Here is a 104,663-nt window from a genome sequence, read left to right on the forward strand (position 1 = left end):
GAGGCGGGTGGCGCGGCGGTACATCGGGACGTCCTCGGCATCGGCGGCGCCCGGGGCTGCGGCACGGCGCCACAGCCAGATGCCGACGCCCATGACCGTCGCGCCACCGACCATGTAGGCCGAGGTGATGACGTGCGGGAAGGCGACGAGCTGGACCTTGTTGGTGAGGATCGCGAGGAAGTCGGTCATCTCGGCGCGGCCGTTCTCGGCGTTGTAACGGAACCCGACGGGGTTCTGCATGAACGAGTTCGCCGCGAGGATGAAGTAGGCCGAGAGCAGCGTGCCGATGTGGACGACCCACATCGTCGCCGCGTGGAGCTTCTCGGGGATGCGCCCCCACCCGAAGATCCACAGCCCGAGGAAGGTCGACTCGACGAAGAACGCGAGCAGGGCCTCGAGCGCGAGCGGGGCGCCGAAGACGTCACCGACGAAGCGCGAGTAGTCCGACCAGTTCATCCCGAACTGGAACTCCTGGACGATGCCGGTGACGAGGCCGAGCGCGAAGTTGATCGTGAAGAGCTTGCCGAGGAACTTCGTGAGGCGCAGCCACTCCGGCCGGCGGGTCCGCACCCACGCCACGTGCGTCACGGCGACGACGAAAGACAGTCCGATCGTCACCGGGACGAAGAGGAAGTGGTAGACGGTCGTGATGGCGAACTGCCACCTCGCCAGGTCGACGGGCTCCATCGGTCTCCTCGGGTCGGTCCCTCCAGCTACTACGACGCATAGTAATACGACGTGTCGTAGTAGACGAATCGGGCCGACGAGGAGTGGTGGTGGGTCGCGTCCCTACGGGGCCTGGGAGGGCTCGCGTGCGAGGAGGGCCTGGACGAAGACGGTGAGCAGGTCGTCCGGGGTGTTGGCGGTGTAGCTCGCACCACCCGACGCGGCGGCGATCGCCCGGAGCGCCTTGAGGTCGGCCTCGCCCATGCCGATCGTGATGATCCGGACCGGCTTGGCCGGGTCGTGCGCCTTCGTGACCTGGGCGAGCAACTGCGGGAGCTCCAGGCCGCCGCCGGGATCGTCGTTCTTGCCGTCGGTGATGATGACGACCGAGTTGAAGTACTCGGGGTCGTAGGTGCGCGTCATCTCGGCGTATGCCGTTGCCGTCGTGTCGTAGAGCCCGGTGTCGCCGCTGATGTAGCTCGGGAACTTCGTGAGCGCGGCGACGATGGCGTCGCGGTGGGTGGCCGCGCCCTCGGGCTCGTCGAGCCGGGCGATGGGGGCGATGGGCGCCCAGTCCTTGCCCTTGCCGCCCTTGTCGGTCGAGAAGATCCAGCCACCGACCTGGCTGCCGGCGGGCAGCTGCTTGACCGCGGTGATGAGCGACTCCTCGGCAACCTTGGCCCGGGTCTTGCCGCCGGTGTCCTTGGCGACGGTCGTCATCGAGCCGGAGACGTCGATGATCGCGAGCATCCGCGCGTCGGCCTTGAGGACGTCCCACTGGCGCAGCGCCGCCAGCCGGGCGTCGCCGGTCATGGCCCTGAGCGTCGTGAAGCTCGTCGCTTCGACCCCCTCGATCGTCGGCCCGCCGGTGTCGTCGTCGCTGCGGAAGCCTGCCTTCGTGAGCGCCTCGACGGCTGCCGGCGAGGTCACGGCGCGCAGCCCGGCGTCCGCGACCTCCTTGAGGCCGGGGGCGAGGTCGGGCGCGGGAACCCACGGGTAGTCCATCGACAGCGTGCCCGCCTTCGGGAAGAGCGGCACGAGCAGTCCGGGGTTGCCTGCGGTGTATGCCGCGAGCCCCTGTTCGCTGATCGGGAACGGCTCGCTGCGGGTGGTCGAGGACGTCGATGGGTCCTTGGCCCCGGCGAGCAGGTCGCCGGTGCCGGCCGCGGCGAAGCGCGAGAGCAGGATGATCCGCTGGCCAGCGGTGACGTCCTTCGTCGTCGCGCCCGCACCCGAGCGTGAGCCGAGGAAGGCGAGGCGGCTCGCGGTGTCGAGGTGCGGGTTGGCGAGGTGGACCGCGCCGGTCCTGTTGATGAGGTCGTTCCACGACGAGAACGTGCCGGACAGCTTGTTCGGGCTCGTCACGGGATTGGCGAGCACGACGGGGGAGTGCGCGACCGAGCCGGTCGCGACCCAGTCGGCCCTGACGCTGGAGCCGGTGCTGCCGGCGGTCGTCTGGTCGAGCCACACCGACGAGTCGGGGATCCACACGTCCGGGGCCCTGCCCTGCCGGATGCGGCTGGCGACGCTTGAAGAGCGGCCCCCGACCACCTCGTAGCGGTGGCATGGGTTGGCCCTGGTAGCGCTCCCCAGCTGGGTCTTGACGAGGTCGGCGAGCTCGGTCGGGACCTCGATGCGCAGCGGGGCGGTGGTGCAGGCGGCTCCCCCGCCCTCGGCGGCCGCGGTGTCGGTCGTGCCCGTGCCCTTGCCGAGCGCGTAGGCGCCTCCGGCGACGACGAGCCCTCCGACGACGAGGGCGGCGATGACCCCGCGCTGGCTGGGCGCAGCGGACTGTGCGTGGTGACGACCCATGGTGGTGGCGGTGTCAGGTGGCTGGCGTGACGGCGGTCGGGCTCAGTCGTCGTCGCCGTCGGGCAGGACGACGCTGAGGAGCCACGACACGATGGTGATGATGACGGCGCCGAAGACGGCGTCCCAGAAGAACTCCTTGATCGTGAACGCCAGCCCGAGGGGCCCGGCGATCCACTCGGTGATCTGCAGCATGAACGCGTTGACGATGAACGTGAACAGGCCGAGCGTCAGCACGACGAACGGGAACGACAGCACCTTGGCGATCGGCCGGATCACGGCGTTGACGAGGCCGAAGACCAGCGCGACGAGCACGATCGTCACGACCTTGCTGGTCCATGCGTCGTCGTCGCCGAAGCTGATGCCGTCGATGAGGCCGGCCGCGGCCCAGAGGGCGACGGCGTTGATGAGGACCCGGATCAGGAAGTTCTGCACGCGGTCACTCTCCCACGATCACCGCGGCCGGGGAATGAGGCGCGGGGCGATGTGGCCACTCTCTCGTCGCCCGCCGGTGGCAATACAGTGACGGGCATGACCGACGGCACGCCTTCGACACCGCCCACCCCCGTGCGCCTGCGAGGGTCGCTCGACGCCGTCCCCGCCTACGTCGCGGGCAAGCCGGCCGCACCGCAGGCCGGTGTCACGGCATACAAGATGTCGTCCAACGAGAACCCGTACCCGCCGCTGCCCTCGGTCCTCGACGTCGTGCGCGAGCAGGCGGCGCAGATGAACCGCTACCCGGACATGGGCGTCACGGCCCTCACGGCGGCGCTCGCGGAGCGGCTCGACGTGCCCGCCGCGCGGATCTCCACGGGGCCCGGCAGCGTCGGCGTCCTCGGCCAGATCATCACCGCCCTCTGCGACGCCGGTGACGAGGTCGTCTTCGCGTGGCGCAGCTTCGAGGCCTACCCGATCCTCGTCGCGCTCGCCGGTGCCACCGCCGTGCGGGTGCCGCTCACGAGCGAGGCGCGCCACGACCTCGACGCCATGGCGCAGGCGATCACCGACCGGACCAAGGTCGTCCTCGTCTGCACCCCCAACAACCCCACCGGGCCGAGCGTGCGCACCGACGAGCTCGAGGCGTTCCTCGACCGCGTGCCCGACGACGTGCTCGTCGTCCTCGACGAGGCCTACCTCGAGTTCGTCACGAGCGACGACGCCCCCGACGCTCTCGCCATCCACCGCGCCCGCCCCAACGTCGCGGTCCTGCGCACCTTCTCCAAGGCCTACGGCCTCGCGGGCCTGCGGGTCGGGTATGCCGTGGCGCACGAGCCGGTGGCCGAGGCGTTGCGCAAGGCGGCGATCCCGTTCGGTGTGAACTCGCTCGCCCAGGCCGCCGCCCTCGCCTCCCTCGAGGCGTTCGACGAGCTCGACGTGCGGGTCAAGGAGCTCGTCGGCGAGCGCGCCCGCGTCGTCGCCGCGCTCGAGGAGCAGGGCTGGGACATCCCCGACAGCGACGCCAACTTCGTGTGGTTCGGCGTCGGGGAGCGCACCGCAGAGCTCGCGGCCGCGTGCCAGGCGGCCGGACTCACCGTGCGGCCCTACGGCACCGACGGCGTGCGCGCGACGATCGCCGAGCCCGAGGCCAACGACCGGCTGCTCGAGGTGCTTGCGTCGTTCCCCCGCGACTGAGTCGCGTCCGCGACCTGCGGCGTGTGCCGGCCGCCGGCCGTGAGCAGGACCCCCACCACGACGACGGCGCACCCGAACCACTCCACGGGTGACGGGCGTTCGCCGAGGACGAGCCACGCCGCGGTGAGGCCGGTGACCGGGACGAGCATCGAGAACGGCGCCACCGTCCCGGCGGGGTGTCGGGCCATGAGCCAGGACCAGATGCCCGTCCCGACGACGGTGGCGACGAGGCTCGTGTAGAGCAGCCCGGCGATCGCGGTCCCGCCCACCGACGTGCCGAGGCTCGTGAGGGAGTCGCCGATCCGCGAGGGTCCCTCGACGACGAGGCTGAGCAGGAGCATGGGCACGGGCGGCACGACGCTCATCCACATCGTCAGGCGGACCGGCTGGCTCGAGCGGGCGCGGCGGACCGCGAGGTTGCCGAAGGCCCAGCCCAGCCCGCCGAGGACCGTGAGGACGAACGGCCACACCGCCGAGACGTCACCGCGCTGCGAGCCGACGATCCCGAGTCCGAGCATCGCGACGAGGACGCCGAGCCCGCGCCGGGCCGACAGGTGCTCGCCGAGCATCGCCCCGAGGACGACGGTGAAGGGCGCGGAGCTCTGGAGGACGAGCGAGGCGAGACCGGCCGGCATACCGGCGGCCATGCCCCAGTAGAGGAAGGTGAACTGGAGCATCCCGAAGCCGAGGCCGTAGAGCACGACCCACCGCCAGGCGACATCGGGCCGGGGCACGAAGAGGACGGCGGCGATGGCCAGCGGCGCCCAGCGCAGGGCGACCGTGAAGAACGGCGGGAACTGCTCGAGCGACGCGTGGATCGCAATGAAGTTCAGGCCCCAGAGGACGGCGACGAGGACGGCGAGGAGTCGGTGGCGAATGGGCACAGTCCCATCGTGCGGGCGAGGACTGCTTCGGTCTACTGAATGTTTCTTGCCCAAGTCATTAGGCTCACTGCATGGACGTGCGTCACCTCAGCCTGCTCCGAGAGCTCGCCGACCGCGGCAGTGTCACGGCGGTCGCCGCCGCGACCCACCGCACCGGGTCGGCGGTGTCACAGCAGCTGCGCACCGCCGAGCGCGACCTCGGCGTGCCCCTCGTCGAGCCCGCCGGGCGCGGGCTCCGCCTCACCGACGCCGGGCGGCTCCTGGCCGAGGCCGCCGTCGACGTCGAGAGCGCCCTGGCCCGGGCGGAGTCCCGGCTTGACGAGTTCCGTGGGCGGCCGACCGGACGGGTCCGGATCGCCGCCCTCACGAGTGCCGCGGAGTTCCTCGTGCCCGGTGCCCTCGCCGTCCTGGCCTCGGACGGGATCGAGGTCGAGCTCACCGACACCGACGTCTCCGAGGCCGACTACGCAGAGCTCGCCGCCGACCACGACGTCGTCATCGGCCACAGCCTGCTGGGCGCTGTCCCTGCGGGCGCCGAGCGACTGGCCCGGACGGTGCTCGTCCGGGAGCCGCTCGACGTCGCGGTCCCGAGCGGGCACCCGCTGGCGGCGAGGGACGAGCTCTCGCCGCGGGACGTCGTCGACGAGACCTGGGTCGGGGTGCCGGAGGGCTATCCCTTCGAGACGGTGCTCGACGGCGTCGCCCGCGTGACCGGGCGTCCCGTCACCGTGACCCAGCGGATCCGCGACAACCGGATCGCCGAGGCCCTCGTCGCCGCTGAGGTCGGGCTCGCCCTGCTGCCCCGGTTCACGACCCGCCCCCGTGAGGGTGTCGTGCTGCGGCCGCTGCGAGGCGTCAACGCACGCCGCTGGGTGGTCGCGATGTCACGGCCCGACCGGGCGGAGCGGGCCGTCGTCCGGCGCACCGTGGCCGCGCTGCGGGACGTGGCGAGGCGGGCCGCTGGCTGAGTGGCCCGACCACCGTCCATGACGGCCCCCGGGCACCACCCGAAGGGGTGGAATGCAGAATTGATCCCCGCGTATCCCACAATTTTCTCTGCGTGACCTCTAGCGGGTCGCGCGTCCAGAGGTCAGACTGACGGTTCCGCCCGTTCCCTGCGGGTGCGAGTCGTGGGCCCCCTGTGCTCACGAGGACCCGAGAGGACACCGACGTGACCCGACGCACCATGCGCCGCACCTTCACGACGGTCACCGGAATCGCAGCCGCGGCACTTGCCGTCACGGCTGCAGCGCCCCCGTCCGGGGCGGCTCCGCGAGACCGTGAGATCACCGTGGCGAAGACGCCCAAGGCGGAGCCGCAGAACGGCAAGGTCAAACCCACCAAGTCCGCCGACAAGCTCGGACGCCACGACCGCGACCTCCTCGAGAAGGCTGTCGACAGCAAGGCCGCGCGGGTCGTCGTCATGATCGCGACCAGCAAGGGCAAGACCGCGGACGCGGTCAAGGCCATCAGGGCGAGCGGTGGTGTCGTCGCCACGGTCAACGACAAGCTCGGCTACATCAGCGCCAGCGTGCCCACGGGCAAGGTCGACGCCGTGGCCAAGAACGCCGCCATCCTCGCGGTCGACCTCAACGAGAGCATCCCGCTCCCCAAGCCCGAGGCTCAGAAGGCCGGTGGGGGCAAGGCCGCTGCCACTGCGGCCCCCGGGGCGTCGACGCCCGACGACAATCCGTTCATGCCGACCCGCGACACGGGGTCGATCGCCTTCAAGAAGGCCAACCCGACGTTCGACGGTCGGGGCGTCACCATCGGCGTCATCGACTCCGGGGTCGACCTCGACCACCCCGCGCTGCAGAAGACCTCCACGGGCGAGCGCAAGATCGTCGACTGGGTCACCGGCACCGACCCGCTGCTCGAGAACGACGCGTCCTGGCGCCCCATGCTCACCAGCGTCACGGGCCCGACCTTCACCATCGCCGGTGTCGGGACCTACACCGCGCCCGCCGGCACCTACAAGTTCAACCGGGTCGCCGAGAGCATCTCGTTGAACGACGAGGCGGCCGGTGACTTCAACCGCGACGGTGACACCACCGATCGCTGGGGCATCCTCTACGACGAGAAGACCAACGACATCTGGGTCGACGCCAACCAGGACTTCGTCTTCTCGCCCGACGAGAAGATGCGCCCCTACAAGGAGAAGTTCGACATCGGCCACTTCGGTGTCGACAACCCGGCGACGCCGATCGCCGAGTCGATGCCGTTCGTCGTCGAGTACCGCGAGGACGTCGACCTCACCCCCGCCGGCCTCCCCGGCCAGAAGGCCGACTTCGTCAACATCGGCGTCGTCGAGGCCGCGCACGGCACCCACGTCGCCGGCATCGCGGCGGGCCACTCGCTCCTCGGTGGTGCGATGAACGGTCAGGCGCCCGGCGCCAAGATCGTCTCCAGCCGCGCCTGCTCGTGGGGTGGCGGCTGCACTGCTGTCGCGCTGACCGACGGCATGGTCGACCTCGTCGTCAACCGTGGTGTCCAGATCGTCAACATGTCGATCGGTGGCCTCCCGGCGCTCAACGACGGCAACAACGCCCGAGCCCGGCTCTACGACGCCCTGATCAGCACCTACGGCGTGCAGATCGTCATCTCGGCCGGCAACAGCGGTCCGGGCATCAACTCGATCGGTGACCCGTCGGTCGCCACCGACGTCATCTCCGTGGCCTCCTCGATCACCAAGGAGACCTGGAAGTCCAACTACGGCGCCGACGTGAGCAGCAAGCTCGCCCTGCACAACTACTCCTCGCGCGGTCCGCGTGAGGACGGTGGCTTCAAGCCCAACATCATGGCGCCGGGCTCGGCGATCTCGTCGATCCCGACGTGGCAGCCGGGTGGTCCGGTCCCCGAGGCCGGCTACGACCTGCCCCCGGGCTATGCCCACTTCAACGGCACCTCGATGGCGTCGCCGCAGGCCGCCGGCGCCGGCGCGCTCCTGCTCTCGGCCGCCAAGGCCCAGGGTGTGTCGGTCACGCCGCGCCAGCTGCGCGACTCGATCTACTCGTCGGCCAACTACCAGCGCGACCTCGAGGCCATCGGCCAGGGTGCCGGGCTCATGGACGTGCCCGCCGCGTGGCGGCTGCTTCGCACCGAGCCCACCTCGCAGGACTACACGGTCGTGGCGCCGGTGTGCACCCCGATCTCCTCGCTGCTGGCCACCCCCGACAAGGGCACGGGTCTCTACAACCGCTGCGCCGCCGACGCTGGTGGGCTCCGCTCGGGTGTCGAGCAGTCCTACCCGCTCACCGTGACCCGTGACTCGGGCAAGGACGGCAACGTGCAGCACCAGCTCCGGTTGGTCGGCAACGACGGCACGTTCAGCCTCGCCTCCAAGCAGGTGAAGCTGGGCCTCGACTCCGCGAGCACCGTGTCGGTCCGGGCCAAGACCTCGAAGCCCGGTGTCCACTCCGCCATCCTCGAGATCGACGACCCGCGGACCTCCGTGGTCGACAAGCGCGTCCTTCTCACGGTGGTTCTGTCCCAGGACCTCGCCTCGCCGAAGTTCAGCCAGGTGCAGTCGGACACCGTCGAGCGCAACCTCAACAAGAAGCTCTTCGTGACGGTCCCGGCCGGCGCGAAGTCGCTGCAGGTCAACCTCGGTGGCATCGGCTCGGGATCGCAGGTCCGCTGGATCGCCTACAACCCGTACGGCGTCCCGGTCGAGTCCACCTCGTCGCTCGTGTGCTTCACGAACTACAACGCGGGTGGCGGCTGCAACGCCTTCTCGCGGGCCTACGCCAACCCGATCCCCGGCATCTGGGAGCTCCAGGTCGAGGCTCGACGGACGACGCCGACGCTCAACAACCCCTACAAGCTCACCGCGAGCGCGCAGGGTGTCGTCGTCAACCCGGCCACGCAGACCCTGCCCACGGCAAAGGTCGGCGTCGCCAGCCCCGTCTCGTGGACGGTCACCAACCAGTTCGCGGACGTCACGATCGCACCGAAGGGTGGGCCGCTCGGCTCGGCCGTCGCCGGTCGCAAGACGGTCGCGAACCACGAGGTCCAGTCCTACACGGTGACGATCCCGGCGGGAGCGACCAAGTTCACCGCCAAGATCGGCAACCCGTCCGACCTCGGCGCCGACCTCGACCTCTTCGTCCGCAACGCGGCCGGGACGATCGTGGCGCAGCAGGCCGACGGTGACAGCGAGGAGGCCGTGACCATGGTCAACCCCGCAGCCGGCACCTACACCGTGCAGGTGGACGCCTACTCGGTCCCGTCCGGGTCCACCCAGTACGACTACCTCGACGCCTTCTACTCGCCCGGCCTCGGGACCCTCACGGTCCCGTCGACGACGACCGCCCTCGCGCAGGGTGCCTCGACGTCGGTGACGGGTGCGGTGACGGTGGCCGCGGTCCCGGAGGCCGGACGCCAGGTCTCCGGTGAGATGCAGGTCCTGTCCGACCAGGGAGCACTCCTCGGCACGGGCCAGGTCCTCATCGGGTCGGTCACCCCGTGACCTTCGCCTGACACCACGCAGAGGGCCCCGCGGCGAGCATTCGCCGCGGGGCCCTTCGCTGTCCCGGCCCGTGGCCGGACCGGTCGTCAGCCGAGGACGCGCACGCTGAGCACCTCGAACGCCGTGCCCTGCTGGCAGGTCGTCGCCATGTCGACGCGGGCGACCCCCCGGACCTCGACGCGACCGTCGGGCACCGGGATCTTGCCGACGAGCACGAAGACGCCCTTGTCGGTCTGGAGGACCCGGCAGCCGGCCTCGACGCCCTGCGCCGCGACACCGGTGAGCGTCGTCACGCCCGAACCCTTGGCGGGCGGTGGCGGGGTGAGGTCCTCGACGAACGTCCCCTCGGTCACCTTCGTCACCTGGAACGGCAGACCCTGCGGGCATGCCGGGTCCATCGCGTCCATCGCGACACCCTCGACGATGTATGCCGTCCCGGCCCGCAGCGTCCCCGTCTCGCCGATGAGGACCCACTGCGTGGCGCCGCGGTCGTTCTTGAAGACGGTGCAGCCGTTGTCGGTGCTCGTCACCCGGCCGGTCATCGTCGTGGGGCGGGCGCGACCGCTCGACGGCATGCTCGGGCTGGTCCCGGCCGGGCCGGACGGCTGCGAGGTCGGTGACGAGGACGCTGACGAGGGCATGTCCGAGGGTCCCACGTCGGAGCCGGCATCCCCCGCCCCACCGCAGGCGGTGAGGAGCGTGAGAGCGCAGAGCGCGCTCACGGCATACGAGATCGTCTGTCGGTGCGGGCGCGTCGGCATGGTCATGAACCTACGACGCGGGCCGCCCGCGAACGGTTCCCGGGCCGGTCCTCAGCGCGAGAGCGCGGCGACGAGGGGGACGACCGCCGGGTCCTCGCCCGACATCTCCGGGCTGAAGCCAAGCCTCACGACGACGAGCCGCTTGCTCGGGACGACGTAGACGCGCTGGCCGTCGTGGCCCTGCATCGAGTACGTGTCGGGGGTGAGGGTCGGCTCGACGAGGCTGCCGTCGGCGTCGGTGTTGGACCACCAGCCGGCCGCGTAGCCCTTCTCCTCGGAGCTCGGGACCGGGGTGACCTTGGTCGACGCGGCCATCCAGCCCTCGGGGAGCAGGCGCTGTCCGCCCCAGACGCCGTCCTGGAGGGCGAGCTGGGCGAGCGCTGCCCAGTCGCGGGGCGTGGCCCAGAGGTAGGAGCTGCACACGGGCGTCCCCACGCCGTCGGTCTCGAGCACCGCCGAGCGCAGGCCGAGGGGTGCGAACACCTGGGCCGCCGCGAGCCGCGAGGTCGCCTTCGCCCTGGCGCCGAGGACCGAGCAGAGCAGCGTCGTGCTGCCGCTGGAGTACTGCTGGTGGGTGCCGGGGGCGTGCGCGAGCTCCTGCGAGGCGACGTAGCCGGCCATGTCGCGCTCGCCGTAGAGCATCTGGGTGATCGGTGTGCCGAGGTCGTAGGTCTCGTCCCAGGCGAGGCCGCCGGTCATCCGGAGCAGCTGGTCGACGGTGATCTTCGCGCGGTCGTCCTTCCACTCGGGGCGCAGGTGGTCGTCGGTGAGCCGGACCGCGCCCTCGAGAACGAGGCGCCCGGTGAGGAGGTTGGTCACCGACTTCGTCATCGACCAGCCGAGCTGCGGCGTGTCCTGGGTGAAGCCGTCGGCGTAGCGCTCGCCGACGATGGCGCCGTCGCGGACGACGACGACGCCGCGGGTGCCGAGCCGCTCGCGCTCGACGTCGCCGAGCTCGTCGCCGAAGGCCGCGGCGATGAGCCGGGCCACCTCCGGGTCGTCGGTGCTGCTCGCCGTGGTGAACGGGTTGGTCCCGCCCGCGGCGGGTGCGGGGCCCGGCGTCGCCACCTCGGGCGCACCGCCGACCGTGCACCCGGTCTCGGGGGACCATGCGGCCTCCTGGCCGGCGAGCAGGCCCTTGATCGACGTCCTCGCCCGCTTGGCGTCGTCGTCGACGCTCGTCGACAGGTAGGGCACGAGCGGGTTCGGCGGCAGGTCGGTCCCCGGGTTCGACCGCTCGGCGACGAAGGCCAGGGCGCAGGCGTTGTGCGCGGCGTAGCCGGTGCCCGTGCGCAGCAGCGGTCGTGCGTACCAGTAGCCACCGACCGCGGCGACGACGACGAGGACGAGGACGGCGGCAAGGACCCGGGGCCAACGGCGGCGACGCATGCCCGGAACCTACCTCCCGTGGGGGCATCGGCCAGCACGTTTGGGAGGTGATGGCGCCCTCGCGGTACGTTGGGCCCCAGCAGGCTTGGGAGCACGGTTCACACCCCGAACATGACTCCCCAGACACCGCCGTCCGGGCCGCGCGCGCACGAGCGCGAGGAGCCGGCGGCCCGAGCCGGGCATCCGCCACGAGCGGGTCCCCCAGGGAACAGGAGCGCCCGTGAGCGACACCGACGTCGCTGCCACCCCGCCGACCGGTGGGATCGACCACCACGTCTCGGTGGACCCGGCAGCACCAGCAGAGCCCCGCTCGGCGGCCGATGGCGGCCCCGACATGGTCCAGCTCCTCACCCCCGAGGGTGAGCGCATCGCCAACGCGCAGTACGACGAGATCATCGACGCGATGAGCAACGACGACCTCCGCGGCCTCTACCGCGACCTCGTCCTCATCCGTCGCGTCGACCAGGAGGCCACCGCTCTCCAGCGTCAGGGCGAGCTCGGCCTGTGGGCCTCGCTCCTCGGCCAGGAGGCCGCCCAGATCGGCGCCGGCCGCGCGATGCGCACGCAGGACCACTGCTTCCCCGGCTACCGCGAGCACGGCATCGCCTGGGCCCGCGGCGTCGACCCGATGCGGCTCATCGCGATGTACCGCGGCGTCGACAAGGGCGCGTGGGACCCGGCCGAGTTCGGCTTCCACCCCTACACGATCGTCATCGGCAACCAGAGCCTGCTCGGCACCGGCTACGCCATGGGCATCCAGCGCGACGGCGCCGTCGGCACCGACGACCCCGAGCGCGACGCCGCCGTCATCGCCTGCATGGGCGACGGGGCCACCGCCCAGGGCGACAACAACGAGGCCTTCGTCTTCGCCGGTGTCTACAACAGCCCCGTCGTCTTCTTCTGCCAGAACAACCAGTGGGCGATCTCCGAGCCCAACGAGCGCCAGACCCGAGCGCCGATCTACAAGCGCGCCGACGGCTTCGGCTTCCCCGGCATCCGCGTCGACGGCAACGACGTCCTCGGTGTGTATGCCGTGACGACCGCCATGCTCGACCGTGCCCGTTCCGGTGAGGGCCCGTCCCTCATCGAGGCGTTCACCTACCGGATGGCCGCCCACACGACCTCCGACGACCCGACCAAGTACCGCGTCTCCGCGGAGGTCGAGATCTGGAAGCTGCGCGACCCGATCGCCCGCTACCGCCGCTGGCTCACCTCCGAGGGCATCGCCGACGCCGACTTCTTCGACGCGATCGACCGCGAAGCCGACGAGCTCGGCGAGCACGTGCGCAGCGCGACCGTGTCGATGGCCGACCCGGACGTGTCCGACATCTTCGACCAGGTCTACGTCGAGCCGCACCGCCAGGTGCAGGACGACAAGGCGGCCTTCACGGCATACAACGACTCCTTCGCGGCCGAGGAGGCGCGGGCATGACGACGACCAAGAGCACGATCGCCAAGGCGATCAACGCGGGCCTGCGCAAGGCGATGGAGAACGACCCCAAGGTCATCCTCCAGGGCGAGGACATCGGCAAGCTCGGTGGCGTCTTCCGCATCACCGAGCACCTCCAGAAGGACTTCGGCGAGGACCGGGTCATCGACACCCCGCTCGCCGAGTCCGGGATCATGGGCACCGGCATCGGGCTGGCCCTGCGCGGCTACCGGCCCGTCGTCGAGATCCAGTTCGACGGCTTCGTCTACCCGGCGTTCGACCAGATCGTCTCGCAGCTGTCCAAGCTGCACTCGCGCTCGCGCGGCGCCGTCAAGGTGCCCGTCGTCGTCCGCATCCCCATGGGTGGCGGCATCGGCGCGGTCGAGCACCACAGTGAGTCCAACGAGGCCTACTTCGCGCACACGCTCGGTCTGCGCGTCGTCTTCTGCTCCAACCCCGAGGACGCCTACTGGATGATCCAGCAGGCCATCGAGTGCGACGACCCGGTGATCTTCTACGAGCCCAAGCGGCGCTACCACGAGAAGGGCGAGGTCGACTTCGACGCCCCCGCCGCGCCACGCGACCTGTTCTCCGCGCACACCGTGCGCGAGGGCACCGACGTGACGCTCGCCTGCTGGGGCCCCATGGTCCGCACCTGCCTCGACGCCGCAAAGGTCGCCGAGGAGGAGGGTACCTCGATCGAGGTCATCGACCTGCGCTCGGTGAGCCCGCTCGACATCGACGCCATCACCCGCTCGGTCGAGAAGACCGGCCGTCTCGTCGTCGCCCAGGAGGCGCCGTCGTTCGTGTCGGTGGGCTCCGAGATCGCCGCACTCGTCACCGAGCGCTGCTTCTACTCGCTGGAGTCGCCGGTCATCCGCGTCGCCGGCTGGAACACGCCCTACCCCGCGAGCAAGCTCGAGGAGCACTACCTGCCCGACCTCGACCGCGTGCTCGACGGCGTCGACCGCGCGCTGTCCCACTGACCCGACCTGTCTGAGGAGAACGACTTCATGGGTGCCAAGCACTTCAACCTCCCCGACCCCGGTGAGGGCCTGCTCGAGGCGGAGATCGTCGAGTGGAAGGTCGCCGTCGGCGACACCGTCAAGGTCAACGACATCGTCGTCGAGATCGAGACGGCCAAGTCGCTCGTCGAGCTGCCCATCCCCTGGGCCGGCACGGTCTCGGCGCTGCTCGTGAGCGTCGGCGACGAGGTCGAGGTCGGCACGCCGATCATCACCATCGACGACGGTCAGGGAGGGGACTCCGCGCCCGCCACCGCCACCGTCCCCGACGTCCAGGCCGGTGCGCAGAGCTCGGTCGAGGTCGGGCCCGGCAACGCCGCCGCGGCCGCCGACGCCGAGATCGAGGAGGAGCCGGTCAAGACGCTTGTCGGCTACGGCCCGAAGGCCGGTGGCACGACCCGCCGCGCGCGCAAGGCCGCCGCTCCCTCCGCCCCCGCCGCCCCCGCTGCTCCTCCGGCTCCGGCTCCGGCTCCGGCAGCGTCTGCGGATCCGGCTGCTAGAGCCGCCACTTCCGCAGACGCAAGCGGTGCGGACGGCGCCGCCGGCGGTGGCAAGGTGCTCGCCAAGCCGCCGGTCCGCAAGCTCGCGAAGGACCTCGGCGTCGACCTCGCCTCCGTGCCCGCCTCGGGTGAGGGTGGCATCGTCACCCGCTCCGACGTCGAGTCGTATGCCGCGGCCGCACCCGCCGCTGCCGGCTCATCCGACGCCTCGGCCGGGGCCACGACGGCGCCGGCGGCCGGGACCGGTTCTGCTGCACCGGCATACGGACCGTTCGGCTCCGGTGAGCGAGAGGTGCGCGTGCCGATCAAGGGCGTGCGCAAGATGACCGCGCAGGCGATGGTCGGCAGTGCGTTCACGGCGCCGCACGTCACCGAGTGGGTCACCGTCGACGTCACCGCGACCATGGACCTCGTCGCGAAGCTCAAGAAGGACAAGGAGTTCAGGGACGTCAAGGTGACGCCGCTGCTCATCCTCGCCAAGGCGATGATCATCGCGGCGCGTCGCAACCCCGGCATCAACGCCTCGTGGGACGAGCAGGCCCAGGAGATCGTCCTCAAGAGCTACGTCAACCTCGGCATCGCCGCGGCGACCCCGCGCGGGCTCGTCGTCCCGAACATCAAGGACGCCGACCGGCTCGACCTCCGTGGGCTCGCCGAGGCCATCGGTGCCCTCACCGCCACCGCACGCGAGGGGCGCACGCAGCCGGCCGACATGTCCGGCGGCACGGTGACCATCACCAACATCGGTGTCTTCGGCATCGATGCGGGCACCCCGATCCTCAACCCCGGGGAGGCCGCGATCCTCGCGTTCGGCACGATCAGCCGCCGCCCGTGGGTCGTCACCGACGAGTCCGGCGAGGAGAGCATCGTCCCGCGGTCGGTGACGACGCTCGCGCTGAGCTTCGACCACCGCCTCGTCGACGGCGAGCTCGGGTCGCGCTACCTCGCCGACGTCGCCGCGATCCTCGCCGACCCGGCCCGGGCGCTCGTCTGGGGCTGAGCCCACCGCTCGAGCTCGATCGAGAGCACCCGCCGACTCGTGACAGAGTTGGCGGGTGCTCTCGACGTACCGCCCCCTGTTCGCGATCCCCGGGGCCACGCGGTTCCTCGCGGCCGGAGCACTGTCGCGGGTCGGCGGCGCGATGTTCGGGGTCGCGATCATCGTCATGATCGCGACCCGGCGCGACTCCTACGGCCTCGCCGGCGCGGTCTCTGCCGGTGGCATCGTCGTCCTCGCGGTCGCGGGTCCGGTCATCGGCCGCCTCGTCGACAAGCACGGCCAGCGTCGCGCGTCGATGCCGTTCATCCTCATGACGTTCGTCGCCGGACTCGTCACCGTGGCGCTGTCCGCGGTCGGCGCACCCGCGTGGACCCTCTTCGTCGGGTATGCCGTGTCAGCCTTCCTCCCCGAGATGGGGCCCATGTCCCGGGCCCGCTGGGCGCACCTGCTGCGCGACGAGCCCGACGCCCTGCACGCGGCGATGTCGCTCGAGCAGGTCATCGAGGAGGCGACCTTCGTCCTCGGTCCGGTGCTCGGGGTGCTCGCCGCGACGACGCTCTTCCCCGAGGCCGGGCTGCTCCTCGCCTACGTCGTGTTCACCGCGGGGTCGGTGCTCTTCCTCGCCGAGCGGCGCTCGGAGCCGCCCGTCGTCCCGCACGACGAGCGCCCGCACGGTCTGGCCATCGCCCGGCCGGGTGTGGCGGCCGTGGCGGCGGCGCTGTTCATGGTCGGTGCGGTGTTCGGTGGCAACGAGGTGGTGGCGGTGGCCGTCGCCGACGAGGCGGGCCGGACCGGCATGAGCTCGGTGATCCTCGGCGCCTTCGCACTCGGCTCGGCGCTGTCGGCGATCGTCTTCGGGACCCGGAAGTTCACCGGCTCGATCGCCAGGCGGTTCGTGTGGTGTGCGTTGGGGATGTTCGTCCTCGAGGCGCCGGTGCTGCTCATCGACAGCCTCTGGGGCCTGACCCTCATGATGTTCGTGGCCGGCTCCGCCACCGCCCCCACCCTCATCACCGGGATGACGCTCGTGCAGCACCTCGTGCCCCGAGCCTTCCTCACCGAGGGCATGGCCGTGGTCATCACCGGCCTCCTCATCGGACTGGCCTCGGGGACGGCACTGAGCGGCATCCTCGTCGACTCCTGGGGCGCCCACGAGACGTTCGCGCTGCCGGTCGCGGCCGCGCTGCTGTCCGCGGTCATCGCTGCGGCGTGGGGTCGCGTCCTGGGGCGGTCCGTGCGAGGGGCGCGACCCGCGGAGACGTCCTAGAGTCGGTTCCCGCAGGAGTCCACGGGCAGAGGGGAGGGTGAGTTGGCGAGCACGAGGCCGTGGCCGCGGGGCCGCTTCGCGCAGGCGCAGCGCGCCGCGGTGACGGACGTGGGCATGGCCCTCTGGGCGGCCCGTGGCCAGCTCTGCCAGTCGATCGAGGACGGCACGGCGCGGGAGTGCGCCATCGGCGCCGTGGGCGACGAGGTCAACCCCTGGCTGCAGGCGGAGTCCGCCGCCTGGCAGCACCTGCTGTCGGTGCGACCCACGGCCACCGCCGCACAGCTGCGACTCAGCCTTCCCCACAACCGCGACACCGTGCTGCGAGGTCTCGAGATGGTGAGCGTCTTCGACGACGAGCGGCTCGACGACGAGTCCCGTCAGCTCATCATCGGCGAGCCGGTCGGCGACTACCTCTTCGGCCTGACGGAGATCCAGATGAAGGTGGTCGACCGCGAGGTCGTCCTCCTCGACGGACCCACCGTCGGCGACGACTACTCGGTCATCGTCGTGCGCTCGCCACGCGTCCTCGAGCTGGCGATGCGCTACTGGAACGCCGTGATGTCGTCGGCGATCGCGTGCGGGCAGGAGCGAGCCACCGCGCCGCAGCTCAGCGACCGCCAGCAGCGCATCGTCGGGCTCATGCAGGCCGGGATGACCGACGAGGCCATCTCCCGCAGCCTCGAGATCAGTGTGCGCACCGTGCGCTCCGACATCGACCAGATCCTCGAGGCGCTGCAGGTGCGCTCACGCTTCTCGCCCGGCTTCCGGCTGGGGCGCTCGGGGAGTCCCCTGCGCGGCTGAGTCGGGTGGCCGCGCGTGCCGCCGCTGCACCGTGCCCGCCGCACTGCAGGAACCTGCAGGATGCGTGACGTCGCGGCGCTGCCCGCGGCAGCATGTGCGGCGGCGCCCTGCGGCGCCAGCTCCGGGGGAGGGAGCTCGACGGTGCGGACTCGGTGCAGCGGGACGGGTCCGCACCGGGCAGGGTGCCTCCCCGTCCCGATCAGAGGAGGACCGTCATGAAGCGCATCCTGACCGCGCTCGCCGCCGTCGCCACGGCCGGCTTCGCCCTCGCCGTGCCCGTGGCCGTGCCCGTGGCCGCGCACGCGACCACGCCGGGAGGTGGAGGCAGCGCCCCCATCACCATCTACACCGACACGTTCAACGGTTACGGCTGCGTCTACGCCGGCCCCGGGGACCCCTACAGCGGCACCGGTCTGGCCTACAACTGCAGCGGCGGCGTCTACGTGAAGTACTGGGACCAGCGCATCTGGGGCACGAAGTGCGTCACCCGCACGCAGGGTCTGTGGGGCTGGTCGTACGGCTCCTGCTGACCGCACCCCTGCACCGTAGAGCGGCCCCGTCGACGATCGACGGGGCCGCTCTCTCGTGAAGGGCGGGCTCAGTGGCTGGCCGCGGCTCCGGCATCGGCGTCGGCGTCGTTGCGCTCCTGGTAGGCCGAGCCCTTGCGGAGCTCGACCTCGGGCAGGAGCCACATGATGAGGAAGCCGAGCACCATGACGGCGGACCCGACGAGGAACACGTGGTCCATCGCCTCGGAGAAGCCCATGAGGAACGGCTTGGCCAGCCGCTCGTCGAGGGTGCTGAGGAACGAGCTGTCCTGCAGCACACCGCTGCTCGCCGCCGCGGCGTCACCTCCGGCCTGCGACTGCGCCAGCTGCCTGGCGAACTCGGCGTTGGCCGGGTCGCGCAGCGCCTCCTGGAAGTCCGGCGTCGGGGCGACGGTGCGCATGGCGCCGGCGATCTTCTCCGGGACGAGCGAGAAGAGGATCGACAGGAAGACGGCGGTGCCGATGGTGCCGCCGATCTGGCGGGTGAACGTCGCTGTCGACGTGGCGACGCCGATCTGCTGCGGCGGCACGGCATTCTGCACGGCGAGGGTGAGCGGCTGGAAGTTGAAGCCGAGCCCGAGGCCGAAGAAGACCATGACGACCATCGTCTGCCACAGGGGCGTGTCGTAGTGCACGTAGTGGAACGCGAAGAGCGACAGCATGAGCAGGGTGACGCCGGCGATGGGGAACTTCCGGTAGCGGCCGGTCCGGCTGATGACCTGGCCCGAGATGATCGAGCCCGACATGATGCCGAGGGTCAGCGGCAGCAGGAGCAGGCCGGCCTCGGTCGGCGAGGCGCCCTTGACGATCTGCAGGTAGAGCGGGAGCGCGGCCAGGCCGCCGAACATCGCGATGCCGATGATGATCGACGCGGCCGACGAGACGGCGACCGTGCGGTTGCGGAAGAGCGAGAGGGGGAGGATCGCCTCGGCCCCCATCCGGGCCTCCTGCCAGAAGAAGAGCACGGCGGCGACGACACCGATGACGTAGCAGACGATCGCGTTGGTCGAGCCCCAGCCCCACTCGCGGCCCTGCTCGGCGACGAGCAGCAGCGGCACGAGGGCGACGGACAGCAGCGCTGCGCCGGTCCAGTCGATGCGGTGGTCGAGGCGCTGGTGGCGCAGGTGCAGGGTCTTGGACACGAGCGCGAGGGCGGCGATGCCGATCGGGACGTTGACGAGGAAGACCCAGCGCCAGCCGGTGATGCCGAGGATCGAGTCCGTGCCGGCGAAGAAGCCACCGACGACCGGGCCGAGCACCGACGAGGTGCCGAACACGGCGAGGAAGTAGCCCTGGTACTTCGCGCGCTCACGCGGCGGGACGATGTCGCCGATGATGGCCAGCGCGAGCGAGAAGAGGCCGCCGGCGCCGAGACCCTGCACCGCGCGGAACGCCGCGAGCTCGAACATCGACGTCGAGAAGGTGCAGAGCACCGACCCGATGACGAAGATCGTGATGGCCGCGGTGAAGAACTTCTTGCGGCCGTAGATGTCGGAGAGCTTGCCGTAGAGCGGCGTGACGATCGTCGAGGTGATGAGGTAGGCCGTCGTCGCCCACGCCTGGTGCTCGAGACCCTTGAGGTCGTCGGCGATGGTGCGGATGGCCGTGGCGACGATCGTCTGGTCGAGGGCGGCGAGGAACATGCCGGACATGAGCCCGACGAGGATCGTGACGATCTGCCTGTGGGACAGGGGTTGGTCCGTGGCGGTGGTGCTCATGTGGGGTCCTTGGGCGTGAAGAAGGGGTGGGCCTCGACGTCGTCGGCGAAGCGGCGCAGGAGCGAGGCGAAGGTGGCGACGTCGTCGTCGCTCCAGTCGGCGGTGACCTCGCCGAGCCAGGAGTTGCGACGCTCGCGGATCTCGGTCAGGTGCTGCCGGCCCTCGTCGGTGAGGGCGAGCATGTGGGCGCGTCCGTCGCTCGGGTCGGCGACCCGGGAGACGTAGCCCTGGCCGACGAGCGCGCTCACCTGGCGGCTCACGGTGGAGACGTCGAGGTAGACGCGCTCGGCGATCTCGGAGACGCGGCGCGGCTCGCCGGTGAGGTTGAACATCAGCGGGTAGCCGATCGGGTCGACCTGCGGGTTGACCCGGGGGGCGCGCTGCTTGACGGCCCCCATGAGCTTCATCGCGCGGACGAGGGAGTCCCCGAGGCCGGCCCGGTCGTCCGACGGCTCAGTTGCTTGCGGCATACAAGCAAGTGTGCACCCGGATGGTTGCGCGACGCAACTGTCTCCCGGGAACGTGTGAACCCGAGAACCCGCGCGTGGGGGCCGGGGAGTGGCGGGTCAGGGGGCGATGACGAGCGCGTCGAGGACGCGACGGGCGATGTCCTCGTCGCCGGTCACCGTGACGTGGGTGTCCTGCGTGCTGACCCGGCCGGCCGCGCGCCGCGTCGCTGCCTGGGTCGACATGGTGATCGTCGTCGTGACGACGTCAGGGTGCTGCTCGGTGTCGCCGGTGAACAGCGGTATGCCGTGCGGCTTCCCGTCGCGCTCCTCGACCCGGGCGCCCGCGCGCCCGACGACGGGCCCACTGAGGTCGAGGATGACGGCGTGGCCGTCGGGGACCTGCGCCGTGCGCGCGACGATGCGGGGCAGCGCCGCGAAGAGCAGCCGCACCACGTGCGCGGCCGCGGGGCCGTCGAGGTTGCCCGGGCGGCCGATGGCCTCACGGATGTCCTGCTCGTGGACCCAGAGGTCGAACAGCCGGTTCTCCATGAGCCCGTGGAGCGTGGTCGCGCCGAACGGACCGATGGCGGGGTCGTCGGGCGAGGTGGTCTCGGCCTCGAGGTGCTGGACCCGGCTCGTGGCGAGGTCGTCGAGCTCCTCGAGCAGCTCCTCGAGGGAGCGGTCGCGACGCGACGCGAGGAACCGGTCGACGATGCCGCCGATGCCCGGCCTCTGCGCCGTGTCGTCGGCGTCGGCGTCGGGCTCCGGCGGCTCCTCGCCCTGCACCCACGCCTCGAGGCTCACGACGTGCGCGAACTGGTCGAGCACCGTCCACCCCGGGCACTGGGTCTCGCGCTCGACGTCGCCGGGACGCAGGGAGTGCCCGAGGTCGCTGATCGACTGGATCGTCTGGACGTAGGCCGCCGTGAGCGCGGGCAGGTCCTCGGGAGCGGCGGGGTGGAGCGACATGCCGTCACCCTAACGAGTCGGTGCCTAGGGTGAGGGGGTGACGAGCGCCGCCGGGACCCTGCTGCGGGCGGCGCACCCCGGCCCGGCGCTCGCGGTCACCGTCCTCTCCTGCCTCCTCGGCCTGTCCGCCGGCCTCTCACCGGCGCGGGTCGCCACCGTGACGGCTGCCGTGCTGGCCGGCCAGCTGTCGGTCGGGTGGTCCAACGACCTGCGCGACCGGGTGCGTGACGCCGCTGTCGGCCGGTCCGACAAGCCGCTCGCGACCGGTGCGATCCACGTCCCGACCGTCCAGCGGGCCTGCGCCGCGGCGGTCGTGGCCACGGTCGTCCTCTCGCTGGCGTGCGGGGTCGTGCCCGGCCTCGTCCACCTGGTCTGCGTCGCCTCGGCCTGGGCCTACAACCTCTGGCTCAAGGCGACCGTGGCGTCGTGGCTCCCGTATGCCGTGTCGTTCGGTGGCCTGCCGGTCTTCGTCCACCTCGCCGGCGGGTCGCCCCCACCGGCCGAGGTCGTCGCCGGTGGCGCCCTGCTCGGCGTCGGCGCCCACCTGCTCAACGTCGTCCCCGACCTCGCGGACGACGCCGCCACCGGCGTCCGCGGACTCCCGCACCGGCTCGGCGCGCGGCGCAGCACTCTGCTCGCGGTCGCGCTGCTCGTCACGGCCTCGGTCCTGCTCCTCGTCACGAGCTCGATGGCCTCCGCGCCGACGGTCCTCTGGGCCGTTCTCGTGGCAGGGTTGGCAGGGTTCGCCCTCGTCGGCCGAGGCCGGGCACCCTTCTACTCCGCCGTCGGGATCGCTCTCACGGACGTCGTGATCCTCGTGGTCCGGTGACCGTGCCGACGACCCCGCCGGTCCGAAGCGAGGCTCTTGTGCGCACCCGCCTGCTGTCCGTCGGCACGGCCCTCCCGCAGCACCGGCACGACCAGGGAGAGATCACCGACACCTTCGCCCGTGTCGTCGGCACGCGCGGCGCGGTGAGCGAGCGCCTGCTGCGCTCGATCCACGGCAACGCCGGCGTCGCCCAGCGCCACCTCGCCCTGCCGCTGCACCGCTACGAGTCCCTCGCCGGGTTCGACGAGGCCAACGACCTCTTCCTCGAGCACGCGGTGGCCCTCGGGGCGTCGGCGCTCCAGGACGCGCTCAAGGCCGCCGGTCTCACCCCCACCGACGTCGACCTCATCGTCTCGACGACGGTGACCGGGCTGGCCGTGCCCTCGCTCGACGCCCGGATCGCCGGCGTGGTCGGGCTGCGCGAGGACGTCAAGCGGATCCCGCTCTTCGGCCTGGGCTGCGTCGCGGGTGCGGCCGGCATCGCCCGGCTGCACGACCACCTCCTGGGTCACCCCGACGACGTGGCCGTGCTCGTCGCCGTCGAGCTGTGCTCGCTCACGGTCCAGCCCGACGACGTGAGCGTCGCCAACCTCGTCGCGAGCGGGCTCTTCGGTGACGGCGCCGCGGCCGTCGTCGTCGGCGGCCCCGAGCGCGAGGGGCGGATCGAGGTCCTCGACAGCCGCAGCCGGCTCTATCCCGGCAGCGAGCGCACGATGGGGTTCGACGTCGGTTCGACGGGGCTGCGGATCGTCCTCGACGCCCAGGTCCCGGCGATCGTCTCGCGCTACCTCGGCGAGGACGTCGACCGCTTCCTCGCCGACCACGACCTCACTCGTGACGACATCGGCTGGTGGGTCTGCCACCCCGGCGGCCCCAAGGTCATCGACGCCCTGCGCGACACCCTCGGGCTCGACGACGACGACGTCGCGCTGACCCGCAGCAGCCTCTCGCGCATCGGCAACCTCTCGTCGGCCTCGGTCCTGCACGTCCTCGCCGACACCCTCGCCGAGCGACCCCCACCGCCCGGCACCCACGGTCTGCTCATGGCGATGGGTCCCGGGTTCTGCTCCGAGCTGGTGCTCCTGCGTGCCGGTGACGACGAGGCAGCGGCATGACGACCCTCACCGCCTTCGTCGTCGTCGTCCTGCTCGTCGGGGTCGAGCGGCTGGTCGAGCTCGTCGTCTCGAAGCGCAACGCCGCGTGGAGCCTGTCCCGGGGCGGCGTCGAGACCGGCCGCGGCCACTACCCGTTCATGGTGGTCCTGCACACCGGCTTCCTCGTCGCCATGCTCGTCGAGGCGTTCGTGCGCCGGCCCGAGGTCCCGGCCGCCCTCGCGTGGTCGATGCTCGCCGTCGTCGTCGCCGCCCAGGCACTGCGGTGGTGGTGCATCGCCACCCTCGGCTCGCGCTGGAACACCCGGGTCATCGTCGTGCCGGGCCTGGCCCCGGTGCGCTCGGGCCCCTACCGCTGGCTGTCGCACCCGAACTACGTCGCGGTCGTCGCCGAGGGTGTCGCGCTGCCGCTCGTCCACGCGAGCTGGGTGACGGCGCTCGTCTTCACGATCGCGAACGCCGGACTGCTCGCCGTGCGCCTGCGGGCCGAGAACGCCGCCCTCGCCACCCTCCCGCGGACTCCGGCCGACGCCCGTGCGTGACCTCCTCGTCGCCGGCGGCGGTCCCGTCGGGCTCGCCACCGCCCTGTATGCCGTCCGCTCCGGTCTCGCCGTCACCGTCCGCGAGCCGCGCGCCGGGGCCATCGACAAGGCGTGCGGCGAGGGTCTGATGCCCGGCGCCGTGGCCGCACTGACCGACCTCGGCGTCGACGTCGACGGCCGGCCCATCGACGGCATCCGCTACGTCGACGGGCGCCGCGCGGTGGACGCACCCTTCACCTCCGGCCCGGGCCTCGGGGTGCGACGCACCGCATTGCACTCGGCGCTCCTCGCCAGGGCGGTCGCTGCCGGCGTCGAGATCGAGCAGGCCGCCGTCACCCGGGTCGAGCAGCGCGACGACCACGTCGTCGTCGACGGCGAACCCGTCCGCCACCTCGTCGCCGCCGACGGGCTGCACTCGCCGGTCCGGAGGCTGCTCGGCCTCGACGCGCCTCGGTCGGGGCTGCGCCGCTACGGCCAGAGGGTCCACGTCGAGTCTGCCCCGTGGACCTCGATGGTCGAGGTCCACTGGGCCGCCGCCGGCGAGGCCTACGTGACCCCCGTCGGTCCGGGGGAGGTCGGCGTCGCCGTGCTCAGCGCGCACCGTCGCCCCTTCACCGACCTGCTCGACGAGTTCCCGGCGCTGCGGGACCGGATCGCCGGCCACACCCGCTCCGCGGTGCTCGGCGCCGGTCCGCTGCGCCAACGCTCCCGCCGCCGCGTGCAGGGACGGGTGCTCCTCGTCGGGGACGCCGCCGGCTACGTCGACGCCCTCACCGGCGAGGGCCTGGCCCTCGGCCTGGCCCAGGCCCGGGCCGCGGTCGACGCGGTGGCCACGGGTCGGCCCGAGTCCTACGAGACGGCCTGGCGGCGCCTGGGCCGCAGCCACGACCTGCTCACCCTCGGGCTGGTCACCGCGACCCGACTGCCCTCCGTCCGCCGCGCCCTCGTCCCTGCTGCGCGCGTCGCCCCGGTCGTCTTCCGGGCGGCCGTCAACCAGCTGGCGCGACCGGCATGACGGCGACGCAGGAGCACGTCGTCCTCCTCTCCGACGACGGACGCCCCATCGGCACCGCCCGCAAGAGCGATGTGCACCACGAGCACACGCCGCTGCACCTCGCCTTCTCCTGCTACGTCCTCGACGACGCCGGTCGGCTGCTCGTGACCCGCCGGGCGTGGTCGAAGACGACGTGGCCCGGCGCCTGGACCAACACCTGCTGCGGCCACCCGGCGCCCGGCGAGGACGTCGAGGACGCGGTGCGTCGACGGCTGCGCCAGGAGCTCGGCCTCGAGGTGAGCGACCTGCGCGCCGTCCTGCCCGACTTCCGCTACCGCGCGGTCATGGACGACGGCGTGGTCGAGAACGAGGTCTGCCCGGTCTACGTCGCGCACTGTGCGGACCCGGGCTCGCTGGCGCCGGACCCGGACGAGGTGGCCGAGCACGAGTGGGTTCACTGGGCGCGCTTCCGCGACGACGCGATGTCGGGGCTGCGAGAGGTCAGCCCGTGGTGCCGCCTCCAGCTCGACGCGCTTCCGCCAGTGCTCTGACCCGTCGCAGCCCGAGCCACAGGACGGGCGCGTAGCCCGCGGCCCACCACGGCGCGGTCATCTCCACGCGGCACCTGCGACCCCGCGCGGTCACCGTGTGTCCCGTTGCCGGTATGCCGGCCACGCGCCACGACCAGTGCCGCACCGTCTCGTCGACGTGCCAGTCCTCGACCCGGAAGGGCACCCAGGGGCCGGCGACGGTGCGGACTCTCCCTGTCGCACCCGGGGAGAGGACGGCATGCCCGTCGTCGAGCCTCGCCTCGCGCACGGTCGGCCCCCACAGCGGCCACTCGGCGAGACGCACGAGCAGGTCCCAGACGACGTCGGGACCGGCCTCGACGTCGAGGCCGAGGGTCAGGGGAGTCGGTGGGAGCACCATGGTGCCGCCAGTCTCGCAGGCGGGTGGCTGGACTCGGGGGGCCACGGGCTGCCTACGCTGTGAGGCATGAGCACCGCGCCCGCCACCGCCCGCACGCCGATGGGTCCGGTGGCCGTCGTCGGCGTGACCGGGCTCGTCGTGGCCCTCGTGGCCGCGTCGCTGGCGGGCGTCCTGTCACCGCTCGTCCTCGACGACCCCGGCCCCCTCGTCCGCTGGGCGCTCCCGCTCATGCGGGTCGTGAGCGACCTGTCGTCGGCCGTGACCTTCGGCCTGCTCGTGCTCGCCGCCTTCCTCGTCCCCGAGCGCCGCACGACCGAGCGCCGGGTCCAGGCCTCGCGCCTGGCCGCGGTCACGGGTGCCATCTGGTTCGTCTCGGCGGGGTTCGGCGTCTTCTTCACCTTCGCCTCTCTGGCCGGGCTGCGGCTGGGGGACCCCGAGCTGGCTCGTCAGTTCCTCACCTTCGTCTGGTCGCTCGAGGTCACCCGCGTGCTCTCGATCTCCACCGGCGTGGCGCTCGTCGTCACCCTCGGCGCGCTCCTCGCGCGGACGCGGACGGCATACGCCTGGCTCTCGGCCACGGCGCTCGCCGGCATCGTCATCGTCGCCCTCACCGGCCACTCGGCCGGCAGCGCGAGCCACGAGGACGCCGTCAACTCGCTCGGCGTCCACCTCGTCGGCGTCTCGGTCTGGGCCGGCGGACTGCTCGCCATCGCCCTCATGCAGCCGCGGATCGGCAGGGACCTGTCGGCGACGGTCTCGCGCTACTCGGTGCTCGCCGGCTGGGCCTACGCCCTCGTGGCCGTCACCGGCCTGCAGCAGGCGGTCATCCGGCTCGGGTCACTCTCGGGACTGGCCTCGGCCTACGGAGCGATGGTCCTCGCCAAGACCGTCATCCTCATCGTGCTCGGCCTGCTCGGCTGGCAGCAGCGACGCCGGGTCATCGCCACCATCAGCACCGACGGCAGCGGGTTCGCCCGGCTCGTCCTCCTCGAGCTGGGGCTCATGGCAGCGGCGTTCGGTCTCGGCGCCGTCCTCGGTCGCACGCCCCCGCCGGTCCCGGACTCCGAGCAGTCGCCGAGCGCGGTGCTGTCCATCACCGGCTTCCCCGACCCGGGCGCCATGACGTCGTCCGACTGGCTCACCCAGTGGCGTCCGAACTGGCTCATGATCGCGATCGCGGTCGTCGCGGTCGGTCTGTATGCCGCGGGCGTGCGCCGTCTCGTCCGCCGCGGCGACGCCTGGCCGGTCCACCGCACCATCCTGTGGACCCTCGGCTGGGTCGCGTTCATCTGGGCCACGAGCGGCGCCCCCGACATCTGGGGCCGCGTGCAGTTCTCGGTGCACATGGTGATGCACATGGTCGTGGCCATGATCGTGCCGCTGCTGCTCGTCCCCGCCGCGCCGCTCACCCTCGCCCTGCGTGCCCTGCCCGCCCGTCCCGACCGCACGTGGGGGCCGCGCGAGCTCATCCTGCAGGTGGTCCACTCGCGCGCCATGCAGGTGCTGGCCAACCCGGTCGTCGCCGCCGTGCTCTTCTTCGGCAGCCTCGCCGCGTTCTACTGGTCGCCGCTGTTCGAGCTCGCCCTCACGACGCACTCGGGCCACCTGCTCATGCTCGCCCACTTCCTCCTCACCGGCTATCTCTTCACGTGGGTGCTCATCGGCATCGACCCCGGACCGCCGAGGTGGTCACCGGCGATCCTGCTCATCATCCTGTTCGCCACGATCACCTTCCACGCGTTCTTCGGTGTCGCGCTCAGCGGGACGTCGTTCGTGCTCGCGCCCGACTTCTTCGAGCAGATCAACCTGCCGTGGGCACCGGACGCCCTCGCCGACCAGCACCGTGCGGGGGAGATCGCGTGGGGCTTCGGCGAGGCGCCGACCCTCGTCCTCGCGATCCTCGTCGCACGCCAGTGGTTCGCCCGGGACCGTCAGGAGACGACACGGCTCGACCGGCAGGCCGACCGCGACGAGGACGCCGCCCTGCGCGCCTACAACGAGCGGCTCCAGCGACTCGGGTCGCAGACCAAGGAGGTCGACTGACCATGCGCATCGCCCTGATCCAGGTCGGCTACGGCGACGACGAGCCGCTGCGCGACCGTGTCGAGCGGGTGAGCGGCCTCGTGCGCGACACCGCGCGCTCGCACCGGCCGGACCTCGTCGTCCTGCCCGAGCTCTGGGCCCCGACCGGGTTCGACTACCGGCGCTGGGAGGATGCGGCCGAGCCGCTCGACGGACCGTGGGCCACCGCCATGACCGCCCTGGCCGCCGAGACCGGCGTGACGCTGCACGCCGGGTCCTTCGTCGAGCGCCTCGCCGGGCCCGGGGCCGACGGACGCACTCTGGCCAACACGTCGCTGCTCGTCACCGCGGACGGTGGGCGGACGGCATACCGCAAGATCCACCGTTTCGGGTTCGGCTCGGGTGAGCCCAAGCTGCTCGAGGCGGGCACCGAGATCGTCGTGGCCGAGCTGCGTTGCGGCACAGGGGAGTCCGCCGTGGCCGGGCTGTCGACGTGCTACGACCTGCGCTTCCCCGAGCTCTACCGGCAGCAGCTCGACGCCGGCGCGGAGCTCTTCGTCGTGCCCGCCGCGTGGCCGGCGGCGCGCGTCGCGCACTGGACGCTGCTCGGCCGGGCGCGTGCGGTCGAGGACCAGGCGTTCGTCGTCCAGTGCAACACCGCCGGGACCCACGCCGGCACCGAGATGGGCGGTCGCAGCCAGGTCGTCGGGCCGACCGGCGAGGTGCTCGCCGAGGCGGGGCCCGACGAGGAGGTACTCGTGGTCGACGTCGACCCTGGGCTCGTCGCGCGCACCCGCGAGGCCTTCCCGGTGCTTGCCGACCGGCGTCTGTGACGTCCCTGGGAACCTTCTTTGTAGAAAGTTTGTCCAAGGTGCATCCCTGGCGGGGGTACGGGCGGAAGTAGGGGGCATGGACGTACTTCCGCGTCCCCGAACAAAGGGAGATCGACGATGACCGCACGCAAGATCCTCTCCGCCCTCATGGCCGCCGGCCTCGCCGGTGTGGTGTTCGCCCCCAGCGCGTCCGCCCATGGCAGGTCGCAGTCCGGCACGGACCCGGCTCCGACCGGGAACCGCAGCCTGGCCGCCGTCCTCACCGCCGACGGCAACCAGTTCGACCACAACTGGTACGACTACGACATCGTCACCGAGGCGGTCTTGGCCGTCATCGCCAACAAGCCCAACAGCCCTGTCGCCCTGCTGGCCGACGGCAACGTGGCCCTCACCGCGTTCATCCCCAACGACCGCGCCTTCCAGGCGCTCGTCAAGGACATCGCCGGTACGCGCCTGTCGTCCGAGAAGGCCGTCTTCGAGGCCGTCGCCGGGCTCGGCATCGACACCGTCGAGACGGTCCTGCTGTACCACGTCGTCCCGGGCGCGACGATCACCGCCAAGCAGGCCGCCGCGAGCAACGGCGCGGCCCTCACCACCGCCCAGGGCGGCACGGTCGGAGTCCGCGTCATCAACAAGCGACTGCCGCTCATCCAGCTGCGGGACAAGGACACCAACGACCGCAACCCGTTCATCAACCCGTTCGCCGTGAACATCAACAAGGGCAACAAGCAGATCGCCCACGGCCTCACGGGTGTCCTCCGCCCGGTCGACCTCTGAGCCGACGGCCCACCCGAACCTGACAAGGAGAACGCCATGCGCACCACCCGAACCCTTGCCGTCCTCGCCGTCTCGGCCGGTCTCGGCACCGTCCTCGCCGTCCCGGCCCACGCCGCCGACGCGAAGGTCTCGATCCTGCACGCCGTGCCGGGAGCGACCGTCGACGTCTATGCCAACGGCGACGCCATCCTCGAGGACTTCAAGCCCGGCACGCTGACCGACCCGCTCACGCTGCCCGAGGGGTCCTACGACCTCAAGGTCACGGCGGCGGGCGCCGGCCCGAACGGCGCCGCGGTCATCGAGGCCAACGACGTCACCGTGCCCGGTGGCGCCAACGTCACCGTCGTCGCCCACCTCAACGCGGGTGGCACACCGGTGCTCACTCCCTTCGTCAACGACACCAAGCCGACGAAGGCAGGCCAGGCGCGAATCACGGTGCGGCACACCGCCGCCGCTCCGGCTGTCGACGTCCGGGCCAACGGTGAGGCGGCCTTCAAGGCTCTGACCAACCCCAACGAGGCCAAGGCGGACCTTCCCGCCGGCACGATCAAGGCCGACGTGGTGCTGGCCGGGACCGACACGGTGGCGATCGGCCCGGCTGACGTCGACCTCAAGGAGGGCACCAACACGATCGTCTATGCCTGGGGCTCGGCCGCTGACAAGAACCTCAAGCTCGCCGTCCAGACCATCGACGGGCTGCACAGCGCGCCCAGTGGCGTCCCGAGCGGAACCGGCGGCAAGGCGGCGACGAACACGTGGCAGCCGCTGACCATCGGTGGTGCCGCGTTCCTCGCCGGCGGGCTCGCGCTCCTCGCGACCCGCCGCCGCCAGGACGTGCGCGCCTGAGGTGATGCGTTCCATGTGGAGCTCCGGTCCGGGGAGGGCGGTCGTCGTCGTGGCGACCGCGCTCCTCGCCGGAGTGCTCGCATGGGGCGCGTATGCCGTCCGCTCACCAGACCGGCTCAGCGACCCCGCCGACGTGACAGCGGCCCTCGACCCGAAGCCCACCACGGCGGGACCGACCGGGTCGCTGTCCGCCGCGCCGTCGCCGACGGGGCGCCCCTCCCCGTCGGCGACGGCGTCCGGCGGGCCGCGGGTGACGAGCCCCGCGCGTCCGGTGACGCCCTCGCCGACCCGAGAGTCCCGTCCGTCCACCGGTGACTTCGAGCTGACGATCCCGTCGCTCGACGTCCGCATGCCCGTCGTCCCCGTCGGTGTCGCCAAGGACGGCCAGATGGCGCTGCCCGACGACCCGGACGTCGCCGGGTGGTATCGGTTCGGCCCCGCGCCGACGTCGCCCCGGGGAGCCAACGTCATCTCGGCACACGTCGACTCGCGCGACGAGGTCGGCCCGCTGGCGAAGCTGCCCCGGCTCGACGTCGGCGCCACGATCGTCGTCACGGTCGACGGAGCCCGGGTCGAGTACGTCGTGGAGCGGGTCGACCAGTACGCCAAGAAGGCTCTCGACGTCGACGCCCTCTTCGCCCGATCCGGCCCCGCCCGGCTGCACCTCGTCAGCTGCGGCGGGGAGTGGAACCCAAGGACCCGCCACTATGACGACAACGTCGTTGCGATCGCTCGTCGCGCCTCCGCCGCGTGACGCGTCGCCTATCGTGAGGTGGGTGTTGAGTGATGCCCCTCCCGAGACGAGCGACGCGGAGCTCATGCAGCGCGTCGCCGACGAGGACCGGGATGCGCTCGCCGAGGTCTACCGCCGGTTCGGTCCGCTCGTGCACACCATCGCCGTGCGATCGGTGGGCAGCCACCACGACGCCGAGGACGTCACCCAGCAGGTCTTCGTCGCGCTGTGGCGCGCCCGTCACTCGCTCGACCCGGCGGCCGGGTCCCTGGCCGGGTGGCTCGCCACGGTGACCCGGCGTCGCTGCGCCGACCACCACGCCCAACGCAGCCGCCGCGAGCGTGACGAGCGAGCCCTGTCCGTACCCTCGGAGGTCGCGACCGGGGCCCAGCCCGAGGACGCGACCGAGCGGGTGGTCCTCGCCCGCGAGCTCGACGCCCTGGGCGAGCCTCGACGCACGATCATCCGGATGGCGGTCGTCGAGGACCGCCGGCAGCAGGACATCGCCGAAGCTCTCGACCTGCCGCTCGGAACCGTCAAGAGCCACATCCGTCGCGGTCTGCTGGACCTGCGAACCCGACTCGAGGAGGTGAAGGCATGACCCGCCCGCCGACCCGGCACGAGGAGGACGTCGTGCACACGGAGCACCTCGCCGACGAGCGCCTCGTCGACCTCACGCTCGACGACGACGCGCTGGCCCACGAGCGCGAGCACCTCGCGTCCTGCGCCGCCTGCCGGGGCACGCTCGCGGACCTCACCCGTGTCGTGGACATCGCGCGCGAGGCCCCGACCGTCGAGCTCGTCACACCCGGACCCGGGCTCTGGGCACGGATCGTCGAGGACCTCGACGGCTCCGACGTGGGGGAGCGCATCCCACCCAGGGACGCCGCGCCGGCCTCGCTGCAGCCGGAGGCCAGGCCGGACGTCGCGGTCCTGCCTGCGCCGGCCGAGTCCTCGAGCTCCCCCGAGGTCGTCGTCCCCCTGCGTCGAGAGCATCGCGACCGCGAGCACCCTGTCGGTCGCGTCCGGCCGGCCCTCACGTGGCTCGCCGCCGCCTGTGCGGCCGGGATCCTGCTGGGTGCCGGCGGTGTCGTGGTCGCCGACCGGCTCCAGAGCGGCAGCGGAGCCGGCATCGACGTCATCCGGACGGTGGCCACCGCCGAGCTCGACACCCTCGACACCCGACAGAGGCTGGGGACGGCCACGGTGAGCGAGCGGGCCGGCGAGCTGAACCTCGCGGTGTCGGCCACCGAGCTCGACCGTGGCGACAGCGGCTACGTCGAGGTGTGGCTCATCAACCGGGACGGCAAGCGGATGGTGTCGGTGGGAGTGCTCGACGAGGGCGCGACCGCGGGGGCGTTCCCCGTCTCGCGACAGCTGCTCGACGAGGGCTACGTCGTCGTGGACCTCTCGCGCGAGCAGTTCGACGACAAGCCGCAGCACTCCGGCGACAGCATCGTGCGCGGCTTGCTGCGCACGCCGGTCTGACCGGTCAGGACTCGAGGTCGGCGAACGGCCACCCGTCGACCATGCCCGCCGGGCGCCCCGGCTCAATGTAGAACTCGGTGCCGAACCACGCGCGGAAGATCTCGTCGGGCATCGCCAGCATCATCCCGACGTCGCTCGTCTGGCTCGCGTGGCAGGCGAGGGCCGCGCGCTTGGACTCGATGTCGGGCGTGACGTCGACCCTCCACGAGATCTGGGCCTCGGGCGTGCCGAGCGGCTCCCCGCCGTCGATCGGTGCGTCGGGGTCCCAGCTCTCGTCGCCCTGTCCCGCGGCGAGCGCCTCCTGGTAGCCGGCGCGCATCGCGTCGCGGTTCATCGTCGACTCGAGCACGCGCGGACGCTGCGCTGCGAGGTCGGCCGCGCGGTAGGCGACCTGGTGCACCTTGACGTGGTCGGGGTGGCCGTAGCCGCCGTGCCAGTCGTAGGTCACGAGGACGTCGGCGTCCTCCTCGTCGAGGAGCTCGGCCAGCCGGCCGCCTGCCTCGTCGAGGTCGGCGCCGTGGAAGGAGTGCTCGTGCGAGTTCTGCTCCCAGCCGTGCATCCCCGAGTCGACGTAGCCGAGCCACTCGATCCGCTCGGCGCCGGTGACGCGGGCGGACGCCTCGGCCTCGCCGCGCCGGAAGTCCGCGAGGGTGGTCCCCTCGGGCAGGTCCTCGGGAGAGGTGCCGTGCTCACCGCCGGTGCCGTAGACGACGACCACGCGGTGCCCCTCGCGCGAGAGCCGCGTCATCGTGCCCGAGGTGCCGGAGGCCTCGTCGTCGGGATGGGCGTGCAGGAAGACGATCGTGGCCATGGGCACCATCCTGCCCGGTGGCCCGGACATCCCGGGACACACGCCGGATGACCATGGGAGCTCAGCCCTCCAGCAGGGCGGCGACCTCCGTCTGCCCCTTGGCCCTCGCGTGCTCCAGCGCCGTCACACCCTCCTTGTCGGCGAGCGACCGGTCCGCCCCGGCACCGAGGAGGATGCCGACGATCTCCCGGTGGGCCGGACCTCCGTCGCCGAGGATGACGGCCTCGAGCAGGGCGGTCCAGCCGAGGGCGTTGACGTGGTCGACGTCGATGCCGGTCTGCACCACCCGGCGCACGTAGTCCACGTGGCCGCGCTCGCTCGCCGGGATGACCGAGACTCCGCCGTAGCGGTTGCGGATCGTGAGGTCCGGCGTCGCGGGCAGCAGGGCCTCGAGCATCGCGACGCTGCCGGTGACCCCGGTGACGAGCCAGGGGGTGTCGTGACGGTCGTCGAGCGCGTCGGCCGACGCACCGGCTGCGACGAGGACGTCGGCGACCCCGACGTGGTCGAAGGTCGCCGCGAGCAGCAGGGCGGTCCGGCCGTGGGCGTCGCGGGCCTCGAGGTCGGCGCCCGCCTCGAGCGCCGCCGACACCGCGTCGACGTCACCTCGTTCGGCCGCCGTGAGCAGGTCGGTCCCCGGGGTCGTCATGCCCGCATCCTGCCCGGTCGGGCGGCCACGCAGGGCGCCCGCCCGCCCTTGCTTCCTAGGATGGCCGGGTGACCGATCGCAGCGCCGCCGTCGCAGAGCTCACCGCCGCCCTCCCCGAGGGGGTGGTGGCGACCCGGCCCGAGGCGCTGGAGAAGTACCGCTTCGACTGGGCCAAGGACCCCGAAGCCGGTATGCCGTGTGCGGCCGTGCGTGCCGAGACCGCCGAGCACGTCCAGGTCGCCGTGGGCTGGGCGGCGAGCCACGGCATACCCGTCGTCCCCCGCGGAGCGGGATCGGGCCTGTCCGGAGGAGCGTCGGCGGTCGAGGGCGGCCTGGTCGTCAGCCTCGAGCGGATGACCGCGATCGAGATCGACCCGGCCGCGCGGTGCGCCGTCGTCGAGCCCGGCGCCTTCAACGCCGACGTCAAGAAGGCCGCGGGCGAGCACGGCCTCTGGTACCCGCCGGACCCCAGCTCGTTCGAGATCTGCTCGATCGGTGGCAACATCGCGACCAACGCGGGGGGCCTGTGCTGCGTCAAGTACGGGGTGACCACCGACTACGTCCTGGGCCTCGACGTCGTCCTCGCCGACGGGCGGCTCGTCACGCTGGGCGGCAAGCGGATCAAGGATGTCGCCGGTCTCTCGCTCCTCAAGCTCTTCGTCGGCAGCGAGGGGACCCTCGGCATCGTCACCCGCGCGACGCTGCGGCTCGTTCCCGCCCAGCTCGCACCGTCGACGCTCGTCGCGACGTTCGACACGGTGCGCGGTGCCGCCGACGCCGTCGTCGCCATGGGCCGGGTGGTGCGCGCCTCGATGGTCGAGCTCATGGACAGGCCGACGGTCAACCAGGTCGAGGACTTCGCCCCGATGGGGCTCGACCGCGACCGCGCACTGCTGCTCGTCCAGTCGGACGCACCCGAGGGCGCCCGCGAGCAGGAGATGGCGGTCATCGAGAAGTCCTGCGTCGAGGCGGGATCCGTCGACGTCTTCGTCACCCACGACCCCGCCGAGGGTGAGTCGTTCGTGCGCGCCCGGCGCCTCGCCTTCCCCGCCGCCGAGGCGGCCGGCTCGCTGCTGCTCGAGGACGTCGGTGTGCCCGTGCCGCAGCTGCCCGACCTCGTCGCCCGGGTCGAGCAGATCGGCGTCGAGCGGGCCGTCGACATCGTCTGCGTGGCGCACGCCGGCGACGGCAACACGCACCCGATCGTCATGTACGACGCCGCCGACGCCGACTCGACGAGACGCGCCCGGGCCGCGTTCGAGGACATCCTCACCGCGGCGATCGCGCTCGGCGGCACCATCACCGGCGAACACGGGGTCGGACGTCTCAAGCGCGACGCCCTGCCGGCGATGCTGGGCCCCCACGTCATGGAGCTCAACCAGCGGATCAAGACCGCGCTGGACCCCGACGGCCTGCTCAATCCGGGTGCCGTCCTCCCCGTCATTCCTGCAGGTCAGCGGTAGAGTCTGGACCCGATCCGGGACCCCTTGAGCCCGGACGCGGCCACAAGGAGTGACCATGTACATCGGACTCGGAATCGTCCTCATCGTCATCGGCGCGATCCTCGCGTTCGTCCTGCAGGTGGACATCCCCGGCATGGACGACGGCATGCTCGGGTGGATCCTCATCGCCGCCGGCGTGCTCGCCATCCTGCTGTCCTTCGCGATGCGCGGCCGCACCCGTCCCGCGGGCTACACCGCGACCCGCTCGACCCAGGTCGACCCGGTGTCGGGCTCGCGCGTCGACGAGACCCGCGTCGACCCCGACACGCGTCTCTGAGCTGACCGCAGCACAGACGAGGCCCCGGCGACCACCTGGTCGCCGGGGCCTCGTGCATGTGGGGAGTCCTCCCCATCGACAGTGGGCTTGGGCACTGGAAGTGTTGGCACCAGCGCGGATCGGGGGATCCGCCGGCTCGGGCAGGTGGTGGCCGAGTCGCCGAACGAGGCGCCTGCTCAGGAGGGGAGAGCAGGCGCCTCGCTCCCTTTCGCGGGATGGCTCAGACCTCGGGCGGTGACCCGAAGAGGCGCAGCTCCTGGGGCCACCCGCACCCCTCCGCCTGCCGCCCCGCCCACATCTTCGCGGCCTCGAGGTCGGGCACGTCGATGACGGTGAACCCCCCGAGCTGCTCGGTCGTCTCGGCGAACGGCCCGTCGGTGATCGTCACCGTCCCGCTCGTCGCGTCCGCCGAGAACACCGGCGCACCCTCCTCGAGCCCACCGGCGAAGACGTAGACCCCTGCCGCCTTCATCTCCTCGATGACCGCCATCGACGGCTCCACCCGCGACAGGAACCACTCCTGCGAGTGCTCGCCGACCCACTGCTGGTTGAAGTAGATGAGGTACTGCGCCATGTCGTCTCTCCTTGGTCGCGTGCGTCGCGTCGCCGCCGACGTCGGCGGGCCCGGTGCCCGCCTCACCCCGATGACGAACGACCCGGGGCCCGATCGACACCATCCTCGCGACTTCTGACCCACGACGCAGGTATGCCGTCCGCGCGAGGTGCGCGGACGGCATACCGAAAGCCCGTTTCTCGACTGATTGCGCGGTCGGGACAACTCGCTGGCGCTCGCCGTCCCGACCGCGCAATCAGTCGAGTCGTCAGAAGGCGGACTCGGGCACGTCCATGAGCTCGTTGTCGGTGGCCTCGGCCATGGTGCGCTCGGCGGCGAGGCGGGGGAGGACCTGGCGGGCGTAGAACTGCGCCGCCGCGACCTTGCCGGTGTAGAAGTCGCGGTCCTTGTCCGACACCTCACCCTCGAGGGCCTTGAGCGCGACGTCGGCCTGGCGCAGGAGCAGCCAGCCCACGACGAGGTCGCCGGCGCCGAGGAGCAGGCGGGTGGTGTTCTGCCCGACCTTGTAGAGGTTGGTGACGTCGCCGCCCTGGCGCGGGTCGGACTTCATGAGCTCGCCGACCATGTAGCCCAGGATGCCCTGGACGTTCTCGAGGGCCTCGCCGAGCAGCTCGCGCTCGCGGTCGATGCGACCGTCGTGGCCACCGAGCTCCTTGGCGAACTCCTGGATCTGCATCGCGATCGTGGTCAGGGCCTGGGCCTTGTCCTTGATGATCTTGCGGAAGAAGAAGTCGAGGCCCTGGATCGCGGTCGTGCCCTCGTAGAGAGTGTCGATCTTGGCGTCGCGGACGTACTGCTCGACCGGGTAGTCCTGGAGGAAGCCGGAGCCGCCGAAGGTCTGGAGCGACTCGGTGCCGAGCAGCACCCAGGCGCGCTCGGAGCCCAGTCCCTTGACGATGGGGAGGAGCAGGTCGTTGACGCGGTTGGCGAGCTCGGCCGAGGTGCCCTGCTCGATCTGCTCGGCGCCCGTGCGCAGCTGCTCGGTGTCGACGACGTCCTGCTGGCTCGCGGTGTAGAGGACGAGCGCGCGCAGGCCCTCGGCGTAGGCCTTCTGGAGCATGAGGCTGCGGCGCACGTCGGGGTGGTGCGTGATCGTCACGCGCGGCGCGGCCTTGTCGGTCTGCTGCGTGAGGTCGGCGCCCTGGACGCGCTCCTTGGCGTACTCGAGCGCGTTGAGGTAGCCGGTCGACAGGGTCGCGATGGCCTTGGTGCCGACGAGCATGCGCGCGTTCTCGATGACGCGGAACATCTGGGCGATGCCGTCGTGGACGTCGCCGAACAGCGTTCCGGTCGCGGGCTTCTCGCCACCGAAGGTCAGCTCGCAGGTCGTCGAGACCTTGAGGCCCATCTTCTTCTCGACGTTGGTGACGTAGACGCCGTTGCGCTCGCCGAGCTCACCGGTCTCGAGGTCGACGGCGTACTTGGTGAGGATGAACAGCGACAGGCCCTTGGTGCCGGGGCCGGCGCCCTCGGGGCGGGCGAGGACGAAGTGGACGACGTTGTCGACCATGTCGGACTCGGCGCTCGTGATGAAGCGCTTGACCCCGGTGATGTCCCAGGTGCCGTCCTCGTTCTGGGTCGCCTTGGTGCGGCCGGCGCCGACGTCCGAGCCGGCATCGGGCTCGGTGAGCACCATCGTGCAGTGCCAGTCCTTCTCGATGATCCAGCGCGCGAGCTTCTTCTGGTCCTCGGTGCCGAGGATGTGGAGCAGCTTGGCGAACGAGTAGGACGCGTTGAACATCGCGAGCGCGGGGTTCGCGCCGAGGACGAGCTCGTTCATGGCCCAGCGCAGGCTCGGCGGGGCCACGGTGCCGTCGAGCTCGCCGGGGACGTCGACGTTCCAGAAGCCGCTCTCGCGGTAGGCGGCATACGACTTCTTGAACGACTCCGGCATCGTCACGACCTGCGTCTGCGGGTCGTAGACGGGCGGGTTGCGGTCGGCGTCCTGGAACGACTCGGCGATCTCGTTCTCGGACAGGCGCGCCATCTCCTTGAGCATCTCGCGCGCGGTGTCGGTGTCGACGTCGGCGTAGGGGCCCTGCCCCAGGACGTCGCCGCGACCGAAGACCTCGAAGAGGTTGAACTCGATGTCGCGCAGGTTGCTCTTGTAGTGGCCCATGCAAACCATGGTGCTACCGGCGAGTAGGCCGAAGCAAGGTGGGGTCCGGGTTTGTGACTAAGCGCACGCTTAGTGGTCTGGGTCACGCCGGGTGGGCGGCCGGCATACCGGCACGACGTCCGTATGCCGTGTGTGCCGGTCCTGCTCTCGGGCGCGGCGGTGTGGTTCGCTGGCTCCCATGCCTGACACCCGCGACACCGCACCCGCGCCCGACGGCACGGGGGGCGACGACCCGACCGGCACGACGGGCTCGACGGGTTCGAGCGAGCCGGTCGACAGCTCGGTCGTCGACGAGGCGACCGCGGCGGTCGAGCGCAAGGAGCTGTGGGTGGCGCGCGACCTCCTCGCCGCGCGGGTGCGCGAGGAGCGCGACGTGCCGGCACTGCGGCTGCTCGGCGAGGTCCACCACGGCATGGGGGACCTCCCGGCCGCGGGCGCCGCCTGGTTCGGCGCGGGCGTCAAGGGGCCGGAGGTCGAGGCGGCGGTCGAGGCCTGGCGCGCCTCGCACGGTGACGACTTCGCGGCGATGTGGCGCTCGCTTCCGCGATCGGTGCGTCAGGAGCCGCGCTCGAAGAAGGTCGAGGCCCTGCGGGCCAAGGCGCTCGAGGCCCGCGACGCCTCCGACGCGGCGGCCACGGCCGCCATCGGCACCCCGAGCTCGCCGCCGGAGTCGACAGGTGGCATCGACGCGGCCCAGATCATCGCGTGGGTCATCGCGGCGTTCGTCGTCGTCTGCGCGGTCGTCGGACTCATCGAGATCCTGCGCTGGATGGTCCCCGGGGGCTGACCCGCACCACCAGCGCTCCGGGCTCGACCACCAGCCGGAGCCGGGTCGCGACCCCGAGGAGGTCGCCGTCGGCCTCGACCTTCTGGGCCGGGTCCACCGAGACGACGACGTCGCGGCCCTGTCGGCGCTCGATGGACGGGCCGTCGTCGGTCTTCCCCCGCACGACCCGGGACGCCACACCCACCCACTGCGCGAGGCTCTGCGGGGTGATGGTCGCGACGTCGAGGAGCCCGTCGTCGAGGACGGCGTCGGGGAGCAGCTCGATCCCCCCGGTGAGGGTCCCGCAGTTCCCGACGACGATGGTCCGCGCGGTGACCGGCTCGATGGCCTGCGCGTCGAGCGCGACCGTCAGCTCGAAGCCGGGGCTGCGCAGGTTCCGGCTGGCGGACACGAGGTAGGCCGCCCAGCCCACCGTGTCCTTGAGGCCTTCGGGGGCGTCGTCCATGATCTCCGCATCGAAGCCCAGACCGGCCATCACCGTGAAGAGGTGCGCGTTGTCGGGACGGTCGGCGGCGGGCGTGGGGTGGTCGAGCTGCTCGGGCGTGGGGTCGAGCAGGAGCCAGCCGGCGTCGATGGTGCGCTCCTCCCCGGTGAGCGCCTGCCTGACGGCCTCCGCGAGGTCGTCCACCGGGGCGTCGACGTTGCGGGCCAGCAGGTTGCCGGTGCCGCCCGGCAGCAGGCCCAGCGGGACCCCCGTGCCCGCAAGGACCTGCGCGACCGCGCGGACCGTCCCGTCGCCGCCCAGGGCGCAGACCAGATCGGCGCCCCGGTCCAGCGCCTGGCGCGTCTGGCCGAAGCCCGGGTCGTCCTCGGTCGTCTCGACGAACGAGGGCGGAGCGTGCCCCGCTGCGGTCGCGGCGGACTCGACCGTGCGCCTCACCGCACCGAGGTCGTCGAACTTCGTCGGGTTGAGGATCACGACTGCTCCGGTCATGCGCTGACCGTACGCCCGCAGGGGCCTGTTGACCGGCGGTGCTGTGGGAGGCTGACGCCGTGAAGACCCCGGACTTCAAGACTGCGGCCCACGAGGCCGGCAACTCCACCATCGTCGAGCGGGGTGCCAGGCTGGGCTACGCGGTGAGTGGCCTGCTCCACCTCCTCATCGCCTACATCGCGCTCAAGGTCGCGTGGACCTCCGGCGGAGGCAGTGCCGACCAGTCCGGGGCCTTGGCGACGCTGGCCGGCAGCACCGGAGGCTCCTTCGTCCTGTGGGTCACGGTCGTCGGGCTCGTGCTGCTCGCCGTGTGGCAGCTCACGGAGGCGATCACCGGCGCCCACGGCGCCGAGGCTGCGGACCGGGCCAAGGCCGTGGGCAAGCTCGTGGTCTACGCCGCGCTGGCGTGGACCGCCCTGAAGTTCGCGACGGGCTCGTCCACCTCCAGCAGCGGGCAGACCGCGGACTTCACCGCCAGCCTCATGAGCCACGCGGGCGGCCGGCTCCTCGTCGGTGCCATCGGCCTGGGAGTCGTCGCGGTCGGTGCGTACCACGTCTACAAGGGGTGGAAGAAGAAGTTCCTCGAGGACCTCGTGGAGCATCCGGGCAACTGGGCCGTCCAGGCCGGGAGGGCCGGCTACGTCGCCAAGGGGGTCGCGCTGGTCGTCGTCGGCTTCCTGTTCCTCGTGGCCGCGGTCCGCCAGACGCCGTCGGAGGCCACGGGTCTGGACGGCGCGCTGCACACGCTGCGTGAGGCGCCTGCCGGCCCGATCCTGCTCACCCTCGTCGCCATCGGCCTGGCGGCCTTCGGCGTGTACTGCGGGGCCCGGGCGCGCTACGCGCGGGTCTGAGCGTCGCTGCGACCACGCCGGAGGTAGCCCCAGGCGAGCAGCGCGCTGAGCACGCCGTTGACCGCGCCCATCGCGACGTCGCTCGGGTGGTGCATCCCCCGGTAGAGACGAGCGAAGCCGACGAGGAACGGCGCGAGCCCGCACAGCACCATGACCACGACGCGCACGGCGGGCTGCCTGATGCGCGTGGCCATGAGCAGCAGGGAGAGGTAGAGGGCGGTCGACGCGCCCTCGTGGCCACTGGGATAGCTCGACGTCGGCGGGGCCGGGTCGAGGTGGCTGACCTCGGGTCGTGCCCGGCCGACGACGGCCGTCGCGATGACGAAGACCGTGGCCTGGATCGAGATCGCGAGGACCGGCACCACGGCATACCACCACTGCTTCGTACGCCACCACACGACGAGGGCCACGATCACCGCGACCCCGATGACGTACTCGGTGTTGCCGATGTGGGACCAGAACATCGTGATCGTGTTCCAGGTGGGTGTCCGGTCCGCCGCGAGGCTGCGGTTCGCCGACTCCTCCCGCGTCCCGAACGCCTTGAGGGGGCCACTGAGGAGCAGCCCGACGCCGACGATGAGCCCGAAGAGCACGAAGGCCGGGGCGATGGCGCGCAGGCCCGCGTCCTTGAGGGCGGAGCCGACCGACGGCGCGCTCTGGTCGTCGTCGTAGCGGGTGAGGAAGGGCATCAGGTGGGCTCCTTGCGGGTGGCGGAGTCGGGTTCGAGCGCGGGCGGGCGCCAGTCGACGTAGCCGGCATAGGAGGACAGCACGAGTCCGGCACCGAGCAGCACCCCGCCGACGACATCGGAGGGGAAGTGGACGCCGAGGAAGATGCGGTCGAGGCAGGTGACGAGGACGAAGAGGGCCGCGGCGACGACGGCGCCGACCCGGACGCCGGTGCGGCGCATGAGCGGCCAGAACAGCAGGACCATCGTGGTCGCCGCGATCGTCGCGTTGGCGGCGTGGCCGGAGGGGAAGGAGTAGCCGGGCGCGTGGGAGACGGGGTCGGCGACGATGGGGCGGGCGCGCTGGACGATGTACTTGACGTCGAGTGCGAGGTTCCAGCCGACCATCATCGTCACGAAGGCCCAGAGTGCGCGGGTCGTGAGCTGCCGGCGGCGCCAGGTCCACAGGCAGGCGAGCGCTGCGAGGACATAGAGGTTGGTGGGGTTGCTCAGCAGCTGCCACGTGAGCAGGAACTGCCGCAGGGCCGGGTGCTCCCTCGTGACGTCGGTCGCCGTGCGGATCGCCGACGTGTCCGCGCGGATGAGCGGGTCGAACTGGGAGCGCACGAGGAACGCGAGGGCCGTGACGACCACCGCCACGACGAGGCCGTAGACGACGGCGCGGCCGACTCGTCGGAGCCGGCTCCGAGCCGGTTGCACGGACTCTTCGCTGGTCACCGGGTTTGTCTATCAGAGGTTGAGTGCCCGCCACGGCCTACGGTTCGGGTGGTTCACGGTTGCCCGCAGGCGGTCGCGACCTGCTCGAGGAGCCGGGCCGAGAAGGCAGGGTCGCTCGTGACGCGCTTGTCGAACGCGGCCACCTGCTCGTCGGAGAGGCTGGGGTAGGCGGGAGCACCCTCGTAGGCGGCCGCGAGGTCGGCCGGGTCGTCGTAGACCGTGCCCTGCACCGTGCACAGGTGCGTGGCGGTCAGCCTGAGGAACTCGTCCTCGGCGCCGGGGGAGGTGCTCGCGCCCTGGGCCGACGCCGTCGTCGTCGGTGCCGACGCGTCGCTGCCGGAGGTGCTGGAGGTGCCGGAGCTGCCGGAGCTGCCGCAGGCCGCCAGCGAGACCAGGAGGGCGACGCCGACGAGCGCGCGGGTGGCCGTCCCGGCGACTGCGGCGTTTCTGGGGTTCACGGGGTTAACGGGGTTCACGGCACGACCTTGACGGTGACGGTGCCGGACAGGCTGCCGCCGGACCAGGTGGCCTTGACCGGGAGCTGGTAGGTGCCGGCCGGGCTGTCCTGGGGGTCGATGCGGACGCCGGCCGAGTCGGTGGCGCCGACAGGCAGGCTCGTGCCCTGTGACAGCCCGCCGAAGGCGCCGTCACCGGGGTAGACGACCTCGAAGCCGGCGGGCGGGGTGACCGTGACCCGGAAGGAGTCGAGTCCGGGAGCGTTGCCCTTGAAGGCGATCGCCACCCAGCTCGGGGCGCCCGACCTCACCTGCAGTGTCGGCGTCTGCAGCGTCACCGCAGGCCCGCTGCTCGGCGCGACCTGCAGGTTGATCGTCTCCTTGACCTTGCCGGAGTTCCCCGAGCAGTTGGTGACGTTCTTGACGACGAGGTTGTCGGACTTCTTGAGGACCGCCGAGTCCTTGAGGCGGGTGAAGGTCGCCTCGAACTCCACCGGGTAGGTGCCGGCGCTCGTGGGCGCGGTGAGCCTGAAGGCCGTGTAGTCGGAGTTGGTCTCAGCCAGCGCGCTGTTGATGTAGAGCGACGAGAAGCTGCCCGTGTTGGTCGGGTGCGTGACCGTGACGTCCTTGGACTTCGTGGTCACGCGCACGTCGCACATGTCGGTGCCGGCGGACCAGATCAGGCTGACCCAGCCCTGCTGGCCGACCTGGAACGAGGGCAGGGACCCCGTGAGGAGGGTGAGGTCGCCCTTGGTGTTGTTGGACGGGTCGTCACCGGGGTCCGAGGGATCGGCCGCTCGGGCGGCGAGCGGGGCGGCGGCGACGAGGGGCAGCAGGGCCAAGCTCGCCAGTGCTGCGAGGCGGCGGGGGCGACGGATACGCACGAGGTCTCCGGGACAGGAGGGGCAGGAGCTACAGGATAGGTGCGCACGCGCCGTTCGGCGCGGCGGAAGGAACCGAGGGCCTGCGTATGCCGTGGGCGCGCAGACGGTGTTCGTCGTGGGGTCTCAGGCCGGTGGCGTCGCAGCGCGCGCCGCGGCTTGGATGCGAGGGCACTCCTGCGCCATCGCGTCGGCGAGGGCCTTGGCGCCGGAGAGCGGGCGAACCATGACGGTGAACTCGGTGATGAGGCCGTCCTCGTTGGTCGTGATGAAGTCGCACCCGTTGACCGAGACCTCCCCCACCATCGCCTCGAACACGAGCGCGCTCCTGCTGCCCTCCTCGATGGTCGAGACGTAGCGGAAGTCGGTGAACACTCGGGCGACGCCGTCGAGGATCGCGGCCGTGATCGCCTTGCCGGGGTACGGCGTGAAGGCGACCGGGCTGGTGAACACGACGTCGTCGGCGAGCAGGGCGTCGACACCGTCGAGGGTGCCGGTGGCGATCGCGGACTCGACGAGCTCACGGAAGGCCTTCATGGGTGTTCTCCCTCAGCAGGGTGGGCTTCGTGCGGACGGGTCGAGTCTGCCCCCGGCGGTGTGCCGTGGACCTTGCGGCGCTCAGACAGGGGGCTCGTGATGTCCACGACAGGCCTGCGACCTGCGACAATGATGGTGTCGTCCCTCCGTCGTGGAGGGAACCCTCCCTGCTCAGGATTCTCGTGACCACCCCAAGCCCCTGCCTCCCGACGCCCGGCGCTGCCCCCGCCGCAGGCGCCACGGGACCCCGCTCGTGAACTACGGAAGCGGACTGCTGCTCAGCGACCGCTACCGCCTCGAGGACCTCATCGCCGAAGGTGGCATGGGTCAGATCTGGCGTGCCCTCGACGAGAGGCTGCAGCGACCCGTCGCCGTCAAGGTCCTGCGTCCCGGTGGAAGCGGCGACGAGACCTTCGTCGAGAGGTTCCGGGTCGAGGCGGTCAACTCCGCCGCGCTCCAGCACCCCAACATCGTCACCGTTCACGACTTCGGCGAGGGCGAGCACTCCGCCTTCCTCGTCATGGAGCTCATCGAGGGCCGGCCGCTCTCGACGGTCATCTCCGAGGAGGGCCCGTTGGCGCCCGACATGGCCACCGAGATCCTGCACCAGGCGGCGTCGGCCCTCCAGGCGGCCCACGAGGCCGGGGTCGTCCACCGCGACGTGAAGCCGGCGAACATCGTCGTCGACGACGACGGCTACGCGCGGCTGACCGACTTCGGCATCTCCAAGGCGATGTCGGGCTCTGCGCTCACCCAGACCGGCGAGATGCTCGGCACCGCCCACTACCTCGCGCCGGAGCAGGTCCAGGGCCGCCCGGCGACGCCCGCCAGCGACATCTATGCCCTGGCGGTCGTCGGGTTCGAGATGATCACCGGCGACCGTCCGTTCGCGGGTGAGTCGATGATCACCACGGCCCTCGCCCACGTTGGCCAGCCGGCGCCGGAGCTCCCGGACACCGTGCCCGAGCCCCTGCGGACCACCGTGCTGGCTGGTCTGGCCAAGCTGCCCGAGCAGCGACCCGCTGACGCTGCTGCCTTCGCCGCCGCCCTGCGGCTTCCGGCGGGGACCGCCCCCGAGCACCTCGTCGAGGGAGCCAAGTCCGCCGTCAGCCCCGTGGTGTCCGGTCTCCCCGACGGGATGTTCACGCCCTACCCGCCGTCCCGCGTCAACACCGCCCAGGACGCCTGACCCCTCGCGATCTGCGCCCTCGCCTGACCCCCGCCTGACCCTCACCTGTCCCGCGATCCGGGGGCCACGGCATACGCCACGTCTGAAAGGGTGAGACGTGAGCACGATCGTCATCGGTGGCGGGATCATCGGCCTGACCACGGCGTACCACCTCGCCCGTGAGGGACGACCGGTGACCGTCGTCGACGCTCGCACGTGCGGGCAGGGCGCGTCCGATGTCAACGCGGGGTGGGTGGTGCCTGCGGTGAGCGGGCCCGTGCCCGCGCCGGGCATGGTGCTGTCATCGCTCAAGTGGATGCTGCGCCGGGACAGCCCGCTGGCGATCAGGCCGTCGGTGCGGCCCGAGGTCGTGCGCTTCATGCTCGGCATGGCGCGGCACTCGAACGCGCGCGACTACCGCCGCGGGTTCGAGGCGCACCTGCGGCTGGCGGCCGGCAGCATGGAGATGTTCGACGAGTACCGCGCCGACGGGCTCGAGTTCGAGATGCAGGGCACCGGGCTGCTGCTGGCCTTCCTCGATGAGGCTCGTCTGGAGCACTACGCCGAGGACCTCGAGCTGGTTGCGGAGCACGGCATCGAGTCGCGTGTCCTGCACGGCGACGCCGTGCGTGAGCACGAGCCGCTGCTGACGGACCAGGTCAGTGGAGGAATCCACTTCCCGGGCGAGCGGTACGTCGACCCGGGGGCCCTGGTGTCGGCACTGTTGACACGACTGGCGGCTCTGGGGGTCGACGTCGTCGAGGACGCACCCATCGACGACGTGGTGGTGCGCGGGGACCGGGTCGTGGGCCTGTCCTCGCGTGGGCGGAGGTTCGAGAGCGACACCGTCGTGCTGGCAGCGGGGGCCTGGACCGGGGTGCTGTCGCGGCTGTTCGGCGAGCCGCTGCCGGTGCGGTCGGGCAAGGGGTACTCGATCGACGCGGCTCCGCTGGCGCTGCGCAGTGCCCTGAGTCTGTCGGAGGTCAAGGTGGCCGTCACGCCTCTCGACGGGCGGCTCAGGCTGGCAGGGACGATGGAGTTCGGCGGGCTGGACGAGACCGTCGATGCCAGGCGCGTCGCGGCGATCAGGCGGGGCCCGACGGCATACTTCCGCGGTTGGTCACCGGACGCACCGATGTCGGCGGCACGGGCCGGGATGCGGCCCGTCACCCCGGACGGGCTGCCCGTCATCGGTCGGCTGGGCCGGCTGGAGAACGCGTACGTCGCCACCGGGCACGGGATGCTCGGCGTGACGCTCGCTCCGGGCACCGCGGCGGCGCTGACCGAGCTGATTGTGCGCGGGGTGGCGGTGCCGGCGCTGGAGCTGTTCGGCACGGGCCGGTTCCGGCGGCGGTGACGGCGGCCCCGCCGCAGGAGCACGGCCCTCGACGGTGCCCAGGTGACGGCGTCATTGCCCGCTTCGCAAACCCCTCGAGCAAAGTGGGGTCGGAGCCGAGGTCCGCGCCCTAGTGTCTGGCCCATGGATTCCAGGGCTCGTGCCGGCGGGTGCCTGATGCTCGTCGCCATCGCGCTCTTCGCGTGGGCCGGCCTCGGCGTGGGTCAGAGCCGCCCGGGGGCACCTGTGATCCTGGCGAGTCTGCAGTACTTCACCAATCACCCCGAGCTGCCCGCCGAGATCTCGGTGGGCTACGTCCCGGGATCCTCGGAGGCCCTGCACGCCAGACTCAGTGTCGCGATCCCGGCCAATGCGCCCGCGAACTACACCTGGTTGCTCGCCGGTCACGGGGCGACGCGCTTCGTCCAGGCCGGCTCAGCCGGGGGTGTGCCGACGACTGAGGGATGCACGAACAGCTCGGCCGCTGGTCTGGGATCGGTGATCACGGGCAACCGGGAGGAAGCGACCTTCGTGGGGTCTGGTGAGGCGGCGACGGGCGACTTCGCGTGGGACGTCGACTTCCCGGACAACCACCCGATTCGCAGCTTCGAGTCGTACACCCTGAACCTGGGGTCGTTCGGGGGCTTTCCCGGGAGCGTGACGTGCGTCGACAAACCTGCGTTGGTTGCGGCCGGCACCTACGGCGTGACGCTGGAGCTGCCTGAGGGTGATGCGCTCACGCAGTGGAATCCGCCCCCGACGGTGGATCTCAAACGCTTCGTCACCTGGACCGCACCGACGACGTACGTCCAGGCCGTCGCCGATGACGCGTCGGGCAAGCGACTCAACCTTCTCTTCCAGGCGATCGCGGGGATCTTGGCAGCAGCTGGACTGGGCTTGCTCCTCCCCGCCTCATGGGTACGCGTGTAGAGGGCACCGTGTGTGGACGCCCGGTGGCCACTGGTGGCCAGGCCGGCTCAGCGGCTGGACATCTCCGCGACGGGGAGGGCCGGAAACACTCCACCGGAGGGCGCTCGCTGGTGAAAGTGCACCACGAGTGCCTTCCTGCCCGTCCCCAGCAGCGCTCGAAGAACTGAGATGGAGCCGGTGACGGGAATCGAACCCGCGTGTCCAGCTTGGGAATCTATTGAGACCACGCGCGAGCACGTGTCATACGCTCAATCGACTGCCCTCTACCGCCCCTCGTCGCCCCCTCCCTACCGTCACTTATGGTCCGTGCGTGGCCCGGCCTATAGGCGTCGCGCCTCCCAACCGCGCTGTCTCCCACATAGGACGGCCCGCTGCGGAGAAGACCTGGCCGAGCCTTCTTGGGAAAATCCCAAGAACAGGGTACGGTCTGGGTAATGGATGAGGGGATTGGTAAGCGCGTAGCCGATTCGATGCCCGAAGGTCTGCGGCAGATGGAACTCGCTGCTCGTGTCGGGATGACGCCGGACGCCCTGTCTCGCGCACTAAGCGGAGGGCGTGCGTTCTCATCGATTGAGATCGCTCAGGTCGCAGAAGTGCTATCGGCCGACTTGCACTGGCTGATCACGGGTGAGCCTGACCCGCACCGGCTGCTGGTGGCCGCTCGGCACACGTTCGATGCCGACTCGAAGACGCGCTCAGTGCCCAGCTGGCCGAGGGACTCTGAGGTCCTTGAAGACATCGGGATGATCTACCGACAAGCAACGGCTGCGATGGCGTCGTCGGAAGGTTCAACGCTTCCGACGTCTCCGGACGCGCTACGAACGGCTCTAGGTGAAGGTTTTGTTCGCCGGTTCGCTGATCTCCTCGAGGCGAATCTCGCAGTGGACGTGGTGCGTGTCGCCGGACTAACCACGGCCTACTCCTTCACGGTGAACCACCGAATGGTCATAGCCCTCCCGTCCACGGGCAACTGGTTCTGGGAGAACTGGTCGATGGCCCACGAGTACTGTCACCTTGCGAAGGGCCACCACGAGGCGGGTATCGCCGACGAGGCGGAGGCGAATGCCTTTGCTGCAGAGTTGCTTCTTCCAGCTGCCGCGATGAGGGAGATGGACTGGACGGAGGTCCAAGCCCCACAGCTTGCCACTCGGGTTTGGGACTGGGGCATATCGACGGATGCCCTTGCGAAGCGACTGCAGGCCCTGAACATCCCGCGGTCGCCTTTGGTCGATGGACTCCTCGGCAAGAAGACCCAGGCGCTGCTGCGTCACCACTGGAGGCAGCCTGAAACCGAGACAGGTGACGCCATCACACTTCGGATGGATGCTGCTGCCGCAAGGCGATTTCCCGTAACGGTCCAAGATGCGCACTTGGCGTTGATCGCAGATGGGCGCACACCCAAGACAGGCCTAGCGTGGATGCTCGGTGTGCCAGCCGACGACCTCGATGTCGAAGTTCCAGTCCCCGAAACCGTTGCGGTTGAGGATCTATTGGCCGATCTGCGGACGTCACCGGAGGGCTCTTGAGTCGGTTCTTCTTCGCCGACAACACGGTACTAGTTAATTTTGGCATCCTGGATCGGCTTGAGCTCCTGGGGAAGTTACTCAATGACAAAGGGCGCTGGTGCGCGACCGTCGCTCAAGAATGTGACGCCTCCGCGGGGGTTGAAGGGCTGGGGGTTCTGGGGAAAGCCGGGGCAGTCTTCGGCGAGCCGGAACGACCAACGCCGGCGGAACTGATCGATACGCGGGTATTGCGCGATCGCATGGCTTCGCCAGGAGATCATCGGTTCGCCCATCTCGGCGAGGCGGAGACTGTGGCGATCATGACGCGTCGGTTTGCGACAAGCTACTTCGTAACCGACGACGTAGGTGCAGCAACCATCGCCGCGGCCGAAGGTCTCAGAGTCCTGAACACCTGGGATCTGCTGCGTGCGTTAGTCCGCTCTGGTCTGTTGGCGCGCGAAGATCTTTGGACCGACCTCGAGGCGTTAACCAGCGCCGGCCGTGGCCGCCCTCCAGGTGTGTACGGCTACAAGTCATTCAGGACATGGGTCGACCCTGCTTAGACCTTGATGGTCCGCCGAGGACGGCGCGCCAGCGCCGCCCGCAGGCGGAACGGCGCGAAGCGGCGCCTTGATCCATAAGAGGTCATTTCAGCAACGGCTCCTGGGGAGCCCCGGTACTCCGTGGGGTGAAGTGAGGCCGTGACCGTGAGTCCCGATAGTGCATTGAGACCTGGCCGCGCGGACTGCGGCAATAGCGGACGTTCGAAGGGACCACGCGGCGCCTCTGACGCCCGTCCTTACCCGCTCCCCCAAGCGACCACAACAAGCAACAGAGCACCAGCCAGGACCAGGGAAGGCCCCGCGAAAAACCGGTCCACGAAACAGGGCGGAAGGTTCCATCCAAAGGGCCGTTGCCGGCCCTGTCAGCCTCTGAGCGAGAGATATCGCGAAGGACGCCGACGCCCAAGAAGAGGACCGCTGCGATCAAGACCGCATCCTGAACCGTCATCGCTTCGTTCCTCCTAGCCTCACTTGAAGATCGTACGTAACGCGGCAGTTGAGGCGCGCTTGCTAAATCGCCGCGGGCGGACCTCGTGCGTCGCACGAGCGGTACCAGCCTGAGTTCTAATGAGACCCGGGTGCCCGAGGCGGGACCACGGGTGCTTCCCGCATCACTGGTTTGGGGCGGAGCCGCGACCTTCGTGCAGTGGCGACAGGAGAAGACATGACAACTGAACCCTTCGAAGCAGCTTGGCACCGATGGGAGCGGGCGCGTGTCCACATGATCGAAGCCGTTGGTGTGTGGAACGACTTCATCGCCGATCACGACGCGTTCGACTTTTCCCTCGACGGCGACGGAACCGGCGTATATGTCCTGCGGGTCTTGCAACACCGACAGGTGCCCTCCGACCTGGCCCTCGCGCTGGGTGAATGGCTATACAACCTTCGCTCCTGCCTCGACTACGTCGTATGGGCGACGGCTTCCTACGTCGCCGGCCAGGTGCCCCCGCCGAACGAAGGAGTGCTGCAGTATCCGATCTACGACGAAGAATCCGCATGGAAGAAAAACCAGTACCGCCTCAAGGGACTCCATCCGCATCACCGGGAGATGCTCCTGACGATGCAACCGTTCAACAGCGACCCCGACGCGAACTACCTGGGCTGGATCAATCGACTCGCTCGTATAGACCGCCACCGAACGCTAGTCACGGGAGCCGCTCGCATCGCCCAACTCGATCCCGTCCTGCAAGTCCCGGACAAGGCTGAAACCAACCTGGAATGGGGTGAGCGAACCGTCGTCGACGGCCACGCGGACGTGCTGCGGGTGACAGTGCGGCCCTACCGGCCGGGCATGGATGTCAGGGTCAACCCCCGGGTCGGAATCGACCCAGAAATTGAAGAGTGGTCGCGCTCGCCCTTCTGGGCCCGATGGCCCTTCGACGATCGACTGAAGATGATTCAGGTGTTCGTCGCGGGTGAGATCGCAACGTATGAGTACGACTGCACCGGCGGCGGGCGCAAACCGGACATGGTGACGGAGGGCTTCCGTGCCGAGAGCGATGCCCGACGCGGCCCAGTCTCACGACTGGCTCGGAATCGCCGCCCAGTCGAATGGGAACCAGCCAGGCCCGCCAAGCGCAGCACGCGTGAGCGGTTCGAAGGGGTCGACTTCCCCTCCCACGGGGCCGGTCCCAAGGACGCAGCCGCGCCGCGAACGGGACAGTCATCTGACAACGGGTGGACTCGCTCCCAGCGCCGGCTATGCCATTGGCCCTGTCGGTGTGCATGTTGAGGCGTTCCTACCGAACCCCGCCCGTCAGCGGCGCGCGCCGATAGCGCAGTTCGCGGTCGCAGCGCTCTACGCGGCAATTGCGGACGTTCTACAGGCGGTCCAAAGCCTTGAGGTAGCGCTGCGTCATGAAGCTCTGAGCGGCTCGGCTGATCGGGCCGCCGAGTTTGGCCAGAGGGGAGGAAGGCCTGGAATACGCGGTGATAGTGAACAAGATGCGACCGTCTTCGATCTCTTCGAGTAGGAACCGTTCTTCGCCGGCCTCTGGGTGACCATGGAGAGTGCCGTAGGCGAAGCCTCGGCGCCTCTCCTCGTCGATGACATCGACCACGCGACAGGGGATCCTCAGCGAGATGGCCCCCAGTCCCCACCGCATCAGCACGACGGTGTCTTGATGCAAAGGGACGTCCGAGGCCTCCACCTGTAGCCCAGCCCTCGAATGCATCCGCCATGAGAAGAGATCTCGCCCAGCGGCGTTGAAGTCGCGACGCGCCAGGTTGACGGAGCGATTCAGGTACTCGTATCCCGGCGGTGCGTCGGCCTCGGGACCCTCGCGGGGGGTGTACGACAACGGGGCCGCGCGTAGTTCGGAAGCGCGCTGTTCATCGAGGACGCGCACTGTCATGCCCCCATCATTGCCCGACCGCGGTGCACACACCATCCCCGGCATGTCCGGAAGCCTTCCTTCCAGCGGTCTGCGAGCATCGCCACCGTGGTGACCACTTGGCGCAACCGGGCGAACATGCTCAGCGGATGCCTGCTGGGATACGGGCTGTTCCTGTTCCTGTCCTATCTGGATCTACTGCACGCGTATACCTCGCCACAGTCCAGCGATGATGCCGGTCTAGATGGAGAGCTGGTGGCAATCCACTTGTTATTTGCGGGGTTGAGCGTGGGTGGTTTCGCGCTGTGGGCAGTGCCGCATGTGCGCACGGGCCCTGGGGTGGTGCAGGTCATCAACCCCTTGACGAGGTGGGTACTGCCACCGGAGTGTCTCGAGACTTTGCGTGAGGGAATCATGTTTCCTCGGCTGAAGTTCGGAGACCGCGTCGTTCGTCTTTGGGGTCTAGAGCGCAGCGTGGCTGACCATCTGCGAGGACACATTGTCGTGCCCGTCGTAGAGCCCCCTCACAACAATGCCCCAGCCGTTGAGTACGGCGTCAAACGATCCCTGCGTCCTGGCCTCATCTTGCTGGCGTGCCTTTGGATTGCGATCACGTTGGCCGGGCTGCTCGGCGCGACGGGCTGACGTACTCCCTTCATCATCGAAAGCGGCCGATTGGTTCCTGCGGCTGGCGCTAGGGGACTGCCGAACTCGGGCGGTCGCACCCCATCAGCGGCATAGGAAGACGTTGAGCGTCTTCGGTCTGGCGTGGCGAACGTCCTCCTGATGCGCTTGTCGGGCTTGGTGTCCCAAAGAGCAGAAGGAGGACGTTCATGAGCAACGGTAGTAGTGGTGTCTCTCGAGGAGACCGGAACCGGAACGCGAGGTTGACTCGGCTGCGGGCGGCGGTGCCGGTGGGCCATGCGATCGTCGGGATCGACCTGGCTGACCGCAAGCAGATGGTCGTGGTCACCGATCACGACTCGAAGGTGCTGGCGCGGCGCACGTTTCGGGTCAAGGCGTGGGACCTCGGGGCCGCCCTGGACTGGGCCGCCGAGCGGGCCGCGAAGGCCGGGTTCGAGGGGGCGACGGTGGCGTGCGAGCCGACCGGTCACCGGTGGCAGGTCCTGGGCCAGCTCGCCGCGGACCGCGGTATGCCGTTCGTGTGCGTGCAGCCCGCCGCGTCCGCGTATGCCCGACGCAGTGAGGACCTGACCTTGGACAAGACCGACGATAAGGACGCGGTCCTCATCGCCCGCCTGACCGCGCAGCTGATCTGCTATCTGCCCGAGCCACTCGATGAGACCTGGGCCCGGCTGCGCCACCTTGGAGCCCGCCGCGAGCAGCTGATCGAGGAACACGTGGCGTGCGTGCAGCAGGTCCGTGACCTCCTTGAGTGCGTGTGGCCGGCCGTCCTTGACGCGGCGAAGCAGCCGTTCAAGTCGACCACGTGGGTCGCCGCATTGACCGTCGTCGTTGGCCGCGACGGCGGGGACCTGTCCCGTACCCGACGCCTGGGGCCGGCCCGGTTCGAGGCCGCGGTGCGCCGCGAGGTCGCCCGCCGCGGCAAGGCCCGCCCCTGCCTGCGCATCGTGCACCGCCTGTTCATCGCGCTCACCGACCCCGCGGGGGTCAGCACCCAGCGAGTAGCGATCTTCGAACGCATCGCGTGGGTCCTGCAGGACTGGGACCACGCCCGTTCGCGCCTGGTCGACGTCGAGGCACGGATGGTCACCGTCTTGGACCTGCTCGGCCTCACCGTCCTCGCCACCTCGATCGATGGGCTGTCCCCGGTCGGGGCCGCCGCGATCCTCGCCGAGACCGGCGACCTGACCCGGTTCACCTCCGCCCGCGCCGTGGTCAAGCACGCCGGCCTGGCACCCAGAGAACGCAAGTCCGGTGCCTTCACCGGACGTGCCCGCTTGTCCGGCGCCGGACGGCCACGGCTGCGCGTCGCCGCGTGGCGGGCAGTGTGGGGATGCCTGCAGACCAACCGCGTGTACGCCGCCCGCTACCGACACCTCACCACCCGCGAAAGCAACCGGCTCACCCCCACCCAGGCCCAGACCGCCGTCGCCGGCGCCATCCTGCGCCAGCTCCACTACGTCATCACCCACCAGCAAGCGTGGGACCCCGCGGTCGCCGCGCACGGCACCCGTCAACTGGAGGTCGCTGCCGCATAGACCGATTCGAGACATTCAGCACCTCAGACTGACGCGTCCCAAAGGCTGGGGCGGGGCGAGCCTTCCGCGGCATCGAGAACCACGACCGGTATCTCGTCGCTCATCACAGGCCGCCCCGTCCCGTCGTCGACACAACCCGATCACACGCTGCCGAGCCCACCTCGATTAGCTATGCAGGGACGACGACGGAGACACCGGGCACCCGCCCACCCTTGACGCTAAACACCTCACGCTGATGAGCGGGCTTTGTGTAAGCCGGTGGCGCGGCGCTGCTCGGCTGAGGAAAGTGGTGAGTGTTCGGGGCTGGTTCAGTCCGGCACGCTTCGGATGTAGGCACACCGCGCGAACTCAGACTCGTGCACGGGCTCCACTGTCTGCGCGCGGACCCACGCTCCCGCGGGCGACTTGGAGAGTCAAAGGCGAACTGAACTAGTACCCCACCATTTTCGCGACGAGTGCTACGAGGAACAACACCAGGGATACGAACGTGTCACGGAAACTCACGTAGACCAGATTCTGAAGACGGACTCCGACGTGCTCATTCGCAACGACGACAGCGACCATCTCCTCCGCAGCGGAACCGTCACGAACACTCGAGTGGCCGAGCACCTGCCGCTCCATCGGAGCTTGGACAAGACATGCCGCCACCGCGGCTGAGACCAAATACACGATAGAAGCGAAGAGCAAGCAGCGCGCGACAAGGCGGCTGTCTGTCTGCGTAGCGATCCCCGCCCCCACGATCGCGTCGGCAGCCAGGAGGGCAGCCGCTTTCGTTGCGAGCCCGTTGAGTCGGTCATTCTCGAACTGCCACAAGGCAATGGCCGCATTAATGTCGCTGTCGGCTGGCTGACTTCGTGGATCCCCAGCCGAAATGCCACTGGTCGACACACCATTCTTGGGTAATCCCTTATTGAGCAGCAGCGCGTGCCCGATTTGGGGTACGAGACGAAGCCGCAGGATCCATCGAGCGGTTCTGCCCATCGAACGGACGAACACGAGCGAGTACCGTCTCCACCTGCTGTTCCTCGCTTGGGGTGATGGCCGGCGAGGGCGCCGCAGTGGCTTTCTCACGAAGAGTCCCCGATGAGCCAATTCGCGATGGCATCGGCTACTCCGAGCTTCAAAGGCCGATCGGCAAAAGCGAACTCCCCAGCTTGGTTGCACTCAAGGAACCACCAGGTGCGGTCGTCGATTGCGAAGTCGAACGCACCGTAGGCGAGACCGAACGCGTTTATGTAGGCGCGGCATCCCTCGATGATGGGAGCCGGTGGGGTGCAGGGACTCCACCGGGCGTCCTTGGAGCCGAGGCGCCAGTCGGGACCATCCACTTGCGTACTTGCTGCAGCTGCGAACTCACCGACGATGAAGATGCGAACGTCCGTTCGGGGGTGGATCGACTGCTGAACGACGACGGGCTGCGAAGCCCAGTCCGCATCGCCCAAGGCGAGGGCATCGTTGAGCGGCGTCGTAAACATGAACGCCGAGTTGGAGAACGGAAAGTAAGCCGATGCGACGGCTTTCACGATGCAGCTCCCCACTTCAGATTGGAGTAGTAGAGCGTCGGCACGGTTGTTCGTTACCAACGTGCGCGGAACGGCAAGCCCAACTCGGCTCGCCACACGCAACTGGGCGAGCTTATTCTCGGCGCGACGTGAGGGCCAAAGCGGGTTCATCCAACGGGTTGGTTCATATTCGGCCAGGTCTGCTAGCCATGTCCGCCACTGCTCACGGGCGACGAGAAAGTCGTCTACCAAAGGGACCGACTGGGTGACAGTCGGTTCTGGAAGGAACTGTCGAAGCCAGACAGAACGGTAGTCAGCTGTGACAGGGCAGGCGTCCGGGCGCCACTGGATGTTCGGGCGGCCTTCGGTGTTCCACCGCTCGACCGCGACCCCGCGCTCGTTGATGCAGTTGATGACCGTGTCTGCGGCGAAATCGCGTTCGTTCGTGAGAATCAAGATGGGGCTTGCGAGCCCGTTGGCGTTGCTCACTGACCTTTCTGATCCTCACCTGTCTCGAGATCGCACTTCTTCGTCTGGCTCACGCGCGTGGACTCGTAGCTCGGCATCCACGTGCCCGAGTCTGGGTCTTGGACGAACGTGATCTTCTGCTCGACGTCGTACCGAACAGGGACCGGGTCCGTCGCAGTACGGCTTGAAGACAATTTGCGGAGCAGCATCTGGCTTCCCTTTCGCGGTTCTTGGACCAATCTATATGGGTGAGTTAGCTGAACCGATTGCGCCGCGGCCGAAGCCATGGAGCGACTCGCGCCGGCGCGGGCTACTAAACATGCAGTCCTAACCGTGACCGGCGGGAGCGGGGCCGTTACGTGCTCAGCCCGGTCGGGGCGGATAGCACCGGTGACGACTACTGCACGTCCCATGGGTCCAACTGGTGGGCAGCGGAGTCGTCCCGCACATCGGCAGATCCGGACTAGTTTGCCCGGGTGCGGTTCGGGAAGTGCTCAGGCGGCTGCGCACGCTTTTGCACTGACCCAAACCGAGCGGTCGCGGTGGTGCCCGGCTGCGATGCCGATACGGAACCCAGCCCCACGGGTCTGAGAACTTGAGTTCCAGGAACCGGCGCGGCAGGGGCTTACGGAAACCAGCCACGCGCGTTCACCCCCGTCCTCGTCCTCGGCGTCTGAGGGGCGAGCCCCTGCGAGTCGAAGCCCGGACGCGAACGCGAACGGCATTCCACTGCCGGCCACGCCCAGCACAGCGGCCGGCGACGCGAGCCGCGCCAGGTTCCTTCAAGAGTTGGTAAAGGATCCGGTTCCAACTGGATGCACTGCATGACCCGCTGCGCAATGGCTGTGGAGGAACACGCCTCCACGGATGCAAGGGGACACCATGCACACCATCGTCAGCACGCTCGTCGCCGCGCCCGGTGACACCACCAACCTGCAGGACTGGATCAAGAGCAACATCATCCCGCTGCTGCTCCTCCTTATCGCGGTCATGCTCTTCGTTGTCGCCCAGCGCGGTGACAACGCCAAGGCCATGCGCGTCGTCGGCGGGGTCGTCATCGCCCTTGCCGTTCTCGGACTCGCGACCAGCGGCCAGGCCGGCGCGGTCGGCACGTGGCTCGCAAGCCTCGTGACGGGTTGAGCCATGCGACTGCCCGTCGACGACGAGATCTACAACGTCAACGCAGTCTGGCTTGGCCCGCCGGGGCGCACCCTGCCGTTTCGTGCGCGCTACGTCGCCTATGCCGTGGGGGCTGTGGTTTTCGTTCTCCTGCAGGGCATTGAGCGCCGTCTCGGCATTGGGCTTGGGTTCTTCGTTCTGGCCTACAGCCTCCTTGCCACCGCGGCGATCACCCGGGGCGTCCTCATGCTCGTTGATCACGACCGTCCCGTCTCCTCCGCCCTACGGACGCTGACCAACGAGATCAGCGCACCTCGGCGCGACCGACGCGTCCGGTGTGCCACATTCCGCCCGGCTCGGGTTCGAGCTGTCCCCTCTCGCCCGAGCCGGGTTCCCCGGCATGGCCGGACGGGGAGTTCAGCATGAGCACGCGGGGATTGTTCCTGCGCCGGATCTCAGGTCACTGCACCGTGAGCTCCGACAAGATCTACGCCTGGTATCGGCTGGCGCCGCAGGGGTGGTCCTTCCGACCCGACGGGATACGTGAGCAGCTGATTCGCGAGTCCGCGGATGCCCTTGCTCAGTTGGCCAAACGGAACCTCCATCTGAGGGTGACAACCCGGCCGTACCCGGTGAGCCGCTGGGCGCGGGCACACGACGCCAACGCGCCGGCCCCGCTGAACTGTTGGCGTGATCACTTGGTGACAGACCAGATGCACTTGGCGCGACGCAGCATGGCCGACAAGGAGGTGTATGTCGGGGTTGAGCTGCTCGGCTCGCGACGCATCCTGCACGCTCTCGGCAGCATGGCCCGACCGATGTACGACCGCGAGGTCGCGGCTCTCGGGAGGCCGGTCCGCGCCACCGACGAGATCATGGCGCTCTCTGGAATGGCTGGCTCCCCTGCCTCCCCGCGTGAGCTCGAGTGGCTACTGCATCGGTCGGTCTCACTCGGCCTCCCGGCACCTTTGACGCTCGGAGCCGTGGACGACGACACATGGGCCCGCGAGGACCTGGGGGAGTTCACCGACCAGGTCCTGTGGACGGCCAAGCCGTTCGGCAGGACCGTCACGGTCGAGGGCGATCTGAACGGTCAACGGGTTGCTCGTCATGTCTGCGTGATGAGTGTCGGTCGGATGGCCGATCTCGAGATCCCTCCCGGGGTCCCGTGGATGCAGCGCACCGACCAGTTGCCGTTCCCAGTCGAGTGGTCGGCCCGCGTGAGGATCGAGGATCCCGCCAAAGTGGGCGCGGCGATGCGACGCAACATCCAGAAGATCCGGGCGCAGAAGGACCACTACGAGGTCGAACACCAAGAGCCTGCGCCGGGCGCACTCGACCGGCAGGCGTCCAAGGCGCTGACGGTGGAGGACGAGATCTCCATGGGCTTGTCAGGGCTCAGCACTCGGACCACGGGCTGGTACCGGCTGGCCGTCTCGGGCGAGACCGAGGAGGAAGCGATGGAGCGCGCCGGGGCTGTGCGCAAACTCTTCGCACCCCAGATCACGATCACTCGCCCTTGGGATCAGTACGCCATCGCGCGTGAGTTCATCCCGGGAGAGAAGCTGGCGAACACGGCATACAGACGGCGTATGCCGGTCACCACTTTGGCGGCCGCAGTCCCGGCCGCGACCGCGAAAGTGGGAGACCGAATCGGCATCCACTTGGGCGAGACTTCGGGCACGTCCGCACGGGTGGTGACGTGGGAACCGTGGCTCTCGACCGAGCGGGATGAGGAGTCCGGGCTAGCCGTGATCTGCGCCGGCCTCGGTGGCGGCAAGTCCACGGCTGGCGGCAACATCATCTACCGCACTGTCCTGCAGGGCATTCCGTGGACCGTCTTGGACCCATCGGGGCGATTGACGGCGCTGTGCCACCTGCCGGAGCTCGCGTCGGTATCGAAGCCGGTGGACCTGCTCGATGCCGAGCCCGGTGCCCTGTCGCCCTACCGGGTGATCGCGGAGCCGCGCAGGGAGCACTTCGACTCGGAGAGCGAGTGGCAGCTGGGGAAGGCGACGGCTGAGAACACCCGACGCCTGCTCACGAGCAGCGTCCTGCGGTCGATCCTGCCGCGGCAGATGCAGGAACACGTCCTCACGGAGGTGGCGCTCATGCGGGCCGTCGGTCAGGTGGCCGCGAGGCACACGTCCTCTGCGGGCGAAGTGGTCAAAGCGCTGCGCCACATCGGTGGTGACGACGAGCTGGTCCGACATGCCGGCTACATGCACGACTTCCTCAGTGAGGCCGCGCGAACGAGCCACGGCCGGCTGATCTTCCCGCCCGGCTACCAGTCGGACTATCGGGCGAGTGACGCTCTCCTCACGGTGTATTCGTTGCGCGGTCTTTCGCTCCCGGACGAAGACGCCAAAGGCTCGGAGGACCTCGACGAGCGGCTCAGCATGTGCGTCCTCTACATCGCGGCGTGGCTGGCGCAGCGCGGGATGTACTACGGCGATGTGCACGCCCGCAAGGGCATCTTCATCGACGAAGCCTGGGCACTGTCGTCCTTCTCCACCGGCCGCCGGTTCATTGAGCGGGCCGGGCGTGACTCGCGCAAACACAACACCCGAGTCATCATGGCGAGCCAGAATCCGTCAGACCTCCTCAAGCTCGACCTCGCCAACCTCGTCTCGGCAGCCTTCATCGGTCGGTTGACAGGCGAGGACGCCCAGCGCGACGCCCTGCGGTTCATCCCGGGTGCTCGTCCCGACGTGGGCTACGAGGCGATCTTCGAGTCGCTCTCCCGCCCGACCAGCCATGGTCACCGTGGCTCACGCGAGTTCGTGTTCAGCGACGGCGCCGGAGGGGTTGAGCGGATGCGCATGGACCTGTCGGCCCACCCTCAGTTGCTGGAGGCTCTCAACACCACTGCAGACCCGAACAAGGCGCGCGATCGTCTGGCTTCGGTCGAGCGCGCTGCATCGGGCGCCGTGGCCGAGGAGCGTGAGATCGCATGAGTCTCGGCTGTGGCCAGCACACGAGGCGTCTTGTGCGCGTCGGCCTTCTGACGTTCCTGCTGGTGATCCTGGGCGGAGCGGCTGCGGCGGCGAGGCCGTCGATCCCGGGTCTGCCCGACTGCAAGGAGGCTCCCGTCGCGGAGTACCCCGACCGCGGTGTCTCAGGAATGCTCGACCCGGCGCCGTCCCCGGTCCCGGTCGCCCGCGACCCGTTCGCACCACAACGGACGACGAGCATCTACGACCAGTACGGATACGCCGGTTTGCGCTGGAGCACCTACGACCTCGGCTGCGGTGGCTCGGTCCGCAATCCGGAAGCGGCAGCCGACACGATGGTCGGCAACATGGCGATGTCCGCAGCGGTGTTCGTCACGTCCCTGAGCAACGGCATACACAACGCCGTATCGAATCCGAAGGACTACATGGGTCCCTTGGACCGCGTGGTCGACCGTGTCTCGGAGCGGATGAACGAGGCCATATGGACGCCTTGGGGTGGCGTGGCACTGCTCGGCGTTGTTGGGCTGCTGCTGGTGTACTCGACCCGGGGCCAACTGTCGTCAGTCGTGTCCGGTGGGCTCTGGGCAATGCTCGTGCTGGCGGTCCTGAGCGGGCTGGCGGCCTATCCCGGACGGGCGGCATCGTTCTTCGATGAGACCGTGACACAGACCATTGGCAACCTCCAAGCCAGTAGTGCTGGGGTCGTGTCTGACGCTGAAGGGGGCCCAGGCCGGAGCCAAGGAGCTTTGGCCGTCGACACGGTGCTGTATCAGAACTGGCTGCGGGGCGAGCTTGGAAGCTCCGAGGGTGCAGCGGCGGAGAGGTGGGGTCCGCGGCTGTTTGGTGCCACAGCCCTCACTCGCGCCGAGGCGGCCTCGAGCCGAGATCCCGAGCGGGCAAAGGAGATATCCGAGAGCAAGGCTGAGGCGTTCACTGAGGTGGCCGACGAGATACAGGAGCAGGACCCCTCGACGTATGCCGTCCTGCAGGGGAAGGCGGGAGGGCGTGCCGGAACCGGGGTGCTGACTCTGCTGGGGTCACTCTTCACCGTCGGATTCCGGCTGATCGCGGACGCCTTCCTGGTGGCGGGGCTGGTGATGCTTCGCCTCCTGGTCATGTTCTTCCCGGCAGCCGCGGTGGTCGGGATCATCGCCCCGCTCTCGTCAGTGGTGCGCCGGATCGGGAACATCGGCGCTGCGTCGCTCGTGAACGTGATCGCGTTCTCCGCCGGTTCGGTCATCCACACAGCGGCGATCAGTGCCCTTCTCAGCACCGCGGACGGCCCAGGGATGTCCGTGATGGCCCTGCTGCTCTGTCTGGTCCTGACCGTCGCGGCCTTCGTGTTGATGATGCCGTTCCTGTCCATGACCCAGATGCTTGGCGGCCAGTCGCGTCGCGGCCTTCTGAGGTCCGTGCGACAGAACGTCGTCCGCTACGCCGTCAGTCGGAAAGCGACCGAGGACGGAACCAGCGATGTGCTCGAGGAGCAAGTCGGGCGTCGGTCCATGCCGGCTGATGGTTCTCCCGGGAGAAGGGTTGCAGATCCGCCGCGAGCGGAGACGTACCAGCGCCCGACGCCGGTGTGGGACATCACCAGCGACGGCGTTCAATGGCGCCACATGAGTGACGGTGATGCCGGTGGCTCGGTCTTCGTGAGCCAGCCGCGACAGCAACTGTCACAAGGCGGCGATGACGCTGCGCGTTCCTCCTCCGATCCGATAGCTCCACCTCCTGATGGGCCGAAGGGCACGGAGCCCTCCCCATCCCGGCACCGGCTCTTGGTTGGGCAGGTGGTGGGTCAGGAGCAGGATCGCGCCCGCCGGATGCACATCGTGCGACCTCATGAGGGAAACGCGTCGCTGCGGCACGACGGTTCAATGGGTCACGACATCTTCGACCCGGGCATCGGTCGCAGTGATGACCGGGAGGCGTCATGAGCCTTCGTGGTCAGGATCTGTGGCGCTGGCCTTTGTGGTCGTGGAAGCACTTCACGATCACCTGCATGGTGCTCGCTGCGGTGCTCGTCGGCATCGGGCGGCTGCAATCGAGTGGAGCTGACTCGGGCGCTGGGAGCCCCACCACCAGGGCTGTCACCAGTCGATCGGTGTCGGAGTCCGCGACCTCACCTACACCAGCGACTCAGTCGAAGGCTCTAATACCGACGGCCACGGCACCGAGTCAGTCGGAGTCCATAGCTGACCCAGGCGAGGTCTCCGGCCAGTTCGTCGCTGGGTGGGCGCGGCCGTATGACCCACCCTCGGAGTGGCGTGGACGTCTGCTGCCTCTGTCGACGAAGGAGTTCGCTGCCGAGCTGTCAAAGACTGATCCGCTCAGAGTGCCCGCGACGGCCGTTGTGGGTGAGGGAACCGAAGTCGCGAGAGCCGCGAACTCCCGGACGATGCGGCATACGACAGACAACGGCGGGGTTCTGGTCTTCCTCAAGCGAACAGGTTCGCGCTGGCTCGTGAGCGGGATTGCGCCGGACGAGTCGGCCGGAGGCGTGCCGTGAGCGACCCGGTGACGGCCGCCGTCCTCGAGATGGGCAGGCGCGTGGTGATTCGGCGCATCCTCCGCTTCATCGCCTGGTCAATGCCGGTGGTGCTTGTCGGGGTGGCTGGTGTCGCCATCTATGCGAGCCTGCTGCTGGCTGGAGGCGGCAGCGACGAGGCTTCGGGGCCGCTCTGCGCGGGGTTTCAGCGACCGACCGTTCAAGCCGAGGCGACCCTGGACGCCGAGCAGATAGCCAACGCTCAGAGCATCGTTGCGGTTGGGCGTCGCCTGAACGTGCCAGATCGGGGCTTGGCCATCTCCCTCGCCACCGCGATGCAGGAGTCGACCCTGCACAACATTCCTTACGGCGACCGAGATTCGATCGGGCTGTTCCAGCAGCGCGCGCCTTGGGGGAGTCGCCCGGAACGTCTTGATCCAACCACCTCCGCCGAGATGTTCTTCAACGGTGGTCGTGGGGGCCAACCCGGGCTGCTCTCAGTCCCGAACTACCTGTCGATGCCACTGTCACTCGCCGCCCAAGCTGTGCAGCGAAGCGCGTTCCCAGATGCATACGCTAAGTGGGAAGGGCTGGCCTACCGGCTGCTGAGTTTGCCGATCGTGACGGGCGCGAAGTGCTTGGTAGATGCCGTTGGACGCTCGTCGGGGATCGTCGCCGCGGCCCTCGAGTGGCTGGGCACGCCATATTCCTGGGGCGGGGGAGGGATGGACGGACCGTCGTTCGGAATCGCCCATGGGGCGGGCACAAGGGGCTTTGACTGCTCGGGCCTGACGAGGTATGCCGTGTTCGTCGGTACGGGACGGGTGATCCCCCGCGTCGCTAGTGACCAAGCCAGGTCCTTGCGGCAAGTGCCGGTTGACCAGATGCAAGCCGGGGATCTCCTCTTCTTCCACGCTGATGGAGACCCAGCCGGCTTCTACCACCACGTGGGAATCGCGGACGGGAACGGCGGGATGGTGCACGCGCCGCGGACCGGCCGGACAGTGGAGGTGGTGCCTGACGTCCTGTCGAGCGGTTACTTCTCCGCCCAATTGGCCCTCGTGGGGCGGGCTTGATTGAGAGCGGCCGTTCGGCTCGAACGTGATGCTCACCCGCATGTCGCTGCAGCTCACTCAAGGGTCGCCGTTTCACTCACATGCCGATGAGCGTGCGTTGCGGTCCTTGCTCCTCGGCCGTTCTGGACGCAAGGCGTGTAAGGCTGACAAGTCCGGACAAACGTGGCGGGCAATCGCCGCGCCTCCTCTAAACTGCCATCGCGCTTCAGCCTGGGGCTTGGGAGAGGTCGCAGGTGTGGCCGCGTACGGGACGTGACCATCCTTGAGTGCTCTTGACTGTTGGCGGATGGAGGAACATGGCGTTTTCGGCGCTCCCGACTCGGGGCATCAGGAACCCCTTGGTGCGGAGTCTCAACCTCAATCGCACGCTGGCGCTTGCTGTCTTCCGGATTGCTGAGGGAGGCGCTGACCCTGAGGTGACCTGGCGTCAAGAAGCCGAGGACCCGAAAGGCGCCTTTCAAGCACTTGGGACATACATCGCCATCGGTGCGATGGTCGCTGCACCCCTCGTTCCATGGCCGTACTACTTGCTGATTCGGGATCTCCTCCCACGCGGTCTCACGACGGATCTCCTTGATGTGATGTGCATAGTTCTCATTCCGTTGTCCGGTCTGATCGGCTACGTGGACTGCCGCTTAGCGGCGTCGCGGGAGGCGGAGAACCTCACCCTCTCGAAGACACCGCCCGCCCCACCAGCCCGCTTAGATCTCCTAGGGAACGGCCGGGTATTGGGGCGAAGCTCAACGCTAGGTTTCGTCGCAAGCCTGGTGGCTTCAGCACTCTTCGCCATCTAACGCTGGTAAGGCTGCGCGATCCGCGTGGGCCGGCTCACCCGCGTGGCGAATGCCCGCATCTGCCTCGATCGGCTCGCTGAATGTCGACGAGCGAGCAGCGTGGTCTCGTATCGCTGATGATTGCGCCATGAGCAATGACAGGCGCTGGTTTCCCGGCCGAGAGGCAAAACAAATGCTCGAGACCGGTTGGGCTCTGGCTGAAGGAGAGCGGTGGGACGCTGCGGCCGAGGGCGATTGCGACTTGACGTCGCTTCGACTCCACGCCCCAAGAACGCTCGCCTTGGAGTTCCGTCTGGACGGCCCCGTCACACGACTCATCGAGTTCCCCGGACTGGCAGAACTGCACATCGACGGCGACCTTCAGTGGGAGGGAGAAGCCGATCTTGGGTGGGAGGTTGGACACGTCGATGTCACTTGCGGGATCACCAAGACGGGACGGGCTGGTGGTTTACGTCCTTGAGCTGCCGCAGGCGATCCTGCGCTTTGCGAGCGCCCTGGGGCTGGCCGGGTCCTGATCTGAACGACTCGCGTCAGGTGCCCGCTCATTACGCAGTGTGCGCATTCGGCGCGCCGTATCCTCGTGATGTGATCGAGGATGTCGGGTTTCAGGTCAACTGGATCAGCGTGCCGATCTTTTTCGCGCTTGCGGGCGGCCTAGCACTCCATGCCAAGCGCGTGTCTGGCGGCTGGACACGGCCATGGATCGGCATCAAACCACTGTGGTGGTTCGTCCTCATCTTCTTTGTGCCCTTTGTTGGGGTACCAGTTCTCGTCGTGCGCCTAATCGCGAATAGGGACACGCCGGGCGTGATCACTGGCCGCGGCGTCTCCCGCTGAGCTTCCGGATCTGCCGCCTTCCGCGCAAACGTTTCGATGAGCGACGTCCTCAGGTATGGCGATTTGAATTCTCGGTAGAGCTACGTTGTGCTCATGTCTCAGACAACGGCGCCGAAGCGTCCAGCGACTCAGCGCCGGGGTGTGGGTGTGCTCCAACGTGCGGCCGGCGTCGCTGCGCTTGTTGCCGGAAGCTGCGTCTCGATCCTGCTGGCCCTCAGCGGATGGTTCCTCGGGGCAGCCCCACTGACTGCCGTCGAACCGAACGGCCTGTTCGTGGACTGCGGCCCCGCCCTCTTCGATCGCCCTAACCCGCTTCCCGATGCGGCCTGCGCGAGCGCCTACTTTCCCTTGCCAGTCGTTAGTGTCCTGTTCCTGGTTGTGGGCACCCTTGGCGCACTGTCGTGCCTCGGCCTTCTCGCGCGTCGGGACCTCTCGAACCTGCCTTGACGTAACGCACTCACATGCCGCGGATCGGTACCCTCGCGGGTGTGAAGCGGATGGTTGTCGACGGCGAGCACTTCGACGTCATCGAGCGCGTCGGCGAGCCCGGGGTCCATGAGCTTCGTTGGACCTCCGGCCCCAACGCGGACTACGGCTTCGTGACTTCGACCTACAGCGGTGAAGGTCAAACCGACGCGGAGCTCAAGGACGCTATTCGCAACTTCCTCGGTCTGGTGGATCCGATCACTGGCTACATCGATTAGCTCAACCGGATCTGCCGCGGTCCGGTGACCTTTTCGGGGGTCGCCGCCCATGGTGGACGGCGCCCCCTGGGGCCTGGCCCGACTCGAACGGTGCCGTCATCCTTGAGTTCAGTGACGCCCAGTACCAGCGCTGGGCGTTGAGCAGGCTGTCCGCAGACAGTACGGGAGAGTCGCCCTAGAGAGCACTCAAGTTGAACGCACGCATCTGCCGCGTTCCGCGCGGTCGTGCCGATGTCAGGGCACTCGACAGCGCGCAGACCCGAGTTCGGCGAAGATGCATGCATGGAATGGTCGGAACGGAGCCGTGAGCGTCTCGAGGTTGCGCTCACGGAGGCGGACGTTGTCGGTGTTCGCCAAGTTGGCGACGACTCCCTCGAGTTCCTCATGCATGTGTCGGCCCTCCCAGAAGCCGGCCCCATCGATCCGGACGCGCGGCGCCTGCTGATGCTGCGGGGTGTTGCGGAGGCTCAGTTTCTGCTTCGTCGAGTTACGGTCGAGGGCAACGGCCCAGCGATCCCCATCGGGAGCCTCTCGGCCCTCGATGAGTTCTTCGAGACTCTGGCCTTCGGTGGCTCCTTATACGGGTGGCGATACTTTGACGATCCAGAGTTGACGGCGGATTGGCCGGATGAGCCGAGCCTCATCGCCCGCTTCAGCGAGCACGACGCGCCCCACTCCTTCTACTGGTTCAACGAGTGCGCACGTCTCGAGGAAGGCGAGGTTCGCAGCTACTGCATCGAGGGAACCGCCACGTTTGAAGATCTGACCGTGCTTCGCGCCGACGGCTCCGAGCAATCTGCGGACGACTTCGCCGACGAGGGTGTGCGCTGGTGGCAGGCCTTCCAGGACTTCGAGAACCGAGTGAGCACTGAGTCCCAAAAGGCTTGGGGCGCCTCAAGGCTGACATGGCGTGAGTGGCCTGGGTCCCCAGCGCCATCGTCCTAAGACGAACGCCCTCATCTGCCGCGGGTCGCTTGCCTTTGCTCCGTTGAAAGTGATGGGTGGTCTTACTCGGCGACACTGGTAGGTCGGTGCGGAGGCTCGTGGTGCTATGCACCGGTGCGAAGTGACGAGTTCTGGCGACGAAGTGTCGCCCTGGCCGTGCCAATCATTGTGTTGGCAGTCCTGACACGCCCGGGCGCGGAGCCCAGCGACCGGTCGGTCGCTCTAGGGCTTTTGGCCCTCGTAGTGCCGGCGTTGTGGGTGAGTTATCCGGTGTTCTCACGGTTCGCGCAGATCGAGCCGACTCGGATGACCACGACCGAGTTCGCAGTTGACGTGGCGGCATTTGGCGCGCTCGGCTTGGCTTCGGGACTGGAAGGCCCGAATCTGCCGCTACCAGTTCGTCTATTGCTGGGGCTACTCGGCGCCGCTGGCCTGGCATACATCTCGGCCACCATTCGACAGCGAGAACGTGACGGGGATACGTCCACGAGCTTCTTCGCCGATTGACGACCGATCTGGTGATGCCTCGAGACGTCCTGTCATGCCGCGATCACGACATCCGATACGTGGCGTGAGACTCCACCCAGGCACCAGCCTCGCGGCTAGACCAAGCGGCATTCACGGGCTCCGATTCACACAGCTCGATGTGCACCGTGGCCTCCTCCTCCCAGACTTGGCCGGCGTACCGAAGCGCGAGAACGATGTGGCTTCCAGTCCGCTCTTCTCGCCCGCCTCTCACGTCCCCTGTCGCGGTCAACGGTTCATCGAGTAAAACGACACACGCGCGCTCCTCGTTCCGCCCCGGAATCCACTTGAGCACGGCGCCAGCCACTCCTTCTCTTCCTGCCAGCCACGTAGGCTCGAAGTCGTAGCCACCGCTGACTGTCACGCGCGTCCCCTCCCGCATCTCCATGAGGCTGAGTCTTCCAACGCGACCCCGCAAGCGCACTCATTTGCAGCGGATCGTGCGCGCATCGGGATCGTGGATCACCGAGTGACGCGTTCTGGGCGATGTAGCGTCATGCCATGACCGGGGCCGCCGAAGGACTGACCGTTGCCTATCGGGCGGAGGGCCTGGAAGGGCTTGGTGAACTGCACGTCTCGGCCCGTGCTACTCCATTTGCAGGAGCGTCGGTCGGATACGTCAACGACGCCGACCTCTTGGATTGGACTCGTTCGCTCCTGGTCTACCCATGGTCAACAACAGCGAGGCCGCAAATCTCGTCGGCACTTGGAGACCAGAAAACGCTCAATCTGACCGCCTTCACCGTGACAGGGCGCGGACAACTGGCAGTGTCGGTGCACCTGGCCACGGTCGACACGGACGCTCACTCACCCACGACTGGGACGGTGTCCGAGGCCCGACTGCTCGTCCTGACTACGTACGAGGCAGTGCACCGATTCGCGAATGACCTTGCAGCCGCCATATCCAATGCCGGCGGTAGCGCCCATCTCGACCTCGAAGAGCTCGCCTAGCCACAATGTCCTGTCATGCCGCTGATAGGACCCAAAGGAGACCTAGGTTCTGCTTCGAGCCTTCCAGCGAGACCGCAATCTCACGCCGGGCGTTCTCACCGGTTCCGGGTAGTACTCGACATGCCAATCAGCGCCCAGAACGCCTTGTAGCTCGTCGGCAAGTGCCTCGCCCGCCGTCACGAACTCCTCCGCCGCGGGGATCGCGACGAACCCACCCTTGCCTACCGACTCCGTCCACTCCCGCTGCCAATCGAGGAGGCGCGTTGCCAGGCTGGCGGGAACCGGGAGCTGGTCAGGGCCCCGGTGGGACTGGCCGGACGTAGTCGCGAAGGACAAGGCGCCATCGTGGCCCGCTTGGAGACGCAGCCAACGTCGTGGCCGCTGCCGTGTCAACAGCCGACGGCACTCGGTGACGACTGCGTCCGCGATGTCTTGCAGTTGCTCTGGGTGATCCTCCGCTTCGGAGGCCAACCCGATGAAGATCCGCAGGTCACCTTCTGGTTCCATCCGGTGGCTCGCTGACCGCCACAGCCAGTTCGCGGCGACGATGGGAGCGACAGTGCCATCGACAACACCATTGGCTGTGTGACGAACCAACTGCCACAGGGCATTCTGCTCGTCGGCACGCTCAATGCCCTGTTCGACGACTACAGCCTGCCAAAGGTCTCGTAGGTCGCGAGGGTCTGATGAGTCTGCCCCAGCGAGCTCAATGAGTCGTGGCCCGTCCATTCCGGCGACGACGGCGTCAAGGGCGAGTCCCACGAGGACCTCGGAGGGCATCTCACCGATCGTGTCTCGCCATGCGGCCACCTGCAACGCTGCTCGAGCTTGGTCAACAGTCAGGGGCATGAAGGCATCCTCCGCCACAAGAGCGCCTTCTCGGGCGTTTCCCGCTCATGCCGCAGATCGGTCGTGCCGATGAGCGTGCGGTCAGCCACTCTGTCGTCGGGCCCACTCGTGCCACCTGACCCGCAGGTCAGGGAGTAGCGCGGAAAGATAGGCAGCCGCTTCATCGTTGCTCGTCAGGGGTAGTGGAAGTTGCACGGCGTAGGTGCCCCATCGCGCCTCGTCAGGCGCGATGGAGGCCCTGAAATAGGCGGGTTCTCCTGTCTCCCAGATGAGCCCTGCGAGAGACCCGTCGGGCGCCTTCACCCAAGCGTCACCGCAGTCGTCGTAGGACACGAACATGCCCATCTCGAACTCATCGACCCGCGCAGAGGGGTATTCCGCTTCCACAATCGGAGCGTAATGCCGATCTACCGCTACTGCCGCGTTTCGCGAGGTCGTGCCGAGGAGCACTATTCCGTGAGGCTTATGTGCAGACCGGCTTCGTCGGTCCCGAACCAGCCTGACTCGGGCTCCCAGTACAGGTTGTAGCCGGGCCGAGCATCTGGCTGAGTCAGCGTGAGGAGGTGACGTGCCAACGAGTTGAGCGCGGCACGGTTGCCCGCGATTCCGATGGTCTTCTCCCGCTCGTCGAATGAGAGCCACAACTTCGTTGTGTCGTCCCAATTGGAGATCAGGCCATGCTCGTCCACCTTCCGGATGTCGACAGTGATCGGCAGCGTGGTCGCGTCGTCGGATGTCACGCGAGCAGTCAACCAGCGGATGTCGAGGTGGAAACCGGGAAAAGCACGGACAGGCCGCGTTTGGTGCGCGGTCGAGTCTGAGCGCAGCTACCGTGACGTCGTCACGGGGCGGTCCTCGACGAGCCTGACCCGGCGATACCACGCCAACGCGCGAGGCCACCCGAGCCTGAATCCCCTCGCCTGAATCGTCCTCATCTGCCGCGAAGGGGAACTCGATACTGCCGATGAGCGGTCGTTGGCCCGGACATGTAGCGACTGCAAAGACGGGCCAAGAGAAACAACTGGTGGGCCTGGGATCCATCCCCCAGAATGTGGCGGTGAACAAGGGATCTGGACCTCCGCCGACCGAGTGTGCCTACTGCCACGGCAGTGTCGATGAACCCCTTTGGCACCACATGGAGTTGGGACGCGAGGACCCAACCTCGCCGGACCCTTGGCCAGCGGATTTCCTGAGCCTGTCGTTCTGTTGTGAGCAACACCTGTCCGACTACTTCCGTCAGGGGTTGTCACCTCCGCCTGACTTCCGTCCAGATGAGCCACTGCCGGCACATACGGTTCGCGACCGCCTTCAAGAAGCTGCCGTTTTCGGTGGGCTTGGGCTGGCGGTCGCGCTGGCCGTGGTCGGACTCGCCACGGTGATTCGCTGGCTGACGTGATTACGTGCCCGTCGCGCGCTCATGCCGCCGTGAGAGCGTCCGAACACGCTTCGCTAGGGATGGCCAATCTGCCGTTCACTGACGGCCGATGAGGGATGATCGGTTCGTGATCACGCCTGTTCCCCACGGAAGCGCGTAGGTGTTCAGGTGAGAAAGAAGTCATCGGAGTGGATGTCACGCCCTCGTAAGCCGCTACTGGACGCCGTACCGCGCTCGAGGACACTGCAAGCGCTCGTGATTTTCCCGTACGTCTGCACGGCGTTCCTCGTGGCGTACCTGTTCGGCGGTGACGAAACGTCGAGCAGCGATACACCCCTGTTAGTCGTGTTCGCCATCGTGGCTGTCATGGAGACGGCCTTCCTCGCGGCTTGGCTCCGAAGACCAGTCACGACAGGCCAGCGCGAGCGGTATGTCTGGTTGTTGGGAGGCGGAGCTTTGGCCCTCGGAATCTTCTTGATGATCAGTGCCGCCTGGGTGGCTCAATGACAGCAAAGCCGTAGATCTCTGTCACTCTCACTCACTGGGTGCGATGAGTTCCTCGTCTCGTGGACTACACCGGAATCTGCGTCCGGACATGCCGCATTTCGCTCGGCTGATGGGGGCGCGAACGTGAAGCTGAGATAAGGGTCGCGACATACGCTTACAAAGTGAGTGACGAGCAGCCTTGGCGCCCTGCGACGCTTCCGAGCCCTCTCGAAGCGGGCATCGCCGCTCGCACCGACGCCTCCGGTCGCCTGACGCTGCGCAGCGACTCCAACATGTTTTGGGGACACGTGGTGGCATGGCTGCTCTTGGCCGTGGCCGTTGGGGCCAACAACAGAAGCGGGCTGAGTGGCCCGGACGCTCTCACCGTTGGCCAGGCCGTACTCGTGGCGGCGTGTTTGTTCGTCACCTCCCTAGCTGCGCTCATGGTGTTCGGAAGGCCTCACGTCACTGTGGCCGATCGGTGGGTGACCGTCAGAAACCCTTTGCGCACATACCGCATGGACATATCGACCCTGGAGTCTTTGGACGAAGGGTTCTGGGGCTTCCCACTTCTTCGGCTGCGCGGAGGACGATCGCTGCGGGTCTTCGGGTTAGGCGAAAGCAGTAACGAGAGCATGCAGGGCGGGGGCGACGGAGCCGTCATTCTTCGATCCCTCATATCCCAGGAAGAGGCTGGAACGCCGGCTGTTCAACAGGAGTCCGGGCACTGGTCCCTGATGAGCGGTTCGCTCATCCTTCTCCTACTTGGGTGGCTCGCCTACGTCCTCGCCGTCACTCTGCTGTAGCAGCTGAGGCTTGCACCGCGATCTTCCTCATCTGCCGCGGTGAGGGAAGCTTTCAGGGGTTCTCGGTAGCCTTCCTGGCGTGAGTACCGATGGGGTCCAGAAACGATGGGCGGACGAGGTCGCGACTTACTTGTCGACTCGTCGATGGCTTGACGGTGCTCTTCATGAGCTGCCTGCGGGAGTCCTTTGGGGAGCCGATGGGGCCGACGCGGATCAGTGTCAGGAGATGCTCGAGGGTTTGGAGGACTTCGCACTTCATTGCGCCCGGCTCGGCCTAACTGACCATGAGGAGTTCGTGGCTCAGTGCCGATGGCACTTCGAGCACTACCCGCATTACCTGGGTCGGCGGCGGCACTTCGTCGACTACGCGACCTACATCCGAGACCGGCATGGCCCTCTTCGCGTCAGCCCTCCACCAGTCCCGCCGCAGATGGTCGGTCCATAGGCTTCTCAACTAGTCGCAGACGCCCGCCCCTGCCGCTGATCGGGTCACTCCCAGGAATGATGGTTCGCATGACGCTTGCACTACCTGACGACATCGACCCGGAGCTGTGGTTTCCAAGCGGCGATGTAGCGGGTTCACGCGACTACCTGTATCCCTCTGTCTGGCATACCTCCCTAGGTCGAATGGGCGGGTATTGCGACGCTAAGGACGTCTACTTTCGAATTTCCGCTGCGGAGATCTCTGCCGATGCGCCGATCGCTTCGAGGTACTGGGTCCGTGGCCACTTGGCGGGGAGCCTGCCTAGCCCTCCTACGAGGACCCCAATGAGGAAGAGCTGGCCGGATGGAGTGCCCGCGCCCACGCGTACTTCGCCTCAGGATCAGGGTCGTCAGCGCCTGAGGAGAGGTCCGACTGAAGCATCCGCAAATGCCGCAGTCTGGTCTCCCGTCGAGCGGGTAGGAAGCCAATCGCGCTGAGCCGACTCAGTTACCGAGGGCTGAAACTGCGCCCGGCCTTCTCACTTGAGCGTCGATCGGGATGCCTGCCGGTGTGAGGATGTGCGCATGGACATCCCAAGCGACACCGCGATCCGGCTGCTCCCAGTGGCCAGGCTCAGGCATGTCGTGTCAGTGGCGGAGCAGGGCGAGCGGCTGTATGCGGGTGACGAGATCCTGTTGAGCGCTGCTTGGCTACATGACATTGGCTACGCACAGGAGCTTGCCGTCACCGGCATGCATTCCATCGATGGAGCTGCTTGGTGTCGTAGTGAGGGGTACTCCTCAGAGGTCGTCGGTCTGATCGCTTGGCATACGGGTGCATGGTTCGAGGCCGACGAGCGGGGGCTCCTGGCCGAGCTGGAGGCTTACCTTCAACCGGCTCAGGCTCGGCTGGATGCTCTGACACTCTGCGACCTCACCTCGTCGCCCTCCGGCAACGAGGTGGACGTCCCTCGCCGCATTGAAGAAATCTTGGCCAGGTATCCCGAGGAAGATCCTGTGCATCGCGCCGTGACGCGATCTACGCCGGAACTCATTGCGGCTTGCCGGCGGGCCATCGCCCGCTTGGGACTAGCCCAGGGCTGGGGACTGACGGCCCTCTAGGGCGTGCTGAATACGCAGTCTCATTGACGGATGCATTTCAAGCTCGTCAAGTCGTTCGGGCTCCCACCAGACCACCTCGCGGCTCTCGGAACTCGTCCGAGCCTCCCCTCCAATGAGTTGAGCGCGAAACGCGAGTGAGAACTGCTGGCGCACCTCTCCGTCGTCATAAGCCATCACATGGCCAGGGTTGGTGTACGTGCCGGTCAGCGCCTCGACCTCCACGTCATAGCCGGTCTCTTCCTTCACCTCACGCACTACAGTCCCGACGATCGACTCGCCGATCTCATGACCACCACCAGGCAGCGCCCAAAGGTTGTTGTCCGTCTTGTGGATCAGCAAGATGCGGCCATCGTCGTCGCGAACGATGGCGACCACCGAGGGAACCACGGAATTGGCCTTTGGCGCTTCGGGGTCGTCGATGTAGTCGATGCGTCCCATGCTCACGAGATTAGGGCAGTTCCGTCCCCGTCACCGGGCGGGCCCCATGCCACGCACGCTCAAGTGATGCGACCGCGTTGCCGAAGAGTCGTCCGGCCGGCAGCCGATGCAGGTGCTGAACGGAGGATTGGCTTGCGGGAGCGCCCAGGAGGTGGTGATTGAGCAGGAGGTCGTCGTCAAAACGGAACATCGACGCGTACAACGTGCTGGAGTGCATCCTTGCCTCGACGTTGGGCACGTCGAGGAGCGGGCGGAAGTACTTCCAACTCAGGCGGCATCTCTCTGCCAGTGAAGACCCGATGTGCTCCTCTTCGCCTCGCACTGCCACCGCCTCAGAATCCGGGTCGGCAAGAAGTAGTCGCACGCGAACGCCAGCCGAGGCTCGATCCCGAAGGTCGTCGTGAAGGTTCGGGAGTGCATCGTGCAGGAAGCTTGCCGCGAACGCGAGGACGTCTAGTGACTCGCTCGTGTTGGCCAGCATTGTCTCCCACGCCGCCACGGGAATCATGGCCCGGGAAGTGTAGATGTGAACAAGCTCCGACTGGCTCACTTCCTGAATTTGACTGTCCGAGAGCGCATTTGGCCACAGAAAGTCCTCATCCGCGCCCAGAGCGAGGGCGAGTCGCCGACGGTTGGCCGCATGAGGCTGGCGCCCACTGGCCACCCAGCGGTCAATGGTCTTCGGGTCGACCTGTATGCGTTCGCTGAGCTCTTGGCTTGTGAGCCCAGCGCTCCTTATCGCGCTCTTGAGCCTGTCGTTGACCACGACTCTCCCTCAGGACGATGTGGGACGTTCCGGGACGCCATCTCCACGTTAGGACGTCCCGAGGTGTCCCGCCACGTGGTGATGCCGTCCCTGTGGATAACCGTGAAATGGGAAGTGCCACATCGGCTTCACTCGAACCAGAGAAAGGACGCAGGCCATGGCACTTGCAGGACGATTCCCCATCTCACACGAGGTCGCCTTCCCGGGCGGCGCGTACCTCGTCAGCGAGGTCACCCCGGTCAACGACTTCGAACGGTCGACGAAGGAGACGAAGATCCAGCAGGTCGACAAGGACAACGGCCTGCTCCTCTGGTCCGTCGACATCGTCGATGCTGACCCGACCGCCCCTCGGAAGCAGAAGACGGTGTCCGTCAAGATCGCGGCCAAGGTTCAGCCTGTGCCGCCGGCGAACGACGGTTCGTCACCGTTCACGCCAGTGGAGTTCGAGGGCCTCACGGCGCTCGCCTACATCCAAGAGAGCGGCGACTTCAGCAGCGTCGTTTACTCGTACAAGGCGAGTGGCATGAAGTCCCCGGGTCGACCGGCCAGCACAAAGCCCGCCGCTGGTGACGGCAAGGCGGCCTGAGCGTGCGACGCGTCGACATCGCCGCGTGGACCGATCTCCTCGGTGTCGGCGACAAGGAGCTGGCGTGGGCGCTCAAGGCGCGCATCCGGGTGGTCGAGGAAACACACGCCGACGTCAACCGGCTGCGTTTGGGCCTGAGGGGCGCACCAGACGAGGAGCTCGTTCTCTTGCTCGAAGCCGCCTGTCGATCGCTCGGCATGGCTGGCGAGCGACTGGAGGAACACGTCTCCGACCTGGCGAGGGCCTCCTGATGAGGATCGGTACTCCTATGCAGTGGGCGAACACCCTCGACGTCGGCCCCGACGACTTGGCCGACGCCATCCGGGTTCTCCTTCGCGAGGCATCCCGACTGGATGACGCCATCCTCCGTCTGCGCATCGCGTTCCACGGTTGCCCTGACCTCGAGCTCGAGGAAGGGCTGGTTCGGCTTGAGCGTCAGATGGGTCGATCCGTCGGGCAGATCGAAGACCTGCACGCCCAGGTGAGAAAGGAGTTGCAGTCATGAAGAACTCCCCGAGGAACCAGATGTTCGAGTCCGACGAGGCAATCCCGCTCATCGTCGAAGGGGTGATCCGATCGGTGTGGTTCGTGGCGGCCGCCATGTTGGCGACGGTGCGCTTGGTCGTTCACGCGCCGATCCTGGTGGGTGTGGCCGCCGCTGGGCTCGGGACCACCTGGCTCCTTGGGTGGCGCGGGTCAGTGGCCTCGCTGACCGCGTTCGTTGGACTAGGAGTCCTCTGGCGGTTCGCGCACCGCTCGAGCTACGACCGCACACTGAGGCCGGCCCTGAGCCAGGCGTGGCGGACACCCGCGTATCGGCTCTGGTTCCCGCACGTCGCGCGGCGGTGCGGCTTGGTCGTGCGTGAGCCGAACCTGTCCTCAAGGGAAAGGAGGGATCCGGAGGTCGCTCGGCTGCTCAAGGTGCGTGTTCAGGGGACAGGAGCCGAGCGACTTCTCCTCCGACTCCCCGTCGGGCTGACTCCGGAGGATGTGGCGGCTCGTGCGCAGGCGGTCGGCCAGGCCTTCGGTGTCGCAGAGACGCGTGTCCTGGCTGCGCGACCCGGCCGCGTATGGCTTGAGCTCCGCCGGCGCGACCCCCTGAGGCCCACAGTGCGCACCTCTTCGGACGAGTCCCCGAACCTCGCCGCCTTGAGGCTGGGACTGTGTGACGACGGCCGGCCGTGGCGCCTCCGCCTGGAGGGGACACACGTTCTCATCGCGGGTGCGACGGGGGCAGGCAAAGGGTCGGTCCTGTGGTCCTTGGTCGCCGGACTCTCTGGCGCGATCAGGGAGCGATGGGTAGAAGTTTGGGCCATCGACCCCAAGGGCGGGATGGAGCTGGGGCTCGGGCGCTCAGCGTTCGCGCGGTTCGAGGCTCGATCCCCGGAGGACATGTGTGGCCTCCTCGAGGAGCTCGTTGACCTCAAGACCCGGCGAACCCTGGCGCTGTCCACCCATGGGCTGCGCAAACACTCTCCTCACCCGGAGAGCCCTCACATCGTGCTGGTTGTCGACGAGCTCGCGACCCTTACGGCGTTCGCTGAGCGTGCCACCGTCCGCAGGGTGGAGCAGGCGTTGGGCCTCCTGCTGACCCAGGGGCGAGCAGTCGGCATCACTGTGGTGGCCGCCGTCCAGGATCCCGGCAAGGACGTCGTCACTTGGCGCGACCTGTTCCCGACGCGGGTGGCCATGCGGCTGGACAACCCGATCCAAGTCGACATGGTCCTGGGCGATGGCGCTCGAGAGCGAGGCGCCTTGGCCGACCACATCTCGGAACTTCAACCGGGCGTCGCCTACGTCCGAATCGAGGGGAATCGCGACATCCAGCGCGTCCGCTCGGCGTATCTCGCGGACCACGAGGTGCAGTCACTAGCGGATTGCATTGCGGCATCTCACCGACGAGTGACGCACAAGGCGGAGGAGGCGGCATGAGCCGGCGACGGAAGGTGGGAGAAGCATCGCAGAGGATCTACGGCGACTTCGCGGACGGCATACGGTTCCGGAACGCAGAGATGCGGCGTCAGCTCCTCGGCATCCGATGGCGCTTGGACGGTTCATGCGTCAAGCACGACGTCGCCCTGTGGTTCACGGAGCGCACCAAGCCAAACGGACGGGTCCTCGCGATGTGCCGAGAGTGTCCGGTTCGGCGGTTGTGTCTTGCCTCGTCCATCGCCTACGCCGAGGAGTTTGGTGTCTGGGGCGGCTACACGCCACCCAAGCGCGAAGGCATGATCCATACGGCTCGGCAGGGCATCCCTGTCGACCTCATCGTCGAGAGCGTGCTGGACGTGGAGGCGGAACGTCGTGCCACAGCCAGCTGAGGCGCCGCTGGAGGCTGTACGCGAGCTCGCGGCAAAAGAACGCGTGTGCACGCGCCCCCTGTTCCGCCGGGTGGTGGACACCACGACCGGAGAGGTTGCCGTCGTCTCCCTGCCCTGCCAGTCAACCCGCGCCAGCCAGTGCCCCTCATGCGCAGAACGAGCACGCGCACTGAGGGTCCAGCAGTGCTTGGAGGGGTGGCACCTGGAAATCGAACCAGTGGACAAGGACGATGACCGGTCGCAATGCGACGACGAGGACGACGAAGGCGACGACTCGGACGACGAAGAGCGTGTTGTTCGTTCGACGCGCCGTCGCGATGACGTCCCCGATTTGCCGCGCCTCCCGCAGGACGCCGGGACCCTGGGACGCGTCTTCGAGGGGAATGACGGAAGGCTCTATCGACCGTCCATGTTCATCACTCTGACCCTGCCCGGCTACGGCCGGATCCGCCCTGGAACAGGCGTGCCGGTTGACCCGGAGCGCTACGACTACCGAAGGGCGGCCATGGATGCGCTCCACTTCTCGAAGCTGCTCGACCGGTGGTTCCAGAACCTCCGCCGGTGCGCCGGCTTCAAGGTGCAGTACTTCGGCGCCATCGAAGCTCAACGCCGGCTCGCTCCACACTTCCACGTCGCAACGCGCGGTGCGATCCCGCGGCAAGTCATCAAGGCCGTGACGAAGGCGACGTACGTCAGCATCTGGTGGCCTTCTTTGGACCGGCCCAAGTACGTACAGGACACGCCGGCGTGGGATGGCATGGACTACGTGGACCCGCAGACGGGCATCCCGTTGCAGACGTGGGACGACGCACTCACTGAGCTGGACAAGAACGCGGATGCCAAACCCGCCCACGTCGTGCGCTTTGGCAGCCAGACCGACGCCAAGGGCTTGATCGCAGGAGTTCCCGAGACGGATCGGGCCGTTCGCTACCTCACGAAGTACCTCACCAAAGCGTTAGCGGAGACCTTCGCGACCGACGGCCGCGTCGAGCTCGCGTACGACATGCACATTGACCGCCTCTACGCCGAGGTGCGCTTCCTTCCGTGTTCTCCCGACTGTCCGAACTGGCTCCGCATCGGCATCCAGCCTCGAACTGTCGGGCCCGGGATGGAGCCGGGGTGGTGCCGCTCGAAAGCCCACTCACGAGAACACCTCGGGCTCGGTGGACGTCGCGTCCTGGTCTCGCGTGGATGGTCGGGCAAGACGCTGGCGGGGCACCGAGCGGACCGGTCCGAGGTCGTTCGGCAGGCGCTCACATCGGCCGGGATCGAGGTGGCTGCTGTGGACCGAATGGCTGCGCAGGTCGTGGACGAGGACGGGAACGCACGGTTCGAGTGGGCGGCCGTGATCCCGGGTGCCGGCACGAAGGCGGCGATGCTCGTGGCGACCATTCTTGAGCGCCGGCGCTGGCGTGCGCAGTACGAATTGGCCAAGGCGATGGCCAACGCTCACGACCCACCTGTGGACAAACAATTCGGCAGTCTGCAGCGAGCCGGTAGGTGAGCGGGGATGGAGAAGCTGTACACGCTGGAGGAGGCAGCCGCGGTGATGGGAACGACGGGCCGCTTTCCTCGCCGGCTGGTCGCGCAGCGCAGGATCCGGTTCGTGAAGCTCGGTCGCTTCGTGCGAATTCCCGAGTCAGCCATCGACGAGTTCCTCGACGAGGGGACCGTGGAAGTCGTGCACCGAGCCAACCGGGGTTGCGCGTCATGAGTCCGGCACGACGACCCTTCGGCGCGGTCCGCAAGCGGCCGTCCGGGCGTTACTCGGCCAGCTACCTCGCCCCAGACGGCCTGCGCCGGTTTGCGGGACGCAGCTTCGTGAGCAAGGCGGATGCCCACGCCTGGTTGGCTGCCCAACAGACGAGCTTGATGCAGGGTTCTTGGACCGATCCTGAGCTCGCACGGGTCACGCTCTCGGACTACGGCGGTCGCTGGGTCAAGGAACATCGAGTGAGCAGTCGGACGCGAGACCTGTACGAAGGACTCTTCCGGCTGCACATCGAGCCCTATTTGGGGCGGATGCAGCTCGACCAGATCAGACCAGACTCCGTACGAGGGTGGCGTGCACACCTCCGAGATGATGGGCGCTCCGAGTCGACGACGGCCAAGAGCTACCGGCTTCTTCGAGCCATCCTCAACACCGCCGTGGACGACGGCCGAATCCCGAGGAATCCCTGTCGGATCCGGGGTGCTGATCGTGAGAGGCCGGCCGAGAGGCCCATCGCCACCGTGGACGAGGTCTTCACTCTTGCCGACCATGTCGCGCCGAACTACCGCGTCTTCGTGCTCACGGCAGCCCTGGCCAGCCTGCGCTGGGGGGAGCTGGTGGGCCTTCATCGGCGCGACCTCGACCTTGACGCGGGCCTGATTCATGTCCGGCGAGCGGTGAGCGAGCGTGGTGGCCGACTCGAAACCACCCTCCCCAAGAACGACCGCACCCGGACGGTGGCCATCCCGGGTGTGCTGGTTGAGGAGTTGCGGAGCCACCTGCACGTGCAGGTCGCGTACTCACTGGAGTCCGCGGTCTTCACCGGCGAGAAGGGCGGCACGCCGAGGCGAGGGAACTGGCGCTCGGTGGCGCGTTGGGCCCAAGCCTTGGACCGTGCCGGGCTACCCGCGCATTTCCACTTCCACGACCTGCGCCACACCGGCAACCATCTCGCCGCCCAAACCGGAGCCTCGACGCGTGAGCTGATGCAACGGATGGGGCACTCAACGGTGCGGGCGGCGTTGATTTATCAACACGCGACGGATGCCCGATCGCGACACCTTGCCGACCGTCTGGACACGCTCATCCGTGGCCAGCGGAGCGAGACGTGAGCACTGGTTCCTGTGCCAGTAGTGGCTCGTTGGTGGCTCACTGCGTGCAAGTCCGACTCGGAAAGCAGGCCCTCGGTGCCGGGGCGCGGCCCTGACCTGCGGGAACATGAGGGAGCCGGTGACGGGAATCGAACCCGCGTGTCCAGCTTGGGAAGCTGGCGCTCTACCATTGAGCTACACCGGCAAGCGCCCCCACGTGAGGGCGCGGCTGGAAGTTTAACCCACCGGCGTCGTCACCTCGCGGACGCCTTGGCGGACGCCGCAACCTCGCCCGCCGACGCCGACGCCGCCGATGACGACGCCGACGCTGCCGCGAACCGTGTCGACCACGACGCGAGAGCCGCCCGGACCTCGTCGCTCGCCTCCTCGACCGTGAACGGTGCCTCGACCAGTCCCATGCCGAGCAGCAGGAACCCCACGTCCCGCGCCTCGCCCGTGACACGACACCGCCCGTCATCGAGCGACTCGACCGTCGTCCAGCGGCCGATCCGCTTCTCGACCTCCGCCGCAGGAGCCGCAACCACGGTCACGAGCCGGTGCCCCTCGGTGCGACCCGACAGTCCCGCCCGCACGTAGGCCGCCGCATCGCCGCCCGGGATCGCCCGCCGGCGGAACAGCGACTTGGTCCCCTGCGGGTCGCCCAGCCGGTCGAGCCGGAACGAGCGCCAGTCGGCCCGCTCCAGGTCGAACGCGAGCAGGTACCACCGCCGCCCCACCGTCACGAGCTGGTGCGGCTCGACGTGCCGAAGGGCCTGCTCGCCGGCACGGGCACCACCACGGGCGGTGTAGGAGAACCGAACCCGCTCGGCATCCCGGATCGCCTGCGCCAGCGCCCCGAGCACCCCCGCCGAGACCTCGGGCGCCTCCGCGAACGGCGAGTCCACCGTCACCGCACGCAACGACTCGGCCCTACGCCGCAGCCGCGCGGGCAGGACCTGCACGACCTTCGACAGCGCGGACAGCGTCGAGTCGGCCAGGGCTCCCGACTGGGCCGACGCCGTCTGCCCCAGGGCGACGACCATGGCGATCGCCTCGTTCTCGTCGACGACGAGCGGCGGCATCGACCCGCCGGACCCGAGCTGGTAGCCGCCCTCCAGCCCGCGCGACGACGACACCGGATAGCCCAGCTCGCGCAGCCGGTCGATGTCGCGGCGCAGCGTCCGCTCCGACACCTCGAGCCGGGAGGCCAGCTCGACACCGGGCCAGAACCGGTGGGTCTGGAGGAGCGACAGCAGCCGCAGGGTGCGTGAGCTCGTGTTCGCCATGGATCCAGAGTTGCAGACATAGCGGACAGAAACTGACCGGAAGCACTTCTAGCGTCGGTTCCATGACCACGACAACAGCCCCCGCAGCGATCACGTCCCCGGCGATCTCGGGCCGCACCCGCACTCTCGCCCTCGTGAGCCTCCTCCTCGCCTCGATGATGGAGCTCATCGACGTGACCATCGTCAACGTCGCGCTCCCGACCATCGAGCGCGCGCTCGGGGCCAGCGCCTCGATGCTCCAGTGGGTCGTCGCGGCCTACCCCCTGACCTTCGGCATCGCCCTCATCGCCGGTGCCCGGCTCGGCGACCGCTTCGGCCGCAAGCGACTGTTCCTCCTCGGCCTCGTCGGCTTCACCATCGCCTCGGCCGCCTGCGGCTGGTCGCCCAACATCGAGCTGCTCGTCGCCTTCCGCGCCCTGCAGGGAGTCGCGGCCGCCGCGATGGTGCCGCAGGTCCTCACGAGCATCCAGGTGATGTACGCGCCCCACGAGCGCGGCACCGCGATGGGCATCTTCTCCGGCCTCGCAGGTCTCGCGAGCGTCGCCGGGCCGATCCTCGGCGCCGTCCTCACCGACCTCAGCGGCTGGCGTGCGGTCTTCCTCGTCAACATCCCGGTCGGCGTCGTCGCCCTCGTCGCGGCCCTGCGGTTCATCCCGGAGTCCCGCTCCGAGCACCCCACCTCGATCAGCTCGCGCTCGGTCCTCGTCCTCGCGGTCGGCCTCCTCGCCGTCCTCTACCCCCTCACCATGGGTCACGAGCTCGGGTGGCCCCTCTGGTCGTATGCCGTGATGGCCGGCGGTCTCGTCGTGCTCGCCGCCTTCCTTGCCTCCCAGCGCCGCGCCGAGCGGGACGGTGGCGACCCGCTGGTCACCACCTCGCTGTACTCCCGCAGCGTCGGTCGCGGCTTCCGCGGCGCCACCATCGTCGGCTCGCTGCTCTTCGTCGTCTGCGCCGGCTACTTCCTCTCGACGACCCTCTACCTCCAGGCCGGGCTCGGCTGGTCGGTGCTCAAGGCGGGCTTGGTCAACATCCCGTTCGCCATCGCCGCGACCATCGGCGCCGGCTCCGGGGCAGCGGTCCTCATGCCGCGCATCGGGCGGCAGGTCCTCCTCATGGGCGCCGTCATCATGGCTGCCGGGCTCGGCATCCTCGCCCTCGTCGTCGACGACGCGACGACCACGACGAGCCACTGGGCCTTCGTGCCCGCGTTCGCCGTCGTCGGACTCGGCTTCGGCTTCATGGTGTCGTCGATCGCGCCGCTCGGCCTCGGCAAGGTCGAGGGCCGTCACGCCGGCTCCGCGTCGGGCCTGTTCAACACGACGACCCAGCTCGCCAACGCCGTCGGAGCAGCCACGCTCGGCACGCTCTTCTTCGAGGTGGCGGGCGCGCAGGAGGCGCGGCTGCCCCTGGAACTGTTCCGGCCGGCATACCTCGTCGTCCTCGTCGTGGCCGTCGCGCTCCTCGGGCTCGTGGCCCTCGCGACCCGGCTCATCCCCGCCGACGCACACGAGTTCGCCCAGCACGGTTAGATTTGGCGGGTGCTGCTCAGCGACCGTGACATCAAGACCGAGATCGACAACGGACGCGTGGTCCTGGACCCGTGGGATCCGGAGATGATCCAACCGAGCAGCGTCGACGTGCGCCTCGACCGGTACTTCCGGTTGTTCGACAACCACAAGTACCCCTACATCGACCCGGCCGAGGACCAGCCCGACCTCACCCGGCTGGTCGAGGTCGAGCCGGACGAGCCGTTCGTGCTGCACCCCGGTGAGTTCGTCCTCGGCTCGATCTACGAGACGGTCACCCTGCCCGACGACGTCGCCGCGCGCGTGGAGGGCAAGTCGAGCCTGGGCCGGCTCGGCCTGCTCACCCACGCGACGGCGGGGTTCGTCGACCCGGGCTTCAGCGGCCACGTCACGCTCGAGCTGAGCAACGTCGCGACCCTCCCGATCAAGCTGTGGCCGGGGATGAAGGTCGGACAGCTCTGCTTCTTCCGGGTGTCCAGCCCCGTCGAGAACCCCTACGGCTCCTCGAAGTACGGCTCTCACTACCAGGGGCAGCGCGGCCCGACCGCCAGCCGCTCGTTCAAGAACTTCCACCGCACGCAGGTCTGACGCATGTCCGGTGGCAACGGTTTGCTCGAGGTCCGCATCGCGGCCCCGGCCGCCGACGCCCAGCGGCTCGCGCGGCTGCTCGTCGACGAACGGCTCGCCGCCTGCGTCCAGGTCGTGCCCGGCGTCGTGTCCACGTTCCGGTGGGACGGGGCGGTGACGACCGCCGAGGAGCAGCTCGTCGTCGCCAAGACGCACCGGTCGCGCTTCGAGGAGATCCTCGACCGCGTCGGCGAGGAGCACCCCTACGAGACTCCCGAGATCATCGCCGTCCCGATCGTCGAGGCCAGTGCCGCGTATGCCGCGTGGCTGGTCGACGAGGTCGCCGCCGGCGAGCGCTCGTGAAGGCTCCTCTGGGTCGGCTCGTCGCCCACGACCTGCGCGGCACCATGCCGGACTCGCCGCAGGGCGTCGTCCTCGTCCTCCACGGCGGTGGCGAGAAGGGCTTCGGCCCGATGCCGTGGTGGGAGGGCCCGGTCCTGCGGATGTGGCCGTTCGCCAAGGCGATCGAGAAGAGGGCCGGCGACCGGCTCGCGGTCGTGCGCCTCAAGAACCGCTACTTCGGCTGGAACGGCCCGGAGCAGACGCCGCTCACCGACGCCCGCTGGGCGCTCGGCCGCGTCCGCGAGAGGTATGCCGGCCTGCCCGTCGCGCTGGTCGGTCACTCCATGGGTGGCCGGGTCGTCACCCACCTCGCCGGTGAGCCCGACGTCACGACCGTCGTCGCACTCGCACCCTGGGTCGAGGAGGGCGACCCGCGACCGGGACGCCCTGGCCTGCGGGTGCTGCTCATGCACGGCGTCGACGACACGACGACCGACCCTCGTCGCACCGAGCGACTCGGCGAGCAGCTGAGTGCCGAGGGCGCCGACGTCACGTGGCGGCCGGTCGAGGACGAGGGGCACGCGATGCTCCGGCACGCGCCGACGTGGCACCGCGAGGTCGCCGAGTTTGTGACCTCGTCGCTCCTGCGCTAGGCGCCCCTGGGGATCGCGGACAGCAGCTCCTGCGTGTAGTCCTCCTGCGGCGAGCTGAACAGCGCCTCGGGAGAACCCGACTCGACGATCCGCCCCTGCTGCATGACGTGGACCTCGTCCGAGATCATCCTCACGACGGCGAGGTCGTGGCTGATGAAGAGGTAGGCCAGGCCGAGCTCGGACTGCAGCCGGGCCAACAGCTCGAGGATCTGCTGCTGGACGAGCACGTCCAGGGCCGACACCGCCTCGTCGAGGACGACGAGGTCAGGCTCGAGCGACAGGGCGCGGGCGATGGCGACGCGTTGCCGCTGGCCGCCGGAGAGCTGGTGGGGGTGGCGGTCGGCGACGTCGGCCGGCAGTGCGACCTGCTCGAGGAGCTCGGCGACCCGGGCCCGACGCGACGCCTTGTCGCCGATCCCGTGCACACCCATGGGCTCGGCCACGCTGCGCCCGACGGTGAACCTCGGGTCGAGCGAGGCGTACGGGTTCTGGAACACCGGCTGGATTCGGCGCCGCACCGCCTTGAGCGCCCTGCGCCCGCCGGCGACGGGCTGCCCGTCGACGAGGACCGTGCCCGAGGTCGGCTCGACGAGGCCGAGAAGCATGTTGGCCACGGTGGACTTGCCCGACCCGGACTCGCCGACGACCGAGACGGTCCTCCCGGCCGGGATGGTGAGGCTCACCCCGTCGACGGCCGCGTATGCCTTCGTTCCACCTCCGTAGACCTTGACGAGGTCGCGGACCTCGACGAGCGGCGTGGCAGCGGCGCCGCTGGACCCGGTGCCGCTCGACTCGGTGCCGCTGGAGGCAGGTTGATCGCGCGGGGTCGCCGTGGTGCCGGGGATGGCGGCGAGCAGGCGTCGGGTGTAGTCGTGCTGCGGCGCGTGCATGACGTCGTGAGCGGTGCCGATCTCGACGATCTCGCCGGCCTGCATGACCGCGACCCGGTCGGCGCGCTCGGCAGCGAGCGTGAGGTCGTGCGTGATGAGCAGGACCGCGGTCCCCATCTCGTCGGTGAGGTCGGCGAGGAGGTCGAGCACGCGCCGCTGGACGGTGACGTCGAGGGCGGACGTCGGCTCGTCGGCGATGAGCAGCGCCGGCTTGCACGCCAGCCCCATCGCGATGAGGACGCGCTGGCGCATGCCACCGGAGAACTCGTGGGGGTACTGCCGGGCGCGGGTTGCGGCGTCCGGGATGCCGACGGCCTCGAGCAGCTGCACGGCCCGGTCGTGGGCCTGCGAACCCGTGGCCACGTCGTGGACCTCGAAGGCCTCGGCGATCTGGTCCCCGATCCGCATCACCGGGTTGAGGTTGGTCATCGGGTCCTGCGGGACGAGCCCGATCCCCGCGCCGCGCAGCGCCTGCAGCTCGCGCGGCGCGAGCGCGGCGACGTCACGACCGGCGACGACGATGGAGCCCTCGCTGATCTCGGCGGTGTCGGGGAGCAGCCGGTTCACGGCCGCAGCGGTCGTCGACTTGCCCGAGCCGGACTCGCCGACGAGGGCAAGGGTCTCGCCCCGGGCGATGTCGAACGACACCCCCCGCACGGCCGTGGACAGCCCGCGGCGGGAGCGGAAGCCGATGTGCAGGTCGGTGATGCTCAGCGCAGGAGCGTCGTGGGTCATCGGTGCGCCTCCTCGGCGAGCAGCTCGGCCTGGAGCACGCGCTCCCACAGCCGGTCGGTGGGCACGGGTGCGCCGTCGTGCAGGTGCCGGTTGGTCGCCATCGCGACGGCGGCGGGTTCGGCGCCGATCCGGACCCCGAGGGCGATGCCAGTGAAGCCCGGGTGCCACGCGATCCTCGGTCCCCCGGCGCGTTCCTCACCCAACGGTCGCAGGCGGAAGCCCAGACCCTGCAACGGGTCGGGGCCGGCGGTGGTGAACTCGGCGACGACGGCCTCGCTCCACAGGCCGTGGCGCGTGTCGAGCAGGGCCCGACCCAGCTGGAGCAGGTCGGGGACCGATCCGAACAGGCCGGCGTGCCCCGACACCCCACCCATGGCGTGGAAGGCGTTGGCGTCGTGGACGGTGCCGCGGACCGGACCCGGGCGCCGTGGCACCGGCGGGAGGTCGGTGGCGGGGGTGAGGTGGACGGGATACGGCTCGCCGGTGGCGATCATCCGCTCCTCCCAGCCCTCGTCGAGCGCGGACTCGGCGACGTCGTCGTCATCGGTGTCGGTCGGGCTCGCGTCGTGGCCCGCATCGGCCGGGCCCGCGTCGTCGCCCGCGTCGACGGCCCCGGGACCCGGGCGGAAGTGCAGCCCGATGCCCAGCGGCTCGGTGACCATCGACCGGATCGCCGCGTCGAGCCCCAGCCCGGTGACGGCCTCGACGACGGCGCCGAGCGTGATGAACGACAGGTCCGAGTAGGCGAACGCCTCCCCGGTCCCGCCGCCGCGGGGGAGCCCAGGCACAAGGGACAGCACGTCCTCGCGACGTCGGGCCACGTGGTGCAGCGGCTGCCAGGGCAGGAGGCCGGCACGGTGCTGCAGCAGCTCGCGGACCGTCGGGTCGGGCCCCGACCACGCGAGGTGTCGCGACACGGGGGAGTCGAGGTCGAGCCGGCCCGCCGAGACGAGCGACATCACGGCGCAGGTCGTGACGAGCTTGGTCACCGATGCGAGGTCGTGGACCGTGTCGCCGGTCATGGGCGCGCCGGCCGTGTCGCGCACCCCGGCTGCCCGCACCTCCTCGCGGCCCGGCGTCCACACGCCCACGACGGCCCCGGCAGGCGGGTTCTCGCTCTCGCAGACGCAGACGCCGCGCCCCACGAGGACGCGCGCCGCGTGACCGGGAGCGGTCCGGGTGAGGTGGGTCTCCGGCATACCGAAGCGGTCGTCGACGCGAGTGCCGCCGTCGGGTCGCCAGCCGCGCGCCTCGTAGAAGGCCCGCGCCGAGGCGTTGTGGGTGAACACCCACAGGTCTGACCCGGAGACCTCGCCGGCGGCCGCGTCGGCGGCGTCGAGGAGCAGCCCGCCGATTCCGCGTCCCTGGGCCGCAGGTGCGACGTAGAGCGAGTGGACCGCGAGCCGGTCGTCCTCGGCGGTGAAGCGCACGACCCCCAGCACCTCGTCCGAGCCGCCGACGGCCACGAGGGTCTCGCCCTGCCCGAGCGCGTCGGACCAGAGCGCGTCGGCGTCCTCGCGTGGGAGCCGGGCGAGGGCCTCGGCGGGCGCGAAGACGGCATACGAGGTCGTCCAGCACTCCCAGAAGAGGTCCTGGACCGCCGCGAGGTCGTCTCGCGTGGCGACGCGCAGCCGGGTCACCGCACGACCACCAAGGCACGTGGCAGCGCGGGCAGCGGCTCGGGCAGGCGCAACGGGCCGGCTCCGGGGGTGATCGAGCCGAGGATGCGCGGGCCGGACGCCCCGGTCGCGGCGGGGACGTTGCCCGGCAGCCCGTGCCACGTCGCCCACCCCATGAGCGCGAAGGCGAACGCCTCCTTGAGGTCGGTCGGGATCCCGAGGTCCTCGGTGGTGTCGATCCGGACGCCGGGCGCCGCGTCGGCGATCGCCCGCATGAGGACGGAATTGTCGCAACCGCCGCCGGACGCGAGGACGCGAGCGACCCTGGTGCGCAACAGCTCTCGCCCGACGACCTCGCCGGTGAGGCGCGTCAGGGTCGCGACGAGGTCGGCGTCGTCCATCGCGCGGCCGCCGAGCGCGGCGAGGACGTGGCCGAGGTGGAAGTACTCCTTGCCGGTCGACTTCGGCGCCGGCAGGTCGTAGTAGGGGTCGGCCAGGAGCGTCGCGAGCAGCGCGTCGTCGACCGTGCCGGCCGCGGCGATCTCGCCACCCGCGTCGTAGCCCACCGGCGTGAGCCCGCGGCCGGTCACGACCGCGTCGACGAGCCCGTTGGCCGGACCGATGTCGTATGCCGTGATGCTCGGTTCTCCGCCCGCTGCCGGTTCGACACGGGTCATGTTCGAGATGCCACCGAGGTTGAGCGCCGCGACGACGTCGTCGGTGGCCCCTGCGCCGGCGAGCGCGAGGACGTCGAGCAGCGGGACGAGGGGTGCGCCGTGGCCGTGTGCCGCAACGTCCCTCGCGCGCAGGTCGCTCACCACCGGGACGCCGAGACGCTCGGCGATCCACGCCGGCTGGCCGATCTGCATCGTCCCGAGGGCGTGGCCGCCCTCGACCCAGTGGTAGGTCGTCTGGCCGTGGCTCGACACCGCGTCGACGCCACCGGCCTCCTCGGCGACCGAGGCCGCCACGGACGCGAAGTGCTGGCCGACGAGGGTGTCGAGCTGGGTGAGCTCGTGCGCGGTGCAGGGCCCCGGGGGGAGCGCGGCGATGAGCCGCGAGCGCAGCTCGGGTGGGTAGGGCGTCGACCGGCCACCGACGACTCGTGCCTCGAGGGTCTCGCCCTCGATCGTGAGGTCGACGACGACGGCGTCGACGGCGTCCAGGGAGGTGCCGGAGATGAGTCCGAGCCAGCGCATGGTCAGTCACGTCCCTTGACGTCGAAGGCGTCGCGGAGTCCGTGGCCGAGGAGGTTGAGGCCGGCCACGAGGAGCACGACGATGATGCCGGGGGCGATCATCGTCCAGTTCGCGATCGACACGATGTTGCGGGACTCGAAGATCATCGAGCCCAGCGACGGTGCGGGTGGTGGGGCGCCGAGGCCGAGGAACGACAGCGACGCCTCGGTGAGCACGGCCCACGACAGCGAGAGCGCGGTCTGCACGATGACGAGCCCGCTGATGTTGGGCAGGACGTGCAGCGCCATCGTCGCCCACGGGTTCTGGCCCGTGCTCACGGCCGCCCGGACGAAGTCCTGCTCGCGCAGCGACAGCACCGGTCCGCGTGCCACCCGGAAGAAGATCGGCACGTAGACGACGGCGATCGCGAGCGCGACGGTGAACCACGTGCGGTCGAGCACCGACACGAGCGTCAGCGCGAGCAGCAGCGGCGGGAACGCGAAGAACACGTTGGCCACCCCGCCGAAGACGGCGTCGACCGCCCCGCGCAGGTAGCCCGCGACGACACCGGCCAGCGTCCCGACGGCTGCCGACAGTGCCACCGCCACGCCGGCGATGAGCACCGAGTTGGCCAGACCCGCGGCCACCCGCGAGAACACGTCGCGGCCGAACTGGTCGGTGCCGAACCAGTGGGCGCCCGAGGGTCGCTGGAGCCGGTTGGGCGCATCCTGCGCGATCGGGTCGTAGGGCAGGGCGCCGAGCCAGGCGAGGACCGCGACGACGAGGAGGACCGCCATGATGACGAGCCCCAAGACGCCGGGGACCGAGCGGCGCAGCCGGTGCCACGGCCGGGTCGGCGCCGACGTGACGTCGACGGTGAGGTCGCCGGTGGCCTCGCCACTCATGACGCACGCACCCGGGGGTCGACGACGCGGTAGGCGAGGTCGGTGACGATGTTGACGAGGACGAACGCGAGGGCGATGACGAGGACGGTGCTCTGCACGACGGCGTAGTCCTTCTGCTGGATGCCGAGCAGGACCTGTCGCCCGATGCCGGGCAGCGAGAAGATCTGCTCGACGACGACGGCGCCACCGAGGAGGTAGCCGAGCTGGAGGCCGGTCATCGTCGTCACGGGCAGCAGGGCGTTGCGCAGCACGTGACGACGGCGCAGCCGTCGCTCGCCGACGCCCTTGGCGCGGGCCGTGCGGACGAAGTCCTCGTCGCGCACCGACAGCACCGCGGTCCGGGTCGTGCGTGCGATCGGGGCCGCGATCCCGAAGCCGAGGGTGAGCGCCGGCAGCAGCATCTGCTGCAGGTTGAGACCCAGCGCGGAGACGGAGTCCCAGGGGACGGCATACGGCTGTCCGTTCGGGTTGAACCCGACTCCCGACGCGGCATAGGTGAGCAGGAAGCTCGCGAGGAGGAACGCCGGGACCGACAGGCCGAGCAGGGCGACGAGCTGGCCGAGGCCGTCGCGCCACGTGTTGGGGGCCGCGGCGGCGAGCATGCCGACCGGGATGCCGATGGCGAGCGCGACGAGGATCGAGAGCAGGGCCAGCTCGAGGGTCACCGGGAGGGCGGACATCGTCAGCGAGGCCACGCTCGTGCGCGACCGGACCGACCAGCCGAGGTTGCCCTGGACGAGCTCGCCGAGCCACGAGAAGAACTGCGCGACGAGCGGCTGGTCGATGCCGTAGTACTCGCGCAGCGCCGCCTGCTGGCCCGGGGTGAGCGCCGCCGCCTCCGTGCCGAGCGAGGCGGTGATCTGGTCACCGGGGATCGCGCGGAGCATGACGAAGACGAGCAGTGCCACCCCGAACAGCGTCGCCGCGACCGCGACGAGGCGCCAGGTGAGCCGCCTCAGTGCCTGCGAGGTCACTGGATGGTCGTCGTGCGCAGCGACTGCAGGCTGCCGTTGCTCATCGGGACGAAGCCGGCGACCTTGGACGACGCGACCGTGTACGAGTTGCCGGTGAACAGCCACACCCAGGCCGCGTCGTCCTCGAGCTCCCGGGAGACCTTGGCGTAGATCTCCTTGCGCTTGCCCTCGTCGGACGTCGCCTTCCCCTCGGCGAACAGCGCGTCGAGCTCGGGCGAGGAGTAGCCGGCGACCTTCTGGAGGTTGCCCTTGCTCGTGAAGTAGCGGCCGTACATCGTGTCGGGGTCCGGGCGTCCACCGTTGAGCGCGACGGCGGCCTCGAAGTCACCGGCCACCCAGCGCTTGACGAACGCGGCGATGTCGAGCACCTCGAGGTCGAGGGTGATCCCGGCCTCGGCGAGCTGGCTCTTGAGGTTCTGCGCCTCGTTGACCGAGGTGGCGTACTCACCCTGGCTGACGATCGTCTTGAGGACGAGGGCACCGCCGCCCGCCTTGGCGAGGTACTCCTTGGCCTTGGCGACGTCGCGCTTGGGGCAGGGACGGGCGTCGGGGTCGGACTTGTAGGCCGGCGCCGTGATCGGACCGGTCACCTCGCCCTCTCCGTATGCCGCGGTGTCGAGGACCTGCTGGCGGTCGACGGCGCACGCGATGGCGAGACGGACGTTGAGGTCGGCCAGGGCGGGCTGCGTCGTGCTCGAGGCCTTGAGCTGGAGCGTGTGGTAGCTCAGCTGCGGCGTCTTGGTGGTGGTGAGGTCGCCGCCCTCGGCGGTGCGGGCGACGAGCGGGTCGTTGATCGTGGCGAGCTGGACGTTGCCGGACTTGAGCGCGGTGACGATGGCGTTCTCGTCGGGCATGACCCGGAACTCGAGGGCGTCGAGCAGCGCCTTGTCGCCCCAGTAGGCGTCGTTGCGCTTGAGCTTGACCGACTGCGACGGGGTGCGGCTGTCGAAGGTGAACGGGCCGGTGCCGTTGGGCGTGGACTCGAGTGCGCTCATCACGGCGGCGTCCGAGGCCTCGGAGGGGAGCATGGCGAGGTTGACGCTCGCGAGACCGGACGGGAGGGCCGCGTCGGGTGCGGAGAGGGTCAGCGTGACGGTGGACGGGTCGGTCGCCGTGACCTCGGTGACGTTCGTGAGGGCGCTGCGGGCGACGGCGGCGGTCTTCTCGTCACGGATCGCGTCGAGGGAGAACTTCACGTCGGCCGAGTCGAAGTCGCTGCCGTCGGTGAACTTCACGCCCTTGCGCAGGGTGAGGGTGAGGGTCTTGCCGTCGGCCGAAGGCTCCCACTTCTCGGCGAGCCCGGGGACGGTCTTGAGGTCCTTGTCGTACTCGGTGAGCGTGCCGTAGACGTTGCCGAGGACGTTGACCGCCTGGAACTGCGTGGCCTTCCACGGCATGAGGGTGTCCGGGTCGCTCGTCATGGCGAAGACGGCCGTGCCACCGGGCTTGCCGGGCTCGGTCCTGGCCTCGGCGCCGGTCCCGGTGCCGTTGCCAGCACCGCTCGAGCACGCCGTCACGAGGACGAGGGAGGCGGCTGCGGTGGCGGCCAGGCTCAGCGGTGCAAACGGGCGGGCGGTGCGGATCATCGGAGATCTCCTCGTGCCTTCGGGTGCTGTCGCCGGGGCGAAGCCATTCGGAGAAACCCTACAGTCGAGAAGACTTTGGCGGAAGATTCCTACGCGACCGTCTCGCTCGTCTCGCTCGGTCGAGGGTGGGAGCGTCCGGCGAGGCCGAACCAGCTCACGACGCCACCGATGGTGAGGAGCGCGGCGCAGATGACCATCGCCGAGCGGAACCCGGACGTCATCGCCGTCGGGTCGCGGTAGTCGTCGCCGGTGAGCCCCACGAGCGCCGGCAGCGCCGCCACGGCGAGGAGCGAGCCGGCCCGGGCGACGGCGTTGTTCACGCCGCTGGCGACACCGGCATACCGGTCGGGAGCGGCCGCGAGGACCGTCGAGGTGAGCGGGGAGACGAGGAGGGCGAGACCCAGCGCGAAGACGACGAGGCCCGGGAGCACGGTCCACCACGTCGCGCCGCGGCCGGCAGACAGCAGGAGCAGGGCCCCGAGGGCGCAGACGACCGGACCCACCGACATGGGGATCCGCGGACCGATCCGCTCGGAGAGCTGGGAGGCGCGCGACGACAGGAACATCAGCGCGATCGTCACGGGCAGGCCGGTGAGCCCGGCGGACAGCGCCGACCAGCCGGCCGACACCTGGAGCTGGAGCACGAGGATGAAGAAGACGACGCCGAGCGCGCCGTAGACGACGAACGTCATCGCGTTGGCCGCCGAGAACACGCGGTCGCCGAACAGCGAGAGGTGGACCAGGGGTGTGCGGGCCCGCGACTCGACGACGACGAACCCGAACGCTGCTGCCACCGCGACGACCAGGACCGCCACGAGCAGCGGCCGACTCATCGAGGCCGACGCGGTGAGCGCATAGGTCAGGCCACCGAGGGCCAGCACGGTGAGCCCGGCACCGAGGACGTCGAAGCCGCGCCCCGTGGCCTCGGTGTCACGCGACTCCGGCGTCGCCCACAGGGTGAGGGCGATGACGACGAGGCACAGCGGCACGTTGATCCCGAAGATCCAGCGCCACCCGCCGTTGTCGACGAGCCAGCCACCGACGAACGGCCCGATGGCCGCCGCGATCCCGCTCAGGCCGGCCCAGGTCCCGATCGCCGCCGCCCGGTCCTCGCGCCGGAAGGCCGACTGGATGATGGCGAGCCCGCCGGGGGTGAGCAGCGCGGCGCCGACGCCCTGGAGCACGCGCATCGCGATGAGCTGCCCCGGCGTCTGCGCGATGGCGCACAGGGCGCTCGCGACGAGGAACCACCCCATGCCGAAGAGGTAGACGCGGCGTCGACCCAGCCGGTCACCGAGGGCGCCGCCGACGAGGACGAGCGAGGCGAGGGCGAGCATGTAGCCGTTGATGACCCACTGCAGCTGCTCGAGCGAGGCGTCCAGCTCCGTGCCGATGGTGCGCAGGGCGACGTTGACGACCGAGCCGTCGAGGATCGCGATGCCCGATCCGAGGGTCACGGCGGTGAGGGTGACGCGCCCGCGCGTCGTGTCCCTGGTGAGGAGTTCGGTCACACCGCCCATTGTCACTGGCTACCGTCCGGTAGGACTGGGGCATGACCTCTGCAACGACGCGGATCAGCGCCTTCACCGACGACGCCCTCGGCACCGACGACGCGACCGGCGTCGCCGAACGCATCGCCCGCGGCGAGATCTCGGCGCAGGAGGCGGTCGACGCCGCCATCGCCCGGATCGAGTCGGTCAACGACGACCTCAACGCCGTCGCGGCCTGGGACCGTGACCGCGCCCGCCGCCGGGCCGCGGCGCGCGTCCGTGGGGCCTTCGCGGGCGTCCCGAGTGCGACGAAGGACAACATCCACGTGGCCGGTATGCCGGCCACGATGGGCTCGCGGGCCGTCCCGTCCCAGCCCGGCCAGGTCGACGGCGCGTTCACCCGCCAGTTCCTCGACACCGGTGTCATCCCCGTGTGCTCGACGACGATGCCCGAGTTCGGGTGGACCGCGACGACCGAGCGCGTGGGAGGTGACGTGACCCGCAACCCGTGGGACACGGCATACAGCAGCGGTGGCTCCTCCGGCGGCTCGGCCGCCCTCGTCGCCTCGGGTGCGCTCCCGATCGCCCACGGCAACGACGGCGGCGGGTCGATCCGCATCCCGGCGGCCGCCTGCGGGCTCGTCGGCCTCAAGCCCTCGCGCGGGCGGCTCCGCCTCGACGAGGGCAACGCCACGATGCCGGTCAAGGTCGTCGTCGACGGCGTGCTCACGCGGAGCGTGCGCGACACCGCCCGGTTCTTCGAGGCGGCGGAGCGCAGCTACCGCAACCCGCGGCTGCAACCGATCGGGCGGGTCGACGACGGTCCGGCGAGGCCGCTGCGGATCGGCTGCATGGTGGACTCGCCGTTCGCGCCACCCTCCGACGCCGACACGCGCGCCGCCGTCGAGCGGACCCGCGACCTGCTGGAGTCGTTGGGGCACACCGTCGTCGACTACTCGCCGCCGATCCCCGCGTTCTTCAAGACCGACTTCGAGGACTACTGGTCGCTGCTCGCGTGGGCCGTCGCGAAGAACCGCGGTGGCATGTTCGGGCCCGACTTCGACACGACGGCGCTCGACCCGCTCACCCTCGGGCTCGCTCGCCGCTTCCGCAGGCGAGCGCACCGTGCACCCCTCTTCGTCGCGCGGCTCGCGGCGTCGGGCCGGTTCCAGGAGCGGACCTTCGGCGACGTCGACCTCGTCCTCACGCCCGTGCTCGCGACCACGGCGCCGCGGATCGGTCACCTCGGCGCTGACCAGCCGTGGCAGGACCACTTCTCGCGGCTCGTCGAGTACGCCGCCTTCACCCCGCTCGCCAACGCCACGGGTGCGCCCGCAATCTCGCTGCCGTTGGGGCGCACCGACGACGGCCGCCCGGTGGGCGTCATGTTCTCCGGCCGTCTCGGGGACGAGCGACGCCTCCTCGAGATCGCCGTGGATCTCGAGGAGGCGTCACCGTTCGCCTCGCTGGCGGACTGACTGTCCGACCGTGCTGAGGCCTGCGACTTCTTGCCCGTCCGGGACAGCCTCGCTGGCGCTCGGTGTCCCGGACGGGCAAGAAGTCGCTACTTCACCGAGCTGTTGTACTGGCTGATCTGGGCCTTGAGCGAGTCGGCCGCCTTGGTCATGGCCTGCTGGGCGTCGGTGCCGTTGAGTGCGGCCTCGAGGCCGTCCTCGGAGGCCTTGCGGGCCTGCGGCATGACACCGAGGAGGCAGCCCTGGGTGGCCTTGCTCAGCTTGGTGCCCTCGAGCTGCTTGACGGCGACGTCGAACAGCGGGTTGGCCTTGCGGTAGTCGACGTCGACCGGCTCGTCGAGCGCGCCCTTGCTGATCGGGAAGTAGCCCGTGCCCGTGTGCCACTGGGCCTGGCTCTTCTTGTCGGCGAGGAACTTCACGAAGCGCCACGCGGCTTCCTTGTTGGCGTCCTCGTGGTTCTCGCCGTTGATCCACAGCGACGCGCCACCGATGATCGGGCCACCCTCGGTGCCGGCCTTGATGTGCGGGTAGTTGGCGGCGCCGAGCTCCCAGCCGCCCTCCTTGGCCGCCTTGCTGTAGCCGCCGAGCTGGCCGGTCGACTCGAGCGTGATGGCGAGCTGGCCGGACTTGAAGGCCGCCTGCGCCGCCTTGGTGTCACGACCGGTGTTGGCGGCGAGGCCGTCCTTGACCATCGTCTGCCACCACTTGACGACCTCGACCGCCTCGGGCGAGTCGAACTGGACCTTGGTCGCCTTGCCGTCGCGGCCGTTGCCCTGGTCGCAGTACTCCTTGCCGTCGGTGGCGATGAACTGCTCGAGCAGCCAGCCGTAGATCGCGGCTCCGAAGCCGTAGTCGGCGGGGCCGCCGGCCTTCTTGGAGAGCTTCTCGGCAGCCGTGCGGATGGCGGCGAGGTCCTGCGGCGGGGCCTCGGGGTCGAGCCCGGCCTTCTTGAAGAGCGTCTTGTTGTAGTAGAGCACCGGCATCGAGGTGTTGAACGGCATCGAGTTCAGCTTGTCGTCGATGCTGTAGTAGCCGGTGATGTTGGGCTGCAGGTCGCCGACGTCGAGCTTGTCGCGGTCGATGAACGACTGCATCGGGATGGTCTGCTTCGCGTCGATCATGAAGCGGGTGCCGATGTCGTAGATCTGGATGACGTCGGGCGTGGACTTGCTCTGGATCGCCGCCTTGTACTTGGTGATCGCGTCGTCGTACTTGCCCGCGTAGGTCGCCTTGACCTCGATCTTGCCGGTGTTCTGCGAGTTGAAGTCGGCGACGAGCTTGGTGAGCGCCTCGGCGTTGGTGCCGTCCATGGCGTGCCAGAACGCGACCGTCGTCACCCCGCTGGCCTTGTCGAGGACGTCGGCTGCGGGAGCCCCTCCGTTGCCCCCGTTGCCCCCGTCCCCACCGTCGTCCGAGCTCGAGCCGCCGCCGCAGGCGGCGAGGAACAGTGACGCGGACGCCACGACTGCTGGGACGGCATACCGAAGCCTGTGCGACTTCGTGGCGCCTGGTCTCGTCTTCACGTGGAACTCCTTTGTTCTCAACTACTTGACGGCGCCCGTGGTGAGGCCTCGGACGATGAAGCGCTGCCCGAAGATCACGAGCAGGAGGGTGGGGAAGAGCGCGAGCATGACACCGGCCAGCACCATGCCGGGGGAGTCGGAGTCCGAGCTCTGGAGCTGGCTGATGCCGATCTGGATCGTCTGGTGCTTGGGGTCCTCGGTGGCGAGCAGCGGCCAGAAGTACATGTTCCAGGCGGACAGGGCCGACCAGATCCCGAGCGCCGCGAGGCTGGGACGGCTGAGCGGCAGCAGGATCGAGAAGAGGAACCGGAAGTGCCCGGCGCCGTCCACCCGCGCCGCGTCGCGCAGCTCCATCGGGAACGACAGGAAGGACTGGCGGAGCAGGAACGTCCCGAAGCCCGTCGCGAGGAACGGGAGGGTGAGCCCGGCGATCGTGTCCTTGAGCCCCCACTGCGAGATGAGCAGGTAGTTCGGGATGATGATCGACTCGAACGGGATCATCATCGTCGAGAGGAAGACGCCGAACCAGAACGCGCGCCAGCGCAGGTTGAGGAAGACGAAGGCGTATGCCGCGAGCGCGCTCGTGACCATCTGGCCGAGCGTGATCCCGATCGTCTGCAGGACGCTGGTGAGGTACTGGTTGCCCAGCGGGATGATGTCGAGGGCCTTGGAGTAGTTGTCCGGGTGCACGCCGTTCTTGGGCCAGAGCGCCGGCGGGAAGCTGTTGGTGTCGCGCTCGCCCATGAAGGAGCCGACGAGCCCGTAGTAGACCGGGAACAGCACGATGAGGAAGAGCACCCCGAGGATGAGGTAGCTGCCGATGTGGGACGGCTTGGAGCTCGACCGCCTCGACGTCTTCGGCGCAGTGGCCTTCGGCGGGGTGGCGGCCTTGGGTGAGGTGGTGGTCACCGGTAGAACACCTTCCTCTCGAGGACGCCGAACTGCAGCGCGGTGATGACGAGGACGATGATGAGCAGCACCATCGCCTGCGCCGACGCGTAGCCGTAGTTGCTGTTGTTGTTGGCGAACGCCTGCTCGTAGATCGAGTACACGAGCGTCGTCGTGCGGTCCTCGGGACCACCGACGGTGAGGATCTTGATCTGCCCGAAGCTCTGCAGCGAGTGGATCGTCCCGACGACGACGAGGAAGAACAGCTGCGGCGTGAGCAGCGGCATGACGATGCTGCGCTGGAGGCGGAAGCCCGACGCCCCGTCGAGCCGCGCGGCCTCGAGGACGTCCTCGGGGAGGGCGCCGAGCCCGGCAGAGAGGACGAGCAGGTTGTAGCCGATCTGCATCCACACCGTCGCACCGGAGACCGACCACAGGGCGAGGTCGGGGTTGGTGAGCCACTGCACCTTGTCGATGCCGAAGGTGTTGAGGATGCCGTTGAGGACACCGCTGGCCGGGTTGAACAGCACGCCGAAGATCACCGACGCCGTCGCCACCGAGAACGCGAACGGGAGCGCGAAGGCGGTGCGGAAGAACCGGACTCCCCTGATCCGCGACTGGAGCAGCAGGGCGATGAGGAGCGCAATGGCGATGCTCGGGATCACCGTGAGGATCGTGAACGCGAACGTCACCCAGAGCACCTGGAGGAAGTCGGGGTCGCTGAACAGCCGCGTGTAGTTGACGAACCCGACGAACCCGCTCGGGTTGCCGAGGATGTCGGTGCCCTGCACGGACAGCAGGATCGACTTCACGAGCGGCCAGAAGATGAAGAGGCCGAAGATCGCGAGCGCCGGGAGGAGGTAGCCGATGGCGATCCACCGCTCGCGCTTGGCCTCGCCCCCTGCGGGGCTGCCCGACTGCGGTTGGGGTGGCTCCTCGGGGTCGTGCTCGGCGCGCACCGGGTCACCGGTCGTCGTCGTCACGTCACACCTCGTCCCTCGTCGTTGTGGGTGGTCGGCGTCATGCTAGGCGGGATTGCTGCGTTTCTGCCGCTCCGGGCCTGCGGTGGGGGAGTTTTCTCCCGCGGGATTCCTGCCCCCTGAACTGCGTGTATGCCGTTCGGCCCGGTTAGTTTGGAGGTTCCAACCGCGCGGCGAGGGGCACAGATGATCCGGTTCGAGGGCGTGACCAAGCAGTACCCCGACGGGACGGTCGCCGTCGACGACCTCAGCCTCACGGCTCCCACGGGCAAGATCACCGTGCTCGTGGGTCCCTCCGGCTGTGGCAAGACGACGTCGCTGCGGATGATCAACCGGATGATCGAGCCGACGAGCGGGTTGATCTCGCTCGACGGCCAGAACACCGGCCGGATGAACGAGGCGCAGCTGCGGCGGGGCATCGGCTACGTCATCCAGCACGCCGGCCTCTTCCCGCACCGCACCGTCCTCGACAACGTCGGCACCGTGCCGCGCCTCCTCGGCTGGGACAAGAAGGAGACGCTCGAGCGCTCTCGGGAGCTGCTGTCGCGGGTGGGCCTCGCGCCCGAGCTGGCCGACCGCTACCCGTCGCAGCTGTCGGGTGGGCAGCAGCAGCGCGTGGGTGTGGCCCGTGCGCTCGCGGCGGACCCGCCGGTCATGCTCATGGACGAGCCGTTCAGCGCGGTCGACCCGGTGGTGCGCGACCAGCTCCAGGACATCTTCCTCGACCTGCAGTCCGAGCTCGGCAAGACGATCGTCTTCGTCACCCACGACATCGACGAGGCGATCAAGCTCGGCGACCAGGTGGCGGTGCTCCGGGTCGGAGGCAAGCTCGCGCAGATCTCGGACCCGGCATACCTGCTCGCCCACCCGGTCGACGACTTCGTCGCGGACTTCGTGGGACGGGACCGGGGCTACCGATCGCTCCAGTTCCAGCCGGCCCCGCGGCTGCCGCTGGCCTCCGAGCGCACGGTGCTTCTCGGGGAGCCGACGACCGGCGTCAGCGGAGACTGGGTGCTCGTCGTCGACGACTCGCAGCGGCCGCTCGGGTGGGTCGAGCCGTCACGGGTGTCGGGTGCGGTGACCACGGACCACCTGCACCGCGGTGGCACGGTGGCGCGGGCGTCGGGGTCGTTGCGCGGTGCGCTGGACGCGGCGCTCTCGTCGCCGTCCCGGCGAGGCGTCGTCGTCGACGACGACGGTGAGCTCGTCGGGACCGTGCGGGCCCACGAGGTGCTCTCCCTCATCGAGGCGGCCGACCGTCCCGACGAGGACAAGGCCGACGCCTTCGCGGAGGAGGGCGCCTGAGATGGAGTGGGTCAACGACCACTGGGGCGACATCTTCGCCCTCGCCCGCAGCCACGTCTGGCTCGCCGGTCTGCCTCTGCTGCTCGGGCTGCTCATCGCGCTGCCGCTGGGGTGGGCGGCGCGGCGGTGGTCCCGGGTCTATCCAGTGCTCATCTCGGCGTCGGGGCTGCTCTACACGATCCCGAGCCTCGCGCTCTTCGTCCTCATGCCGCTCATCCTCGGCACGCGGGTGCTCGACCGCGTCAACGTCGTCGTCGCGATGACCGTCTACACGGTGGCGCTGCTCGTCCGGACGGTCGCCGACGGCTTGGGCTCGGTGCCCGACCACGTGCTGCAGGCGGCGCGGGCCATGGGCTACCGCGGGTTCCGCCGGTTCTTCGGCGTCGAGCTGCCGCTGGCCGTACCCGTCATCGCCGCGGGTCTGCGGGTGGCGGCGGTGTCGAACGTCAGCATCGTCTCGGTGGCCTCCCTCATCGGCGTCTCGCAGCTCGGCAACCTCCTCACCGACGGCTACGACCGCTTCATCACGGCCGAGATCGTCGCCGGCATCGTGGCCTGTGTCGTCCTGGCGCTCCTCTTCGACGGGGTCATCCTGCTGGTCCAGCGGCTGCTCACGCCGTGGGTCCGGGCGCAGGGAGGCCGCGCATGATCGCCAACATCGTCGAGTGGCTCACCTCGTCGGCGACGTGGTCGGGTGACACCGGCCTCTGGGCGCGGATCGTCGAGCACCTCTGGTACTCCCTGCTCGCCGTCGCCATCGCCGCCGTCATCGCGATCCCGTTGGGGCTGTGGGTCGGTCACACCGGTCGCGCGAAGTGGCTCGTGTCGCTGGCGAACTCCCTGAGGGCCGTGCCGACCCTCGGTCTGCTCTTCGCCGTGGCGCTGTGGCTGGGCCCGAAGATCTCGGGTGACCTCGCGTTCCTCATCCCGAGCGTCGTCGTCCTCGTCATCCTCGTGATCCCCCCGATCCTCTCCGGCGTGTATGCCGGCGTCGAGGCCGTCGATCCCGCCACCCGTGACGCTGCGCGCGGCATGGGCATGCGTGGGATGGAGGTCGTCCGGCAGGTCGAGATCCCGAACGCGATGCCCCTCATCCTGTCCGGCCTGCGCTCGGCCTTCCTCCAGGTCATCGCGACGGCGACGGTCGCGGCATACATCGGTCTCGGCGGCCTGGGCCGCTACCTCGTCGACGGGATCAAGACCGGTGACTACGTCTCCACCGCGGGCGGTGCCCTCGTCGTGTCGCTGCTCGCGCTGCTCGTCGACGGGATCCTCGCCCTCGTGCAGCGGCTCGTCGTGTCGCCGGGACTCACCGGCGGTCGCTCCGGCCGATCGCGGCGTGGCCGGCGCAACGCCGAGGTCGCGAACTCGTCCGCCCCAGCCGGAATGTCGGCGGACGGTGGTGGAGTTGTCTCCGATGCGACGTGAACGCCTCGGGCGATGTCGCGCGCTCGACCACGCGGGCCCTCGGCCTCGCACCCCGAACAGACGCCAGATCGTCCGCAACGAAAAGGGTTCCTCATGAAGCGCATGACCGCTGTTCTCGCTCTCACCACCACCGCGATCCTCGGTCTGTCGGCCTGCGGCGGTGGCGGCGACCCGCTCTCGTCCGAGTCGCCGTCCGGCTCGTCCACCGCGGCGAGCGGTGGCGACGTCGTCATCGGCTCGGCCGACTTCCCCGAGTCCGAGCTGCTCGCTGAGATCTACGCCGGCGCGCTCAAGGCCAAGGGCGTCAACGCGACGACCAAGCCGCGCATCGGCTCTCGCGAGATCTACCTCAAGGCGCTCGAGGACGGCTCGATCCAGGCCATCCCCGAGTACACCGGAGCCCTCGGGTTCTTCTACGACAAGAACTTCAAGGAGACCGACCCGGAGAAGGTCTACACGACCGTCGAGGGACTCCTGCCCGCGAAGTTCGCGATGCTCGAGAAGTCCGCCGCCGAGGACAACGACTCGATCGTCGTCACCAAGGAGACGGCCGACTCCAAGAGCCTCAAGACGATCGGCGACCTCAAGGCGACGGCCGGTCAGATGTCGCTCGGTGCACCGCCGGAGTTCCAGAAGCGCCCGCAGGGCATCCCGGGCCTCACCGCGACCTATGGCGTGACCTTCAAGTCGTTCCGCCCGCTCACCGGTCAGGGTCTCGTCCAGGCGCTCAAGAACGGCCAGGTCGACGCGGCCAACATCTTCACGACCGACCCGTCGATCGCCGAGAACGGCTTCGTGTCGCTCGAGGACACCGACAAGCTGTTCGGCTCGCAGAATATCGTCCCGCTCGTCGCCAAGGACAAGGCGGAGCAGCTCGCCCCGGCCCTCAACGCGGTGTCGAAGGCGCTCACCACCGAGGTCATCTCCGGCCTGCTCAAGCAGACGGTCACCGACAAGAAGGACGCCAAGGACGTGGCGGCCCAGTTCCTCAAGGACAACAACCTGGGCTGAGCCGCTCGCTCCAGCTGCGGTCCTCGTTGAAGGGGTGCCAACCGCGTCAGATCTGACGCGGTTGGCACCCCTTCGCCGTGTCCGGGGTCGTCCCTCGGTCTGCGGTGAGCGGACCCTGCCTGGTGCCACACTGCGAGGATGCAGATCCCCGACCCTGCGCTGGTCGTCCTGGTCGGCGCGGCCGGGTCCGGGAAGTCGACCTGGGCCGCGGCGAACTACCGCCCCACCGAGGTCGTCTCGTCCGACGCCCTGCGTGCGGTGGTCGGGAGCGGAAGCGCCGACCTCGACGCGTCGAACGATGCCTTCGAGGTCCTCGACCTCCTGGTGACCGGACGAACCCGGCGGGGTCTCACCGTCGTCGTCGACACCCTGGGTCTGGACGCCGAACGGCGGGCGGGCTGGGCGGCGCTGGCCCGCAAGGCTGGGCTGCCGCTCGTGGCGGTCGTCGTCGACACCCCCGCGGCCACCTGCCGGGCCCGTAACGCCGGTCGCGACCGTCCGGTGCCTGCGTCCGTCCTCGGCGCGCAGTTGCAGCGGATGCGCGACATCCGCCGGGAGCTCGAGACCGAGGGGTGGGAGGTGCACGTCGTGAGCGGCGAGGCGTCGGCAGCGGCGTCGGCGCCGACGTCATCTCCGGGGTCGTCGACGGTCTCACGGACCGACCCGTCGTCGTCGACGGATCCGGCGAGGGCGGTGAGGCGTGACTCGGCCGGCGTGGCTGCGAGGTCCGACGGGCCACGGGTGATGCTCCAGGTCTCACGCTTCCCGTGGGGCGAGGACCCGCTCGACTGGCTGCGTGGCATCGCGCTTGCGGCGGACGAGGCCGGGTTCGCGGGGCTCGCCCTCATGGACCACCTCATCCAGATCCCGCAGGTCGGACGGGCTTGGGACCCGATCCCGGAGCCGTGGGTGACGCTGGGTGCGCTCGCCGCCCTCCCCACCGATCTCATGCTCGGCACGCTGTGCACTCCGGCCACGTACCGACCAGCAGGAGTCATCGCGAAGGCAGCGGCCACGCTCGACGTCCTCAGCGGAGGCCGGGCCTTCTGCGGGCTCGGAGCCGGGTGGTGGGAGCGCGAACACGCGGCGTTCGGCGTGGACTTCCCTGCCACGGCCGGTCGGCTCGACGGGCTCGAGGTGGCCGCAGAGACCGTGCGTGCACTGTGGGCGCCCGGCACCAAGGCGTACCACGGCGAGCGGGTGTCGCTGCCCGAGACCACGTGCTATCCGCGGCCGGTGGGTCGGCTGCCGCTCGTCATCGGCGGTGGCGGTGAACGGCGGACGCTGCGCATCGCGGCCCGGTGGGGCGACGCCTGCAACGTGCAGGGGGACCTCGAGACCGTCACCCACAAGACCCAGGTCCTGAGGCGCCACTGCGACGAGGTGGGTCGTCCGCACGAGGAGGTCGTGGTCACGGTGCTCGATGTGGCCGTCGTCGGCTCCGACCGGGACGACACGTGGACGCGGGTCGAGCGACTGCGCGGACGGACCAAGGCAGCGTCGTATGCCGCCAGGCACCACGCCGCCGAGGTCGCGGCCCATCGTGAGCGGCACGACAGGCTCTTCGAAGCAGGCGTCGGAACGGTCTTCCTAGCCCTGCCGGATCTCACGGGAGCGGACGACATCGAGAGGATCGCGGCGCTTGCTCGCCGCTGACTCCACACCAGGAGCCCGGGACACGTGGCTGTGGCCCCGTCGCCTGTGTGGCGTCGGGGTGTGGTGCAGGGTCATGGTCGGTGCCAAG

Annotated in this window: 102 protein-coding genes and 1 tRNA gene; 63 read left to right on the forward strand and 40 right to left on the reverse strand. The window is 69.3% G+C overall.

Features of this window, described 5'->3' with window-relative positions; translation table 11 throughout:
* The 3 genes from KLO01_RS07570 to KLO01_RS07580 all read right to left on the reverse strand — a co-directional run.
* On the reverse strand, positions 1-687 hold a 687-nt coding region (locus tag KLO01_RS07570; RefSeq protein ID WP_147063792.1), incomplete at its 3' end, for a cytochrome ubiquinol oxidase subunit I.
* Positions 688-789: 102 nt separating this feature from the next.
* Positions 790-2,478: a substrate-binding domain-containing protein gene (locus tag KLO01_RS07575; RefSeq protein ID WP_147063794.1), complete on the reverse strand. Its 1,689-nt coding sequence runs from the start codon at positions 2,476-2,478 to the stop codon at positions 790-792.
* Between the two features lie 42 nt (positions 2,479-2,520).
* Positions 2,521-2,910 carry a phage holin family protein gene (locus tag KLO01_RS07580; protein WP_147063797.1) on the reverse strand — a complete coding sequence of 130 codons (390 nt, stop codon included), beginning with the start codon at positions 2,908-2,910 and terminating at the stop codon, positions 2,521-2,523.
* Positions 2,911-3,006: 96 nt separating this feature from the next.
* Between KLO01_RS07580 and hisC the strand changes: the two genes are divergently transcribed.
* Positions 3,007-4,107 (forward strand): histidinol-phosphate transaminase, encoded by a 1,101-nt coding sequence (gene hisC, locus KLO01_RS07585; RefSeq protein ID WP_147063799.1) that lies wholly within the window; start codon positions 3,007-3,009, stop codon positions 4,105-4,107.
* On the opposite strand, the gene KLO01_RS07590 is transcribed toward hisC, so the two are convergent.
* Positions 4,017-4,991: an EamA family transporter gene (locus KLO01_RS07590; RefSeq protein WP_147063800.1), complete on the reverse strand. Its 975-nt coding sequence runs from the start codon at positions 4,989-4,991 to the stop codon at positions 4,017-4,019. The two genes, hisC and KLO01_RS07590, sit on opposite strands and share 91 nt — an antisense overlap.
* 71 nt (positions 4,992-5,062) lie before the next feature.
* On the opposite strand from KLO01_RS07590, the gene KLO01_RS07595 reads away from it, so the two are divergent.
* Entirely contained in the window at positions 5,063-5,959 is an 897-nt protein-coding gene (locus tag KLO01_RS07595) for a LysR family transcriptional regulator (RefSeq protein ID WP_147063801.1), read from the forward strand.
* A gap of 203 nt (positions 5,960-6,162) precedes the next feature.
* Positions 6,163-9,459, forward strand: coding sequence for a S8 family serine peptidase (locus tag KLO01_RS07600; protein ID WP_222611951.1), 3,297 nt, complete (start codon positions 6,163-6,165; stop codon positions 9,457-9,459).
* 86 nt (positions 9,460-9,545) lie between these two features.
* Here the strand turns inward: KLO01_RS07600 and KLO01_RS07605 are convergent, their stop codons facing one another.
* Positions 9,546-10,220, reverse strand: coding sequence for a hypothetical protein (locus tag KLO01_RS07605; RefSeq protein WP_147063803.1), 675 nt, complete (start codon positions 10,218-10,220; stop codon positions 9,546-9,548).
* A 51-nt stretch (positions 10,221-10,271) separates the two neighbouring features.
* Positions 10,272-11,609 carry a serine hydrolase domain-containing protein gene (locus KLO01_RS07610; protein WP_147063804.1) on the reverse strand — a complete coding sequence of 446 codons (1,338 nt, stop codon included), beginning with the start codon at positions 11,607-11,609 and terminating at the stop codon, positions 10,272-10,274.
* Between the two features lie 334 nt (positions 11,610-11,943).
* Between KLO01_RS07610 and pdhA the strand changes: the two genes are divergently transcribed.
* From pdhA to KLO01_RS07635, 6 genes are all read left to right on the forward strand, one after another.
* Positions 11,944-13,041 carry a pyruvate dehydrogenase (acetyl-transferring) E1 component subunit alpha gene (gene pdhA, locus KLO01_RS07615; RefSeq protein ID WP_147063966.1) on the forward strand — a complete coding sequence of 366 codons (1,098 nt, stop codon included), beginning with the start codon at positions 11,944-11,946 and terminating at the stop codon, positions 13,039-13,041.
* Entirely contained in the window at positions 13,038-14,024 is a 987-nt protein-coding gene (locus KLO01_RS07620; RefSeq protein WP_147063807.1) for an alpha-ketoacid dehydrogenase subunit beta, read from the forward strand. Before pdhA ends, KLO01_RS07620 begins: the two co-directional genes overlap by 4 nt.
* Before the next feature lie 27 nt (positions 14,025-14,051).
* Positions 14,052-15,563 (forward strand): dihydrolipoamide acetyltransferase family protein, encoded by a 1,512-nt coding sequence (locus tag KLO01_RS07625; RefSeq protein ID WP_147063809.1) that lies wholly within the window; start codon positions 14,052-14,054, stop codon positions 15,561-15,563.
* Between the two features lie 55 nt (positions 15,564-15,618).
* Positions 15,619-16,830 carry an MFS transporter gene (locus KLO01_RS17120; protein ID WP_186827960.1) on the forward strand — a complete coding sequence of 404 codons (1,212 nt, stop codon included), beginning with the start codon at positions 15,619-15,621 and terminating at the stop codon, positions 16,828-16,830.
* Positions 16,831-16,872: 42 nt separating this feature from the next.
* Positions 16,873-17,631: a helix-turn-helix transcriptional regulator gene (locus tag KLO01_RS07630; RefSeq protein ID WP_147063811.1), complete on the forward strand. Its 759-nt coding sequence runs from the start codon at positions 16,873-16,875 to the stop codon at positions 17,629-17,631.
* A 215-nt stretch (positions 17,632-17,846) separates the two neighbouring features.
* Positions 17,847-18,161 (forward strand): hypothetical protein, encoded by a 315-nt coding sequence (locus tag KLO01_RS07635; protein WP_147063813.1) that lies wholly within the window; start codon positions 17,847-17,849, stop codon positions 18,159-18,161.
* A 68-nt stretch (positions 18,162-18,229) separates the two neighbouring features.
* Here the strand turns inward: KLO01_RS07635 and KLO01_RS07640 are convergent, their stop codons facing one another.
* The 3 genes from KLO01_RS07640 to KLO01_RS07650 form a co-directional block, all read right to left on the reverse strand.
* Complete coding sequence (locus KLO01_RS07640; protein ID WP_147063815.1) at positions 18,230-19,897, reverse strand: MDR family MFS transporter; 1,668 nt, start codon at positions 19,895-19,897, stop codon at positions 18,230-18,232.
* A complete protein-coding gene (locus tag KLO01_RS07645) occupies positions 19,894-20,367 on the reverse strand; it encodes a MarR family winged helix-turn-helix transcriptional regulator (protein ID WP_147063817.1) in 474 nt (157 codons plus the stop codon). The genes KLO01_RS07640 and KLO01_RS07645 overlap by 4 nt, the downstream gene beginning before the upstream one ends.
* A 96-nt stretch (positions 20,368-20,463) precedes the next feature.
* Positions 20,464-21,315, reverse strand: a complete 852-nt coding sequence (locus tag KLO01_RS07650; RefSeq protein ID WP_147063819.1) for a maleylpyruvate isomerase family mycothiol-dependent enzyme — start codon at positions 21,313-21,315, stop codon at positions 20,464-20,466.
* 37 nt (positions 21,316-21,352) lie between these two features.
* Between KLO01_RS07650 and KLO01_RS07655 the strand changes: the two genes are divergently transcribed.
* From KLO01_RS07655 to idi, 5 genes are read left to right on the forward strand one after another with little or no spacing between them, the layout of a single operon-like run.
* Entirely contained in the window at positions 21,353-22,144 is a 792-nt protein-coding gene (locus KLO01_RS07655; protein WP_147063821.1) for a UbiA family prenyltransferase, read from the forward strand.
* 38 nt (positions 22,145-22,182) lie between these two features.
* On the forward strand, positions 22,183-23,259 hold the full coding sequence (locus tag KLO01_RS07660; RefSeq protein WP_147063823.1) for a type III polyketide synthase: 1,077 nt from the start codon (positions 22,183-22,185) through the stop codon (positions 23,257-23,259).
* On the forward strand, positions 23,256-23,798 hold the full coding sequence (locus KLO01_RS07665; protein WP_147063825.1) for an isoprenylcysteine carboxyl methyltransferase family protein: 543 nt from the start codon (positions 23,256-23,258) through the stop codon (positions 23,796-23,798). The genes KLO01_RS07660 and KLO01_RS07665 overlap by 4 nt, the downstream gene beginning before the upstream one ends.
* Entirely contained in the window at positions 23,791-24,813 is a 1,023-nt protein-coding gene (locus KLO01_RS07670; protein ID WP_147063827.1) for an NAD(P)/FAD-dependent oxidoreductase, read from the forward strand. The genes KLO01_RS07665 and KLO01_RS07670 overlap by 8 nt, the downstream gene beginning before the upstream one ends.
* Positions 24,810-25,343, forward strand: coding sequence for an isopentenyl-diphosphate Delta-isomerase (idi, locus tag KLO01_RS07675; RefSeq protein WP_147063829.1), 534 nt, complete (start codon positions 24,810-24,812; stop codon positions 25,341-25,343). Before KLO01_RS07670 ends, idi begins: the two co-directional genes overlap by 4 nt.
* Here the strand turns inward: idi and KLO01_RS07680 are convergent.
* On the reverse strand, positions 25,294-25,722 hold the full coding sequence (locus KLO01_RS07680; RefSeq protein ID WP_147063831.1) for an SRPBCC family protein: 429 nt from the start codon (positions 25,720-25,722) through the stop codon (positions 25,294-25,296). The genes idi and KLO01_RS07680 overlap by 50 nt on opposite strands.
* A 66-nt stretch (positions 25,723-25,788) precedes the next feature.
* Here KLO01_RS07680 and KLO01_RS07685 point away from each other — a divergent pair, with 66 nt between their 5' ends.
* From KLO01_RS07685 to KLO01_RS07715, 7 genes are all read left to right on the forward strand, one after another.
* The gene (locus KLO01_RS07685) at positions 25,789-27,765 is read left to right on the forward strand and encodes a bifunctional copper resistance protein CopD/cytochrome c oxidase assembly protein (RefSeq protein ID WP_246136109.1); all 1,977 of its coding nucleotides are present in this window, start codon (positions 25,789-25,791) and stop codon (positions 27,763-27,765) included.
* A gap of 2 nt (positions 27,766-27,767) precedes the next feature.
* Positions 27,768-28,577, forward strand: coding sequence for a carbon-nitrogen family hydrolase (locus KLO01_RS07690; protein WP_147063833.1), 810 nt, complete (start codon positions 27,768-27,770; stop codon positions 28,575-28,577).
* 117 nt (positions 28,578-28,694) lie between these two features.
* Complete coding sequence (locus KLO01_RS07695; RefSeq protein WP_147063835.1) at positions 28,695-29,354, forward strand: fasciclin domain-containing protein; 660 nt, start codon at positions 28,695-28,697, stop codon at positions 29,352-29,354.
* 36 nt (positions 29,355-29,390) lie between these two features.
* Complete coding sequence (locus tag KLO01_RS07700; RefSeq protein ID WP_147063837.1) at positions 29,391-30,200, forward strand: DUF4397 domain-containing protein; 810 nt, start codon at positions 29,391-29,393, stop codon at positions 30,198-30,200.
* A 13-nt stretch (positions 30,201-30,213) separates the two neighbouring features.
* On the forward strand, positions 30,214-30,954 hold the full coding sequence (locus KLO01_RS17125; RefSeq protein WP_186827961.1) for a class F sortase: 741 nt from the start codon (positions 30,214-30,216) through the stop codon (positions 30,952-30,954).
* Positions 30,955-30,976: 22 nt separating this feature from the next.
* Positions 30,977-31,534 carry an RNA polymerase sigma factor gene (locus tag KLO01_RS07710; protein WP_246136110.1) on the forward strand — a complete coding sequence of 186 codons (558 nt, stop codon included), beginning with the start codon at positions 30,977-30,979 and terminating at the stop codon, positions 31,532-31,534.
* Positions 31,531-32,421: an anti-sigma factor gene (locus KLO01_RS07715; RefSeq protein ID WP_147063841.1), complete on the forward strand. Its 891-nt coding sequence runs from the start codon at positions 31,531-31,533 to the stop codon at positions 32,419-32,421. Before KLO01_RS07710 ends, KLO01_RS07715 begins: the two co-directional genes overlap by 4 nt.
* Positions 32,422-32,425: 4 nt before the next feature.
* Here the strand turns inward: KLO01_RS07715 and KLO01_RS07720 are convergent, their stop codons facing one another.
* Together KLO01_RS07720 and KLO01_RS07725 are read right to left on the reverse strand one after the other, a co-directional pair.
* Positions 32,426-33,232, reverse strand: coding sequence for a PIG-L deacetylase family protein (locus KLO01_RS07720; RefSeq protein WP_147063843.1), 807 nt, complete (start codon positions 33,230-33,232; stop codon positions 32,426-32,428).
* Positions 33,233-33,293: 61 nt separating this feature from the next.
* Positions 33,294-33,881 carry an ankyrin repeat domain-containing protein gene (locus KLO01_RS07725; protein WP_147063845.1) on the reverse strand — a complete coding sequence of 196 codons (588 nt, stop codon included), beginning with the start codon at positions 33,879-33,881 and terminating at the stop codon, positions 33,294-33,296.
* Between the two features lie 68 nt (positions 33,882-33,949).
* On the opposite strand from KLO01_RS07725, the gene KLO01_RS07730 reads away from it, so the two are divergent.
* A complete protein-coding gene (locus tag KLO01_RS07730; protein ID WP_147063847.1) occupies positions 33,950-35,344 on the forward strand; it encodes an FAD-binding oxidoreductase in 1,395 nt (464 codons plus the stop codon).
* 55 nt (positions 35,345-35,399) lie between these two features.
* Positions 35,400-35,660, forward strand: a complete 261-nt coding sequence (locus tag KLO01_RS07735; protein WP_147063848.1) for a DUF6458 family protein — start codon at positions 35,400-35,402, stop codon at positions 35,658-35,660.
* A 220-nt stretch (positions 35,661-35,880) separates the two neighbouring features.
* Here the strand turns inward: KLO01_RS07735 and KLO01_RS07740 are convergent, their stop codons facing one another.
* Both KLO01_RS07740 and KLO01_RS07745 read right to left on the reverse strand, forming a co-directional pair.
* Positions 35,881-36,234, reverse strand: a complete 354-nt coding sequence (locus tag KLO01_RS07740; RefSeq protein WP_147063851.1) for a YciI family protein — start codon at positions 36,232-36,234, stop codon at positions 35,881-35,883.
* 247 nt (positions 36,235-36,481) lie between these two features.
* Positions 36,482-38,353 (reverse strand): acyl-CoA dehydrogenase, encoded by a 1,872-nt coding sequence (locus KLO01_RS07745; RefSeq protein ID WP_147063853.1) that lies wholly within the window; start codon positions 38,351-38,353, stop codon positions 36,482-36,484.
* A gap of 178 nt (positions 38,354-38,531) precedes the next feature.
* Here KLO01_RS07745 and KLO01_RS07750 point away from each other — a divergent pair, with 178 nt between their 5' ends.
* Positions 38,532-39,140, forward strand: coding sequence for a hypothetical protein (locus KLO01_RS07750; RefSeq protein ID WP_147063855.1), 609 nt, complete (start codon positions 38,532-38,534; stop codon positions 39,138-39,140).
* On the opposite strand, the gene KLO01_RS07755 is transcribed toward KLO01_RS07750, so the two are convergent.
* Positions 39,103-40,074, reverse strand: coding sequence for a diacylglycerol/lipid kinase family protein (locus KLO01_RS07755; RefSeq protein ID WP_147063857.1), 972 nt, complete (start codon positions 40,072-40,074; stop codon positions 39,103-39,105). The genes KLO01_RS07750 and KLO01_RS07755 overlap by 38 nt on opposite strands.
* Before the next feature lie 59 nt (positions 40,075-40,133).
* Here KLO01_RS07755 and KLO01_RS07760 point away from each other — a divergent pair, with 59 nt between their 5' ends.
* Complete coding sequence (locus KLO01_RS07760) at positions 40,134-40,925, forward strand: DUF1206 domain-containing protein (protein WP_147063859.1); 792 nt, start codon at positions 40,134-40,136, stop codon at positions 40,923-40,925.
* Here the strand turns inward: KLO01_RS07760 and KLO01_RS07765 are convergent.
* The 5 genes from KLO01_RS07765 to KLO01_RS07785 all read right to left on the reverse strand — a co-directional run bounded on the left by KLO01_RS07765 (position 40,910) and on the right by KLO01_RS07785 (position 44,203).
* Positions 40,910-41,614, reverse strand: coding sequence for a phosphatase PAP2 family protein (locus KLO01_RS07765; RefSeq protein ID WP_147063861.1), 705 nt, complete (start codon positions 41,612-41,614; stop codon positions 40,910-40,912). The genes KLO01_RS07760 and KLO01_RS07765 overlap by 16 nt on opposite strands.
* Positions 41,614-42,330 carry a phosphatase PAP2 family protein gene (locus tag KLO01_RS07770; RefSeq protein ID WP_246136111.1) on the reverse strand — a complete coding sequence of 239 codons (717 nt, stop codon included), beginning with the start codon at positions 42,328-42,330 and terminating at the stop codon, positions 41,614-41,616. The genes KLO01_RS07765 and KLO01_RS07770 overlap by 1 nt, the downstream gene beginning before the upstream one ends.
* Positions 42,331-42,383: 53 nt before the next feature.
* Entirely contained in the window at positions 42,384-42,806 is a 423-nt protein-coding gene (locus KLO01_RS07775; protein WP_147063863.1) for a hypothetical protein, read from the reverse strand.
* Positions 42,803-43,627 (reverse strand): COG1361 family protein, encoded by an 825-nt coding sequence (locus tag KLO01_RS07780; RefSeq protein ID WP_186827962.1) that lies wholly within the window; start codon positions 43,625-43,627, stop codon positions 42,803-42,805. Before KLO01_RS07780 ends, KLO01_RS07775 begins: the two co-directional genes overlap by 4 nt.
* A 165-nt stretch (positions 43,628-43,792) precedes the next feature.
* Entirely contained in the window at positions 43,793-44,203 is a 411-nt protein-coding gene (locus KLO01_RS07785; RefSeq protein WP_147063867.1) for a nuclear transport factor 2 family protein, read from the reverse strand.
* Positions 44,204-44,456: 253 nt separating this feature from the next.
* Here KLO01_RS07785 and KLO01_RS07790 point away from each other — a divergent pair, with 253 nt between their 5' ends.
* From KLO01_RS07790 to KLO01_RS07815, 6 genes are all read left to right on the forward strand, one after another.
* The gene (locus KLO01_RS07790; protein ID WP_147063869.1) at positions 44,457-45,392 is read left to right on the forward strand and encodes a serine/threonine-protein kinase; all 936 of its coding nucleotides are present in this window, start codon (positions 44,457-44,459) and stop codon (positions 45,390-45,392) included.
* A 97-nt stretch (positions 45,393-45,489) separates the two neighbouring features.
* Positions 45,490-46,728 (forward strand): NAD(P)/FAD-dependent oxidoreductase, encoded by a 1,239-nt coding sequence (locus KLO01_RS07795; RefSeq protein ID WP_147063871.1) that lies wholly within the window; start codon positions 45,490-45,492, stop codon positions 46,726-46,728.
* A 123-nt stretch (positions 46,729-46,851) separates the two neighbouring features.
* A complete protein-coding gene (locus KLO01_RS07800; protein WP_147063873.1) occupies positions 46,852-47,637 on the forward strand; it encodes a hypothetical protein in 786 nt (261 codons plus the stop codon).
* Positions 47,638-48,071: 434 nt separating this feature from the next.
* The gene (locus tag KLO01_RS07805) at positions 48,072-49,163 is read left to right on the forward strand and encodes a helix-turn-helix domain-containing protein (protein WP_222611952.1); all 1,092 of its coding nucleotides are present in this window, start codon (positions 48,072-48,074) and stop codon (positions 49,161-49,163) included.
* Positions 49,160-49,705, forward strand: coding sequence for a hypothetical protein (locus tag KLO01_RS07810; RefSeq protein WP_147063875.1), 546 nt, complete (start codon positions 49,160-49,162; stop codon positions 49,703-49,705). Before KLO01_RS07805 ends, KLO01_RS07810 begins: the two co-directional genes overlap by 4 nt.
* Before the next feature lie 664 nt (positions 49,706-50,369).
* Positions 50,370-51,437 carry a hypothetical protein gene (locus tag KLO01_RS07815; protein WP_147063876.1) on the forward strand — a complete coding sequence of 356 codons (1,068 nt, stop codon included), beginning with the start codon at positions 50,370-50,372 and terminating at the stop codon, positions 51,435-51,437.
* 88 nt (positions 51,438-51,525) lie between these two features.
* Here the strand turns inward: KLO01_RS07815 and KLO01_RS07820 are convergent, their stop codons facing one another.
* Complete coding sequence (locus tag KLO01_RS07820; protein ID WP_147063878.1) at positions 51,526-52,059, reverse strand: DUF1990 domain-containing protein; 534 nt, start codon at positions 52,057-52,059, stop codon at positions 51,526-51,528.
* An 87-nt stretch (positions 52,060-52,146) separates the two neighbouring features.
* Here KLO01_RS07820 and KLO01_RS07825 point away from each other — a divergent pair, with 87 nt between their 5' ends.
* Together KLO01_RS07825 and KLO01_RS07830 are read left to right on the forward strand one after the other, a co-directional pair.
* Positions 52,147-52,683 carry a hypothetical protein gene (locus KLO01_RS07825; RefSeq protein WP_147063880.1) on the forward strand — a complete coding sequence of 179 codons (537 nt, stop codon included), beginning with the start codon at positions 52,147-52,149 and terminating at the stop codon, positions 52,681-52,683.
* Positions 52,684-52,871: 188 nt separating this feature from the next.
* Entirely contained in the window at positions 52,872-54,221 is a 1,350-nt protein-coding gene (locus tag KLO01_RS07830; protein WP_147063882.1) for an IS110 family RNA-guided transposase, read from the forward strand.
* Between the two features lie 429 nt (positions 54,222-54,650).
* Here the strand turns inward: KLO01_RS07830 and KLO01_RS07835 are convergent, their stop codons facing one another.
* Both KLO01_RS07835 and KLO01_RS07840 read right to left on the reverse strand, forming a co-directional pair.
* The gene (locus KLO01_RS07835) at positions 54,651-55,217 is read right to left on the reverse strand and encodes a hypothetical protein (RefSeq protein WP_147063884.1); all 567 of its coding nucleotides are present in this window, start codon (positions 55,215-55,217) and stop codon (positions 54,651-54,653) included.
* Between the two features lie 71 nt (positions 55,218-55,288).
* Positions 55,289-56,212 (reverse strand): MvdC/MvdD family ATP grasp protein, encoded by a 924-nt coding sequence (locus KLO01_RS07840; RefSeq protein WP_147063886.1) that lies wholly within the window; start codon positions 56,210-56,212, stop codon positions 55,289-55,291.
* An 861-nt stretch (positions 56,213-57,073) separates the two neighbouring features.
* Between KLO01_RS07840 and KLO01_RS07845 the strand changes: the two genes are divergently transcribed.
* The 9 genes from KLO01_RS07845 (at position 57,074) to KLO01_RS07880 (ending at position 67,615) form a co-directional block, all read left to right on the forward strand.
* The gene (locus KLO01_RS07845) at positions 57,074-57,331 is read left to right on the forward strand and encodes a hypothetical protein (RefSeq protein ID WP_147063888.1); all 258 of its coding nucleotides are present in this window, start codon (positions 57,074-57,076) and stop codon (positions 57,329-57,331) included.
* A 401-nt stretch (positions 57,332-57,732) separates the two neighbouring features.
* A complete protein-coding gene (locus tag KLO01_RS07850) occupies positions 57,733-60,267 on the forward strand; it encodes an ATP-binding protein (protein WP_147063890.1) in 2,535 nt (844 codons plus the stop codon).
* Positions 60,264-62,201 carry a hypothetical protein gene (locus KLO01_RS07855; protein WP_147063892.1) on the forward strand — a complete coding sequence of 646 codons (1,938 nt, stop codon included), beginning with the start codon at positions 60,264-60,266 and terminating at the stop codon, positions 62,199-62,201. Before KLO01_RS07850 ends, KLO01_RS07855 begins: the two co-directional genes overlap by 4 nt.
* Before the next feature lie 568 nt (positions 62,202-62,769).
* Positions 62,770-63,828: a C40 family peptidase gene (locus KLO01_RS07860; RefSeq protein WP_147063894.1), complete on the forward strand. Its 1,059-nt coding sequence runs from the start codon at positions 62,770-62,772 to the stop codon at positions 63,826-63,828.
* A gap of 921 nt (positions 63,829-64,749) precedes the next feature.
* Positions 64,750-65,082, forward strand: coding sequence for a hypothetical protein (locus KLO01_RS17130; RefSeq protein WP_186827963.1), 333 nt, complete (start codon positions 64,750-64,752; stop codon positions 65,080-65,082).
* Positions 65,083-65,207: 125 nt separating this feature from the next.
* Positions 65,208-65,459: a hypothetical protein gene (locus KLO01_RS07865; protein WP_147063897.1), complete on the forward strand. Its 252-nt coding sequence runs from the start codon at positions 65,208-65,210 to the stop codon at positions 65,457-65,459.
* Between the two features lie 488 nt (positions 65,460-65,947).
* The gene (locus KLO01_RS07870; RefSeq protein ID WP_222611954.1) at positions 65,948-66,163 is read left to right on the forward strand and encodes a hypothetical protein; all 216 of its coding nucleotides are present in this window, start codon (positions 65,948-65,950) and stop codon (positions 66,161-66,163) included.
* A 282-nt stretch (positions 66,164-66,445) separates the two neighbouring features.
* Positions 66,446-67,108 (forward strand): hypothetical protein, encoded by a 663-nt coding sequence (locus KLO01_RS07875; RefSeq protein ID WP_147063899.1) that lies wholly within the window; start codon positions 66,446-66,448, stop codon positions 67,106-67,108.
* 306 nt (positions 67,109-67,414) lie between these two features.
* Entirely contained in the window at positions 67,415-67,615 is a 201-nt protein-coding gene (locus KLO01_RS07880; protein WP_147063901.1) for a hypothetical protein, read from the forward strand.
* 43 nt (positions 67,616-67,658) lie between these two features.
* Here the strand turns inward: KLO01_RS07880 and KLO01_RS07885 are convergent, their stop codons facing one another.
* Positions 67,659-68,021: a hypothetical protein gene (locus KLO01_RS07885; protein ID WP_147063903.1), complete on the reverse strand. Its 363-nt coding sequence runs from the start codon at positions 68,019-68,021 to the stop codon at positions 67,659-67,661.
* Between the two features lie 113 nt (positions 68,022-68,134).
* Here KLO01_RS07885 and KLO01_RS07890 point away from each other — a divergent pair, with 113 nt between their 5' ends.
* On the forward strand, positions 68,135-68,584 hold the full coding sequence (locus KLO01_RS07890; RefSeq protein ID WP_147063905.1) for a hypothetical protein: 450 nt from the start codon (positions 68,135-68,137) through the stop codon (positions 68,582-68,584).
* Between the two features lie 42 nt (positions 68,585-68,626).
* Here the strand turns inward: KLO01_RS07890 and KLO01_RS07895 are convergent, their stop codons facing one another.
* Both KLO01_RS07895 and KLO01_RS07900 read right to left on the reverse strand, forming a co-directional pair.
* Positions 68,627-69,433 (reverse strand): immunity protein CdiI family protein, encoded by an 807-nt coding sequence (locus tag KLO01_RS07895; protein ID WP_147063907.1) that lies wholly within the window; start codon positions 69,431-69,433, stop codon positions 68,627-68,629.
* 449 nt (positions 69,434-69,882) lie between these two features.
* Positions 69,883-70,173 (reverse strand): Imm32 family immunity protein, encoded by a 291-nt coding sequence (locus tag KLO01_RS07900; protein WP_147063909.1) that lies wholly within the window; start codon positions 70,171-70,173, stop codon positions 69,883-69,885.
* Between the two features lie 1,303 nt (positions 70,174-71,476).
* Here KLO01_RS07900 and KLO01_RS07905 point away from each other — a divergent pair.
* Complete coding sequence (locus KLO01_RS07905; RefSeq protein WP_147063911.1) at positions 71,477-72,100, forward strand: hypothetical protein; 624 nt, start codon at positions 71,477-71,479, stop codon at positions 72,098-72,100.
* Positions 72,101-73,108: 1,008 nt separating this feature from the next.
* Positions 73,109-73,645, forward strand: coding sequence for an HDIG domain-containing metalloprotein (locus KLO01_RS07910; protein WP_147063913.1), 537 nt, complete (start codon positions 73,109-73,111; stop codon positions 73,643-73,645).
* On the opposite strand, the gene KLO01_RS07915 is transcribed toward KLO01_RS07910, so the two are convergent.
* Both KLO01_RS07915 and KLO01_RS07920 read right to left on the reverse strand, forming a co-directional pair.
* A complete protein-coding gene (locus tag KLO01_RS07915; RefSeq protein WP_147063915.1) occupies positions 73,613-74,083 on the reverse strand; it encodes an NUDIX hydrolase in 471 nt (156 codons plus the stop codon). The two genes, KLO01_RS07910 and KLO01_RS07915, sit on opposite strands and share 33 nt — an antisense overlap.
* 10 nt (positions 74,084-74,093) lie before the next feature.
* Positions 74,094-74,849, reverse strand: a complete 756-nt coding sequence (locus KLO01_RS07920) for a helix-turn-helix domain-containing protein (protein ID WP_147063917.1) — start codon at positions 74,847-74,849, stop codon at positions 74,094-74,096.
* Positions 74,850-75,006: 157 nt separating this feature from the next.
* On the opposite strand from KLO01_RS07920, the gene KLO01_RS07925 reads away from it, so the two are divergent.
* Genes KLO01_RS07925 through KLO01_RS07960 form a run of 8 tightly spaced genes read left to right on the forward strand, consistent with a single transcriptional unit; the run spans position 75,007 to position 80,579 of the window.
* Positions 75,007-75,435, forward strand: a complete 429-nt coding sequence (locus KLO01_RS07925; protein WP_147063919.1) for a plasmid replication, integration and excision activator — start codon at positions 75,007-75,009, stop codon at positions 75,433-75,435.
* A gap of 2 nt (positions 75,436-75,437) precedes the next feature.
* Positions 75,438-75,686: a hypothetical protein gene (locus KLO01_RS07930; RefSeq protein WP_147063921.1), complete on the forward strand. Its 249-nt coding sequence runs from the start codon at positions 75,438-75,440 to the stop codon at positions 75,684-75,686.
* A gap of 17 nt (positions 75,687-75,703) precedes the next feature.
* Positions 75,704-75,940: a hypothetical protein gene (locus tag KLO01_RS07935; protein WP_147063923.1), complete on the forward strand. Its 237-nt coding sequence runs from the start codon at positions 75,704-75,706 to the stop codon at positions 75,938-75,940.
* Complete coding sequence (locus KLO01_RS07940) at positions 75,937-77,367, forward strand: FtsK/SpoIIIE domain-containing protein (protein ID WP_147063925.1); 1,431 nt, start codon at positions 75,937-75,939, stop codon at positions 77,365-77,367. The genes KLO01_RS07935 and KLO01_RS07940 overlap by 4 nt, the downstream gene beginning before the upstream one ends.
* Positions 77,364-77,756: a WhiB family transcriptional regulator gene (locus KLO01_RS07945; RefSeq protein WP_147063927.1), complete on the forward strand. Its 393-nt coding sequence runs from the start codon at positions 77,364-77,366 to the stop codon at positions 77,754-77,756. The genes KLO01_RS07940 and KLO01_RS07945 overlap by 4 nt, the downstream gene beginning before the upstream one ends.
* On the forward strand, positions 77,740-79,260 hold the full coding sequence (locus tag KLO01_RS07950) for a replication initiator (RefSeq protein WP_307725659.1): 1,521 nt from the start codon (positions 77,740-77,742) through the stop codon (positions 79,258-79,260). Before KLO01_RS07945 ends, KLO01_RS07950 begins: the two co-directional genes overlap by 17 nt.
* A gap of 6 nt (positions 79,261-79,266) precedes the next feature.
* A complete protein-coding gene (locus tag KLO01_RS07955) occupies positions 79,267-79,470 on the forward strand; it encodes an excisionase family DNA-binding protein (protein WP_147063929.1) in 204 nt (67 codons plus the stop codon).
* A complete protein-coding gene (locus KLO01_RS07960; RefSeq protein WP_147063930.1) occupies positions 79,467-80,579 on the forward strand; it encodes a tyrosine-type recombinase/integrase in 1,113 nt (370 codons plus the stop codon). Before KLO01_RS07955 ends, KLO01_RS07960 begins: the two co-directional genes overlap by 4 nt.
* A gap of 113 nt (positions 80,580-80,692) precedes the next feature.
* Here KLO01_RS07960 and KLO01_RS07965 read toward each other — a convergent pair.
* Together KLO01_RS07965 and KLO01_RS07970 are read right to left on the reverse strand one after the other, a co-directional pair.
* Positions 80,693-80,763, reverse strand: a tRNA-Gly gene (locus KLO01_RS07965).
* A 49-nt stretch (positions 80,764-80,812) separates the two neighbouring features.
* The gene (locus tag KLO01_RS07970) at positions 80,813-81,844 is read right to left on the reverse strand and encodes a helix-turn-helix transcriptional regulator (RefSeq protein ID WP_147063933.1); all 1,032 of its coding nucleotides are present in this window, start codon (positions 81,842-81,844) and stop codon (positions 80,813-80,815) included.
* Between the two features lie 62 nt (positions 81,845-81,906).
* Here KLO01_RS07970 and KLO01_RS07975 point away from each other — a divergent pair, with 62 nt between their 5' ends.
* The 4 genes from KLO01_RS07975 to KLO01_RS07990 are packed head-to-tail and all read left to right on the forward strand — an operon-like array spanning position 81,907 to position 84,932.
* Positions 81,907-83,373: an MFS transporter gene (locus KLO01_RS07975; RefSeq protein ID WP_246136113.1), complete on the forward strand. Its 1,467-nt coding sequence runs from the start codon at positions 81,907-81,909 to the stop codon at positions 83,371-83,373.
* Positions 83,374-83,382: 9 nt separating this feature from the next.
* Positions 83,383-83,958 (forward strand): dCTP deaminase, encoded by a 576-nt coding sequence (gene dcd / locus KLO01_RS07980; RefSeq protein WP_147063935.1) that lies wholly within the window; start codon positions 83,383-83,385, stop codon positions 83,956-83,958.
* A 3-nt stretch (positions 83,959-83,961) separates the two neighbouring features.
* On the forward strand, positions 83,962-84,300 hold the full coding sequence (cutA, locus tag KLO01_RS07985; RefSeq protein WP_147063937.1) for a divalent-cation tolerance protein CutA: 339 nt from the start codon (positions 83,962-83,964) through the stop codon (positions 84,298-84,300).
* On the forward strand, positions 84,297-84,932 hold the full coding sequence (locus KLO01_RS07990; RefSeq protein ID WP_222611955.1) for an alpha/beta hydrolase: 636 nt from the start codon (positions 84,297-84,299) through the stop codon (positions 84,930-84,932). Before cutA ends, KLO01_RS07990 begins: the two co-directional genes overlap by 4 nt.
* Here the strand turns inward: KLO01_RS07990 and KLO01_RS07995 are convergent.
* From KLO01_RS07995 to KLO01_RS08025, 7 genes are all read right to left on the reverse strand, one after another.
* On the reverse strand, positions 84,929-86,557 hold the full coding sequence (locus KLO01_RS07995) for an ABC transporter ATP-binding protein (protein ID WP_147063939.1): 1,629 nt from the start codon (positions 86,555-86,557) through the stop codon (positions 84,929-84,931). The two genes, KLO01_RS07990 and KLO01_RS07995, sit on opposite strands and share 4 nt — an antisense overlap.
* Positions 86,554-88,197: a GNAT family N-acetyltransferase gene (locus tag KLO01_RS08000; protein ID WP_147063941.1), complete on the reverse strand. Its 1,644-nt coding sequence runs from the start codon at positions 88,195-88,197 to the stop codon at positions 86,554-86,556. Before KLO01_RS08000 ends, KLO01_RS07995 begins: the two co-directional genes overlap by 4 nt.
* Positions 88,194-89,375: an anhydro-N-acetylmuramic acid kinase gene (locus KLO01_RS08005; protein ID WP_147063943.1), complete on the reverse strand. Its 1,182-nt coding sequence runs from the start codon at positions 89,373-89,375 to the stop codon at positions 88,194-88,196. Before KLO01_RS08005 ends, KLO01_RS08000 begins: the two co-directional genes overlap by 4 nt.
* A 2-nt stretch (positions 89,376-89,377) precedes the next feature.
* Positions 89,378-90,259 carry an ABC transporter permease gene (locus KLO01_RS08010; RefSeq protein ID WP_147063945.1) on the reverse strand — a complete coding sequence of 294 codons (882 nt, stop codon included), beginning with the start codon at positions 90,257-90,259 and terminating at the stop codon, positions 89,378-89,380.
* Entirely contained in the window at positions 90,256-91,233 is a 978-nt protein-coding gene (locus tag KLO01_RS08015) for an ABC transporter permease (protein WP_147063947.1), read from the reverse strand. Before KLO01_RS08015 ends, KLO01_RS08010 begins: the two co-directional genes overlap by 4 nt.
* Positions 91,230-92,819, reverse strand: coding sequence for an ABC transporter substrate-binding protein (locus tag KLO01_RS08020; RefSeq protein WP_186827964.1), 1,590 nt, complete (start codon positions 92,817-92,819; stop codon positions 91,230-91,232). The genes KLO01_RS08015 and KLO01_RS08020 overlap by 4 nt, the downstream gene beginning before the upstream one ends.
* 89 nt (positions 92,820-92,908) lie before the next feature.
* A complete protein-coding gene (locus tag KLO01_RS08025; RefSeq protein ID WP_147063949.1) occupies positions 92,909-94,339 on the reverse strand; it encodes an MFS transporter in 1,431 nt (476 codons plus the stop codon).
* A gap of 32 nt (positions 94,340-94,371) precedes the next feature.
* On the opposite strand from KLO01_RS08025, the gene KLO01_RS08030 reads away from it, so the two are divergent.
* Positions 94,372-95,787, forward strand: a complete 1,416-nt coding sequence (locus tag KLO01_RS08030; RefSeq protein WP_147063951.1) for an amidase — start codon at positions 94,372-94,374, stop codon at positions 95,785-95,787.
* Positions 95,788-95,873: 86 nt separating this feature from the next.
* On the opposite strand, the gene KLO01_RS08035 is transcribed toward KLO01_RS08030, so the two are convergent.
* From KLO01_RS08035 to KLO01_RS08045, 3 genes are read right to left on the reverse strand one after another with little or no spacing between them, the layout of a single operon-like run.
* Positions 95,874-97,307, reverse strand: a complete 1,434-nt coding sequence (locus KLO01_RS08035) for an ABC transporter substrate-binding protein (RefSeq protein WP_147063953.1) — start codon at positions 97,305-97,307, stop codon at positions 95,874-95,876.
* A 21-nt stretch (positions 97,308-97,328) separates the two neighbouring features.
* Positions 97,329-98,216 carry a carbohydrate ABC transporter permease gene (locus KLO01_RS08040; protein WP_246136114.1) on the reverse strand — a complete coding sequence of 296 codons (888 nt, stop codon included), beginning with the start codon at positions 98,214-98,216 and terminating at the stop codon, positions 97,329-97,331.
* The gene (locus KLO01_RS08045; protein WP_246136115.1) at positions 98,213-99,178 is read right to left on the reverse strand and encodes a carbohydrate ABC transporter permease; all 966 of its coding nucleotides are present in this window, start codon (positions 99,176-99,178) and stop codon (positions 98,213-98,215) included. Before KLO01_RS08045 ends, KLO01_RS08040 begins: the two co-directional genes overlap by 4 nt.
* A gap of 183 nt (positions 99,179-99,361) precedes the next feature.
* On the opposite strand from KLO01_RS08045, the gene KLO01_RS08050 reads away from it, so the two are divergent.
* From KLO01_RS08050 to KLO01_RS08070, 5 genes are all read left to right on the forward strand, one after another.
* Entirely contained in the window at positions 99,362-100,480 is a 1,119-nt protein-coding gene (locus KLO01_RS08050; RefSeq protein ID WP_147063955.1) for an ABC transporter ATP-binding protein, read from the forward strand.
* Between the two features lies 1 nt (position 100,481).
* Positions 100,482-101,129: an ABC transporter permease gene (locus tag KLO01_RS08055; protein WP_147063956.1), complete on the forward strand. Its 648-nt coding sequence runs from the start codon at positions 100,482-100,484 to the stop codon at positions 101,127-101,129.
* Positions 101,126-101,908, forward strand: coding sequence for an ABC transporter permease (locus tag KLO01_RS08060; protein WP_147063958.1), 783 nt, complete (start codon positions 101,126-101,128; stop codon positions 101,906-101,908). Before KLO01_RS08055 ends, KLO01_RS08060 begins: the two co-directional genes overlap by 4 nt.
* A gap of 93 nt (positions 101,909-102,001) precedes the next feature.
* Entirely contained in the window at positions 102,002-102,919 is a 918-nt protein-coding gene (locus KLO01_RS08065) for an ABC transporter substrate-binding protein (protein ID WP_147063960.1), read from the forward strand.
* Positions 102,920-103,057: 138 nt separating this feature from the next.
* The gene (locus KLO01_RS08070) at positions 103,058-104,575 is read left to right on the forward strand and encodes an LLM class flavin-dependent oxidoreductase (RefSeq protein ID WP_147063962.1); all 1,518 of its coding nucleotides are present in this window, start codon (positions 103,058-103,060) and stop codon (positions 104,573-104,575) included.
* Positions 104,576-104,663: the final 88 nt, after the last annotated feature.

It is taken from the genome of Knoellia locipacati (assembly GCF_007992835.1).
Lineage (GTDB): Bacteria > Actinomycetota > Actinomycetes > Actinomycetales > Dermatophilaceae > Knoellia > Knoellia locipacati.

What these genes read in the sequence shown, in the direction of transcription:
- KLO01_RS07575 (WP_147063794.1), bottom strand. Translation starts at nt 2,478, where the DNA reads ATGGGTCGTCACCACGCACAGTCCGCTGCGCCCAGCCAGCGCGGGGTC.
- hisC (WP_147063799.1), top strand. Translation starts at nt 3,007, where the DNA reads ATGACCGACGGCACGCCTTCGACACCGCCCACCCCCGTGCGCCTGCGA.
- KLO01_RS07595 (WP_147063801.1), top strand. Translation starts at nt 5,063, where the DNA reads ATGGACGTGCGTCACCTCAGCCTGCTCCGAGAGCTCGCCGACCGCGGC.
- KLO01_RS07605 (WP_147063803.1), bottom strand. Translation starts at nt 10,220, where the DNA reads ATGCCGACGCGCCCGCACCGACAGACGATCTCGTATGCCGTGAGCGCG.
- KLO01_RS07610 (WP_147063804.1), bottom strand. Translation starts at nt 11,609, where the DNA reads ATGCGTCGCCGCCGTTGGCCCCGGGTCCTTGCCGCCGTCCTCGTCCTC.
- pdhA (WP_147063966.1), top strand. Translation starts at nt 11,944, where the DNA reads ATGGTCCAGCTCCTCACCCCCGAGGGTGAGCGCATCGCCAACGCGCAG.
- KLO01_RS07620 (WP_147063807.1), top strand. Translation starts at nt 13,038, where the DNA reads ATGACGACGACCAAGAGCACGATCGCCAAGGCGATCAACGCGGGCCTG.
- KLO01_RS07625 (WP_147063809.1), top strand. Translation starts at nt 14,052, where the DNA reads ATGGGTGCCAAGCACTTCAACCTCCCCGACCCCGGTGAGGGCCTGCTC.
- KLO01_RS07635 (WP_147063813.1), top strand. Translation starts at nt 17,847, where the DNA reads ATGAAGCGCATCCTGACCGCGCTCGCCGCCGTCGCCACGGCCGGCTTC.
- KLO01_RS07640 (WP_147063815.1), bottom strand. Translation starts at nt 19,897, where the DNA reads ATGAGCACCACCGCCACGGACCAACCCCTGTCCCACAGGCAGATCGTC.
- KLO01_RS07645 (WP_147063817.1), bottom strand. Translation starts at nt 20,367, where the DNA reads ATGCCGCAAGCAACTGAGCCGTCGGACGACCGGGCCGGCCTCGGGGAC.
- KLO01_RS07650 (WP_147063819.1), bottom strand. Translation starts at nt 21,315, where the DNA reads ATGTCGCTCCACCCCGCCGCTCCCGAGGACCTGCCCGCGCTCACGGCG.
- KLO01_RS07665 (WP_147063825.1), top strand. Translation starts at nt 23,256, where the DNA reads ATGACGACCCTCACCGCCTTCGTCGTCGTCGTCCTGCTCGTCGGGGTC.
- idi (WP_147063829.1), top strand. Translation starts at nt 24,810, where the DNA reads ATGACGGCGACGCAGGAGCACGTCGTCCTCCTCTCCGACGACGGACGC.
- KLO01_RS07680 (WP_147063831.1), bottom strand. Translation starts at nt 25,722, where the DNA reads ATGGTGCTCCCACCGACTCCCCTGACCCTCGGCCTCGACGTCGAGGCC.
- KLO01_RS07685 (WP_246136109.1), top strand. Translation starts at nt 25,789, where the DNA reads ATGAGCACCGCGCCCGCCACCGCCCGCACGCCGATGGGTCCGGTGGCC.
- KLO01_RS07690 (WP_147063833.1), top strand. Translation starts at nt 27,768, where the DNA reads ATGCGCATCGCCCTGATCCAGGTCGGCTACGGCGACGACGAGCCGCTG.
- KLO01_RS07695 (WP_147063835.1), top strand. Translation starts at nt 28,695, where the DNA reads ATGACCGCACGCAAGATCCTCTCCGCCCTCATGGCCGCCGGCCTCGCC.
- KLO01_RS07700 (WP_147063837.1), top strand. Translation starts at nt 29,391, where the DNA reads ATGCGCACCACCCGAACCCTTGCCGTCCTCGCCGTCTCGGCCGGTCTC.
- KLO01_RS17125 (WP_186827961.1), top strand. Translation starts at nt 30,214, where the DNA reads ATGTGGAGCTCCGGTCCGGGGAGGGCGGTCGTCGTCGTGGCGACCGCG.
- KLO01_RS07715 (WP_147063841.1), top strand. Translation starts at nt 31,531, where the DNA reads ATGACCCGCCCGCCGACCCGGCACGAGGAGGACGTCGTGCACACGGAG.
- KLO01_RS07720 (WP_147063843.1), bottom strand. Translation starts at nt 33,232, where the DNA reads ATGGCCACGATCGTCTTCCTGCACGCCCATCCCGACGACGAGGCCTCC.
- KLO01_RS07725 (WP_147063845.1), bottom strand. Translation starts at nt 33,881, where the DNA reads ATGACGACCCCGGGGACCGACCTGCTCACGGCGGCCGAACGAGGTGAC.
- KLO01_RS07735 (WP_147063848.1), top strand. Translation starts at nt 35,400, where the DNA reads ATGTACATCGGACTCGGAATCGTCCTCATCGTCATCGGCGCGATCCTC.
- KLO01_RS07740 (WP_147063851.1), bottom strand. Translation starts at nt 36,234, where the DNA reads ATGGCGCAGTACCTCATCTACTTCAACCAGCAGTGGGTCGGCGAGCAC.
- KLO01_RS07745 (WP_147063853.1), bottom strand. Translation starts at nt 38,353, where the DNA reads ATGGGCCACTACAAGAGCAACCTGCGCGACATCGAGTTCAACCTCTTC.
- KLO01_RS07750 (WP_147063855.1), top strand. Translation starts at nt 38,532, where the DNA reads ATGCCTGACACCCGCGACACCGCACCCGCGCCCGACGGCACGGGGGGC.
- KLO01_RS07755 (WP_147063857.1), bottom strand. Translation starts at nt 40,074, where the DNA reads ATGACCGGAGCAGTCGTGATCCTCAACCCGACGAAGTTCGACGACCTC.
- KLO01_RS07765 (WP_147063861.1), bottom strand. Translation starts at nt 41,614, where the DNA reads ATGCCCTTCCTCACCCGCTACGACGACGACCAGAGCGCGCCGTCGGTC.
- KLO01_RS07785 (WP_147063867.1), bottom strand. Translation starts at nt 44,203, where the DNA reads ATGAAGGCCTTCCGTGAGCTCGTCGAGTCCGCGATCGCCACCGGCACC.
- KLO01_RS07800 (WP_147063873.1), top strand. Translation starts at nt 46,852, where the DNA reads ATGGATTCCAGGGCTCGTGCCGGCGGGTGCCTGATGCTCGTCGCCATC.
- KLO01_RS07805 (WP_222611952.1), top strand. Translation starts at nt 48,072, where the DNA reads ATGGATGAGGGGATTGGTAAGCGCGTAGCCGATTCGATGCCCGAAGGT.
- KLO01_RS07815 (WP_147063876.1), top strand. Translation starts at nt 50,370, where the DNA reads ATGACAACTGAACCCTTCGAAGCAGCTTGGCACCGATGGGAGCGGGCG.
- KLO01_RS07820 (WP_147063878.1), bottom strand. Translation starts at nt 52,059, where the DNA reads ATGACAGTGCGCGTCCTCGATGAACAGCGCGCTTCCGAACTACGCGCG.
- KLO01_RS07830 (WP_147063882.1), top strand. Translation starts at nt 52,872, where the DNA reads ATGAGCAACGGTAGTAGTGGTGTCTCTCGAGGAGACCGGAACCGGAAC.
- KLO01_RS07845 (WP_147063888.1), top strand. Translation starts at nt 57,074, where the DNA reads ATGCACACCATCGTCAGCACGCTCGTCGCCGCGCCCGGTGACACCACC.
- KLO01_RS07850 (WP_147063890.1), top strand. Translation starts at nt 57,733, where the DNA reads ATGAGCACGCGGGGATTGTTCCTGCGCCGGATCTCAGGTCACTGCACC.
- KLO01_RS07855 (WP_147063892.1), top strand. Translation starts at nt 60,264, where the DNA reads ATGAGTCTCGGCTGTGGCCAGCACACGAGGCGTCTTGTGCGCGTCGGC.
- KLO01_RS17130 (WP_186827963.1), top strand. Translation starts at nt 64,750, where the DNA reads ATGAGCAATGACAGGCGCTGGTTTCCCGGCCGAGAGGCAAAACAAATG.
- KLO01_RS07875 (WP_147063899.1), top strand. Translation starts at nt 66,446, where the DNA reads ATGGAATGGTCGGAACGGAGCCGTGAGCGTCTCGAGGTTGCGCTCACG.
- KLO01_RS07880 (WP_147063901.1), top strand. Translation starts at nt 67,415, where the DNA reads ATGACCACGACCGAGTTCGCAGTTGACGTGGCGGCATTTGGCGCGCTC.
- KLO01_RS07885 (WP_147063903.1), bottom strand. Translation starts at nt 68,021, where the DNA reads ATGGAGATGCGGGAGGGGACGCGCGTGACAGTCAGCGGTGGCTACGAC.
- KLO01_RS07890 (WP_147063905.1), top strand. Translation starts at nt 68,135, where the DNA reads ATGACCGGGGCCGCCGAAGGACTGACCGTTGCCTATCGGGCGGAGGGC.
- KLO01_RS07895 (WP_147063907.1), bottom strand. Translation starts at nt 69,433, where the DNA reads ATGCCCCTGACTGTTGACCAAGCTCGAGCAGCGTTGCAGGTGGCCGCA.
- KLO01_RS07910 (WP_147063913.1), top strand. Translation starts at nt 73,109, where the DNA reads ATGGACATCCCAAGCGACACCGCGATCCGGCTGCTCCCAGTGGCCAGG.
- KLO01_RS07915 (WP_147063915.1), bottom strand. Translation starts at nt 74,083, where the DNA reads ATGGGACGCATCGACTACATCGACGACCCCGAAGCGCCAAAGGCCAAT.
- KLO01_RS07925 (WP_147063919.1), top strand. Translation starts at nt 75,007, where the DNA reads ATGGCACTTGCAGGACGATTCCCCATCTCACACGAGGTCGCCTTCCCG.
- KLO01_RS07935 (WP_147063923.1), top strand. Translation starts at nt 75,704, where the DNA reads ATGCAGTGGGCGAACACCCTCGACGTCGGCCCCGACGACTTGGCCGAC.
- KLO01_RS07940 (WP_147063925.1), top strand. Translation starts at nt 75,937, where the DNA reads ATGAAGAACTCCCCGAGGAACCAGATGTTCGAGTCCGACGAGGCAATC.
- KLO01_RS07945 (WP_147063927.1), top strand. Translation starts at nt 77,364, where the DNA reads ATGAGCCGGCGACGGAAGGTGGGAGAAGCATCGCAGAGGATCTACGGC.
- KLO01_RS07955 (WP_147063929.1), top strand. Translation starts at nt 79,267, where the DNA reads ATGGAGAAGCTGTACACGCTGGAGGAGGCAGCCGCGGTGATGGGAACG.
- KLO01_RS07960 (WP_147063930.1), top strand. Translation starts at nt 79,467, where the DNA reads ATGAGTCCGGCACGACGACCCTTCGGCGCGGTCCGCAAGCGGCCGTCC.
- KLO01_RS07970 (WP_147063933.1), bottom strand. Translation starts at nt 81,844, where the DNA reads ATGGCGAACACGAGCTCACGCACCCTGCGGCTGCTGTCGCTCCTCCAG.
- KLO01_RS07975 (WP_246136113.1), top strand. Translation starts at nt 81,907, where the DNA reads ATGACCACGACAACAGCCCCCGCAGCGATCACGTCCCCGGCGATCTCG.
- cutA (WP_147063937.1), top strand. Translation starts at nt 83,962, where the DNA reads ATGTCCGGTGGCAACGGTTTGCTCGAGGTCCGCATCGCGGCCCCGGCC.
- KLO01_RS07995 (WP_147063939.1), bottom strand. Translation starts at nt 86,557, where the DNA reads ATGACCCACGACGCTCCTGCGCTGAGCATCACCGACCTGCACATCGGC.
- KLO01_RS08005 (WP_147063943.1), bottom strand. Translation starts at nt 89,375, where the DNA reads ATGCGCTGGCTCGGACTCATCTCCGGCACCTCCCTGGACGCCGTCGAC.
- KLO01_RS08010 (WP_147063945.1), bottom strand. Translation starts at nt 90,259, where the DNA reads ATGAGTGGCGAGGCCACCGGCGACCTCACCGTCGACGTCACGTCGGCG.
- KLO01_RS08020 (WP_186827964.1), bottom strand. Translation starts at nt 92,819, where the DNA reads ATGATCCGCACCGCCCGCCCGTTTGCACCGCTGAGCCTGGCCGCCACC.
- KLO01_RS08025 (WP_147063949.1), bottom strand. Translation starts at nt 94,339, where the DNA reads ATGGGCGGTGTGACCGAACTCCTCACCAGGGACACGACGCGCGGGCGC.
- KLO01_RS08030 (WP_147063951.1), top strand. Translation starts at nt 94,372, where the DNA reads ATGACCTCTGCAACGACGCGGATCAGCGCCTTCACCGACGACGCCCTC.
- KLO01_RS08050 (WP_147063955.1), top strand. Translation starts at nt 99,362, where the DNA reads ATGATCCGGTTCGAGGGCGTGACCAAGCAGTACCCCGACGGGACGGTC.
- KLO01_RS08055 (WP_147063956.1), top strand. Translation starts at nt 100,482, where the DNA reads ATGGAGTGGGTCAACGACCACTGGGGCGACATCTTCGCCCTCGCCCGC.
- KLO01_RS08060 (WP_147063958.1), top strand. Translation starts at nt 101,126, where the DNA reads ATGATCGCCAACATCGTCGAGTGGCTCACCTCGTCGGCGACGTGGTCG.
- KLO01_RS08065 (WP_147063960.1), top strand. Translation starts at nt 102,002, where the DNA reads ATGAAGCGCATGACCGCTGTTCTCGCTCTCACCACCACCGCGATCCTC.
- KLO01_RS08070 (WP_147063962.1), top strand. Translation starts at nt 103,058, where the DNA reads ATGCAGATCCCCGACCCTGCGCTGGTCGTCCTGGTCGGCGCGGCCGGG.